The organism is Rhodococcus sp. NPDC059969 (assembly GCF_042738325.1).
In the GTDB taxonomy this organism is placed as follows: Bacteria; Actinomycetota; Actinomycetes; order Mycobacteriales; family Mycobacteriaceae; genus Rhodococcus_F.
Map to the genome: position 1 here is coordinate 172510 of NZ_JBHWUF010000001.1, position 113528 is coordinate 286037.

General features: G+C 61.4%; 116 protein-coding genes and 4 tRNA genes (2 of these 120 only partly in view). 55 read left to right on the plus strand and 65 right to left on the minus strand.

The window, feature by feature from the left end; all coding sequences use genetic code 11:
* Positions 1–71: the 3' end of a pentapeptide repeat-containing protein gene (locus ACFWAD_RS00805; protein WP_378540589.1), read on the plus strand. Its footprint begins 748 nt before the window's first position; the window shows 71 of its 819 coding nt (coding positions 749–819); its start codon lies beyond the left edge, outside the window; its stop codon occupies positions 69–71.
* 22 nt (positions 72–93) lie between these two features.
* Here ACFWAD_RS00805 and ACFWAD_RS00810 read toward each other — a convergent pair whose 3' ends face one another.
* The gene (locus ACFWAD_RS00810; protein WP_007731580.1) at positions 94–402 is read right to left on the minus strand and encodes a DUF6191 domain-containing protein; all 309 of its coding nucleotides are present in this window, start codon (positions 400–402) and stop codon (positions 94–96) included.
* Positions 403–535: 133 nt separating this feature from the next.
* Between ACFWAD_RS00810 and ACFWAD_RS00815 the strand changes: the two genes are divergently transcribed.
* The 3 genes from ACFWAD_RS00815 to ACFWAD_RS00825 all read left to right on the plus strand — a co-directional run bounded on the left by ACFWAD_RS00815 (position 536) and on the right by ACFWAD_RS00825 (position 2026).
* Positions 536–883, plus strand: a complete 348-nt coding sequence (locus ACFWAD_RS00815; protein WP_378540591.1) for a response regulator transcription factor — start codon at positions 536–538, stop codon at positions 881–883.
* 63 nt (positions 884–946) lie between these two features.
* The gene (locus ACFWAD_RS00820; protein WP_378540593.1) at positions 947–1207 is read left to right on the plus strand and encodes a winged helix-turn-helix domain-containing protein; all 261 of its coding nucleotides are present in this window, start codon (positions 947–949) and stop codon (positions 1205–1207) included.
* Between the two features lie 39 nt (positions 1208–1246).
* Positions 1247–2026, plus strand: coding sequence for a helix-turn-helix domain-containing protein (locus ACFWAD_RS00825; RefSeq protein ID WP_378540595.1), 780 nt, complete (start codon positions 1247–1249; stop codon positions 2024–2026).
* Between the two features lie 23 nt (positions 2027–2049).
* Here the strand turns inward: ACFWAD_RS00825 and ACFWAD_RS00830 are convergent, their stop codons facing one another.
* Positions 2050–3339 (minus strand): MFS transporter, encoded by a 1290-nt coding sequence (locus ACFWAD_RS00830; RefSeq protein WP_378540597.1) that lies wholly within the window; start codon positions 3337–3339, stop codon positions 2050–2052.
* Between the two features lie 27 nt (positions 3340–3366).
* Positions 3367–4554, minus strand: coding sequence for an acetylornithine deacetylase (argE, locus tag ACFWAD_RS00835; protein ID WP_378540599.1), 1188 nt, complete (start codon positions 4552–4554; stop codon positions 3367–3369).
* 111 nt (positions 4555–4665) lie between these two features.
* Here argE and ACFWAD_RS00840 point away from each other — a divergent pair, with 111 nt between their 5' ends.
* The 5 genes from ACFWAD_RS00840 to ACFWAD_RS00860 all read left to right on the plus strand — a co-directional run bounded on the left by ACFWAD_RS00840 (position 4666) and on the right by ACFWAD_RS00860 (position 8899).
* The gene (locus tag ACFWAD_RS00840; protein WP_378540601.1) at positions 4666–5733 is read left to right on the plus strand and encodes an Lrp/AsnC family transcriptional regulator; all 1068 of its coding nucleotides are present in this window, start codon (positions 4666–4668) and stop codon (positions 5731–5733) included.
* Positions 5734–5784: 51 nt separating this feature from the next.
* Positions 5785–6345: a TIGR03086 family metal-binding protein gene (locus tag ACFWAD_RS00845; protein ID WP_378536853.1), complete on the plus strand. Its 561-nt coding sequence runs from the start codon at positions 5785–5787 to the stop codon at positions 6343–6345.
* A 51-nt stretch (positions 6346–6396) separates the two neighbouring features.
* Entirely contained in the window at positions 6397–7005 is a 609-nt protein-coding gene (locus ACFWAD_RS00850; protein ID WP_378445644.1) for a TetR/AcrR family transcriptional regulator, read from the plus strand.
* A 1-nt stretch (position 7006) separates the two neighbouring features.
* Positions 7007–7903 (plus strand): tRNA glutamyl-Q(34) synthetase GluQRS, encoded by an 897-nt coding sequence (gluQRS, locus tag ACFWAD_RS00855; protein WP_378540603.1) that lies wholly within the window; start codon positions 7007–7009, stop codon positions 7901–7903.
* A 255-nt stretch (positions 7904–8158) separates the two neighbouring features.
* Positions 8159–8899, plus strand: coding sequence for an EAL domain-containing protein (locus ACFWAD_RS00860; RefSeq protein WP_378540605.1), 741 nt, complete (start codon positions 8159–8161; stop codon positions 8897–8899).
* 28 nt (positions 8900–8927) lie between these two features.
* Here ACFWAD_RS00860 and ACFWAD_RS00865 read toward each other — a convergent pair whose 3' ends face one another.
* Positions 8928–9581 (minus strand): DUF4190 domain-containing protein, encoded by a 654-nt coding sequence (locus ACFWAD_RS00865; protein ID WP_378540607.1) that lies wholly within the window; start codon positions 9579–9581, stop codon positions 8928–8930.
* A 130-nt stretch (positions 9582–9711) separates the two neighbouring features.
* Here ACFWAD_RS00865 and ACFWAD_RS00870 point away from each other — a divergent pair, with 130 nt between their 5' ends.
* The 3 genes from ACFWAD_RS00870 (at position 9712) to ACFWAD_RS00880 (ending at position 12267) form a co-directional block, all read left to right on the plus strand.
* Positions 9712–10428, plus strand: coding sequence for an RDD family protein (locus tag ACFWAD_RS00870; protein ID WP_378536844.1), 717 nt, complete (start codon positions 9712–9714; stop codon positions 10426–10428).
* Positions 10429–10436: 8 nt separating this feature from the next.
* Positions 10437–11414: a hypothetical protein gene (locus tag ACFWAD_RS00875; protein WP_378540609.1), complete on the plus strand. Its 978-nt coding sequence runs from the start codon at positions 10437–10439 to the stop codon at positions 11412–11414.
* Between the two features lie 118 nt (positions 11415–11532).
* Positions 11533–12267, plus strand: a complete 735-nt coding sequence (locus ACFWAD_RS00880; RefSeq protein ID WP_378540611.1) for a queuosine precursor transporter — start codon at positions 11533–11535, stop codon at positions 12265–12267.
* Here ACFWAD_RS00880 and tgt read toward each other — a convergent pair.
* From tgt to ACFWAD_RS00910, 6 genes are all read right to left on the minus strand, one after another.
* Positions 12258–13547, minus strand: coding sequence for a tRNA guanosine(34) transglycosylase Tgt (gene tgt, locus ACFWAD_RS00885; protein ID WP_378540613.1), 1290 nt, complete (start codon positions 13545–13547; stop codon positions 12258–12260). The two genes, ACFWAD_RS00880 and tgt, sit on opposite strands and share 10 nt — an antisense overlap.
* A 54-nt stretch (positions 13548–13601) precedes the next feature.
* Positions 13602–14270 (minus strand): GPP34 family phosphoprotein, encoded by a 669-nt coding sequence (locus ACFWAD_RS00890; RefSeq protein WP_378540615.1) that lies wholly within the window; start codon positions 14268–14270, stop codon positions 13602–13604.
* Positions 14271–14292: 22 nt separating this feature from the next.
* The gene (locus ACFWAD_RS00895) at positions 14293–16224 is read right to left on the minus strand and encodes an ABC transporter ATP-binding protein (RefSeq protein WP_378540617.1); all 1932 of its coding nucleotides are present in this window, start codon (positions 16222–16224) and stop codon (positions 14293–14295) included.
* Positions 16221–17954 (minus strand): ABC transporter ATP-binding protein, encoded by a 1734-nt coding sequence (locus tag ACFWAD_RS00900; protein ID WP_003943950.1) that lies wholly within the window; start codon positions 17952–17954, stop codon positions 16221–16223. Before ACFWAD_RS00900 ends, ACFWAD_RS00895 begins: the two co-directional genes overlap by 4 nt.
* Positions 17955–18069: 115 nt before the next feature.
* Positions 18070–20424 carry an MMPL family transporter gene (locus ACFWAD_RS00905; protein WP_378540619.1) on the minus strand — a complete coding sequence of 785 codons (2355 nt, stop codon included), beginning with the start codon at positions 20422–20424 and terminating at the stop codon, positions 18070–18072.
* A 55-nt stretch (positions 20425–20479) separates the two neighbouring features.
* Positions 20480–21091, minus strand: coding sequence for a TetR/AcrR family transcriptional regulator (locus ACFWAD_RS00910; RefSeq protein ID WP_378540621.1), 612 nt, complete (start codon positions 21089–21091; stop codon positions 20480–20482).
* A 253-nt stretch (positions 21092–21344) separates the two neighbouring features.
* Here ACFWAD_RS00910 and ACFWAD_RS00915 point away from each other — a divergent pair, with 253 nt between their 5' ends.
* Positions 21345–22457, plus strand: coding sequence for a GGDEF domain-containing protein (locus tag ACFWAD_RS00915; RefSeq protein WP_378540623.1), 1113 nt, complete (start codon positions 21345–21347; stop codon positions 22455–22457).
* Positions 22458–22469: 12 nt separating this feature from the next.
* On the opposite strand, the gene ACFWAD_RS00920 is transcribed toward ACFWAD_RS00915, so the two are convergent.
* Entirely contained in the window at positions 22470–22925 is a 456-nt protein-coding gene (locus ACFWAD_RS00920) for an RrF2 family transcriptional regulator (RefSeq protein WP_378540625.1), read from the minus strand.
* Positions 22926–23053: 128 nt separating this feature from the next.
* Here ACFWAD_RS00920 and ACFWAD_RS00925 point away from each other — a divergent pair, with 128 nt between their 5' ends.
* On the plus strand, positions 23054–23995 hold the full coding sequence (locus ACFWAD_RS00925; protein WP_378540627.1) for a sterol desaturase family protein: 942 nt from the start codon (positions 23054–23056) through the stop codon (positions 23993–23995).
* Here ACFWAD_RS00925 and ACFWAD_RS00930 read toward each other — a convergent pair.
* From ACFWAD_RS00930 to ACFWAD_RS00940, 3 genes are all read right to left on the minus strand, one after another.
* Positions 23961–24299: a DUF202 domain-containing protein gene (locus tag ACFWAD_RS00930; RefSeq protein ID WP_378540629.1), complete on the minus strand. Its 339-nt coding sequence runs from the start codon at positions 24297–24299 to the stop codon at positions 23961–23963. The genes ACFWAD_RS00925 and ACFWAD_RS00930 overlap by 35 nt on opposite strands.
* A gap of 1 nt (position 24300) precedes the next feature.
* Positions 24301–24651 carry a YidH family protein gene (locus ACFWAD_RS00935; protein WP_378540631.1) on the minus strand — a complete coding sequence of 117 codons (351 nt, stop codon included), beginning with the start codon at positions 24649–24651 and terminating at the stop codon, positions 24301–24303.
* Between the two features lie 123 nt (positions 24652–24774).
* Complete coding sequence (locus tag ACFWAD_RS00940) at positions 24775–25458, minus strand: YceI family protein (protein ID WP_378540633.1); 684 nt, start codon at positions 25456–25458, stop codon at positions 24775–24777.
* 247 nt (positions 25459–25705) lie between these two features.
* Between ACFWAD_RS00940 and ACFWAD_RS00945 the strand changes: the two genes are divergently transcribed.
* Positions 25706–25879 (plus strand): hypothetical protein, encoded by a 174-nt coding sequence (locus tag ACFWAD_RS00945; protein ID WP_378540635.1) that lies wholly within the window; start codon positions 25706–25708, stop codon positions 25877–25879.
* A gap of 5 nt (positions 25880–25884) precedes the next feature.
* Here ACFWAD_RS00945 and ACFWAD_RS00950 read toward each other — a convergent pair whose 3' ends face one another.
* The 3 genes from ACFWAD_RS00950 to ACFWAD_RS00960 all read right to left on the minus strand — a co-directional run bounded on the left by ACFWAD_RS00950 (position 25885) and on the right by ACFWAD_RS00960 (position 28576).
* Complete coding sequence (locus ACFWAD_RS00950; protein ID WP_378540637.1) at positions 25885–26544, minus strand: TetR family transcriptional regulator; 660 nt, start codon at positions 26542–26544, stop codon at positions 25885–25887.
* Positions 26545–26688: 144 nt separating this feature from the next.
* Positions 26689–27600 (minus strand): SDR family NAD(P)-dependent oxidoreductase, encoded by a 912-nt coding sequence (locus ACFWAD_RS00955; protein ID WP_378540639.1) that lies wholly within the window; start codon positions 27598–27600, stop codon positions 26689–26691.
* A gap of 127 nt (positions 27601–27727) precedes the next feature.
* On the minus strand, positions 27728–28576 hold the full coding sequence (locus ACFWAD_RS00960; protein ID WP_378540641.1) for a MaoC/PaaZ C-terminal domain-containing protein: 849 nt from the start codon (positions 28574–28576) through the stop codon (positions 27728–27730).
* Positions 28577–28992: 416 nt separating this feature from the next.
* On the opposite strand from ACFWAD_RS00960, the gene ACFWAD_RS00965 reads away from it, so the two are divergent.
* From ACFWAD_RS00965 to ACFWAD_RS01010, 10 genes are all read left to right on the plus strand, one after another.
* Positions 28993–29406: a Zn-ribbon domain-containing OB-fold protein gene (locus ACFWAD_RS00965; protein ID WP_378540643.1), complete on the plus strand. Its 414-nt coding sequence runs from the start codon at positions 28993–28995 to the stop codon at positions 29404–29406.
* Positions 29403–30560, plus strand: coding sequence for a thiolase (locus tag ACFWAD_RS00970; RefSeq protein ID WP_378540645.1), 1158 nt, complete (start codon positions 29403–29405; stop codon positions 30558–30560). Before ACFWAD_RS00965 ends, ACFWAD_RS00970 begins: the two co-directional genes overlap by 4 nt.
* A 97-nt stretch (positions 30561–30657) precedes the next feature.
* Positions 30658–31941, plus strand: a complete 1284-nt coding sequence (locus tag ACFWAD_RS00975) for a cytochrome P450 (protein ID WP_378540647.1) — start codon at positions 30658–30660, stop codon at positions 31939–31941.
* A 30-nt stretch (positions 31942–31971) separates the two neighbouring features.
* On the plus strand, positions 31972–32166 hold the full coding sequence (locus tag ACFWAD_RS00980) for a ferredoxin (RefSeq protein ID WP_378540649.1): 195 nt from the start codon (positions 31972–31974) through the stop codon (positions 32164–32166).
* A gap of 2 nt (positions 32167–32168) precedes the next feature.
* A complete protein-coding gene (locus ACFWAD_RS00985) occupies positions 32169–33407 on the plus strand; it encodes an NAD(P)/FAD-dependent oxidoreductase (RefSeq protein WP_378540651.1) in 1239 nt (412 codons plus the stop codon).
* Positions 33404–34507: an NAD(P)-dependent alcohol dehydrogenase gene (locus tag ACFWAD_RS00990; protein WP_378540653.1), complete on the plus strand. Its 1104-nt coding sequence runs from the start codon at positions 33404–33406 to the stop codon at positions 34505–34507. The genes ACFWAD_RS00985 and ACFWAD_RS00990 overlap by 4 nt, the downstream gene beginning before the upstream one ends.
* Before the next feature lie 19 nt (positions 34508–34526).
* Entirely contained in the window at positions 34527–35960 is a 1434-nt protein-coding gene (locus ACFWAD_RS00995; RefSeq protein WP_378540655.1) for an aldehyde dehydrogenase family protein, read from the plus strand.
* A 253-nt stretch (positions 35961–36213) separates the two neighbouring features.
* A complete protein-coding gene (locus ACFWAD_RS01000) occupies positions 36214–37779 on the plus strand; it encodes an AMP-binding protein (RefSeq protein ID WP_378540657.1) in 1566 nt (521 codons plus the stop codon).
* Between the two features lie 709 nt (positions 37780–38488).
* Positions 38489–38761 carry a hypothetical protein gene (locus tag ACFWAD_RS01005; RefSeq protein ID WP_378540659.1) on the plus strand — a complete coding sequence of 91 codons (273 nt, stop codon included), beginning with the start codon at positions 38489–38491 and terminating at the stop codon, positions 38759–38761.
* Positions 38762–39243: 482 nt separating this feature from the next.
* Positions 39244–39615, plus strand: coding sequence for a hypothetical protein (locus ACFWAD_RS01010; protein WP_378540661.1), 372 nt, complete (start codon positions 39244–39246; stop codon positions 39613–39615).
* Positions 39616–39704: 89 nt separating this feature from the next.
* Here ACFWAD_RS01010 and ACFWAD_RS01015 read toward each other — a convergent pair.
* From ACFWAD_RS01015 to ACFWAD_RS01030, 4 genes are all read right to left on the minus strand, one after another.
* Positions 39705–39795 (minus strand) — tRNA-Ser (locus ACFWAD_RS01015).
* A 56-nt stretch (positions 39796–39851) separates the two neighbouring features.
* Entirely contained in the window at positions 39852–40043 is a 192-nt protein-coding gene (locus tag ACFWAD_RS01020; protein ID WP_003943869.1) for a CsbD family protein, read from the minus strand.
* 138 nt (positions 40044–40181) lie between these two features.
* Complete coding sequence (locus tag ACFWAD_RS01025; RefSeq protein WP_378536714.1) at positions 40182–40643, minus strand: nucleoside deaminase; 462 nt, start codon at positions 40641–40643, stop codon at positions 40182–40184.
* Positions 40644–41183 (minus strand): tRNA adenosine deaminase-associated protein, encoded by a 540-nt coding sequence (locus ACFWAD_RS01030; RefSeq protein ID WP_003943823.1) that lies wholly within the window; start codon positions 41181–41183, stop codon positions 40644–40646. It abuts the gene before it with no gap.
* A 48-nt stretch (positions 41184–41231) separates the two neighbouring features.
* Here ACFWAD_RS01030 and ACFWAD_RS01035 point away from each other — a divergent pair, with 48 nt between their 5' ends.
* Entirely contained in the window at positions 41232–42206 is a 975-nt protein-coding gene (locus tag ACFWAD_RS01035) for a prephenate dehydrogenase (RefSeq protein WP_378542877.1), read from the plus strand.
* A gap of 11 nt (positions 42207–42217) precedes the next feature.
* On the opposite strand, the gene ACFWAD_RS01040 is transcribed toward ACFWAD_RS01035, so the two are convergent.
* Entirely contained in the window at positions 42218–42805 is a 588-nt protein-coding gene (locus tag ACFWAD_RS01040) for a putative glycolipid-binding domain-containing protein (RefSeq protein ID WP_378536711.1), read from the minus strand.
* A 238-nt stretch (positions 42806–43043) separates the two neighbouring features.
* Here ACFWAD_RS01040 and ACFWAD_RS01045 point away from each other — a divergent pair, with 238 nt between their 5' ends.
* From ACFWAD_RS01045 to ACFWAD_RS01065, 5 genes are all read left to right on the plus strand, one after another.
* The gene (locus tag ACFWAD_RS01045; RefSeq protein WP_378542879.1) at positions 43044–44189 is read left to right on the plus strand and encodes a DNA cytosine methyltransferase; all 1146 of its coding nucleotides are present in this window, start codon (positions 43044–43046) and stop codon (positions 44187–44189) included.
* Positions 44186–45061 carry a hypothetical protein gene (locus ACFWAD_RS01050; RefSeq protein WP_378536708.1) on the plus strand — a complete coding sequence of 292 codons (876 nt, stop codon included), beginning with the start codon at positions 44186–44188 and terminating at the stop codon, positions 45059–45061. Before ACFWAD_RS01045 ends, ACFWAD_RS01050 begins: the two co-directional genes overlap by 4 nt.
* Before the next feature lie 10 nt (positions 45062–45071).
* Positions 45072–45476 (plus strand): very short patch repair endonuclease, encoded by a 405-nt coding sequence (locus tag ACFWAD_RS01055; RefSeq protein WP_019746481.1) that lies wholly within the window; start codon positions 45072–45074, stop codon positions 45474–45476.
* A gap of 10 nt (positions 45477–45486) precedes the next feature.
* Positions 45487–46176, plus strand: coding sequence for a DUF998 domain-containing protein (locus ACFWAD_RS01060; RefSeq protein WP_378540663.1), 690 nt, complete (start codon positions 45487–45489; stop codon positions 46174–46176).
* 79 nt (positions 46177–46255) lie between these two features.
* Positions 46256–47500, plus strand: a complete 1245-nt coding sequence (locus ACFWAD_RS01065) for an alpha/beta hydrolase family protein (RefSeq protein WP_378540665.1) — start codon at positions 46256–46258, stop codon at positions 47498–47500.
* Positions 47501–47713: 213 nt separating this feature from the next.
* Here the strand turns inward: ACFWAD_RS01065 and ACFWAD_RS01070 are convergent, their stop codons facing one another.
* The 11 genes from ACFWAD_RS01070 to ACFWAD_RS01120 all read right to left on the minus strand — a co-directional run bounded on the left by ACFWAD_RS01070 (position 47714) and on the right by ACFWAD_RS01120 (position 56544).
* On the minus strand, positions 47714–48415 hold the full coding sequence (locus ACFWAD_RS01070) for a DUF732 domain-containing protein (RefSeq protein ID WP_378540667.1): 702 nt from the start codon (positions 48413–48415) through the stop codon (positions 47714–47716).
* A 207-nt stretch (positions 48416–48622) separates the two neighbouring features.
* The gene (locus tag ACFWAD_RS01075) at positions 48623–49801 is read right to left on the minus strand and encodes a cation:proton antiporter (protein WP_378540668.1); all 1179 of its coding nucleotides are present in this window, start codon (positions 49799–49801) and stop codon (positions 48623–48625) included.
* 34 nt (positions 49802–49835) lie between these two features.
* Positions 49836–50465 (minus strand): pyridoxamine 5'-phosphate oxidase family protein, encoded by a 630-nt coding sequence (locus ACFWAD_RS01080; protein WP_378536701.1) that lies wholly within the window; start codon positions 50463–50465, stop codon positions 49836–49838.
* Positions 50462–51277: an ABC transporter ATP-binding protein gene (locus ACFWAD_RS01085; protein WP_378540670.1), complete on the minus strand. Its 816-nt coding sequence runs from the start codon at positions 51275–51277 to the stop codon at positions 50462–50464. Before ACFWAD_RS01085 ends, ACFWAD_RS01080 begins: the two co-directional genes overlap by 4 nt.
* Positions 51274–52326 carry a FecCD family ABC transporter permease gene (locus ACFWAD_RS01090; protein ID WP_378540672.1) on the minus strand — a complete coding sequence of 351 codons (1053 nt, stop codon included), beginning with the start codon at positions 52324–52326 and terminating at the stop codon, positions 51274–51276. The genes ACFWAD_RS01085 and ACFWAD_RS01090 overlap by 4 nt, the downstream gene beginning before the upstream one ends.
* Positions 52323–53366 carry a FecCD family ABC transporter permease gene (locus ACFWAD_RS01095; RefSeq protein WP_378536694.1) on the minus strand — a complete coding sequence of 348 codons (1044 nt, stop codon included), beginning with the start codon at positions 53364–53366 and terminating at the stop codon, positions 52323–52325. Before ACFWAD_RS01095 ends, ACFWAD_RS01090 begins: the two co-directional genes overlap by 4 nt.
* Positions 53363–54397, minus strand: coding sequence for an iron-siderophore ABC transporter substrate-binding protein (locus tag ACFWAD_RS01100; RefSeq protein ID WP_378540674.1), 1035 nt, complete (start codon positions 54395–54397; stop codon positions 53363–53365). Before ACFWAD_RS01100 ends, ACFWAD_RS01095 begins: the two co-directional genes overlap by 4 nt.
* 156 nt (positions 54398–54553) lie before the next feature.
* Positions 54554–55330 carry a helix-turn-helix domain-containing protein gene (locus tag ACFWAD_RS01105; protein ID WP_378536689.1) on the minus strand — a complete coding sequence of 259 codons (777 nt, stop codon included), beginning with the start codon at positions 55328–55330 and terminating at the stop codon, positions 54554–54556.
* A 151-nt stretch (positions 55331–55481) separates the two neighbouring features.
* Positions 55482–55554: transfer RNA gene (locus ACFWAD_RS01110), tRNA-Arg, on the minus strand.
* A gap of 82 nt (positions 55555–55636) precedes the next feature.
* A tRNA-Ser gene (locus ACFWAD_RS01115) sits at positions 55637–55728 on the minus strand.
* Between the two features lie 96 nt (positions 55729–55824).
* The gene (locus ACFWAD_RS01120) at positions 55825–56544 is read right to left on the minus strand and encodes a dienelactone hydrolase family protein (RefSeq protein WP_378540676.1); all 720 of its coding nucleotides are present in this window, start codon (positions 56542–56544) and stop codon (positions 55825–55827) included.
* A 61-nt stretch (positions 56545–56605) separates the two neighbouring features.
* Between ACFWAD_RS01120 and hisC the strand changes: the two genes are divergently transcribed.
* The 3 genes from hisC to ACFWAD_RS01135 all read left to right on the plus strand — a co-directional run bounded on the left by hisC (position 56606) and on the right by ACFWAD_RS01135 (position 60384).
* On the plus strand, positions 56606–57682 hold the full coding sequence (gene hisC / locus ACFWAD_RS01125; RefSeq protein ID WP_378540678.1) for a histidinol-phosphate transaminase: 1077 nt from the start codon (positions 56606–56608) through the stop codon (positions 57680–57682).
* Between the two features lie 100 nt (positions 57683–57782).
* Positions 57783–59477, plus strand: coding sequence for a bifunctional metallophosphatase/5'-nucleotidase (locus ACFWAD_RS01130; RefSeq protein WP_378540680.1), 1695 nt, complete (start codon positions 57783–57785; stop codon positions 59475–59477).
* A 37-nt stretch (positions 59478–59514) separates the two neighbouring features.
* Positions 59515–60384 carry an MYG1 family protein gene (locus ACFWAD_RS01135; RefSeq protein ID WP_378540682.1) on the plus strand — a complete coding sequence of 290 codons (870 nt, stop codon included), beginning with the start codon at positions 59515–59517 and terminating at the stop codon, positions 60382–60384.
* Between the two features lie 20 nt (positions 60385–60404).
* On the opposite strand, the gene ACFWAD_RS01140 is transcribed toward ACFWAD_RS01135, so the two are convergent.
* Complete coding sequence (locus ACFWAD_RS01140; RefSeq protein WP_378540684.1) at positions 60405–61415, minus strand: alpha/beta hydrolase; 1011 nt, start codon at positions 61413–61415, stop codon at positions 60405–60407.
* Between the two features lie 399 nt (positions 61416–61814).
* Between ACFWAD_RS01140 and ACFWAD_RS01145 the strand changes: the two genes are divergently transcribed.
* Complete coding sequence (locus ACFWAD_RS01145; protein WP_378536672.1) at positions 61815–62435, plus strand: LysE family translocator; 621 nt, start codon at positions 61815–61817, stop codon at positions 62433–62435.
* Between the two features lie 25 nt (positions 62436–62460).
* Positions 62461–62868, plus strand: coding sequence for a DUF4259 domain-containing protein (locus ACFWAD_RS01150; RefSeq protein WP_378540686.1), 408 nt, complete (start codon positions 62461–62463; stop codon positions 62866–62868).
* Here the strand turns inward: ACFWAD_RS01150 and ACFWAD_RS01155 are convergent.
* The 12 genes from ACFWAD_RS01155 to ACFWAD_RS01210 form a co-directional block, all read right to left on the minus strand.
* Positions 62862–63788, minus strand: a complete 927-nt coding sequence (locus ACFWAD_RS01155; RefSeq protein ID WP_378540688.1) for a D-isomer specific 2-hydroxyacid dehydrogenase family protein — start codon at positions 63786–63788, stop codon at positions 62862–62864. The two genes, ACFWAD_RS01150 and ACFWAD_RS01155, sit on opposite strands and share 7 nt — an antisense overlap.
* Positions 63789–63877: 89 nt before the next feature.
* The gene (yut, locus tag ACFWAD_RS01160) at positions 63878–64921 is read right to left on the minus strand and encodes an urea transporter (protein ID WP_378540690.1); all 1044 of its coding nucleotides are present in this window, start codon (positions 64919–64921) and stop codon (positions 63878–63880) included.
* A gap of 34 nt (positions 64922–64955) precedes the next feature.
* Positions 64956–65903, minus strand: a complete 948-nt coding sequence (locus ACFWAD_RS01165) for an urease accessory protein UreD (RefSeq protein ID WP_378540693.1) — start codon at positions 65901–65903, stop codon at positions 64956–64958.
* On the minus strand, positions 65900–66541 hold the full coding sequence (ureG, locus tag ACFWAD_RS01170) for an urease accessory protein UreG (protein ID WP_007731713.1): 642 nt from the start codon (positions 66539–66541) through the stop codon (positions 65900–65902). The genes ACFWAD_RS01165 and ureG overlap by 4 nt, the downstream gene beginning before the upstream one ends.
* Positions 66542–66551: 10 nt before the next feature.
* A complete protein-coding gene (locus ACFWAD_RS01175) occupies positions 66552–67265 on the minus strand; it encodes an urease accessory protein UreF (protein ID WP_042447677.1) in 714 nt (237 codons plus the stop codon).
* Positions 67249–67896: an urease accessory protein UreE gene (ureE, locus tag ACFWAD_RS01180; protein WP_003943839.1), complete on the minus strand. Its 648-nt coding sequence runs from the start codon at positions 67894–67896 to the stop codon at positions 67249–67251. The genes ACFWAD_RS01175 and ureE overlap by 17 nt, the downstream gene beginning before the upstream one ends.
* A gap of 9 nt (positions 67897–67905) precedes the next feature.
* On the minus strand, positions 67906–69624 hold the full coding sequence (locus ACFWAD_RS01185; RefSeq protein ID WP_378540696.1) for an urease subunit alpha: 1719 nt from the start codon (positions 69622–69624) through the stop codon (positions 67906–67908).
* Between the two features lie 35 nt (positions 69625–69659).
* Entirely contained in the window at positions 69660–70097 is a 438-nt protein-coding gene (locus ACFWAD_RS01190) for an urease subunit beta (protein WP_003943812.1), read from the minus strand.
* 29 nt (positions 70098–70126) lie between these two features.
* Positions 70127–70429 carry an urease subunit gamma gene (locus ACFWAD_RS01195; protein ID WP_007731718.1) on the minus strand — a complete coding sequence of 101 codons (303 nt, stop codon included), beginning with the start codon at positions 70427–70429 and terminating at the stop codon, positions 70127–70129.
* A 51-nt stretch (positions 70430–70480) separates the two neighbouring features.
* The gene (gene amt, locus ACFWAD_RS01200) at positions 70481–72160 is read right to left on the minus strand and encodes an ammonium transporter (RefSeq protein ID WP_378540699.1); all 1680 of its coding nucleotides are present in this window, start codon (positions 72158–72160) and stop codon (positions 70481–70483) included.
* Positions 72161–72734: 574 nt separating this feature from the next.
* Positions 72735–73730: a squalene cyclase gene (locus tag ACFWAD_RS01205; RefSeq protein ID WP_378540702.1), complete on the minus strand. Its 996-nt coding sequence runs from the start codon at positions 73728–73730 to the stop codon at positions 72735–72737.
* A 92-nt stretch (positions 73731–73822) separates the two neighbouring features.
* Positions 73823–74518 carry an Imm52 family immunity protein gene (locus ACFWAD_RS01210; RefSeq protein WP_378540705.1) on the minus strand — a complete coding sequence of 232 codons (696 nt, stop codon included), beginning with the start codon at positions 74516–74518 and terminating at the stop codon, positions 73823–73825.
* Positions 74519–74762: 244 nt separating this feature from the next.
* Here ACFWAD_RS01210 and ACFWAD_RS01215 point away from each other — a divergent pair, with 244 nt between their 5' ends.
* Positions 74763–74891, plus strand: a complete 129-nt coding sequence (locus tag ACFWAD_RS01215) for a hypothetical protein (RefSeq protein WP_378540708.1) — start codon at positions 74763–74765, stop codon at positions 74889–74891.
* Between the two features lie 293 nt (positions 74892–75184).
* On the opposite strand, the gene ACFWAD_RS01220 is transcribed toward ACFWAD_RS01215, so the two are convergent.
* From ACFWAD_RS01220 to ACFWAD_RS01245, 6 genes are all read right to left on the minus strand, one after another.
* Positions 75185–75862 carry an SMI1/KNR4 family protein gene (locus ACFWAD_RS01220; protein WP_378536642.1) on the minus strand — a complete coding sequence of 226 codons (678 nt, stop codon included), beginning with the start codon at positions 75860–75862 and terminating at the stop codon, positions 75185–75187.
* The gene (locus tag ACFWAD_RS01225) at positions 75862–78636 is read right to left on the minus strand and encodes a hypothetical protein (protein WP_378540710.1); all 2775 of its coding nucleotides are present in this window, start codon (positions 78634–78636) and stop codon (positions 75862–75864) included. Before ACFWAD_RS01225 ends, ACFWAD_RS01220 begins: the two co-directional genes overlap by 1 nt.
* Positions 78633–78971 (minus strand): hypothetical protein, encoded by a 339-nt coding sequence (locus ACFWAD_RS01230; RefSeq protein WP_378540712.1) that lies wholly within the window; start codon positions 78969–78971, stop codon positions 78633–78635. The genes ACFWAD_RS01225 and ACFWAD_RS01230 overlap by 4 nt, the downstream gene beginning before the upstream one ends.
* A gap of 62 nt (positions 78972–79033) precedes the next feature.
* Positions 79034–79432, minus strand: a complete 399-nt coding sequence (locus ACFWAD_RS01235; protein ID WP_378540714.1) for a hypothetical protein — start codon at positions 79430–79432, stop codon at positions 79034–79036.
* Between the two features lie 90 nt (positions 79433–79522).
* Entirely contained in the window at positions 79523–80206 is a 684-nt protein-coding gene (locus ACFWAD_RS01240; protein WP_378540716.1) for an MspA family porin, read from the minus strand.
* A 590-nt stretch (positions 80207–80796) separates the two neighbouring features.
* A complete protein-coding gene (locus tag ACFWAD_RS01245; protein WP_378542881.1) occupies positions 80797–81648 on the minus strand; it encodes an arabinofuranosidase in 852 nt (283 codons plus the stop codon).
* Between the two features lie 249 nt (positions 81649–81897).
* Between ACFWAD_RS01245 and ACFWAD_RS01250 the strand changes: the two genes are divergently transcribed.
* Positions 81898–82392, plus strand: a complete 495-nt coding sequence (locus ACFWAD_RS01250) for a DUF1877 family protein (protein ID WP_378536635.1) — start codon at positions 81898–81900, stop codon at positions 82390–82392.
* A gap of 402 nt (positions 82393–82794) precedes the next feature.
* Complete coding sequence (locus ACFWAD_RS01255; protein ID WP_378536633.1) at positions 82795–83175, plus strand: hypothetical protein; 381 nt, start codon at positions 82795–82797, stop codon at positions 83173–83175.
* A 1239-nt stretch (positions 83176–84414) separates the two neighbouring features.
* On the opposite strand, the gene ACFWAD_RS01260 is transcribed toward ACFWAD_RS01255, so the two are convergent.
* The 8 genes from ACFWAD_RS01260 to ACFWAD_RS01295 form a co-directional block, all read right to left on the minus strand.
* Positions 84415–84816, minus strand: coding sequence for a hypothetical protein (locus tag ACFWAD_RS01260; RefSeq protein WP_378536630.1), 402 nt, complete (start codon positions 84814–84816; stop codon positions 84415–84417).
* Positions 84817–85424: 608 nt separating this feature from the next.
* The gene (locus tag ACFWAD_RS01265; protein WP_378540718.1) at positions 85425–87791 is read right to left on the minus strand and encodes a hypothetical protein; all 2367 of its coding nucleotides are present in this window, start codon (positions 87789–87791) and stop codon (positions 85425–85427) included.
* Complete coding sequence (locus ACFWAD_RS01270; protein ID WP_378540720.1) at positions 87788–88090, minus strand: hypothetical protein; 303 nt, start codon at positions 88088–88090, stop codon at positions 87788–87790. The genes ACFWAD_RS01265 and ACFWAD_RS01270 overlap by 4 nt, the downstream gene beginning before the upstream one ends.
* 123 nt (positions 88091–88213) lie before the next feature.
* The gene (locus ACFWAD_RS01275; RefSeq protein WP_378540722.1) at positions 88214–88609 is read right to left on the minus strand and encodes a hypothetical protein; all 396 of its coding nucleotides are present in this window, start codon (positions 88607–88609) and stop codon (positions 88214–88216) included.
* Between the two features lie 129 nt (positions 88610–88738).
* Complete coding sequence (locus ACFWAD_RS01280; protein ID WP_378540725.1) at positions 88739–89422, minus strand: MspA family porin; 684 nt, start codon at positions 89420–89422, stop codon at positions 88739–88741.
* Between the two features lie 697 nt (positions 89423–90119).
* Positions 90120–90209, minus strand: a tRNA-Ser gene (locus ACFWAD_RS01285).
* Between the two features lie 51 nt (positions 90210–90260).
* Positions 90261–90686 (minus strand): MarR family winged helix-turn-helix transcriptional regulator, encoded by a 426-nt coding sequence (locus ACFWAD_RS01290; RefSeq protein WP_020968140.1) that lies wholly within the window; start codon positions 90684–90686, stop codon positions 90261–90263.
* Between the two features lie 128 nt (positions 90687–90814).
* Positions 90815–92053 (minus strand): lactate 2-monooxygenase, encoded by a 1239-nt coding sequence (locus tag ACFWAD_RS01295; RefSeq protein ID WP_378536612.1) that lies wholly within the window; start codon positions 92051–92053, stop codon positions 90815–90817.
* On the opposite strand from ACFWAD_RS01295, the gene ACFWAD_RS01300 reads away from it, so the two are divergent.
* A complete protein-coding gene (locus ACFWAD_RS01300) occupies positions 92052–93041 on the plus strand; it encodes an NAD(P)H-quinone oxidoreductase (RefSeq protein WP_192712875.1) in 990 nt (329 codons plus the stop codon). The two genes, ACFWAD_RS01295 and ACFWAD_RS01300, sit on opposite strands and share 2 nt — an antisense overlap.
* Before the next feature lie 15 nt (positions 93042–93056).
* On the opposite strand, the gene ACFWAD_RS01305 is transcribed toward ACFWAD_RS01300, so the two are convergent.
* The gene (locus ACFWAD_RS01305) at positions 93057–94259 is read right to left on the minus strand and encodes a cysteine desulfurase-like protein (protein ID WP_378540727.1); all 1203 of its coding nucleotides are present in this window, start codon (positions 94257–94259) and stop codon (positions 93057–93059) included.
* Between the two features lie 132 nt (positions 94260–94391).
* Between ACFWAD_RS01305 and ACFWAD_RS01310 the strand changes: the two genes are divergently transcribed.
* The 6 genes from ACFWAD_RS01310 to ACFWAD_RS01335 all read left to right on the plus strand — a co-directional run bounded on the left by ACFWAD_RS01310 (position 94392) and on the right by ACFWAD_RS01335 (position 99769).
* Complete coding sequence (locus tag ACFWAD_RS01310) at positions 94392–94961, plus strand: bacterial proteasome activator family protein (protein ID WP_378536607.1); 570 nt, start codon at positions 94392–94394, stop codon at positions 94959–94961.
* 64 nt (positions 94962–95025) lie between these two features.
* Positions 95026–95898 (plus strand): ABC transporter permease, encoded by an 873-nt coding sequence (locus ACFWAD_RS01315; RefSeq protein ID WP_378540729.1) that lies wholly within the window; start codon positions 95026–95028, stop codon positions 95896–95898.
* Positions 95899–95908: 10 nt separating this feature from the next.
* On the plus strand, positions 95909–96715 hold the full coding sequence (locus tag ACFWAD_RS01320; protein ID WP_050655610.1) for an ABC transporter ATP-binding protein: 807 nt from the start codon (positions 95909–95911) through the stop codon (positions 96713–96715).
* Entirely contained in the window at positions 96712–97608 is an 897-nt protein-coding gene (locus tag ACFWAD_RS01325; RefSeq protein WP_019746444.1) for a glycosyltransferase, read from the plus strand. The genes ACFWAD_RS01320 and ACFWAD_RS01325 overlap by 4 nt, the downstream gene beginning before the upstream one ends.
* 198 nt (positions 97609–97806) lie before the next feature.
* Entirely contained in the window at positions 97807–98895 is a 1089-nt protein-coding gene (rsgA, locus tag ACFWAD_RS01330) for a ribosome small subunit-dependent GTPase A (RefSeq protein WP_378540732.1), read from the plus strand.
* Positions 98896–98941: 46 nt separating this feature from the next.
* The gene (locus tag ACFWAD_RS01335) at positions 98942–99769 is read left to right on the plus strand and encodes a TylF/MycF/NovP-related O-methyltransferase (RefSeq protein ID WP_378540735.1); all 828 of its coding nucleotides are present in this window, start codon (positions 98942–98944) and stop codon (positions 99767–99769) included.
* A gap of 3 nt (positions 99770–99772) precedes the next feature.
* Here the strand turns inward: ACFWAD_RS01335 and ACFWAD_RS01340 are convergent, their stop codons facing one another.
* Positions 99773–101626, minus strand: a complete 1854-nt coding sequence (locus tag ACFWAD_RS01340) for a glycosyltransferase (protein WP_378540737.1) — start codon at positions 101624–101626, stop codon at positions 99773–99775.
* A 136-nt stretch (positions 101627–101762) separates the two neighbouring features.
* Here ACFWAD_RS01340 and ACFWAD_RS01345 point away from each other — a divergent pair, with 136 nt between their 5' ends.
* On the plus strand, positions 101763–103982 hold the full coding sequence (locus tag ACFWAD_RS01345) for a hypothetical protein (RefSeq protein ID WP_378540740.1): 2220 nt from the start codon (positions 101763–101765) through the stop codon (positions 103980–103982).
* Here the strand turns inward: ACFWAD_RS01345 and ACFWAD_RS01350 are convergent.
* Positions 103937–104620, minus strand: a complete 684-nt coding sequence (locus ACFWAD_RS01350; RefSeq protein ID WP_378536591.1) for a class I SAM-dependent methyltransferase — start codon at positions 104618–104620, stop codon at positions 103937–103939. The genes ACFWAD_RS01345 and ACFWAD_RS01350 overlap by 46 nt on opposite strands.
* A gap of 107 nt (positions 104621–104727) precedes the next feature.
* Here ACFWAD_RS01350 and ACFWAD_RS01355 point away from each other — a divergent pair, with 107 nt between their 5' ends.
* Complete coding sequence (locus tag ACFWAD_RS01355; RefSeq protein WP_378536588.1) at positions 104728–105756, plus strand: glycosyltransferase; 1029 nt, start codon at positions 104728–104730, stop codon at positions 105754–105756.
* A gap of 2 nt (positions 105757–105758) precedes the next feature.
* Entirely contained in the window at positions 105759–106685 is a 927-nt protein-coding gene (locus ACFWAD_RS01360) for an NAD-dependent epimerase/dehydratase family protein (RefSeq protein WP_378540743.1), read from the plus strand.
* Here ACFWAD_RS01360 and rfbB read toward each other — a convergent pair.
* Positions 106682–107689, minus strand: coding sequence for a dTDP-glucose 4,6-dehydratase (gene rfbB / locus ACFWAD_RS01365; protein WP_378540746.1), 1008 nt, complete (start codon positions 107687–107689; stop codon positions 106682–106684). The two genes, ACFWAD_RS01360 and rfbB, sit on opposite strands and share 4 nt — an antisense overlap.
* A 107-nt stretch (positions 107690–107796) precedes the next feature.
* Here rfbB and rfbA point away from each other — a divergent pair, with 107 nt between their 5' ends.
* The 6 genes from rfbA to ACFWAD_RS01395 are packed head-to-tail and all read left to right on the plus strand — an operon-like array spanning position 107797 to position 112638.
* The gene (rfbA, locus tag ACFWAD_RS01370) at positions 107797–108672 is read left to right on the plus strand and encodes a glucose-1-phosphate thymidylyltransferase RfbA (RefSeq protein WP_378536579.1); all 876 of its coding nucleotides are present in this window, start codon (positions 107797–107799) and stop codon (positions 108670–108672) included.
* A gap of 1 nt (position 108673) precedes the next feature.
* Positions 108674–109285, plus strand: a complete 612-nt coding sequence (locus tag ACFWAD_RS01375) for a dTDP-4-dehydrorhamnose 3,5-epimerase family protein (RefSeq protein WP_378540748.1) — start codon at positions 108674–108676, stop codon at positions 109283–109285.
* Positions 109285–109755, plus strand: coding sequence for a GtrA family protein (locus ACFWAD_RS01380; RefSeq protein WP_378445565.1), 471 nt, complete (start codon positions 109285–109287; stop codon positions 109753–109755). Before ACFWAD_RS01375 ends, ACFWAD_RS01380 begins: the two co-directional genes overlap by 1 nt.
* Complete coding sequence (locus ACFWAD_RS01385; RefSeq protein WP_378540751.1) at positions 109752–110582, plus strand: glycosyltransferase family 2 protein; 831 nt, start codon at positions 109752–109754, stop codon at positions 110580–110582. The genes ACFWAD_RS01380 and ACFWAD_RS01385 overlap by 4 nt, the downstream gene beginning before the upstream one ends.
* A 42-nt stretch (positions 110583–110624) precedes the next feature.
* Positions 110625–111743, plus strand: coding sequence for a S1C family serine protease (locus ACFWAD_RS01390; RefSeq protein WP_378540754.1), 1119 nt, complete (start codon positions 110625–110627; stop codon positions 111741–111743).
* A 34-nt stretch (positions 111744–111777) separates the two neighbouring features.
* On the plus strand, positions 111778–112638 hold the full coding sequence (locus ACFWAD_RS01395) for a RimK family alpha-L-glutamate ligase (RefSeq protein ID WP_378540757.1): 861 nt from the start codon (positions 111778–111780) through the stop codon (positions 112636–112638).
* Positions 112639–112642: 4 nt separating this feature from the next.
* Here ACFWAD_RS01395 and ACFWAD_RS01400 read toward each other — a convergent pair whose 3' ends face one another.
* Positions 112643–113528: the 3' portion of an AMP-binding protein gene (locus ACFWAD_RS01400; protein WP_378540760.1), read on the minus strand. The gene runs 647 nt beyond the window's last position; only the last 886 of its 1533 coding nucleotides appear in the window; the start codon falls outside the window, past its right edge; the stop codon is at positions 112643–112645.

Genomic DNA, 113528 nt, shown 5'->3' on the forward strand with positions numbered 1-113528 from the left:
TCAACGCGGCGATCGGCGATTCGGCTACCACGCTTCCCGATTCGTTGACCCGCCCCAGCCACTGGGCCTGAGCCAGACGACTGTTGGCGACTGTCAGCTCCGTCGACGGAGCACAACCTTGTTGGCTTCCGGATCGACGGACACCCACGGCGGGTCACCATCGGTTCCGTCCTCACGATGCATCAACGCACTCTGCCGTTGCTCGAATTCATGGTGCTTTGATCCCTGAAACAAGGCAGCAACCTCTTCGAAGCCCGCGGCCGATACCGGACGAGTCGTGCGTCCCCGGGTCCACGGCAGTGCCCGGCCGCCGGTGAGTCGGTTCCAGAGAGTCTCGGCGAATGCGAACAGGACCAGAAGCACGAGCAAGCCTGGCAGCGTCAACGCAAACAGAGTGCCCATGAGAGAAGTCTAGCGACTGACGCCCCCAATTCCGCGACTTCCGATTGGCCTACTTTGCCTAGCTCCTCGGTCCATGATCTGCAACAATGCAAGCTGTTACGACTAGTAACACCTTCGGGGGGAGGATTTTCACGTGAGTTTGATACTTGCAGCTACTGATCGTGCGGAGCTTGTCCAGACGCTCGGAACCGAATTAGTATATTTCGGGCACCAGGTACAGCTCGCCCGCACCGGGCGTCGACTACTCGACGACCTGGACACCGACAGTTTCGACATCGCCGTGATCGACCTACTGTTGCCGGACATCGACGGCTACGAGATCGCACGACAGATCCGCCTGCGCAGTTCGATGCCGATCATGATGTTGGTGGACACCCGCGAGGACATCGACGAAGCACCTCATCGCACTGTTTCGGACTTCGTGCTGAATCCGATCGATTCTCACGCGCTCGATCTTCGAGTCACCGCAATTCTTCGTTAAACCACACACCCCACTGCCGGCAAACACCTACGTCACGGTGACCTACTCCTCGATCGACGTGCGATGACGGCGACGATGGGCGGAAAGCTGCTGGTCCTCAGCCGGACCGAATGGCGAGTGCTCCTGGAACTGTCAACCGAGCCGGGGCGTGTGTACTCGCGTGATCACCTGATCCGAAACGTCTGGGGTTCCGCCCACGAAAAGACGCGTGTAGTCGACGCGACCATTCTCAGCCTGCGGTCCAAACTCGAATCCGATCCCGCGAAACCGAAATATATCAAAACGATTCGGGGGTTCGGATACCGCTTCGGCCCGGTCGACTGAACTCACCTTCGTGTCGGTGCCGCTCGATAAGCTCTTGCCATGGGTTGGTACACACCACAATCGGTCGCCCCGGATCTCTCCGACATCCTGGTGTGCGGCTGGACGGCGTGTGCAGAAGGCGAGCACCTCCTCGTGCCCGATGCGTGCATGGACGTGCTGTGGATACGTGGCGTCGGCATTCGCGTCTGTGGCCCCGAAACCGCTGCATGGTCATTCACTCTTCCGCCCGGAACACGCTCCGTGGGTGTTCGATTCCGCCCTGGATCAGCCTCGCCGATGCTGCGAACTTCGGCGTCCGAGCTTCGGGATTCTCGCGCCGACCTCGGCGATGTAACCGACGCACGTACAGAACGAATACTGTTGAACCGCTTGGAAAATTCCGAAGACCACAAACAGGTCTCCATCCTCGAAGATGCTGTCCGAAGTTGGGCAAGTTCGAGTTTCCGTCACGATCCGGTGATCAACCATGTTCGCACCGCACTGTCCGAACATTCGTGGAATGTCAGCTCGCTCGCCGACGCGGCGGCCCTGACTTCGCGCCAACTCCAGCGTCGTTGCAACGACGCCTTCGGGTACGGTCCTGCAACGCTGCGCGCAATCTTGCGTCTCCAGCGCTTCATGGCACTCGCTCGCAGTCGACCCGCGTTGGGACTCGCTGAATCCGCTGCCCACTGCGGATTCAGCGATCAGGCCCACTTGACGCGTGAATGCCGCCGAATCTCGTCGCTGACCCCGGCGGCTCTACTCCGAACCCAAGCCCCCGACTGGCACGGGTCGGATACCGTCGTCGCTCTGACCGAGGGCGACGCGGTCGCATAGGCGCGACCGTCGTTCCCTGGCCGTCACTTTTGACTGAAAAGCGTCCTTGCCGACCACAGGCCGCCAAGGGAAAGAACTGCGACCGTCATGTAGTAGTAACTCGGAGCGTCGAGCGAGCCTGTTGTACTGATCAACCAGGTCAATACCAACGGCGCGATTCCGCCGAGCAAAGTCACTCCGAGGTTGTACGACAAGGACATCCCGGTAGCCCGGATCTCCGCCGGGAACAGCGAACTCATCAAGGCAGGCAACGGACCGAACGCAAACGCCATGATGACCCCCAGGACCGAAACAACCAGGACGAGCGTCAGAGTCGACGGGTGATCGACCATCAATTTGAAGAGCGGCCAGGCCAACACGATTGCCGCGACGGCGGCCCAGGTCATGACTCGAGCAGGTCCGACCCGGTCTGCAAGATGACCGATCAACGGCACGGTGATCAAGGTGACCAGTCCGGCGACGATACCGCCGAGGTAGCCGGCCGAGGCGGATACTCCGAGATTCTTAACGGCAAACGTCGGCATGTACAAGATGAGATAGATCGAGATAGTCGCGACGCCGACTACTGCGGCACCGGTGAGCACCCGGCCGAGATGCCTGGTCAGCGTCGTCTTGAGTGGGGCCTTTTCCGGGACGCTCGTCTTGAAATCGTCCGTTTCGTCGAGCTTGGCACGGATGTAGAGACCGACCGGACCGACGATGATGCCGAAGAAGAACGGAACGCGCCAGCCCCACGAGTAAAGCGCTTCATGCGAGAGATGGGTATTGAGCACGTATCCGAACAGCGATGCCAGGAAAACCGAAGCACCCTGGCTGGCAACCTGCCAGGAAGAGTAGAACGCCTTCTTGTGCGGTGCAGTTTCCACGAGGAAGGTTGTAGCAGTACCGAATTCACCGCCAGCGGAGAATCCTTGAATGAGCCGCGAAACCAGGATGACGACGCCGGCCCACGGTCCGATCATCGAGGTCGTCGGTGCCACGGCCATGATGAGCGTGCCGATCATCATGAGCATCATCGTCAACGTCAAAGCGTTTTTGCGCCCGCGACGGTCTGCGTAGCTGCCGAGAACCATCCCGCCCAGTGGCCGGATGACGTACGAGATTGCGAACGTCGCGAACGTCAGTATCAAGCCGAGTGTGTTGTCGCCACCGGGAAAGAAGTTATGGGCGATGACCACTGCGAATGCCGCGTACACGATGACGTCGAACCACTCGAGCGCAGCGCCGAGTGAGCTGCTGATCACCGCCTTGCGAGCAGCGGCCAGGCGTTCCGGGGTGACTGTTCCGGAGGTTGGCGTAGTTGCCGTGGACATGGTTTTCCTTAGGGGGTGAGGGGTGGGTCAGGCGCGGGCGTGAGCGACGACGTTCCGAACGAACTGCTCGCACTGTGCCAATTGGTCAAGTGTCACGTACTCGTCAGGTGCATGCGCCTGAGTGATGCTTCCCGGCCCACACACAACAGTGGGGACACCGATACTTGCGAACATCCCGGCCTCGGTGGCGTACGCGACCTTTTCGTCCGAGGGTCGACCACCCCATCGTTCGACCAGTGCAGCCGCCGAAGCATTCGCATCCGTCTCCAGCGGAGGAACCGAGGCCGAGACGTGCATCGTCACGGAGGCCGACGGATTCTCTTCCCGCATCAGTGTTTCGATCCGATTCGCTTCGGCGGCAAAGCGTTCGAGCAGATCTGCGGCGCCTGCTGTGCTGATACTCCTGAACTCGAAAGTGATGGAGCAATCTTCGGGCACTGTGTTGACTGCTATTCCGCCGGACACGAGATTGACCGAGCATGTTGTCCAGCCCACGTCGAATGCGTCGTCGTACGGGCCGGACGCACGGAGCTCGTCGGCCACGCTTCTGACAAATCGAATCAACTCGGCGCCGTATTCGATCGCGTTCACTCCCCGCGGAGTGAGCGACGAGTGTGCCGAAACGCCCTGCAGATCAACACGTATGACATTCATCGACTTGTGTGCGCGAATGACTCGCATCTCCGACGGTTCTCCGACAATGCACACATCAGGGCGCAGGTTTCGGGCGACAACTTCCTCGACCAATCCGGTCGCACCGATGCAGCCGACTTCCTCGTCGTAGGAGAATGCGAAGTGAATCGGCTTCGCCAGCGGCCGAGCAACGATGTCGGGGATGGCCGCGACGACGATCCCGATGAACGACTTCATGTCGCACGTGCCACGTCCGTACAGGCTTCCGTCGCGAACGTCGGGAGTGAAAGGGTCGGTACTCCAGTCTTGATCGTCGACCGGCACTACGTCTGTATGGCCGGAGAACATCACACCGCCGGCAGTACTCCCGTCAGGAGGGGTGAACGTTGCCAACAAGTTGAGCTTCGTTCCCTCGTCATCGGGAACAAGTACCGGCTCGACCCCATGGCGACGTAGTTCCGCCGCAATGAGATCGATCAACGGTCGATTGCTCACGGCACTCGTCGTATCGATTCCGATGAGGCGTTGCACCCACTCGAGGCTTCTCTCGGTCGGAACAGCGGACAACGTGGTGGACGGCATCAGGATTCTCCTTTCACAGCGGGAACGCCGTGGGCACTCGCCGCCGCGTTCTGCCCTTCGAGCATGAATGAAGTGATCCCAGACACAATGAAGATGCACGATACTTGCACCATGATCGAAGAAACGCAGGATTCCGCCGTACTGGACGACGTCGACCTCGCCCTGATCAATTGCCTGCAACTCGACCCGCGAGCGTCGTGGCGCACGGTTGGCGACGCGCTCAAAGTCGATCCGGTTACCGTGGCTCGCCGCTGGCAGCGGCTACAGGATTCCGGCACCGCCTGGGTCTCTGCCAGGGCAACAGGCCATGGCCGTCCGGAATCGTGTCTGGCTTTTGTCGAAGTCGATTGCACGACTTCGAACGCGTTGACGATTGCAGAACGTCTTGCACGCTGGCCGCACGTGCTGAGCGTCGAACACACAAGCGGCCCAGGCGACTTGACTCTTCTCGTCGAGGTCAGAGACATGGCTTTCCTGTCGCGCTTCCTGCTTCGGTCGCTCGCGTCGGTACCCGGGATCGTCAGTTCGCGTGCACACCTCGTCACCGAGGTCTTCGCGATCGGAGACGACTGGAAATTGCAGGTACTCGATGCAGCGCAGCGGGCGACGATGACAGACCGGCCTGTGCGCTACAAATACGCGCCGACGGATCAGCGCCATCATGGGAAGGCGTTCGACGCTGTCGACCGCCAATTGATCTTGAAACTGGGTGAGGACGGTCGATCGTCGATTACAGAGCTCACAGTCGGTACCGGCCTCAGCGAAAGTACGGTCAGGCGGCGCCTTGCCGAATTGACGTCGCGCAACCAGATCGTGTTCCGCTGCGACGTGTCTCTGCCACTGTCCGGCTGGCCCCTCGTGACCTGGGTGTGGGGATATGTCGATCCCACAGACCGCTCGACGATTCGTGCGCTGGTGGAACGAGTGCCGGGAACGCGCGTGTGCATGCGGATCTCCGGAGGCCGCGCCAACACACTGCTCGCGATCGCCGCACACTCCCTGCGCGAAACTCCCATTACCGAAGTACAACTCGCCCAAGAGGCACCGGGCCTGGTGGTGCTGAACAGGTCAGTAGTGCTGCGATCCATGAAGAGGGTGGGCCGACTTCTCGACGACGAGGGCAAGAGTGCCGGTGTCGTACCGATGGACATCTGGGCAGAAGCCCCAGAGATCGAGTGAATGTCCGAAATAATCAATCATGAAGCGCTGTGGCGGTGAAGGATTGTTGTCATGACTTCAACAGAGATCTCCCCCGCCCAACGCTATCGGGATCTGGCCGCCGAATTCACGGCGCGGATCGACGCTGTACCCGCAGATCGCTGGGGCAACGATTCCCCCTGCGAGGGCTGGACCGCCCGCGACGTGGTGAGGCACGTGCTCGACAGCGAACGAGACATGGTCAAGGTAGTCGGCCTCGAATTGGCACCCGGTCCGTCGGTTGACGACGACCCGTCCGCCGCCTGGGCGGCCGTGCGCGATTCGATGCAGGCAATTCTGGACGACCCGGCAAAGTCCACCCTCGAATACGACGGGCACTTCGGCAGGACCAACCTCGGAGCCACGGTCGAAGGGTTTTTGTGTTTCGATCTGGTCATCCACGGTTGGGACCTCGCGGCCGCAACCGGCACCGATACGGCGATGCGAGACGCGGACGTGGACTGGGTGTCTGAGATCGCCGCGGGCCTGGGCGACTCGATCCGCATGAGCGGCGTGTGCGGCCCGGAAGTACAGGTTCCGGACAACGCTGACAAAGCGACGAAACTCCTTGCTTTCCTCGGCCGGAAGGCGTGAAAAAGCACCCCTGACGTGGGCATTACTTCCATACACATGTAATGTCGCGGTATGCCAGAGCGTCGAAAATCCTCCACGAGTCCAGACCTGCTTGCGGCGGCATTGTTCGACGTCGCTGCAGAATCCGGACTGGAAAATGCCAGCGTCCGCGAGGTCGCAAAACGGGCGGGCGTCTCGATCGGCGCAGTGCAACATCATTTTTCGACCAAGGACGAGATGTTCGCATTTGCACTGCGAACACTCGTCGATCGATTGTTGACAAGACTGGCCGAGTCGTCCGCCGACGCGGACCCGCATGCCTCTCTGTTCCAGGCGCTCTCGCAACTGCTGCCCCTCGACGAACAACGCACGCGCGAGGCGCATGTGCTCGCCGCATTTGCCGTGCGTGCCGCAACCAGTGAGTCACTCTCCGAAATCCGCCGGACAACTCTGTTCACAATCCGCACCGGCATCTCGACGGTATTGATCGGGATCGGAACTCCAGAAGCGGAAACCAGAGCGGCACTTCTGCTTTCAACCGTCAACGGGTTGGCACTCGACGCACTCGGAAGTCCCGCCATGTATCCGCCGCAGTACCTCGATCACGCTTTGGAAACCGCGATCCGCCTCACCCTGCACGACGCCGAGAATCCGCTGGCCTCCGTCGGGCTCGCCAGCTGACGTGGCCGGAGCAGGACGCTTCGCGCCGAGCCCGTCCGGCGATCTCCATCTGGGAAACCTCCGGACTGCCCTCTTGGCCTGGCTGTTCGCCCGCACCAGCGGGCGCGACTTCCTCATTCGGGTAGAGGATCTCGATCGTGTCCGACCCGGAGCGATGGAACGGCAACTCGACGATCTGCGTAGGCTCGGCCTCACCTGGGACGGCCCAGTCGTCTTACAGTCACACCGTCTTCCCTTGTACCACAAGGCTATCGAACTATTACGCGAGCGTGACCTGACCTATCCTTGCTTCTGCACACGCAAGGAGATCCTGCAGGCACCGTCCGCTCCCCATGCTCCCGACGGCGCCTACCCCGGCACGTGTCGGAACCTTTCGGAGGCCGAACGCGCCGAGAAATCGGCAAGTGGCCGATCCCCCGCGCTGAGGCTACGGGCCGGCATCGACTCGTTCACCGTCCATGACGAACTGTTCGGCGAGGTGACGGGACAAGTCGACGACGTCGTCCTGCTCCGCGGTGACGGCGTACCCGCCTACAACCTCGCCGTTGTCGTCGACGACGGCGCGCAGAACATCGACCAAGTGGTCCGCGGCGACGACCTCCTGACCTCGGCTCCACGCCAGGCCTACCTCGCTCGACTGCTCGACATCGAACCACCGTCGTACGCCCACGTTCCTCTCGCTTTGAACAGTGAAGGCAAACGCCTCGCGAAGCGCGACGGCGCAGTGACTCTTGCAGATCAACTCGAGGCCGGACGCAGTGCTGCACAGGTTCTGACGATGATCGCGTCGAGCATCGGCCTCGCCGAACCCGGCGAAGTTGTCACACCACCACTATTGGCGGATCGATTCGATTCTCGGAAGATCCCCCGGACCCCGTGGATTTTCCCGGCGAAGTAAGTGAAGGATCGATTGGCACCTCGTCGGGACAAAAGCTCGATTGTCCGATATACCAAAGCCGTCCGCAATAGCTATTCGTTGGCAATTCTCGAATAGTGAAGTACGGTCAAGACTGGCGAAGGCAGTTCAGGGCGAGTGATCCCTGCAAAACTACGCCCGGGATCTGAACCTGGAATCCGACCGCAGTACCCACTTGCAGCATCCACGCTGACACGCACGTGCGGCACGGGCGACTCAGGACGAAAAGGAATACGCATGGTCCGCGAGCTTCGCGAGGCACTCGACGACCATCAATTCGAGGTGTTGTATCAACCCCAGGTCAATCTGAACTCGTCAGCAATTATCAGCTATGAAGCCCTTCTGCGGTGGCGTCATCCACTTCGAGGGTTGATCGAGCCTCAAGATTTCATGCGCTCCGCCGAGTCTTCCGGACTCATCATTCCCATCGGATTACAAGCTCTGGACATGATTTGCGCCCAGACAGCGTCGTGGCCCGAGCACATGATGGTCGCGGTCAACTTTTCGCCTCGCCAACTCGCTACCCCGCACGCCGCTCACGAAATCCTCGGAGCGCTCGACAGTTCACAAACCCCACTGAGCAGAATCATCGTGGAAGTCACCGAACTCGGCGTCGTCGGTCGGCATGCCGCCGAGACTCTTCACATTCTGCACAACGAAGGAATTCGAATTGCTCTCGATGATTTCGGGGCGGGCTTCGCATCGTTCTCCGCGTTGTCGGAATTGCCGCTCGACATTCTCAAGATCGACCAATCGTTGACCTGGGCGGTCAGCGCAGCGGGTCGTGCTGGAGAGCGCGCCTTCATGGTCATGGAGTCCATCGCCGGCATCGCTAGGAAGCTCGGGCTCGATTCGATAGCCGAGGGCGTCGAAACCGCCGAACACGCAGCCAACGTCTTGCGCGCCGGCTGCGACATGGGCCAGGGCTATTACTTCGGGAAACCACTTCCTGCGTCGTCCACCGTCACTCCGGTGTGAGCGCTAGTCACTTCAGTACGACGCCACTTCAGTACGACGACGATGCACTCGCTATGAGTGCGACTACGAGAATCACGGCGAAAATCGCCAAGAAAGCCGCTCCGACCGCAATTCCGGCTATTGCAAGCCCGCGTCCCTGTTGACCTGTCTGCTTGATTTGATTGAGCGCGACAATACCCAAGATGATTCCGACGATTCCGCCGAGACTGTAGAAGCAACCGCCTGCAAGCGACACAACCAGCGATGCAATTGCAAGACCGTTGGTGCCGACCGGCTGCATCGGCGGTGCGTACCCACCCGCGAATTGATTCGGCTGACCGTACGGGTTCGGAGGTTGGCCATACTGAGCCTGTCCGTATTGACCTTGTCCGTATTGTCCGGGTTGCTGATATTGATTCTGCTGGTATTGATTCTGCGGTCCGAAATTCTGCGGCGGCAGGTACGGGTTGGGTTCACCAATTCCACCCGGCTGGGGGTTATCACCGGGCGGGTTGTACGACGGCGGCGGATAACCCGGGTACTGCTCGTTGGGAGTGGTATATCCGGGAACTTCAGGTGAAGACTGCGTTTCGGACGGGGACACGCCGTACCCCTCGGGAGGCAGGCTCGGAAATTCTCCGTATCCAGGTTTTGCCTGGTAATCGCTCGAAGAATCGTCGTTGTTGCCCCCGGAACTCGTCATACAACGCAGCCTAAACCACAGGTGACCTCCGAATCCAAGTGAGCAGATGTCATCCACATAGCTCTTTGATCCCAGTAGGGTCATATCCACTGTCACACTCGAGCGCGATATTTACGACTGAGGGGAACACATGACAACCGGTGGGTACGACCCCAACCAGAATCCAGAGGGCGGGAAGCAATTCCCACCCCAGGATCCATATGGCCAGCAGGGAACACCTCCTCCCGGAAGTTACCCACCTCCCGCCGGTCCTCCGCAGGGCGGCAGCTACCCGCCTCCTCCGCAGGGCGGGAACTTCCCGCCGCCTCAAGGTGGTAACTACCCGCCGCCCGGTGGATACCCGCCGCCTCCGCAGGGTGGCAACTTCCCGCCGCCGCAGTTCAACGACCAGGGTGCGTACGGGGCAGGAAACCGGCTGCCTTCTGGTGCCGAAGCCGGTGGACTTGGTATTCGATTCGGCGCTCGCGTCATCGACGCCATCATCGTCGGAATCGTCGCCATTATCTTGACGGTTCTGGTTAGTGATCTGGGAAATGTTCTTGTCAGCGGACTCTTCTCGGGAATTCTGACCTTCGCCTACTTCATCGCAATGGAAGTAACGCAGGGTCGGACTCTGGGAAAGATGATTCTGGGCCTTTCAGTACACGGTCCGGGCGGCGCACCTCGCCCCTCCGTCCAGCAGTCTGCGATTCGCAACGCCTTCACGTTGCTCTCGATCATTCCGATCATCGGCGGAATCCTCGCGTTGGTCGCCTACATCGTCATCGCGGTCACGATCAACAACAGCCCCACCAAGCAGGGCAAGCATGACGAGCTCGCTGGTGGAACTCAGGTAGTCAAGGGTTAGGTGCGCATATGACAACCGGTGGGCACGACCCCAACCAGAATCCCGAGGACGGAAAGCAATTCCCGCCCCAGGATCCCTACGGCCAGCAGGGAACGCCTCCTCCAGGGAGCTATCCCCCGCCGGCGGGGCCTCCGCAGGGCGGAAGCTACCCGCCGCCCGGTGGATACCCCCCACCTCCTCAAAGTGGCAATTACCCGCCGCCAGGTGGATATCCGCCGCCGCCTCAAGGCGGAAGCTATCCCCCTCCCGGCGGAAACTATCCGCCGCCTGGTGGATACCCGCCACCTCCCGGAGGCGGTAACTTCCCACCGCCGCCCGCAAATGACTACGGCGCAGGCTTCGGTGGACCGCAGCTTTCCGTGGGCGCCGCGCTGAGTTACGGCTGGGAACGCTTCAAGAACAATGCGTTGACGTGGATCGGCATCACTGTTGTCGCGGGCTTGATTTCGTTTGGCATCAACCTGTTGTTCGGTGGCTTCGATTTCTCGACCGACGGTTCGACCTCGGTGTCTGCGTTGAGCATCATCGGCGGATTGGTCTCGATCGTCGTCAGCATCCTGATCCAGGCTGCCTACGTTCGAGGTGCCCTCCACGAAGTCGACGGCAACAAGCCTGCATTCGGTTCCTTCTTCCAGTTCTCGAACATCGGCGCCGTTATTCTGGCGAGCATCTTGGTCGGGTTTGCGGTAGCGATCGGCATCGTCCTGCTGATCATTCCGGGCATCGTCATCGCATTCCTGACCTATTTCACGCTGCAGTTCGTGATAGATCAGGATCAAGATCCCGTCACCGCAATCAAGTCGAGCGCCAGCGTCATCTCCAAGAATGTCGGCCCGCTGCTTCTCCTGGCACTCGCGGCAATCGGCATCAACCTCGTTGGCGCACTGCTCTGCGGTCTCGGATTGCTGGTCACCGGTCCGGTCACTCTCATCGCCGGCACCTATGCGTATCGCGTCATCACAGGACGCTTCGTAGCAGCACTCTGATCAGGCTTCATCCCGTCACTGAAGGCCCTGCGGTTCCACGTGAAACCGCAGGGCCTTCGGTGTGTTCTGCGCAACTGGACGGTCGCAAACTCGCATCCGAGCGCCTTGTGGTGCTTGGATGACGGACGTGACAGCTCAGGATCAGCAAGACGAATCGACCCACGAAACCAAATTTGCGCACGTCAGCCGGGGTTATTACCCGACGATCGTCGCGCTCTTCACTGCAACGCTGCTGATCTCGAACGTCGCGGCGACCAAGGGGGTCGCCTTCTTTGCGGATTCCGACTTCTCGCTCGGTCCCTTGCAGATTCTGCCAATCATCACCGATGGTGGATTCTTCTTGTTCCCGCTCGCCTACGTCCTCGGTGACGTGCTCAGCGAGGTCTACGGCTTCAAAGCGACCCGACGCGCGATCTACCTGGGCTTCGGCGCACTGATCCTTGCTGCCGCGTGCTTCTGGATTGCCGTGCAGCTCCCGCCGGCAGAGTTCTACGAAAACCAGGCCGCCCTCGAAACCGTAGTGGGCGTCATTCCCCGACTCCTGGTCGCCGGCTTGGCCGCCTACCTCGTCGGACAGCTACTGAACTCCCTGGTTCTGGTCATGATGAAGAAACGCATGCAGGAAAAGCACCTGTGGGCGCGTCTGATCGGCTCGACCGTCGTCGGTGAATTCGCCGACACGCTCATCTTCTGTTCCATCGCGGCCGGTGTCATCGGCATCAGTACGTGGGAAGACTTCATCAACTACGTGCTGGTCGGCTTCCTGTGGAAAACGCTTGTCGAGGTACTGGTCATGCCGATCACCTACCGCGTCATCGCCTACGTGAAGAAGCGCGAACCGACCTACGCTTGAGGTGCAGGCGTCTTCGCCGCGTAGAACTTTCCGAGCATGTCCGCTTTGAAGTCGTGGAAATACCCACCTTCGATGCTGGCTCGGATGTCGTCGACCAACTTCACGGTAAATCGCTCGTTGTGGATGGTGCAGAGCGTCGACGCGAGCATTTCCTTCGCCTTGAAGAGGTGATGGATGTACGCGCGGGTGTAGTTGGCGCAGGTGTAGCAGTCGCACTCGTCGTCGATAGGTGTGAAGTCACGGCGGAACCGGCTGGTGTTGATGTTGAACCGGCCGGAGCGGACGTAAATCGCAGCATTGCGAGCGACACGCGACGGGTTGACGCAGTCGAAGGTGTCCGCACCGTTCTCGATTGCGACGAAGAAGTCGTCCGGTTCGCTGATGCCGAGCATATGACGCGGCTTGTTCTCGGGTAGTTCCTCGTTGCACCAGCGCACGATCGTTCCGAGGTTCTGCTTCTCCAAGGCACCGCCGATGCCGTAACCGTCGAAGCCGTATCCGTTCTCGCCTTCGATCGACTCGAGGCCACGGCAGGCCTGACGACGCAGATCCTCGTACTGCGCGCCTTGGATCACGCCGAAGAGTGCCTGGTAGGGCTTGTCGGCGCGTTCGGCGGTTAGCTTCTCGTGTTCGTTGATGCAGCGGATCGCCCACGCCTGCGTGCGCTCGACCGATCGCTCCTGGTAGCCGCGGGTGTTGAGCAGCGTGGTGAGTTCGTCGAACGCGAACATGATGTCGGCGCCGAGTTGATGCTGGATCTGCATCGACACCTCGGGGGTGAAGCGATGCTTGCTGCCGTCGAGGTGCGATTTGAACGTCACGCCCTCGTCGTCGACCGTCGCGAGACGCTCTTTGCCCTTCGCGATGACGTCGTCGGACTGCACACCGACGGCCTCCATCGCGAGCACCTTCTTGAACCCGACGCCAAGAGACATCACCTGGAAGCCGCCGCTGTCGGTGAAGGTGGGGCCGTCCCAGTTCATGAACTTGCCCAGCCCGCCGGCCTCGTCGACGATGTCGGGTCCCGGCTGCAGGTACAGGTGGTACGCGTTGGCGAGCACCGACTGCGCACCGAGTTCCTTCATGGACTCGGGCAGCACGGCCTTGACCGTGGCCTTGGTTCCGACGGCCACGAACGACGGCGTCGCGATGTCGCCGTGCGGTGTGTGGATGGTGCCGGTTCGTCCGAGCCTGTCCTCGAGCCTGGTCCCTATCGTGAAAATCGACTCGGGACGCTTGTCGACGGAGGGCACGGGCGGTGTCGGTACTGCGGAAGTCACGAGCTCAATCCTGTCACAGCGGCAGAAAGCGCCACGTCGTGCAGTATCGCCCCGTCACGATCCTGAGGATGCCGACGCCGCAATTGTTGCGGTGAGCGCAGCGGTGGTGGCTGCCTGCGTCGCGGCAATCGACTGCCGCACGGCCTCGCTTGCCCAGTTTCCCTGCGACAGCACCTTCGCTCGCGCTTTCGCCGCCTTGAACTGATCCGCTGGAACAATCACCTTGAGCATGTTCGCACCTGCCAGGATCGACACCAATGCACCTTCGCCGGGAGTGGGTTGGCGGACACCCAACAGAATGTCACGCAGCACGACGCGCAGTTGATCCTCGTACCGCGGGTTGGTTGCCGGCCATCTGACGCTCGGAAAGATCCCGAACACTTGATGTTCCACGGCGGTCACAATTCCGCGGGCTTGCATGCCGGCATAGAGCGCCTTGCGTGCACCCTTCGCAAGACGGTTCACCACCGCAGTCGGCCTGGCGGGTGGCTTTTCGGCCAACCTCGCCAATGCAGCATTGAGGGTGGGATCCACGAGTGGCCGATTGTCGATGATGGCTACCCGCGCCCGCCATCCGGAGCCGTCGAGGCGGACGCGGTCGGCAAGGACGAGTTCGACCAACAGCGCACCCCCGAGCGCAACGTCGACGTAGGACGACGAACGCAACAACTTTCCGCTCGCGTCGTCGGTGGCAAGCAACAGCAGATCCTCGGCAATCAGCATGCTCACCACCGTAGTTGCCCGACTAGATCTCCGCGCCCACGAATTGGCTGTTGTACAGACGGAAGTACGCGCCGCGGGATTCGAGCAGAGCTTCATGGCTCCCCTGCTCCACGATCCGGCCGTCCTCCATCACCACGATCAGGTTTGCATCACGAATTGTCGAAAGACGGTGTGCGATGACAAAACTGGTGCGGTCGTTGCGCAGGACCGCGGTGGCGCTCTGAACCAGTAGTTCAGTGCGCGTGTCCACCGAACTGGTCGCCTCGTCGAGGATCAGGATGGACGGCTGCGAGATGAAGGCGCGGGCAATGGTGATGAGCTGCTTCTCGCCGGCACTGACGTTGCTGCCCTCCTCGTCGATGACCGTGTCGTAGCCCTCGGGCAGGGAGTGCACGAACTTGTCGACGTAGCTCATCTCGGCTGCGCGACGAATCTCCTCGTCGGTGGCACCCGGCTTGCCGTACGCGATGTTCTCGCGGATGGTTCCACCGAACAGCCACGCGTCCTGCAGAACCATGCCGATGCGTGAACGCAGATCGTCTCGCGTCATGTCGGCGATATCGACGCCGTCCAAAGTGATTCGGCCCGAATTGAGTTCGTAGAACCGCAGGATGAGGTTGACGAGGGTGGTCTTGCCTGCACCGGTAGGGCCGACAATCGCCACCATCTGACCCGGCTCGGCAGTCAGGGACAAGTCCTCGATCAAAGGCTGTTCCGGCTTGTAACTGAACGTGACGTTCTCGAACTTGACGCGACCCTTGTCGACAGTGGGCGACTTCGCGCTCTTCGGGTCCTCCGACTGCTCGTCTTGGTCGAGCAGCGCGAAGACCCGCTCGGCCGAAGCGACACCGGACTGCAGCAGATTGGTCATCGACGCGATCTGCGTGAGCGGCTGCGTGAACTGCCGCGAGTACTGGATGAACGCCTGCACGTCGCCCAGCGTCATCGTTCCGGATGCGACGCGCATGCCGCCCACCACTGCGATGGCAACGTAGTTGAGGTTGCCGAGGAACATCACGGCCGGCATGACCAGACCGGAGATGAACTGCGCCTTGAAGCTGGACTCGTACAGATCCTCGTTCTGCTTGCGGAAGCGCTCCTCGACCTCGTGCTGGCGGCCGAACACCTTGACCAACTCGTGGCCGCTGAACGCTTCCTCGACCTGTGCGTTGATTCCGCCGGTGCTCTTCCACTGCGCCACGAAATGCTTCTGTGAACGCTTCGCGATGAACGCCGTCACCATGATCGACAGCGGAACAGTTGCCACCGCGATCAAGGCGAGCAACGGTGAGATCCACAGCATCATCACCAGAATGCCCAGGACCGTCATCACCGACATGACCAACTGGCTGAGCGTCTGCTGCAGGCTCTGCGCGACGTTGTCGATGTCGTTGGTCACGCGCGAGAGAACATCGCCGCGGGCATGGGTATCGAAGTACCGCAAGGGAAGTCGATGAATCTTCTGCTCGACGTCCTCACGCAACCGGCGAACGGTCCGCTGCACCACGATGTTGAGCAGATACGCCTGCAACCAACTGAACAGCGACGCGCAGACGAACAGCAGCAGCACGATCATCAAGACCTTGCCGACGGCGTCGAAATCGATTCCGGTTCCTGGTACAACGGCCATGCCGGACACCATGTCCGCGAGCTGACCCTGCCCCGAAGCACGCAACCCCTCGACAGCCTGTTCCTTGGTAGTCCCCGGCTGGAGTTGCTTGCTGACGATGCCGTCGAAGATCAGGTTGGTCGCGTTTCCCAGGATCTTCGGAGCGATCGATGAGAGTACGACGCTTGCGGTCACCAAAGCGAAGATCAGGACGACGATCGGCTTGTCCGGACTCAAGCGTCCGAGAAGACGTTTGAGCGAAGGGCCGAAGTTCATGGCCTTCTTGGTGGGATCGCCACCCCCGGGCGGGCCGATGGGAGGCGAGGAAGTCGGTCGATTACTCATGATGCGTCCTGTACGGCTAGCTGAGAGGCGACGATTTCGCCGTAGGTGGGACAACTGACCACGAGCTCGTCGTGCGTGCCGATCCCCACGATGGCGCCGTCGTCGAGCACGATGATCTGATCAGCCTCCACGATGGTGGAAATACGCTGCGCGACAACGACGATGCAGGCGTCTTGCGTGACCGGCCGGAGCGCCGCACGCAGCCTCGCATCGGTAGTGAGGTCGAGTGCCGAGAAGGAATCGTCGAACAGATAGATCTGCGGCTTACGCACCAATGCTCTGGCGATGGCGAGTCGCTGACGCTGACCGCCCGATACCGTCGTACCGCCTTGTGCCACCGGTGTGTCCAGGCCTTCGGGCATGGCACGGACGAAGTCGGCAGCTTGGGCGATCTCGAGGCACTCCCACAGCCATTCGTCGGTAGCTTCGGGGTTTCCGTAGCGGAGATTGGTGGCGACAGTGCCGGAGAACAGATACGGCTTCTGTGGGACCAGACCGATCACCGAGCAGAGCAACTCCGTGTCGATGTCGCGGACGTCGACGCCGCCCACCGATACCGATCCGGAGGTGGAGTCGATCAATCGCGGAATCAGGTTGAGCAGAGTCGTCTTTCCCGATCCCGTACCGCCGATGATCGCTGTCGTCTTACCTGGCTCGGCGCGGAAGGTGATGTCACGCAATACGGGTTCTTCGGCTCCGGGGAACTGGAACTGAGCGCCACGAAGTTCGACAACTCCCGGGTCTTTCAGTTCTCGGACCGGATTCTCGGGCGGGATCACCGACGAATCCGTGTCGAGCACCTCGGAGATACGTTCGGCGCACACCGATGCACGCGGCAGCATCACCGCCATGAAGGTGGCCATCATGACGGCCATCAGGATCTGCATGATGTAGCTGAGCATCGCCGTGAGCGAGCCGATCTGCATCGAGCCCTCGTTGATCTGATGACCACCGAACCAGATCACCGCGACGCTGGTGACGTTGCTGATCAGCATCACGAGCGGGAACATCAGCGCCATGAGGCGGCCGACGCCGAGAGCAGTCTCCGTCAGCTCACGGTTGGCGTCACCGAAACGCTCTACCTCGTACGGTTCCCGTACAAACGCTCGGACGACGCGGATACCGGTGATCTGTTCGCGAAGAACGCGGTTGACGGCGTCGAGGCGGCCCTGCATGACCCGGAATCCGGGAACCATCCGGGCGATCAGGAAACCCATCGAGACAACGAGGAGCGGAACGCTGATCCCGAGGATCCAGGACAGATTCAGGTCCTGACGCAGAGCCATGATGATGCCGCCGACGCACATGATCGGCGCCATGACGAGGATGGTGCAACTCATCACGACCATCATCTGCACTTGCTGGACGTCATTGGTATTGCGAGTGATCAGCGAAGGCGCACCGAAGTGCCCGACCTCCCTGGCCGAGAACGTCCCGACCTGATGCAGCACCGACGCTCGGAGATCGCGCCCGACGCCCATGGCGACGCGCGCTCCGAAGAAGACGGCACCCACCGAGCACAGGATCTGCGTCAGCGTGACCATCAGCATCATCCCGCCGGTGGAGAGGATGTAGCCGGTGTCGCCTTTGGTCACGCCGTTGTCGATGATGTCGGCGTTGAGACTCGGAAGGTAAAGGGCCGCCATAGTCGAAATAAACTGCAGGACGACAACGCCCGTGAGTTCACCCCGGTACGGCGTCAGATAAGTGCGCAGCAGCCTGATCAGCATAGTGAGCGAAGGTTACCAATCCTGGCCGACATGTGCCGCTGGATATTTCGGTACCCGGAAAACAGCTGTGCGCCTTTATTAACCGCGGGGGGTTAACAAAGGCGCACAGCAGAGATCAAGCAGATGCGGACTGCAGTTCCGCTTCCTTCTCGTCGCGGAGGGCCTTGCTGAGCTTCTCGCCCTCGATGTCGACGTTCGGCAGAATCCTGTCCAGCCACTTCGGCAGCCACCACGCCTTGTCGCCGAGTAGTGCCATGACGGACGGGATGATCACCATGCGCACGATGAAGGCGTCGAAGAACACTGCCGCAGCGAGCGCGAAGCCGATCGACTTGATGAACGAGTTCGGTTCTGCGATGAAGGCACCGAACACGGAGATCATGATGACCGCGGCCGCACTGACCACCCGGGCACCGTGGTTGAAGCCGATGGTCACGGCCTCCTTCGCGCTTGCACCGTGGACGTACTCCTCACGCATACGCGTCACGAGGAACACCTGGTAGTCCATCGCCAGTCCGAACACCACGCCGATCAGGAAGATCGGCATGAAACTCACGAGCGGTTGCGGGTTCGAGATGATGCCCAACCAGCCGTGCTGGAAGATCGCCACCGTCGCACCGAATGTCGCGAGCACACTGAGGAGGAAGCCGAGCGTCGCAGTCAGTGGAACCAGGATCGAACGGAACACCAAGAGCAACAAGATGAATGCGAGGCCGACCACTACGGCAAGGTAGGGCACCAGTGCATCCTTCAGCGTGTCCGAGACGTCGCCTTCGAGTGCGGTCTGACCGGTGATGCCGTAGCTGACGCCGATCGAATCGTTGAGTCCTGCTTCTGCTCCGCGGAGACTGCCCACCAGATCCATCGTGGCCGGATCGGTCGGTCCACTCTTCGGAGTGATCAGGACCTGTGCGGTGTCGCCGGCGTCGTTGACCCCGACGACCTGTGCGTTCTGAACGTCATCGAAGCTCGAGATGGTCGAGACGACCTCCGCGAACGCCTCCCCGGCGGGGACGCTGGCGCCCTTGGCGTCGACGACGGCGATGAGCGGCCCGTTGCGGCCGTCACCGAAGCCCTCGTCGATCAGGTCGTATGCCTGACGCGCACTCGTAGCCGGGTCACCGGTGGCCTCCGACGGCAATGCCAGACTCAATCCCGTTGCGGGTAGGGCCAATGCGCCCAGTAGGACTACACCACCGATCAGCGGAACGAGCGGACGGCGGACAACGGCGTTGATGAAGCGCAGCGCCAACTTCGGCTTGCCCGAATTCTCGTCTTCAGACTCCTCCGCACGCTTGCTGAGGAAGGGAATCTTGCCGGCAAAAGCCTTGCGCCCGAACATACCCAGGATTGCGGGCAGCAAGGTCAGAGCGATCAGGACCGCGATCAGAACGGTGAAGGCTGCTGCCGCACCCATGTCCGAGAGGAACGGGATGCCGACGACGCGCAACGCGACCAGCGCGATGATGACCGTCAAACCGGCGAATACCACTGCGGAACCGGCAGTTCCGACAGCGCGGCCCGCTGCTTCGGCACGGTTGTCCGTGAGCGTGAGCTCATGCCTGAACCTGGACATGATGAACAGCGAGTAGTCGATCGCCACCGCCAGGCCGATCATGATCGCCAGCGTCGGAGTCATGGAGCTGAGATCCATGAATCCGGTGGCGACAGTGATCCCGAGGCTGCCGATAGCGATACCGATGATCGCGGTGAGCAGCGGAAGCCCCGCGGCCACAAGCGAACCGAAGGTGATGGCCAGAACGACTGCGGCAACGGCGATGCCGATCAGCTCGGTGACGCCACCGGGCATCTCTGCTTCCTGAGCGGCCGAACCACTGACCTGGACGTTGAGTCCCTCAGCTCGCCCGACATCGGCTGCGGAGTTGATCGAATCGCGCAACGCCTGGTCGAGATCGGCGAAGTCGCCGGCAAACGGAACCTCGACGTAACCGACTGTGCCGTCGGCACTGAGCGGCGATAACGCGTGCGCGTCGTCCACGGCCTCCGTCTCGGAAGTTCCAGCGGCAGCTGCCTTTTCCTTGAGCATCGCAACCATGGAGTCATTGCCGGTAACCGGATTGACCAGCGCCTTCGCGGCCTGTTCCGGAGTGGCAGTTGCCGGGTCCACCTTGGCAGAGTCGGCGACCTTGTCGATGCCGCGGATGCTCGCGAGCATGTCGTCCATGGCCTTGACGTTCGCCGGATCAGCCAGCGTCGTGCCTGCCGGAGCCTGGACGACGTATCGAGCGCTCAGCGAATCCATCGGATTGGGAGCATCGGGGAATCGCTCGGCCATCAAGTCCTGAGCTTGCTGCGCCGGGGTTCCCGGAATGGAGAACGAATCCTTGGTGGAACCGGACAGGGTGGCTGCCCCGACGCCCATCAGGACCAGGATTATCAGCCAAACACTGAGGACCGCGCCTTTTCGCCGGTAGGCGAACTTGCCGATCCGATAGAGATAGGTGGCCACGACGGGCTCCTTGCTGTTTCGGTGCGTGTACGTGGACAGGTATTACGAGTAGGTCTCAGAGACGCGGTGCCGGTGCCGGCATTCCCGCTCGAATTTGACGAAAAGCGTCATGGACCAGTTCTTCTGGACCGGAAGCCTCCGACTTTCCTCCGGTCCAGATGTCGATCACCGATTTGCAGGCCCCCGCCACAACCCCGAGAAGGAGGGTCGGATACAGGTCCCGTTCGGCGTCCGTGCCGGTGCGTTCGGCCAATGCTTGAACGACTTCACGGTTGATCCGCTGGTGCATGTCGGCGGCAACCCGATAGAGCGCGGGACTCGAATCCGACAACATCCAGACGTTTACTTTTTCTTTCATACTCGAGCCGGAATCGCTCACGATTTCGACCACTAGATTCTCGAGCACGTCGAGAATGGGTTCGTCCGCGGGCCGGGCTGCAAGCGCCTCGATCCACGAAGTGATCGACTCCTCGAAACTGGCGAGGACCGCCTCCTCCTTGCTGGAGAAGTAGTTGTGGAAGGTCCTCGTCGACACTCCCGCCTCGGATGCAATCGCGTCAGCGGTGACGCATTCGATCCCGAGAGCGCGAGCCAGTCTGGCCGCCGCGCCACTGAGTGCGTTGCGGGTTGCTGCCTTCTTTCGGTCGCGAAGGCTTGGTTCGGTCATCACTCCACCACCGTACCAAACTTGCAGACCTCTGCAAGTTTGCAGAGGTCTGCAAACTTGTGCGATCCAACACACAGTCAGGAATCTCGAGGCGTGGCTCACACCCGTGCACGATAAATGCCTGAACAGAGGCAACAGAAGGGGCTGCGAGCATCACCCCCAGCGACATCGCCGGCCAAGTTGACGCGTAAATCAACGTGGGCTGACATACTTTGCTATTGATTAACCACAAGTAGTTCAGCAAAGGAATCCGATGGACCCGCTCCTGCACACCTGGCCGGTTCCATCCACGGTCATGCTGTGGGGATCGAAGGCCGGACGAGGTTCGGTCTTGCGCCTCGTCCACCTGACCATCGGATTCTGCTCGCTCAATTTCTCGCTCGTGGCTTACCTGTTCCTCCTCAGCACAGAGGGTCCCGACGGACCATTTGCTCGCGCTTGGCTCGTCGGCATTGCGACGGTGAACCTGATTCCCACGATTCTCTGGTTTGTCGGCCGCATCAAAGGCGCGCGCACGCTCAAGCTCTACGGACTCTGGGCGGACCTCGCCACGGCATCGATTCTCATCACATTCACCAGCCACAACGCCGCACTGTTCGGGGCGGTCCTCTTCGTTGCCACCGGTGCCTACTTCACCTATTTTCTCGACCGCCGCTGGCTGGCGTTCCATCTCGCCTTCGCAACGACATTTGTCATCGCCCTGACCGTGCTGGGCCTGACGAGCAGTGATTACTCGGTGACCAGCGTGATCGCCCGAACTGACGTCGTACTGTGCGCGGTAATCTTCATTCCGGCCACAATTCAGTTCACTTGGCGGCAATTGCTCGCGCGCGCAACAGGATCCAAGGTGGATGCGCTCACCGGCCTGTTGAACCGACGAGGGTTGTGGGACATGTCGGAGCGCATCTGGTCGGTCGCGTCGGCGAATCGCGCCGACATCGCTGTTGCCGTCGTCGACATCGACAAGTTCAAAGCGGTGAACGACACCTACGGCCACGAAGTCGGTGATGCCGTCATCATCCGAACCGGAACGCGTCTGCAGGAGCATGTGAACGGTTTCGGTTACGCCGCGCGCACCGGCGGCGAGGAGTTCACCGTCGTGATGATCGGCACCCCTTACGGACTGCGCAAGCGAATTGCAACCCTGCCCAAGGCGGTAGCGAGCGCGTCCGACAGTCCGCTGTCAACGGTCAGCGTCGGAGCCGCAACGCTACCTTTCGTCCCACACCAGGAAGAGTTCGACTACAACGAGTTCTCCCGCGCGACCATTGCGGCCGATCATCTGATGTACGACGCAAAATCCGCGGGCGGCAACGCCGCGAACACTGCGCCTATGACTGTTCCCCGCCCCCGACGGACAGTGTGAAATCGCGCTGCATCAGCGCCGATTCCACGCCTCGGGATCTTCCGTCAGTTCGTGAATGAACTCGGGCAATTCACCACCTGCGACATCGGTGAGCGTGACGTTCTCGAGCACGGCGCGAAGGTTGACGCGCACTGCAATCCACACTTCTTTGAGCGGTGTTGCCGGTCCCCCGTAGTCGACGTCTTCCGGTCGCTGTCCCCGAATCGACGCCAGCGGTCCTTCGACAGCGCGGATGACGTCGGCAATCGTGATCTCGTCCGCGGACCGAGCGAGCCAGTACCCACCGTCCGGACCCCGGCGACTGTTGACGAGGCCGCCGCGACGCAGGTCAGAGAGCACCGCTTCCAGGAACTTATGGGGAATGACCTGGGATTTGGCGAGAAACTCGGCCTTGGCCGGGTCCGGACCGACTGCCGCAAGCTCGACCAGAGTCCGCACGGCGTAGTCCACCTTCGCGGTGATATGCACCGGCAATTCCTACCATTGTTCTATGAAAAGTCGCAACAAAGCCGCAGGTTTCTTGTCACAAATGGTTCCGCGACGTTACATATTAGTGCATGATGTAACGATCATAGCGAGAGAATAGGACTAATCGCGTGTGGGAAACCCTTCTCGAGTCATGGCGGTCACTGCTCGAACCACTCCATGACCCAGTCGCACTCGCGATCCCCGCGTTTGTCATCTTCCTCGGCATCGAGTGGTTCGCCGCCCGTGCTCTTGAGGATCATCCGGACGGCGCAGACGGACGCGCACGGCCGGCGCAGGGCGGATACCGGCGCATAGACGCTCGGACCAGCATCCTCCTCGGACTGGTGTCGATCGCTACGAGCACGTTCTGGAAAGTGCTGGCACTGATCGGTTATTCGGCAATCTGGGTGTACCTCGCGCCGTGGCATCTGTCGCCGACAGCCTGGTACACCTGGGTTATCCTGCTGCTCGGAATCGACGTCCTCTACTACGCGTATCACCGCATCGCGCACCGAGTTCGAGTCATCTGGGCTACGCACCAGGCTCACCATTCGAGCGAGTACTTCAATTTCAGCACCGCGCTGCGGCAGAAGTGGAACAACAGCGGCGAGATCGTCATGTGGCTGCCACTGCCGTTCCTCGGGATCCCGCCGTGGATGGTGTTCGTCGGCTTCTCTGTCAGCCTCGTCTACCAGTTCTTCGTCCACACCGAGCGTGTCGGAAAGCTCTGGCGCCCGATCGAATTCATCTTCAACACACCTTCACATCACCGTGTCCATCACGGTTCCGACGCCGAGTACCTCGACCGAAACTACGCCGGGATCCTCATCATCTGGGACCGGATGTTCGGCACCTTCGCAGCCGAAACCCACAGGCCCACGTACGGACTCACGACACCGGTGGGAACGTACGACATCTGGAAGCTCCAAACGCGCGAATACGCTGCCATTGCTCGCGATTGGAGGGCGTCGACATCGTGGCGACAGCGAGCAGGTTACGTGTTCGGCCCACCTGGCTGGGCGCCGAAAGCTGAGGTCACGTCAACAGAATCCACAGCCCCGTCGCACTGAGCAGCAGAAGACTCAGCGCGAGGACTGCTCCCATACCCAAAGCAGGCATTGCCTTTTCAGCTGAGAACTGAGCCAATCGCCTGGGCCGCGACCGACGTTCGTAGACCGTCACCGCGACGACAAGGATCGCCGCCAGGGACGGGCCGATCAGAGCCACCGAACCGAACGGCGGCAGCCATCGCAGACAGGCAGCAGACAAGCCGAGGATCGACAGACTCGTCCGTACGAACGAGAGCGATGTGCGCTCGGACTGTAGGCCCCTATCCGGCGGCGTGGCACCTTCCGAAGGTTCCAGCGCGGTCAATTCAGTTCACAACCTCGACCACCAGGACGGTCGCGCAGATCACCAGTACGATGCCGACCACCGGCGCCATCAGCGGCACCGGCAACGAACGCTCAGCACGCAGTGCCCGCTCGGCGCTGATCCAGTGGATAAAAGAAGTGATGGCGATCAGAGCGCCGCCGACGAGCAGCAACGCGGCCAAGCCGGCGCGAACCGTGGGGTTGAGAATGTCGCCGCCGAAAGCTTCGAGCCCGACGCCCGATGCGACGAAGGCCGTCGCGGTGCGGATCCAGGCCAGATATGTCCGCTCATTGGCGAGAGTGAACCGTGGATCAGGGTCTTCACCCGTTCGGAACGGTCTCCACTGGGGCATCACCCGTTCATTCCGTCCGGGCAATATTTGTCCGCGGCCTTCGGAACGGACAACAAGAAAGAAAGGTCATGTCCTTAATTGTCCCTGTCCGTCCCGAAGCAGTGCGAATCGGGTGGACGTAATTCAGCTCGCGGCGAGCGAGACCAGGAAGTCCACCGAGCCACTGCCGTCGACGGTGACAAACCCGAGCGACGGGGGTTCGACACCGAAATCGGTCCAGGTGACCGGAATCGAGCCCGAAGCAATCAGCGAATCACCCGAATGCAGCACAGTCATGTCGACCGATACCGGCTTGGACTGACCTTTGAGAGTCAATGTTCCAGAGACCGTGACCGTTGCGGTCGTGCCATCGGTCGGTACAGCCGACAGGTCCACCGGCGAGTCGATCGTGAACGTCGCCGTCGGATACGTGCTGGTATCCATCACATTTCCCGTGAACTGGCCATCGCGCCGATCCGAGTCGGTCTTGATGCTCGCCACCTGCACGGTCACTTCGCCGGCCGTGAGCTTCTCACCCTCGACGGTGGCGTTTCCGCTCACGTCGCCACTGGTTCCGACGACGGTCACACTCGATCCGTTGAGAATCTCGTGCACGGTGTATCCGGCTGCCGTCTGGTTGTCTCCCTGTCCGGCGACGACGGTCCACTGTCCGTCGATCGATCCGGACGCCGCCTCTGCGCCCTGAGTGGACACCACGGCCGCCGGTGCATCGTCCTCAGCGATGAACTTCCCGTACGCCCACGGCCCTACGAGCAGGGCGAGCACGACCACAACTACTGCTCCGCCGATCCACCAGATCTTTTTCATGGATTCGACGATAGTTGCAGCTTCAACGGTTGTCAGGACTTAGCACCTGGGAGAACGCTGTGAAAGCGCTCCGCAGCAACTGAAGACGAGGGTGCCATCCGAAATCTTTGGTAATCATTTGGTAAAGTAGATTTTGCATTCCGGCCCCCAGCCTGGAGTGCACTGGCCGTGCGCATCGAATCATGCATCGATCCCGATGCGCACGGTCTGCCCGAAACACGAATCGCACTGGACGAGGGGGCTCGCGATGCCGGACCTGAGCCTCCTGAGCGACGACGAGTTGCGTGAGCGGCGAATCGCCCTCAGTCAATCACTGACTGCCGCAGCTGATTTGATCCCCACGCCGTCACCGTCGTTCTTCGAGAAGTTGAAGCAAGACATCGACGCGGCCACTGCCGAGTGGATCGCACGACGTCGGTGACCACGTCAGCTGATATCTGCCGATTTGCCGTCCAGGACAGCAGGAGCCGAGGCCAGCAAACGTTTCGCGGCTAGGCGGAGACGCCGTTTCACCTCGTCGACCGACGTGTCCCCATTCAGCCACCCGACAACGCTGGCGCTCCACAAGTCCTCCAGCATGGCCAGTGTGCGGGACTGCATCGGCGTGCAACGATGGTCGGGTCCCCACGCTTGAGTGGAGGCAATGAAACCAAACGGAGTGGACCAGACTGTTATCTCGTTGCTTTCATCAGGACGCTCACCGAGGTCGGGGTTGTACTCACGCAGCGTTTTGTACCCGGACATCGCAGCGTGAGCAAACCCCGGATCTCGGACCATCCCCAGAAATGCCCGGACGAAGACTTCTCCAGCCCGGCCCTCCGCCGTCCGCTGCCTCGGCGGACGGCGGAGTAGGTCATCAGCCAGGGAATCCAGTTCAGACCAAACAGCTGCCGCGATGAGGTCATCTTTGGCTGCGTAATACTTGTACAGGGTTGACAAGGCGGTTTGGGCAACGCGTGCGACTTCACGCATCTGCACGGCTTCATAGCCTCCTGCGGATGCCAACTCACGGGTCGCTTTGACGACTCGCTCGACACGCAATGCCTTGGCCTCAGCCGTGCGGCCATTCACCTTCACTGCGGCCATCAAGGCTACCCCCATCGTGTACCGAAACTGACGCTGTCCCGTCAGTCCTCTACGATATCGTCCCCTCACCGCCAGACCGTCCCCGCACCGCCAGCAGAGCACGGCCTCAGCGCAGCGTCGTCCCTTTCACCCGGCATTCACCGGTCAGGACCGGGCCTTAGCCATGAACGCGGACGGGTGCAGACCGTCAGCCAACGGACGGAAGTCCTGCTCTACCTTCGCGGCCAGGTCTTCGAGGTTCCACGGTCCGTCCGAAGTAACCGTGGAGACGACCTCAGGGTTGTTCCACAGTTTCACGTCGTAGCCCATGGCGCCGATCGTGCGGCCCGACAGCCAATCGGAACTCGTACCGGCAAGGTACGCGACGATGGGCGCGATGTTGTCCGGCGAGACGGAGCCGTCGTCGCCAGCTCCCAAGCCCTGCCCATCGGGCACGGTTTGCGTCAGACGGGTAGCGGCGCCCGGAGCGATAGCGTTGACCGTAACGCCGTATCGCGCGAGAGCGTTAGCCGTGGACGCAGTCAAGCCGATAATGCCCATCTTGGCTGCGGCGTAGTTCGGCTGACCCGGCGACCCCTGCAACGCGGAATCGGAGGTGAAGTTGATGATGCGGTACTGGCCCTCCGGGTTTCGCTGCGCTCGCCAGTAGGCTGCCGCCGGCTTGATCGTGCTGAAGTGGCCACGCAGATGAACTCGGATGACTGCATCCCAGTCTTCTTCCGGGAGGTTGAAGATCATCTTGTCACGCAGAATTCCAGCGACGTTGACAACGATGTCCAGCTTGCCGTAGTGCTCCAGAGCGAGATCGACCAGGCGTTGACCAGTCGCGACATCGGCGATGTCGCCGCCGTCCGAAACGGCTTCACCACCGCCGGCAACGATTTCGGCAGCGATGTCACGCGCCGGCCCTTGGTCTACGCCCTGACCATCCGTGGTCGAGCCGAGGTCGTTGATGACAAGCTTGGCGCCTTCGGCGGCGAACAATCTGCTGATCGACGCGCCGATGCCTCGGCCGCCGCCGGTCACAATCGCTACGCGACCTTCGAGTGAACCCATGAATCTTTCCTTTGTTAATGCCGCGACAAACATCGCGACGAGTCTGTGACGGGGTTGGTTGCCAGTAGATTTCGGCTGTGCCGTCAGTGGATTTCGGCTGCGCCGTCAGTGGATTTCGGCTGCGCCGTCAGTGGATCGTGGCGGTGCCGTGGTCGATGACCACGTCACCGATGTCGTCGACCGTCCGGAACCTCACACCGGTGCCGTCAACCCAGATCGAGGTAGTGATCGCCTGCCCGGGCAACAGAGGCTTGGTGAACCGCCCCGACATCGCAGTGAAGCGTGTGGGATCCGAATCGGCCACAGCGTGCAGGAGAGCTCGGCCGACGTAGCCATAGGTGCACATGCCGTGCAGGATTGGAGTGGAGAAGCCGCCCCGGGCACTGAATACGGGATCCGAATGCAGGGGATTCCGGTCGCCAGTCAGTCGGTAGAGCAGTGCTTGATCCGGTCGAGTTGTGTATGTGACAACGTGATCCGGCTTGTACCCCGGCAATTCCCATGAGGTTGACGGCCCACGCTCACCGCCGAACCCTCCATAACCTCGGAAGAACGACTCGGACTGGATGGTTCCCACTAGCTGTCCGACCGAGTCGTGAGCGACGGTTTCCATCGTGAGCAAGGCACCGGATCCCTTGTCGTACACGCCGGTGATCTTGGTGGCGGCTTCAACGCGACCGTCAGTCGGGAGCGGGCCCGCCAGACTGAACGATTGCGACGCATGCAAGAGCTTGCTGTAGTCGACGTCGTCGGGTAGCGCGGGCCCGCTTCCGACAGGGGAAAATGCGACATTGGCGAACGTCGGGAGAGTCTTCTGCGCAATGCCGTCACTGTTTTCCGTGGTGAACTCCAACTCGTCGAGCGGGTCGACCTGACCGGCGCCGACGCCGAGGGCGTACAGCAGAGCATCTTTCGATGTCCACGTCTTCCAGACCGGCTTGCCGGAGAGTCCGACGAGTGAGCTGTCGATCGGCATGTGGAACCTCGATTTCATCCAAGTAGATATTTGCGGGGAGCGAAGCGGGGTTACCGGACGGTATTTGTGATTCCACCCAAAAGGCGGAAAGCGTTGTCCGACAACTTTCTACACTTAAAGAGAACACGTTACGTATGTGATTTGCAAGCCCCACATCCGAAGTTGCCAACGTGATTTTTCAGACTTCCAAGCCAAGCCTTGACATCCGACATGAACTGGATCACTCTGATCGTGACAGAACGCGTTCCGTTTAAGAGGGCGACACCTATTTCGTCCCGCCCCGAAGAAACGTAACGGAAGGTATTCCGCCGGAACGAATGCGGCGGAACGTGTTCTATTCAAGAAACGTTACGGAACGCATTCCGTTGCAAGACTTGATAACTCATCATAGAGCTACGCGACGAAAGGACTGTCCCTTGACAGGGCCTGTACCGGTTCCGACCCCAGCCACCGCTCCCTATTGGGAAGGTGCACAGCGGGAGGAATTCACCATTCAACAATGCAAGTCGTGCGAAAAGCACTACTTCTACCCGCGCCCCTTCTGCCCGTTTTGCAACTCCGACGACGTGGTGTGGACCCCGGTCAGTGGCCGAGGCCGACTGGTGTCCTACGTGATCAACTATCGACCGACTCCACCATTCGACCCCGCGACTCCCATCGTCGTCGCCCTGGTCGAACTCGAGGAGGGACCCCGTCTGATGAGCAACGTGATCGGGGTGGATCCCGAGCCTGAGAACCTTCCGCTCGACCTACAGCTCGAAGTCACGTTCGTCGAACGTGGAGACCTGAAGCTCCCTATGTTCACGCCGTTGCAGGAGTCGGCCCGATGACATCAATGCACAACGGAAACATTGCGATCGTCGGCGCCTCTGAGACCACCGAAATCGGCGTATTGCCGGACATGTCTGTCCTCGATCTACATGCAAACGCCGCCCGCAACGCAATGGCCGACGCCGGCCTCACACCCGCGGACATCGACGGCGTCGCCACCACCGGGCCAACTTCCCTCGAGGTCTCTCACCACCTGGGCATAACCCCTCGATGGCTGGACGGAACAGGCGTCGGCGGATGCAGTTTCATGCTGCATGTGCGCCATGCGGCGGCCGCCATTGCTTCTGGTGCCGCTGACGTTATTCTCGTGACACACGGAGAGTCCGGCCGCTCCCGCGTCGGCGCGCCACCATGGCCGATGACTTTGGCCTCGATGACCGGTCAATTCGAGAATGTCTACGGCGCAACCATGCCGTATTCGATCTTTACTCTTCCTGCCCTGGCCTTTCTGCACGAGCGTGGAATGACCATCGAACACATGGCCGAACTGGTCGTTTCGCAGCGCAACTGGGCGCTCGACAATCCCCGGGCTTTCCGCCGCAAGCCGACGTCGGTGGACGAAGTGCTGGCTGGTCCGCGCGTGGCGTACCCGTTCACCCGCGACATGTGTTGTGTGCAAACCGACGGCGGCGGCGCCTTGATCCTGACCAGTGCAGAACGAGCAGCAGACATGCCGGGGTCCGATCGGCATCTCTATCTTCTCGGATCCGGCGAATCCGCCGAAGGTCCTTTGGTTTCACAGTTGCAGGACCCCGGATCATTCGGCGGATTCCGTCGCGCGGGCGCAGAAGCGTTCGCCACCGCTGGAATCACTCATGCCGACGTCGACCATCTGATGGCATACGACGCCTTCGCCCACGTCCCGCTGTACATGCTCGAGGATCTCGGGTTTGTCGGCTTCGGCGAATCGGGAGACTTTGTCGCCGAAGGACATACGTCCAAGGGCGGTCGACTTCCGATGAACACCAACGGCGGTGGAATGTCGTACACACACACCGGTATGTACGGGATGTTCGCCATCCAGGAGGCTGTGCGCCAACTGCGCGGGGAAGCGTGCGAGCAGGTTCCCGGAGTCGAAATCAGCTTCGTCCAAGGAGTCGGGCTCTTCTTCAGTGCCGCGGGCAGTTTGGTCCTCTCGAACCGGCGTCCGTAAAGCGGGAATCTTCGGCTTGCCGACCGCTGCACCCCGACGGGTAGGAACTCCGTCGACTGAACAACCCACCCCGCTGGAGCCACAGAAAGGCACCTGGATGACCACCTCAATTCCATCCACCGAGCACCCGCTGACGGCGCCGGACATCGATATCACCAGCGTCGAGTTCTGGAGTCGGCCCTTTGCCGAGCGGGACAAGACATTCGAATGGCTGCGCAAGAATGCTCCGCTGAGCTGGCACAAGCCGATGGACCGCCCACACTTCAAACCCGACCACGGCGAGACCGGGTTCTGGGCAGTCGTCAAGAGTGCGGATATCGCGTTCATCAGTCAGAATCACGAAATCTTCAGCTCCGATCAGTTCAAATGGCGGGGGGTAGGGTTCGCGCCGAACGACCCAGAACTGGTTGGGAACGCGAGCTTCGTGATGATGGATCCGCCTGATCACACTCGATTCCGCCAGATCATCAGCTCCGGGTTCACGCCGAAAGCCGTCAAGCGCCTGCGTGACAAGATCGAAGAACGCGCCGAACAAATCGTCGATCGAGTAGTCGGCGCGGGCGAATTCGACTTCGTCACCGAAGTCGCGTCGAAGCTGCCGATGCTCACGATCGCCGATCTCGTCGGTGTCCCCGAGAGCCTGGTCCAAGACTTCGCGAAGGCCGGCGACAACCTCGTCGGTGCCGCCGACCCCGAGGTATGCCCCAAGGGAATGTCCCCGACCGAGTTCAGCTTGCAGCAAATCGCGATCTTGGCGCAGATGGGCAACGATCTGGTCAATTTCCGTCGCAAGAACCCGGCCGACGACATCGCTACGGCACTGGCCAACACCGAATTCGACGGTAAACCGCTCTCCGAGCTCCAGGTCACTTCCATGATGCTCCTGCTCAGTATCGCCGGCAACGACACCACCAAACAGACAACCAGCCACACCGCCATGTCACTGGCCAAGAATCCGGACCAGAAGCGATGGCTGACCGAAGACTTCGACGGCCGTATCGCCCAGTCGATCGAGGAGTTCATTCGACACGCCTCGCCCGTCCAGGAATTTGCACGCACTGCCACTCAAGACGTCGAGCTGGGTGGAACCTTGATCAACAGGGGCGACAAGCTCGTCATGTTCTACTGCTCGGGCAACCGTGATGAGGACACCTTCGACGATCCTCATCGGTTCGACCTGCAGCGCAGCCCCAACAACAACCATGTTTCCTTCGGCGGTGGCGGGGTCCACTACTGCCTTGGGCACATGGTCGCCAAAGCCCAACTGCGCGCACTGTACTCACAGATTCTCACCAAACTCCCCAACATGGAGGTTGGCGAGCCGGTGTACCTCCACAGCGAATTCATCAACGGGATCAGGCACCTCCCGGTACGCGTGTAACAAACCCCAGTCAAGAACAGGAACGGCGCTATGAAAATCATTGTCGATCGCGGACGGTGCACAGGAATCGGAATCTGTGAATCCGTAACCGAGGATTACTTCGAGGTAGCCGACGACGGCTCGCTGATTCTCCACAAGGAGTTAGTCGATGCCGGCGACGAAAACCTCGTCCGGGAGGCAGTTCGTGCATGCCCGGCCAAAGCGCTGACCCTCGACGAGACGTGATCGTGAGCGCAACAGACATCGATCACGGCGCGGGACTCGTTGTCGTCGGAGCATCTCTGGCCGGCCTGCGGGCCGCGGAGTCTGCCCGTCTGGCAGGGTACGAGGGGCCGATCACGCTGGTCGGCGACGAAATCCATCTTCCCTACGACCGGCCTCCCCTGAGCAAGCAGTTCCTGAAAGACGGCGCCGAGGTCGACTATCACACAACCGCCGAGGAGCTCGCCGCCCTGGATGTGAAGCTCCGCCTCGGGGCACCGGCGACCGGACTGGACCCCGAGGCGCACCGCGTGCGTGTCGGAGACAACTACTGGATTCCCTACCAGAAGTTGATCATTGCGACAGGTGCGTCACCACGCTCGTTGCCCCACGCCCCGGATTTGGACGGCGTTATCGGGCTTCGCACGATCGATGACGCACTCGCACTCCGCGAAAGACTGCGTCCCGGAACAAAGCTCGTGATAGTCGGCGCCGGATTCATCGGGTCCGAGCTCGCGTCGTCCGCCCGAGACCGCGGCGCAGACGTGACGATCGTCGAGGCCGCGCCAATTCCGCTCGTCCGCGCAGTTGGTGAGACCGTCGGCCAGGCACTCGCAAAGCTGCACGAACGCAACGGAATTCCGCTCTTGTGCGACGTCCAGGTCGAAGAACTGATCGGCACCACCCACGTCGAGGCCGTTCGGCTCAGCACCGGCACGTCGCTGCCCGCTGAACTGGTCGTCGTCGGCGTGGGAGCGGCTCCAGCAACCGCGTGGCTGGCAGATTCGGGCATCGAATTACATCCAGTAGACGCCGGCGTGATTGCAAACAAGTTCCTTCAAACCTCACTCGAAGACGTCTATGCGGCAGGCGATGTGGTCCACTGGCCCAACCCCGCGTTCGACGGACTCTCAGTGCGGCTGGAGAACTGGACGAATGCTGCTGATCAGGCGAACCAGGCAGCCGTCAACGCCGTCGCACCCGAGGATGCCAAGCCGTACGAGACAGTCCCCTACTTCTGGAGCGACTGGTATAAGAGCCGAATCCAGTTCGTAGGCACCGCAGTCGCCGACGAAGTCGTCTTCGCTTCTGGCGATCCGGAGGCTGACAATTTCGTAGCGCTGTACCGCTCGGGTGATCGCCTGGTCGGCGCCGCCACCTTGAACGAACAACGCAAGATCATGAAGCTGCGCCGCATTATTGCCAAAAGAGGCACCTGGGCAGATGCACTCGAGTTCCTCAACCCCACGGAGAAGAAATCATGACCACTACCGCAATTGCCGCCGTACTCCGTAACGGCGCCGACAAGTTCGAACTCGAGGAAATAGAGCTCGGGCCACTGGCACCGGACGAACTTCTCGTGAAGGTAGTCGGCGCAGGGATGTGCCACACCGACCTTCATGTACTGGATCCCGATTTGCTTGCCCAGATGGGTCCGATCATTCTCGGCCACGAAGGTTCTGGCATCGTCGAAGAGGTCGGCAGCGGGGTCAGAGGCATCGAGGTCGGTGACCACGTGCTGATCAGTTACGATTCCTGCGGTCACTGCCGCAACTGTCGATCCGGAATACCTTCCTACTGTGACGAATTCATGCCTCGCAATATTACGGGGCGCCGCACGGACCTCAGCACGAGCGCGCTCGATCAAGACGGCCTCCCGCTGGCGAATCGTTGGTTCGGTCAGTCATCCTTCGCCACGCACGCAATCGCAACCGAACGCAATCTGGTCGTGGTGGACAAATCGCTCCCTCTCGAGCTTCTCGGCCCTCTCGGCTGCGGCTTGCAGACCGGAGCCGGTTCAGTCCTCAACGAGATGAAACTAGCTGCCGGACAAAGCATTGCAGTGTTCGGGGCGGGCGGCGTCGGCCTTGCCGCTGTGATGGCGGCCAAGGCTGCAGGTGCCCGCGAAATCGTCGTCGTCGATCTGCTCGACTCCAGGCTCGAAACAGCAATGGAGGTCGGCGCAACCCGAACCGTCCGCGGCGACACACCTGACCTCGTCGAAGCGATCAAGAACGGCGGACGCGGACTCGACTTCTCCTTCGAGACAACCGCCGTGGCCTCGGTTGTCACGACAGCTATCAGTGTCCTCGACATGCCGGGTAAAGCGGTGTTGGTAGGCGCAGGTCTCAGGAAAATCGAAATCGACCCGATGTTGTTGACCGGCAGGACCGTGACGTATGCCCTGGAAGGGAGTTCGATCCCCCAGGTCTTCCTACCTCAGCTCGTGGATCTGTGGCAGCGCGGTTGGTTCCCGTTCGACAAGCTCGTCCAGACCTACCCGCTCGAACAGATCAACCAGGCTATGGAGGATTCGCTCTCCGGCAAGACCATCAAGCCGGTGTTGACGCCGGCACAACACTGACCACGAAATGGGATCGAGAATGACCTCAACGGATTCGCTAGCTTTATCGGCGGCAGCAACTTCGAATGGACGCGATCTCCTCACCGCCGGCACCTTCGGCGTGATCAACCCCGCGACAGGCGAGGTATTCGCACAGGCTCCGTCCGTCACACCTGATCAGCTCGACGAGGTGTTCGCCGCAGCTCAGAATGCTTACACATCATGGCGGATCGACGAGGAATACCGTCGTGGCGCATTACGCCAAGCAGCAGACGTCATCGAGAGTCGGATCAGCGAACTCGCCCCGATCCTGACCTTCGAACAGGGCAAGTCGCTCGCCGACGCCACGATGGAATTCCACGCAGCGGCGATGTGGCTGCGCTACTACGCAGATCTCGAGATCCCGCGGGAAATTATCCGCAACGACGCAGAGGCCTTCGAGGAGGTCGCCCGTCGACCATTGGGCGTTGTCAGTGCCATAACTCCGTGGAATTTTCCGATCACGCTCGCGATGTGGAAGATTGCGCCGGCACTACGGGCGGGCAACACGATCGTCGTCAAACCCTCGCCGTACACACCGCTGGCAACACTTGCGCTCGCGAGAATTCTCCGTGGCACCTTCCCCGACGGTGTGCTGAACGTTGTTACCGGGCCTGATCCTCTTGGCGCAACCATGGTTTCACACCCCGTTCCTCGGAAAGTCAGCTTTACCGGATCAACCGCGGTTGGGCGAAAGGTCGCACTCGGGGCCGCCGACGACCTCAAGCGCGTCACTCTGGAACTCGGCGGAAACGATCCCGCCGTCATTCTCGGCGACGTGGACGTGGAGAAGATCGCACCCAGCCTCTTCCGAAGCGCGTTCAACAACAACGGACAGATCTGCCTCGCGATCAAGCGCGTGTACGCACACGAGAGTATCCAGCCCCAACTGGTCGAGGCACTCAGTGCAATCGCCAGATCCGTCAAGGTCGACGACGGCACGGTCGAAGGAACGGAACTTGGGCCTATCAATAACAAGCCTCAATTCGACCGAGTCAAGGAATTGATTGCGGACGCAGTGAGCAACGGTGCACGCGCCACCGCCGGCGGCAAACCAATTGACCGGGACGGCTACTTTCATCAGCCGACAATCCTCGACCACGTTGACGACGGAATGCGCATCGTCGACGAAGAGCAATTCGGCCCGGTGCTTCCCATCATCTCGTTCCGAGACGAAGCCGACGCCATCATCCGTGCCAACCGAAGTGAGTACGGTCTCACCGCGTCCGTGTGGTCTGGCGATGCCGACCACGCCGCCCGGCTCGCACCGCAATTCGACGCCGGACAGGTCTCGATCAACGCGCACGGTGCAGGTGTACTACCCCACCTCCCCTTCGGTGGTCACAAGCACAGCGGCGTCGGAGTGGAAAACGGCCCGTGGGGTCTGCACAGTTTCACCGAACTACAGGTGATCGCCGGCCCCTCGCGCCAGTAGCAACGCGCCTTTCATTCTGATCGTCAACCCGGGTACCGCTCGGTGAAGATGCGGCTGACGGCCACGCCGCGTCAACGCAACGCTCCGGTCGACCCTTGGCAACCGACGTCCAGAGAGTTGGACGTCGGTTGCCATCGGACTTCCAGTGGTGAGGGTGGCCAGAACGCGTTTTGCGATCCCGACAACGCACTCACTCGAGAAATTCCGAACTCTTCGCAATAGTTACTAGAATCCCTCCAGAAAGAGGACACTCATGTCTACCGTGGTCAACAGCGAGCGCGAGGATCCCAAACCACTGTCTGATCCTTCAATGCCTGGGGCCTGGCTTCTGGGTCAAGGTGACCCCACTCGGCCAGCGATCGTAATCGACGGCAAGACAAAAACTTTCGGCGAGCTCATCAGCAAGGTCAACCAGCTCAGCAACAAGTTCACCGCTGTGGGCCTGCGCAGAGGCGACGTCGTCGCCGGTCTGCTGTCGAACGGTGCCGAGTACTACGAAATTGCCCTGGCATGCACGCAGAGTGGTTTGTATTTCGTTCCGATCAATACCCATCTGGCTGCGCCCGAAGTTGAATACATCGTTCGCGATTCCAACGCGGCCGTCCTCATCGTGCACGCAGAACTCGCCGACAAGGTCGTCGGCCGGGTCGAGGACGCAGTGCAGCACCGCGTGGTTGTCGGTAGCGCGCCGGCCGACTGGTCCAGCTACGAATCCTTTACCGACGTCTCGGACGACACTCCTGCCACACGGTCACTCGGCTCGCTGATGATGTACACGTCCGGCACGACGGGACGACCAAAGGGTGTACGCCGTCCGCTCTCCGATGCATCGCCCGAGAGTTCACTCGCATCGGCTGCTCAGTTTATGCCGACTATGGGGATCTCACTGGGGCAGCCTGGACGTCATTTGGTTTGTTCGCCCGTGTATCACGCTGCTCCCGGCGCCAATTCGCTGTACCTCCTGCATGCCGGGCACACACTGTACATCTTGCCGGGTTTCAAAGCCGAAGATGTTCTTCGGTCGATCAGCGACAACGCAATCACTACTTCCCACATGGTTCCCACACACTTTCAACGACTCCTCGATTTGCCGGCCGGCGTTCGAGTTGGTGCCGATATCTCGAGCATCCAGTCGCTGCTTCACGCCGGTGCCCCGTGCCCCCCGGCGACCAAACGCGCCATGATCGATTGGTTCGGGCCGGTGCTGTGGGAGTATCTCGGCTCCACTGAGGGCCAAGTGGCGTCGTGCTCCACGCAAGAGTGGCTCGAACATCCGGGCACTATCGGGCGACCGGTGCCAGGCGCTGTAGTTCTCCGGGGGTTGGACGGAGAACAGGCCGCTCCCGGCGAAGAGGGCACTATCTACTTCAAGGCCAACCCGTTCGAATACTTGGGTGACCCGGAGAAAACCGCAGCTGCGTTCTGGGGCGACTTCGCCACGTCAGGAGACGTCGGACGCTTCGACGACGACGGCTACCTGTACGTACTGGATCGGCGTGCGGACTTGATTCTCAGCGGCGGCGTGAACGTGTACCCGGCGGAGGTCGAGGGCGCACTGCTCCAACATCCCGGCGTCGACGATGCCGGAGTTATCGGTGTGGCCGACCCCGAGTGGGGCCAGAAAGTGGTGGCGGTCGTTCAGCTTGCATCCGGATTCAACGGCGACGACGACCTTCGTGCGGCGCTGGACCTGCACGTACGTGAGCAGATCGCCGGATTCAAACGACCCCGCGATTACATCTTCGTGGAGGACTTTCCGCGGTCGGCCGCCGGCAAAGTGTCTCGCGCAAAACTGAGGGAACTCGCCAACGGTCAGTAGTGCTTGTCCGGCAAAACATTTCAATCCGTCACAGCAGAGGGGTTGGGCCGCCCGGCAGAAACAGGTCCCCAGAGGAACGACAACAGCCCGACCTTCGAAGTAACGAACGGCTTTGTCGTTGAACGGGTTTTACACCGCGACTGGGGCGGGCCTCCCCTATTAGAAGGAGAGTGGCTCCCGATCTCCCCCGAGGTCGGGAGCCGCTCTCGTCCCAACGACGGATTTCTGCCCAATCCGAATATTTGTTCCTTGACTAAAGATTACGTTTCGGAGCGACGGATCCGCCCCGGCTTTAGGGACACGGGCTTCGACCTGGCCGGTCGCCCGATACGCCGGCCGGAGCGTGTCCGTCCCCGACGGTCAGCAGCGCTCGCACTCCAGATCTACGCATAAAAAAGCTCCCCACCTGCGTGAACAGGTGGGGAGCTTTGGCGGTGGCGGAGGGATTTGAACCCTGAGATAACGCTGAATTACCCGGTTTTGAGGTGAAGTGTGGTCAAAATGTGGCCATGAAAACTCCCTGGGCAACTACCAGCGTTACGCAAGTAGACGCCAACTGTTGGCGTAGCGCCCACGGTTGACCATTTCCCGGAGCCGGGAAGCTATTTGCGATCCAGATCGGTAACTCACCGCAACCGTGTCTCAATTCCAGGAAAAGAGACACCCTCCAGTTTTGAAAGAGAGCGCCGGCTGTGGAGTTTAGCGGTAGATGGCGGTGTTCTACGGCCTCTTCGTGGCGTTAGTCGCCGATGACGAGGATGCTCGCGGCGGCCTCGACCAACTATTTGGGACCCTGTCAGGCAGAGCTGAAACTGTCATCCACATGCGGTCGGTCGATCTTCTCTACAAGTCGGGGGCGGTTAGTGGCCCTGCGCCTTCTAATGAGAAGGGGATCGTGGAACCGTTCGCCATCGCCACGATCACGTTGACGATAGCAAGGAGGACGTTATTCATTTCTGATTCACCTCCTCTCTTCGTTTAGAGCCCGGCAGCATTCGTTACTGCATACAGGGCAGAGGTGCCGGTTTTCAAGATCTTCGGGGAGGTTGCACGACGCTAATGTGAAAGTCCTCGAAACTGGGGTATTTCTTCGAGCTTTATCCGGCTCTCCCACATCCGGAGCGCATGAGTCGATCCACAGATGATCCGAGCAGGCACAAGATGTAAGTTGGTGCGGGTTTTCAATGTGCCGGCCGTTGGTCGTGCAGTGGGACTTACGGTTAGAACTGTCCGGTACTGAGGAAGAATACGTACTTGATTCTTTTTGAAGGTGATTTTTGACGGATCTGGATCTTTTCACAGTTGTGATTGTGAGAAGACCTGCACACTTGCGTGAGTTGTGGTCCTCGGCGTCCAAGTGCGCTACGGCAGATCGTTTGTGCCGTATTCAACTAATAAACTGTGCGGAGCCCGAGCGCAGACAGTTTCCAAACCCATTGGTTGGTAGTCGTGCTCGGATCACTGATGGGAGGCAAACGAACCGAGGTACCGGCGACCATCGGCTTCGAGGTCGACGGCCCTCTCCTGAACCTCTCAGCCGACGACGTTGCACGTCTGGCTCACGAGTCAGTACAACATCGGGTCAAGGTGCTCACTCTCACCTACACAGGACTGCGCTGGGGCGAACTGGTGGCACCGAGGGTGAAAGATGTGGAGTTCTTGCGCCGCCGGATTACCGTCCACGACAATGCCGTGCAGCTCGGAGTCGATCACGCGGAGGGTCTGACCAAGATCCTCCGGACCCGATCGGCGCCCGTCCCTCAGTTCATCCTCGACGAGCTGTCTCGCCGGTGCGTCGGCAAGGCGTTGACGGATCTGGTCTTTCCTGGCCCGTGAGTGTGGCCGAAAAGTGGCCACAAGTGGCTGAAGATTCACACGAATTGACACAAAAAAGCTCCCCACCTGCGTGAACAGGTGGGGAGCTTTGGCGGTGGCGGAGGGATTTGAACCCTCGGACGGGGGTTACCCGTCACACGCTTTCGAGGCGTGCTCCTTAGGCCGCTCGGACACGCCACCGCTGGTGACTTTACCGGATGGAGTGCCCCTGACCGAAATCGCCAGGTGGAGCGGTATTACGTGAGCTTGTCCTTGATGCTGGACGCGGCGTCCTTGACCTTCTCGCCTGCATCCTTGACGGCCGATTTCACCTGGTCGCCCTTGCCTTCGTTTTCGAGGTCCCGGTCACCGGTAGCGCTGCCAGCAGCTTCCTTGGCCTTGCCCCCGAGGTCTTCGGCCTTGTTCTGAGCCTTGTCTGCGATTCCCATGAGTTCTCCTCCGTGAACGCGAACGAATCGCCTTCCGACGATCCGCCGATACCCTGACGGCATCTGCCTCCACCATGCCCTCGTTTACCGGTTCCGGCTACCCGAGTGTGCGATCACTCTCGATGGGGAATAGCGATTTCAGGCTCGCTGCTCGCGGAAGAAATCTTCCAAAAGCCCAGCGCATTCGTCCTCGAGGACGCCTCCGCGCACTTGCGGTCGATAGGTCAATCTTTTATCTCGAACTACGTCCCATAATGATCCGACGGCACCGGTTTTCGGCTCCCACGCCCCGAAAACGACTCGGGAGACCCGGGCGAGGACCAGAGCGCCTGCGCACATCGTGCAGGGCTCGAGCGTGACCGCCAGCGTCGCACCTTCCAGACGCCAGCCGTCGCCGTAGATTTTCGCGGCAGCACGCAATGCGACGATCTCGGCGTGCGCAGTCGGATCGGACGACGCTTCCCTGGCATTGGCAGCGCGAGCAACCTCGGCGCCGTCTGCGTCGAACACCACGGCGCCGACCGGTACGTCGGCGTCGGAAGCGGAGCGTGCAGCCACGATGGCCGCACGGATCATGCGCTGATCGTCAGCGAGAGTCATCTAGCGCGGGAGCTTGTCGAGCGCTGCGCCGAACTCGGATGCGAACCCGAGTCGCTGCGCGATCATCCCCAACTGCTCGTCCGGATACAGATCGGTCTCGGCCGCGATGACGGCGAGTACGGGTTCCGGCAGGCCCAGATCGGCCAGGACGGACAGATCTCCCTCTTCCCACGGCTCGACATCATCGAGGTCGTCCGGGTCGATGTCGGGGATCTCGATGTGCAAGGCGTCGAGGACGTCGGCTGCGATGTCGTAGTCGATGGCGGCGGTCGCGTCGGAAATCAGCAACTGCGTGCCGGACGGGGCCGGACGCAACACGATGAAGAACTCGTCGTCGACGTCGAGAAGGCCGAAGACGGCACCCGAACTTCGCAACTCACGCAGCTGCGTTTCGGCGGCCGAGAGCGAGGTCAACGCGTCGGGCGTCAGTGCTTTGACCGTCCAACGCCCCTCTTCACGGACCACCGCGACACCGAAGCCTTCAAGCTCCTCCGACTGGTTCGAAGAGGCGCTCTTGTTACCCGCGCGCTGTGCACCCATGGCGCAACGGTAGCCCGCCTGGTGCCAGTGAGTGAAGTCCGAGCATCGATGTGCCAACCTGAACCGGTGTCTGCGATCGATTCCGCCCCACCAGTCTGCGTTCTCGGCCTCGGATTGATCGGCGGTTCGCTACTTCGAGCCGCCGTCCGATCCGGCCGTCGAGCATGGGGTTACAACCGTTCCGTCGAGTCCGCCGACGCCGCCCGAGCCGACGGTTTCGACGCCGACACCGACCTGGTTTCCACACTGCGCAGGGCGAACGAGAGCGGTGCCGTCATCGTGATCGCCGTGCCCATGCCTGCCGTCGACGCCACCTTGGCGGCAATCGCCGCGCATGCGCCGAACAATCCGATCACCGACGTCGTCAGCGTCAAGGGTGAAGTGAAAGCCGCTGTCGAACGAGCGGGCTTGAGCGCCAAGTTCGTGGGCGGACATCCGATGGCCGGGACCTCGGCGTCAGGTTGGGCGGTCGGGGATGCCGATCTGTTCGTCGACGCCGTGTGGGTAGTGGCAACCGACGAGGGCGTCGACGCAGACGTGTGGAAGCAGGTTGCCGATCTCGCACTCGACTGCGGCTCGGTGGTCGTGCCGGCCGAATCTCTTGAGCACGATCGAGCAGTCGCGCGTATCTCGCACTTGCCTCACCTGCTTGCGGAAACACTTGCGATCACGGGAGCGGCCGGCGGCGAACTGGCACTCGGGCTGGCTGCCGGATCATTTCGCGACGGCACTCGCGTGGCGGGAAGCGCACCCGGCCTGGTGCGGGCGATGTGCGAGGGCAACCGCGACGCCCTGCTGGTCGCACTGGACGAAGCGCTCAACCTCCTGCAGGATGCACGTACCGATCTGCTCGACAACGGCTCGACGGCACGATTGGTGGACGCAGGGTTCGCTGCGCGCGGCGCCTACCAGTCGCACGAGCGTTGGGACATCGAAGATATTCACGTCGGAGAACCCGACTGGATCGACCGGATGCGAGACGCCGGTCGACGCGGTGGCGTCATCCGGCGATCCGCAACCTAGAGAAACGAAACCTAGATACGAGTTGCCAGACCCGGGTAGTCGAGGACAAAGCCTTCGGTGTCGACGGACAGCGTCGAGCTGGACACCGGGGACAACACACTGATTCCGTCGGTGCCGCTGCTGTACGTGATGGTCGCGCCCTCGACGCGCAGGTCGAGAAGGTTGACGTAGACGACCGGAACCTCGGCGTCTTCGATGTCGTTCTGCAGGCCGACGCGGCGGATGGGCAGCGTGTTGAAGAACGGGCTGAGGATCACGTCGACGTCGAGTGCACCGTCGAACGCCGAGCGCTGATGGCTCGCGCCGTTCTCGACCATCCAGGTGCCTTCTTCGTCCCGGCTGATCGACATCTGACGCTCACCGGCAGCCAAGGCAGTCCGAACAGAGAGCCTGCGGGTGATGCCGGCCTCGTCGGTAACCAGGTCGTATGACGCGCTGAATGCCGGGTGATCGCTGCAGGCTCCACCGATGATCCGGCCGGAAGCCTTGATGCGATTTCCGTTCAGCTGCACACGAACAGACTCCATACGAGGAGCGTTGTGGGCCTGCCAGGTCAATACCGCGGGCCAGGACGCGTCATCGGAAGGTTGGATGCTCACCCGACCACGGTAATGGACGAACGGGCGGGGAGCACCGCTGGTTCGGGTTATTGCTTCGATCAGGGACCTTTTAGGGACTTCGATCGGTCCCGAAGATCTCGATGTAAGGCGTTTCACAACGGATCCTCCGTAAGGATCACGCCGCGGACCGATTAGTTGGCAAACGGTGTCGGAGTTCTCGAGTACCGTGCTTCTAGGTCGGTTCGTGAGGAAGGGTGCTGTGACGTCGTCGCGGAGCATGGTGGGTTTGTTTGCCGGTATCGGTGGGCTGGAGTTGGGGCTCTCGGAACATGGGTGGAACACCGAATTGCTGTGTGAAATCGATCCCGGCGCCCAGGCAGTTCTCCGTTCGCGTTTCGCAGACGTGCCGTTGCACGGTGACGTCACCAAACTGCGCGCGCTGCCCAGTGACATCGAATTGGTGGCCGCCGGTTTCCCCTGCCAGGACCTCTCTCAGGCCGGCAAGACCGCAGGCATCACCGGCGCACGCTCAGGCCTGGTGGACGAGGTGTTCCGTCTGGTCAAGCGCAAGAAAGGCCCGCGCTGGCTGTTGATCGAGAACGTCCCCTTCATGCTGCAGCTCGGCAAGGGCGCAGCCATGCGGCACATCACCGACGCCCTCGAAGACCTCGGATACACCTGGGCATACCGGGTGGTCGACGCCCGCGCCTTCGGACTCCCCCAGCGTCGCCAGCGGGTCATCATGCTCGCCTCGCGCACAGACGATCCTCGCGAAATCCTGTTCGGCCAGGACGCCGGCGAGCGCCTGGGCGGCGATCCGGCGGACTACCCGTGCGGCTTCTACTGGACCGAAGGCACCCGCGGACTCGGATGGGCCGTCAATGCCGTGCCGACGCTCAAGGGCGGCTCGTCCGTCGGTATCCCCAGCCAACCGGCAGTCCGGTTGCCGTCCGGCGAGATCGTCACCCCCGGTCTCGTCGACGCCGAACGCTTGCAGGGTTTCGATCCCGACTGGACGCTGCCGTCCGTCGAGGTCCCCGGCCTTCGCCACAGCCACCGATGGAAGCTCGTCGGCAATGCCGTGAGCGTGCGGATGGCGTCGTGGGTCGGCGGCCGGTTGAGCGATCCCATCGAATACGACGCCGCCGGCGAGACGCCCCTCGAGCCGGGCGACGCGTGGCCGAGCGCGGCGTGGGGCCGTAACCGTCAGTCCTTCCGCGTACACACGTCGACGTGGCCGGTGCAGTACGACTACGAAGATCTGAGCGGCTTCCTCGAAGACACGCGGTTGCTGTCGGCGCGGGCGACGGCCGGCTTCCTCAAGCGCGCACGCATGGGCAATCTTCGGTTCATCCCCGGTTTCATCGAGGACGTCGAAAGCCATCTCGAGCGGATGGGCGGATATCCCGAGGCCGCGGCATGACGGACTCGCTGTTTCCCGAACCGGAGCCCCTGTTCCCGGAGACACTGTTTTCCGAACCTGAACACGAACCACTCTGGAGCGCACTGCAACTCGCAGGCGACAAGCCTCCGGCCGATGCCGATCGCGGCGAGAAGAAGAACTACGCCCAGCGACTGTCCAATCAACTGGCACAGACTGTGGCCGATGCTCTGCGTCCGCTGTATCCCAACATCACTCCGACGGCGTCCGGCGAAGGCCAGGAGGCAACGGTCGATGTCGCCAAGGGCCGAAAGCGCTTGGACGTCAAGGCACTCGACCCCACTCTCGGTCTGATCCTCTGCGTCTCCATCAAGACCTACAACTTCCAGGACTACAGTCCGCGCAGCGGCAAGCTGGGACGGTGGACCAAGAACATCGTCCGCAACGACCACGAATTGCGCGGCGAGGCAATGGTTCTGCATCAGCGCCAGCCCTACAGCGTGTTGGTGGCCGTCATGTTCGAGCCGTACGCCACCTGCGACGACGGGGACCCGACCAAGACCAGCGATACCGGCAAATCCTCTTTTGCACACCACGTCACGACGCTCTCGAAGCGCTCGGGCCGGGGCAAGCGCGCGGTGGTCGGCGTTCCGGGAAAGGCCTGGGTGGATCTCGGCGCCGAAGACACGCGCTACGACCTCTTCGAGAAGGTCTACATCGGACTCTACGAACCCGATGGTGCGGTTCGGTTCTTCGACGTCGACGAACCGCCGCCACGCAACGGCCGCCCCACCGACGCTCAGACGCTTTCGTTCACCGACTTCGTGACCGTCGTGCACGGTGAAGTGGAGCGTCGCAACAGGTTTGCGCCTACCTGGTCCGATCCCGAAGACAGCGACGATTCCGACGGCTGAGAGAACCACGGTGCCTGCGACAGATCCTGCCACCAGCGCTCGGATGAGCGCTCAGCGTCGGCGCGACACCAAACCCGAAATCGCACTTCGACGCGAGCTTCATCGGCGCGGGCTGCGATACTTCGTGGACCGGGCGCCGGTCAAAGGTGTTCGCCGACGCGCCGATCTGGTATTTCCGCGCCGAAAAGTCGCGGTATTCGTGGACGGATGCTTCTGGCACAGCTGCCCGCAGCATGCGACGTTTCCCAAGAACAACGCGCAGTGGTGGACGGACAAGTTGGCCGCCAACGTGGTTCGAGACCGCGACACCGATGCACGTCTGGCAGAGCAGGGTTGGACCGTCATCCGCATCTGGGAGCACGAAGATCCGCTGGTAGCAGCCGAACGCGTCCAGAAAGCCCTGCTCGGTCCGTAAGCTCGAATTCGTGAAGGAACGCAACGTTGCGCGGTGGGGTTTGGTGGCTGCGCTGGCTCTGGGCGGAATTGTCTACTCGTCGTGGATTCTCGAATTCTTCCTCGACACCGGCCTCGACCCGGTCACATCGTTCCTCAGCGAACTCGATGCCGAGAACCAGAAATACCGTGATGTCTTCGGCAATGCCGACGTTCTGTCCGCGATCTTGATGTTGATCTCGGGAGCGCTTGGTCTGCTGATCACGCCCAGGCGCAGGCTCTACGTCACCGGCTGGATTGCACTTGCAGTGTTCGGCATCGCGACGATCGCCGACGCGTCGTTCCCCCTCGAATGCTCGGGCGAGGGCTGCCCGTCGAGCGCACCCGACGGCCTGCTTCCGCAACTTCACCATGTTCACGCATTGACGAGCAGCGTGGCGGTGTTCGCGATCTTCACCGCCATGATCGCATTCACCGTGGGAGCGTTCAGGTATCGCGAACACCGGTCGTTGCGTACTACCGGCCTGACCATTTTGATCCTGACTTCCCTTGCGACGGTGTGGATGTTGACGACAAACAGCATCGAAGTCTCGGGCGGCGGTAATCTCGGACTGGGTATCGCTCAACGTGCGCAGGTGCTGGGAATGTCGTTGTGGTTGTGCACCCTGGCATTTGCGATGTCGAGGTCGCCATCCACCGGGCTCCCGGCGTCGCCGCGCTGACAGGTTTTCCGGCAAGCGATTCGGGCGATCCTGGAACTACAACTGAAAATGGCTGCCCCGAACTAGCGAAGGTGAGCCCATGTCTCTCGCGTCGTCGTTCTTCGCCCATCCTCACCAGGCGTTCACTGCTGGTTTCTATCGCAACGAATCCTTCGACTTCGAGCTACGAGTCGTTCTGGGACTGGCCACCTACGGCGCGGCAGATGCCGGCGAGGTGCTCTCGGCCATCGCTCATGTCGGAGAGAAGGACCTCGAGGGCTGGTACGAGGCCTGGTTCGACCTCGGAACACGGGTATTCGGGCAGGCCGATAAGTCAGCCGAGGCCGGGCATTCGCGGAGCGCGTCCAACGCGTATCTGCGGGCGGCGTCGTACTTCGGTGTGGCGATCAACGCCGTCGACGGCCTCAGTGACGACTCCGTTCTCGTCCCCACCTTCAAACGTCACCGCGAAGCGTGGGACCGCTTTGTCGACACCACTTCCCAACCCGTCGAACGCGTCCGGATCCCGTACGAGGACACCTACCTGCCCGGGTACTTCTTCCGCCCACCCGGCGACGTTCGGCGGCCGACGCTGATCATGGTGAACGGCAGCGACGGCCCGATCAGCGTGCTGTGGGGCAGCGGCGGCGCCGGAGCCCTCGAGCGGGGCTACAACGTGTTGATGTTCGACGGTCCCGGCCAGCAGTCGATGCTCTTCGAGCGCAACATCCCGTTCCGTCACGACTGGGAAGCCGTCATCACGCCCGTCGTCGACTATCTCGTGGACCGGCCGGACGTCGATGCGTCGAAGCTGGCGATGTACGGGATCAGTCAGGGCGGGTACTGGGTGCCGCAGTCGTTGGCGTTCGAGCATCGGATCGCGGCAGCTATCGCCGATCCGGGGGTCGTGGATGTGGCCGCGTCGTGGCTCGCCCACATCCCCAAGAAGATGCAGAAGCTGCTCGACGAGGAGAAGTCGGAGGCCTTCGACCGCGACATGGCGATAGGGCTGGGGATGAAATTCTCCAAGGACAGCGCCCGGATCTGGCGTTTCCGAGCGCGTCCGTACCTCGCCGACGGTTACTACAACACCCTCACCGCCGTTCGGAAGTACCACCTCGAACACGTCGCCGGCTCGATCTCCACTCCCCTGCTGATCACCGAACCGGAAGACGAGCAGTTCTGGCCCGGTCAATCCAAGCGGCTCGCCGCCCTCTCCGGCGGACCGACGACAGTGGTTCCCTTCACCGCTGCGGAAGGTGCGAACTTCCACTGTCAGCCCATGGCGAGGCGTCTGACGGATCAGCGAATGTTCGACTGGCTCGACGAGCAGTTGGATCTCTGAATCAGGACACTCTTTTTTCGTCAACGTTCTTTTGGAGGCGTCCGCCGGAGAAGGATCGGATAACTCGAAACTTTGCCTAATGCAATCCGTTTCGACGCGACATTAACTTTGAGTACAAAAACACAGTGCAAATTAACCACTTCGATACCGAACCGCGAATCAGGTCCATCGTGTACGCCAAAGCGGTGGTAGCGGGGAGCCTTAATCGAAGCTTCAGCGAATGTACTTGTACCACTGCGGGCAGCCGTACTGGGTCAGGTGGGTGACCGCTAAGGCGGCCTTTTCGAAGTCGACGGGACGAAAATTTAACGTCTGACCTAGAACTGCATATTCGAAGCCGCGGTCACCACCCAACTCATCCCAGTCCGCACACACCTCGTTGGCCCGTTCCTGCAGCCACTGAACACTTTCGTACGGCAAGGCATCCTGGTCGAACTGTTTGATCATCCTGTTCAAGGTGTCTTCGGGTGTCATGGTTGCGGTCGTCGCCCGAGGTGTGGATTCAACCACCTGCACCTTGGTGTCGCCGTATTCGGGACAGTACGATTTCACCGCGGCTTTGATTATTACTGTGTTCTGGGCGGAGCTGTAGACCCCGGCGTGATCGGACTGCTGCTGCAAAATGGTCAGCGCATCTGCAATTGTCTGGCCACCCGAGACCGCTCGTTCGATCAGTTCGCACATACCTTTCCCAACCTTGATCGCCACTTCCTCGCTGGCGAAAGGTACCTCAGCGACACGAACCTCACGCAGGTAGCTTTTGTCCGCAGACTCGGGTATCGCGGTGGGTGAGCTGCATCCCACGATAAGCCCAATGCTGCATAGGCCCGACGCGGCAACGATCTGAATTCTGCGTCCAAAACGTCGATGCGTTCGAACCGTTAGGGCGTTGTTTGTCCACACATTTCGAAACATCGCAATGCAGACATCTCCCGTTACCTGCGCCGCCGACCCGATACCAGTCGACTGCTCTCCCTATTCCTTCTCGAAAAATTTCTTCTCGAAAAGGTCGTCGGTCCCAATCCACAACTGAGGGCACGAGCTTCCGCTGTCAGTCCATGGCGAGGCGACTGACGGATCAGCGAATGTTCGACTGGCTCGACGAGCAGTTGGATCTCTGAATCAGGACACTTTCTCTTTTTTCGTCAACAGAGTGGCGAGCATCGGCAGCAGTAGAACGGTGATCGCACCGGCAGCGACAAGAATTGACGCGTTGTCCGAAGACATCTGATGCGCGTCGACGGCGGCGCCAGTGACAGCCACGATCATCGGTAGACCGGTAGCTCCGTACAGCGCGACTTGCGCACTTTCACGCGTGGTGAAGGGTGGCTCGACCTTCTCGAATTTCGTCACGAAAAACACCGGCACACCGCGGACCACAACGATCAGGATCAGAAACGCAATCAGTATGCCGGGACTCGCGGCGACTGCCGAGACGTCGATCGCCATGCCGGAGGTGATGAAGAAAATCGGGATGAGGAACCCGAAGGCGATTCCGTCGAGCTTGATCTCGAGGCGCTCGTCGCCCTCTGGCATGAGTCGACGCAGGATGAAGCCGGCGGCAAACGCACCCAGGATGACGTCGAGCGAAAACACTGCCGACAGCACTCCGAGGCTGACCAACAACAGAACGGTGAGGCGGACCGTCGTCTGCGCAGTGGTGTCCGCTCCTGCCCGCACCAGCCGATGTGTCCACGAGCCTTCATGAATCAGCTTGCCAGGCAGCACCGCCACGATGACGGCGATCAAGGCGAAAACGGCAAGCACGATCAGTGACAGGACGGCACCACGAGCGCTCAGCAGAACCGCCATCGCAACGACCGGCCCGAGCTCGCCGACAGCCCCGTGGTTGAGGACGGTCTTGCCCAAGCGCGTGTCGAGGAGTTTGTTGTCTTTGAGGATCGGCAGCAGCGTGCCCAGAGCCGTCGACGTCATTGCGATGGCAACAGCGGCTTCGGCGGAGATCACGTTCCTCATGCCAAGCAGCGCGACCACCGTGAACGCCAACGCGAGGCAGAACAGCCACGTGTAGAGCGCTCGACGTCCGCCGCGCCCACTGAGTTCCTGTCGGTCGATCTCGTAGCCGGCGAGCAGGAACAGCATGCCGAGGCCGAGTTCGCGGAGGATTCCGATCGCTTCGCTGTCAGCGGCGATGTTGAGAGCGAACGGTCCGACTACTGCGCCCGCGACCAGCAGCAACACAACTTCGGGAACCAGCCGACGCGGGATCAGGCCCGCGACTATCGGCGCGACGGCCGCGATCAGCGCGATCCAGAACAGCGAGGAGGCAATTGAAGGCACGGATCATTATCGGACATAGGTGACAAATCTGCGTTCAGTACAGGTGCTTGCGGTACGCCTCTTGTCTGGCGGGTTCGAGATCATCGACGCGCAGGCTGTGCTGCTCGGCCATCATGTCGCGCAGACTCGGTACGTCATCGGAATTGGGCCACGTCGACGGATCCCACAACTTCGCCCGCAGGATCGCTCTCGCGCAGTGCAGATATGCCTCGTCGATCCGCACGATCACCGCAAGCTGCGCCGGCTTGCCGTTCATCGCCATCGACTTCAGCAGATCAGGATCGGTCGTCAGCGTCGCCACGCCATTGATGCGCACGATCTCGTCGTGGCCAGGCGCGAGAAAGAGAATCCCGACGTGAGGATTCTCGATCATGTTTCGGTACGAGTCGGCACGCCGATTGCCCGGGCGATCCGGGAGCACGAGGGTCTTCTCGTCGGGGAAGAGCACCTGACTGATCAAGTCCCCACGCGGCGAGCAATCACAATTGCCGGCCGCATCGGACGTCGCGAGCACAAAAAACCTTGCCTGCTCGATGAATTCACGAATCAACGGCGTTGTGTAGTCGGTGTGTTTCTCCATGATCGACGGATGCGGCTGTCCGAGAATCGCATTGAGTTGCTCCAAGGACTCAACGCGTCCATTCGAAATGTTCGGCTCCATCATGTCAACACGTCGTCGAGGACGTGGTGGCGCCCGAGCGGCAACACCAACGGCTTACCCGAGATGGGGTCGGGGATGATTCGGCTGTCCAGGCCGAACACGGTACGGACGTTGTCGCTGGTGAGCACCTCGCCTGGATCACCCGCCACGTAGACCCGGCGATCAGCCATGGCAACGAGGTAGTCGGCATAGCGGGCAGCAAGGTTGAGATCGTGCAGAACCATGACAATCGTTGTACCCCGAGTCCGGTTCAGGTCGGTCAGCAGGTCCAGCACCTCCACTTGATGGCTCACGTCCAGGAAGGTGGTCGGCTCGTCGAGAAGAAGCAGATCGGTTTGTTGGGCGAGCGCCATCGCAATCCACACACGTTGGCGCTGACCACCGGAAAGCTCGTCCACCGATCGTTCGGCCAATCCGGTTGTGTCCGTTGCCGCAAGCGCCTCGGCGACAGCTGCGTCATCCTCGCGGCTCCACCTCGACAACACCCGCTGATGTGGATGACGACCACGGCCGACGAGATCGGCGACAACTATCCCTTCCGGCGCGATCGGTGACTGCGGCAGCAGACCGAGCGTGCGAGCGAGCTTCTTCGCGGGCAGGCGATGAACATCCTTGCCGTCCAACAGAACATGACCGCTTCGGGGACTGAGTAGCCGCGACATCGACCGCAGCAGCGTCGATTTGCCGCACGCGTTGGCGCCCACGATGGTCGTGATCTTTCCCGGCGGCACCGCGAGGTCGAGCGATTCGACGACGGTCCGTCCTCCGTAACCGAGTTCGAGGTTTTCGACAGTCAGAGTATGGGATTCGGTCACAGCGAACCTCCCGTTCGGTTGGAGCGAATGATGAGGTAGACGAGATACGGCGCTCCCAGCGCGCCGGTCACCACGCCAACGGGGTAGCGGGTGCCGAAGGCATACTGTCCGCAGAAATCGGCAACGAGCACCAGCAGCGCTCCGACCAGCGCCGACGGAATCAAAAGTGATGTTCCCGGACCGACGATGCGGGCGGCAATGGGGCCGGACAGAAATGCGACGAAGGCGATGGGCCCCGCGGCGGCAGTGGCAAAGGCGATGAGTCCGACGGCCGCAATGATCGACAGAATGCGCGTTCGTTCCACTCTGACGCCGAGTGCTTGCGCTGCGTCGTCACCGAGCTGGATGGTCGAGAGGTTGCGCGATTGGCTCAGCAGCACCGGTCCGAGGACAACCAGCGCCAGGAGCACGGGAACCGTCGAACCCCAGTTGGCGCCGTTGAGACTGCCGGTGAGCCAACGCATCGTCTCCTGTAGATCCCACGCGGCGGCGGTACTGAGCAGGTAGGCAGTGACACTGTCGAGCATCGCGGCGATGCCGATACCGATCAGAATCAGCCGAGTGCCTGCTACACCGTCCCGGAAGGACAGAACGTAAATCAAGACTGCGACGCCCAGACCGACAGCGATAGCAAAAACCGATACCTGTGAACCGCCGAGTGAAAGCGAGATGATCGCGAAAGCTGCTGCAGCGCTTGCACCGGAGCTGATTCCGATGATGTCGGGACTCGCGAGCGGATTGCGCAGCATCGTCTGGAACGTGATGCCGCCCAAGCCGAAACAGATTCCGGCGACCACAGCGAGGACAGCGCGAGGCAGCCGGAGGCGGCCGACGGTGAACGAGGCACCAGGTACGTTCTCCCCCAACACGACACGAAGAACATCCGACGGCGGGTAGAAGGTTTTTCCTACCATCAACGTGACCGCGAACGAGGCGACGACGAGGGCCGCTAGCACGGCAATCACGATGCGGCGTCGCCTACCTCGTCGGATACGGCTTGCTCCGACTGCATCGACCTCGACTTCGGGAGTAACGAATGTAGTGGTCACAGCTCACGTATCTTCTGACGGCGGACGATGTAGATGAAGAAGGGCGCTCCGATGAGCGCCGTGATGATGCCGACGTCGATTTCGCTCGGCCGCGCGACAATTCGTCCGAGAATGTCGGCGGCGACCAGAAGGGCGGCACCTGTCAGCGCAGAAAACGGTAGCAGCCAACGGTTGTCGATACCGATCAGCAACCGGCACAGATGCGGGACAACCAAACCGACGAAGCCGATCGGTCCCGCGATGGCAGTGGCTGCACCGCAGAGCAGCACTGCACCGAGCGCTGCCACTGCACGAACCACCGCGACGCGTTCGCCGAGACCTGATGCAACCTCGTCGCCGAGCGCAAGAGAGTTGAGACTACGCGCTGACAGCAGACAGATCACGAAGCCGACAATGAGGAAAGGCAGACCCTGTCGGATCACCTCGAAGCTCGCACCTCCGACGCCGCCGATCTGCCACGAACGAATGTTGCCAGCAATATCATTACGCGGCAGCATGATCGCGGTGATGAACGAGGCAAACGCAGCCGATGTTGCGGCCCCGGCGAGAGCCAACTTGAGTGGCGTGGCTCCACCTCGCCCGAGTGACCCGACTACGTAGACGAACAACGCCGCCCCGGCTGCACCGAGTATGGCCACCCAAATCATGCTGGTCTGGGTCCACAGACCGAACCACGCCATTCCGATCACCACTGCGAGCGAAGCTCCCATGTTGACGCCCAAGATTCCGGGATCCGCCAAAGGGTTTCGGGTAATCCCCTGCATCACTGCGCCGGCAAGACCGAGCGCAGCACCCACGATGATCGCGAGCACCGTCCGCGGAATGCGCTTGGCAATCGCACCCTGACCGATGTTGTCCGTTGAACCGCCGAGCGCGGCAACGATATCGGACCAGTCGACCTCACGAGAGCCGATGACGATCGAAGCGCACATGAGCACCGCGAGGACAACGAGAAGGGCGATCAGCCACAGCGAATTGCCGAACGTCGGACGCCGCGTATCGCGAGCGCCCGACGTCGAATCCTGCGAGGTTACAGTCACTCCGACTTTCCAGCAGCCCCGGCGAGCAGATCGACGTAGTCGCCGAGTACCCACGAAATTGCGAGTGGAGTCGGGTTGGCCGCCGTTCCCATCGGCCCGGTCCCATTGAGGAACACGATCGAGTTGTTGGCGACGGCAGGCATCTGCGAGAGGAGCGGGTCAGCCTTGAGGGCGTCGACAAGCGCCTGGTCACCGTAGGTGACGATCAGTTCGACGTCGTCGAAGACGTCCACACGCTCGGCGCTGACCTTCTTCGAGAACTCACCACCCGTCGAGGCGTCGGCAACGCTCTTCGGCGTCGAAAGTCCAAGGTCCTCGAAGAACGCGGCGCGCGTGTCGTTCGCGGTGTAGAAGCTGACCTGGCTCAGATCAGCGGTGTCGACGTGCGTCAGGAACATGGTCGCCTTGCCGGCAAGCTGCGGATGCGAGGCAACCTCGTCGGCGATCTCCTTCTCGATGGTGGAGATCAGTTCCTTCCCTTCGGATTCCATGCCGAGGCCCATACTGTTGAACTTGATGACGTCGCGCCACGACGTTGCCCACGGTCCCTCGGGGTATGCCACGACCGGAGCAATCTCGCTGAGGGTGTCGTAATCCTCCTGCGTCAACCCGGAGTACGCGGCAAGAATGACGTCAGGGTTCGTATCGGAGACGGCTTCGAAGTCGATGCCGTCGGTCTCGTCGAAGAGCACCGGCGGCTTCGCGCCGAGTTCGTCGAGCTTTTCCTCGACCCACGGCAGCATGCCGTTGCCGTTGTCGTCCCCGAATGTCGCGGCGGCCATACCGACAGGAACCACACCAAGAGCAAGGGGCACTTCATGATTGGCCCAGGCGACGGTGGCAACTCGCTCCGGCTTGGCGTTGATCGTCGTAGTTCCGAAAGCGTGCTCGATCGTGACCGGGAAGGAACTGGATCCGCTTCCAGCGCTGCCGCCGTCGGCGGTCTCTGAGGAGTCGGAACTGCAAGCTGTCATGCCGAGGGCGACTGCGACCACTGCTGCGGCCACCGCCAAGAAGCGTTTTGAACGCATGAAAACAGAACTCTCTCGAGAAGGGGTACGGCCCTCAACCCGGCTCAATCAGGCACTTAGGTGAGGTTTGCCTAAACCGTATACGGGAGGACATTGTGGCGCAATCGCGTGTTTGGGACACCCCGTGTAGCGATCGAGACAGGGTGCGACGGCCTATCAGCTGGCCCGGAACATCCCTGGTGTAGCCCCTGTAGTGCGTCGGAATGCCGCCCCGAACGCGCTGGTCGAGTGGTAGCCCACGCGCTCGGCGACCTCTTGCAGATCCAAACCGTGCGCAAGAAGGGTCACCGCCCGTTGGGCACGCACCGCTGACACCCACTGCCCGAAACTCATCCCGGTCTCCGAGCGAAATACCCGGGTAATGGTTCGCGGGCTGACACCGAGCGTTCGGGCCCAGTCGGACAGCGTTCGCATGTCACTCGGATCGTCACCGATCGCATCGACGATGGGTTGCAGAAGCGCCGAGTCCGGCACCAGCACCAGCAACTCGTTCGGCGACGGTGCCAGCACGTCGATCACCATCTGCTCCGTGAGCGAGCGCGAAGAGGCTCCGAGTGAATCGTCTGCCAGTCGCTCGAGGAGATTCCGCAGCAGCGGAGTTACCTCGATCGCCACCGGCACGTCGGACAGAGAAGGAACTGACGCGATGTCGAGCTGAGCGGCCCGATACCAGGTGCCCGCGGGGGCGATCGCCGAGTGCAGGACGCCGGCGGGCATCCACAGACCGACGGTCGGGGTGATCGTCCACGTGCGCGATCCCACCGTGGCGGTCGACGCTCCCCGCTCGTTCCACAACAACTCGTGGGTCGGATGCGAGTGCGCTTCCCACCGGGTCTCGCGGGAAACGAGTTCGTCCATGCCCGCGATGACGAAGGGCACCTCGACCGCCCCAGCCGAGTAAACGGGGAGCGTCCGACTGTCGACGGTCTCCAACGGTTCTCCTCGGTTCGCGCGGTTGCTCCGGAGAAAGCATAGGTCGCGGGGATCGAAATCCGCCGGGGTGACGTCACGCACATTCCGAAATTACGAACGCACCAAAACAAAAAGAAGGCCACGGACTGTGAGTCCGTGGCCTTCTTTCTTGTGCGCCCGAAGGGATTCGAACCCCTAACCTCTTGATCCGTAGTCAAGTGCTCTATCCGTTGAGCTACGGGCGCATGTTCTGTTGTCTTGCTGATCTTGCGTGTCTTGCCGTCGTACTTTCTATCATTTCTAACCCGCCGGTCAAAATCACCGGCTTGGCGGAGGCGAGAGGATTTGAACCTCCGGTCCCTCGTAAAAGGGACAACTCATTAGCAGTGAGTCCCATTCGGCCGCTCTGGCACGCCTCCCTGGGGGTTCCGATCCTTTCGGACCGCCGGATCGAAAGATTACACACCCTTCGCCACCAAAGGCAAAACGTGTGGTCAGCGCCCTGTTTTGTCGACTTACCGCAGGTGGCTGTCGAACCAGTCGAAGATCCGGGTCTGAGCTTCGATGATCGACGCCGAACCCGGGTCGTCGACGTCGGCGTCCTCGGACAGGTGCGGCGGCTCGTCCGCCCGGTGAGCCAGTCCGGCGTAACTGACCACCAGCGTCGCGACGTCGGCCTTCGCGGTCGCTTCCCGGAGCAGCGTCACGTGTTCGCGAGGCGTGCTGGGATCGTCCTCCCCGTACAGAGCCAGCCACGGCGCCTGCAGGAACGTAGCCGCGTCGACAAGCGCCTGAGCGTCCACCGACAAGGCTTCGACGATTCCCCGCGCGGCGACACTCACCGCGGCGCCGACGGGACGGCTGGTGGCTACGAGCATCGCGGCGGTCCCGGCGTCGTCGAATCCGAGCACCCCGATGGTGTCGGCGAGAACTTCGCGCGCGACGAGCCAGTCGAGGGTCGCGTCGAAGTCGGCGAAGAGGTTGTCACCGAACACCTCGCCCTGCATGTGCTCGGGTTCGCGATGGAACAGGTGCGGTGCGACGCTCACCCACCCTTCGCCGGCGAGTGCGCACATCAGATTCAGCAGAGCCGGGCTGAACTGCCGGGCTTCGTGCAGCACGACGATTGCGCCTCGTGTCGGGCCGTCCGGCTCCACCACCGTCAGTGGAACAGCCGTGGCGACCTCCCCTTCGGCTCCGCGCAGATATGCGGTGGCCCGGAAGATTTCCGACATCTTCCAACTGTGACACGCAGACGGCCGCAACGCACCAAATCAGTGCGCGCATAATCGACTCGTGACCGCACACATTCGCCCTGACCTCGCCTCCATCCCCGCCTACGTTCCCGGACGCAATTTTCCGGGTGCGATCAAGCTGGCGAGCAACGAAACGACAGTAGGGCCGTTGCCCGGTGTGCGTGACGCCGTCGCCGACGCGGTCGCCAATGCCAACCGCTACCCGGACAACGCTGCGGTCGCCCTCATCGAGGCGCTGGCCAGCTTCCTGAATGTCGAGCCTGCCAACGTCGCCGCTGGTTGTGGCTCCGTGACGTTGTGCCAGGAACTCGTGCAGATCACGTGCGATCAGGGTGACGAAGTCATCTACGCGTGGCGTTCGTTCGAGGCGTACCCCGTGGTCACCCAGGTCGGCCACGCCGTCTCGGTCAAGGTTCCGCTCACCGAGGACTTCGGCCACGACCTCGACGCGATGCTGGCCGCGATCACCGACCGCACGCGGTTGATCTTCGTGTGCAACCCCAACAACCCGACCGGCAATGCACTGTCGAAGGCAGAGCTCGAGAGCTTCCTCGACGCTGTCCCGACGCACGTCGTCGTCGCACTCGACGAGGCGTACTTCGAGTACTCACGCTCGGACGCCGACGGCATCGAACTGTTCCGCACCCGCCCCAACGTGGTTGTTCTGCGCACCTTCTCGAAGGCATACGGCCTCGCGGGAATCCGCGTGGGTTACGCGGTCGCGGATCCGGAGATCATCGTGGCCCTCGGCAAGGTGCACACCCCGTTCACCGTGAGCGCTGTCGCGCAGGCCGCCGCGATCGCTTCCCTGGCCGCCGCAGACGAACTGCTTGCCCGCACCGAAGGTGTCATCGCCGAGCGGACGCGAGTTCGGACCGCTCTGATCGAAGCCGGGTACACCGTCCCCGAGTCGTCGGCGAACTTCGTCTATCTCCCCCTCGGAGAGCTCTCTCCCGGTTTTGCCGAGGCGAGTACCGAAGCGGGCATTCTGATCCGTCAGTACGGCGTCGAGGGCGTCCGGATGACCATCGGCGATCCACACGAGAACGACGCATTCCTCGCTTTCGCTGATACCGACGTCGCGAAGCAGGCGGCGGGCATCGGCGTCACCGCGTGACACTCGATACATAACTGTTACGCCGAGGACTGGAATTCGTTTCGGCGGACGGGCACACTCAGGGAGGTTCGAGGCCGGTCCGAGTGAGGGAGCACGACGCATGACGCGACGCATGACACGAACGTGTGCCGTGCTCGCAACGACCCTTCTCGCCACCACCGCGACCTCCCTGAGTGGCGTCGCCACTGCCCAGTCTCAGGACACGGTGTCGGTCCGCTTGTTGGCCTTCAACGATCTGCACGGCAGCCTCCGCCCGCCGGAAGGTGTTCGCAGCGAGATCAGGCAGGCCGACGGCTCGCTCACTCCCGCAGGTGGCGCAGCGTATCTCGCTGCTTACGTGACGCAACTTCGCAGCCAAGCCACCAACTCGCTGCTGTATTCGGTCGGTGACAACTGGGGATCGTCGGCGCTCGAGTCGGCGATGTTCAACGACGAACCGACGGTCGAACTCCTGAACCGGATGAAGATCGACGCTTCCGCGATCGGCAACCACGAACTGGACAAAGGGCTAGCCGAGTTCCGCCGCATGCAATCCGGTGGTTGCTCCGCCGTCGACGCATGCACGTTCAGCCCGTCCTTCGACGGCGCCAACTTCCCGCTGATGGCCGCGAACATGACGTACACCAACGGCACTCCGGCCACATTGCCCTTCACCGTGAACATGGTCGACGGCATTCCGCTCGGAGTCATCGCGATATCCCCCGCCAACACCTCGCAGATCGTCACACCGGGCGGGATCGCCGATCTGCAGTTCGGCGACGAGGTCGAAGCGATCAACCGCACGGCCGACGTCCTCGACTTCTTCGGTGTCAAAGCCATCACCGTCCTTCTGCACCGTGGGGACGAACCAGCCGTCGAAGGTGGACCCAACGACTGCAATGTCGAGTCCGGCCCGGCCCGCGACATCGCCTTACGCGCATCACCCAAGGTGGACGTCATCTTCACCGCCGACAGCCACCAGCAGTACAACTGCGAATTCCCTGATCCCGCAGGCAATCCCAGAGTCGTGATGCAGGGCGCTTCGCACGGCCGGATCGTGTCCGTCGCAGACGTCACCATCGATCGCAACACACGCGAGGTCGTTCGCGATCAGACGTCCGCGTTCAATCAGATAGTGACACACGATATTTCGCCGGATCCCGATATTCAGGCTCTCGCCGACCGGGCCTGGTCGGAGGCGTCGGAAAGCGCTCAGCGGCCGGTGGGGACCATTACCGCCGATCTGACACGAGACCGGGTACCCAGCGGCGAATCCACACTCGGCAACCTGGTCGCCGACGCTCAACTCGCGGCCGGATCGACACGAGGCGCTCAACTCGCGTTGACGAACCCCGGCGGCATGCGCGAAGACTTGGACTTCGGCACTTCCGGCCAGATCACCTATCGCCAGGCTTACAGTGCGCAACCCTTCGGCAACAGCCTCGAGGTGCTCTCCGTCACAGGAGCGGTCCTGAAGGACGCCCTCGAACAGCAATTCCAGATCGACGTCGACGGCACCGGTACCGAGCGCATCCTCTCCCCGTCCGCGGGCTTCACCTACACCCTGGACCGGCGAGCAGCGCCGGGTACGCGAATCTCGGAAATGCGCCTGAACGGGCAGGACATCGCACCCGACGCCGTCTACAGCGTCGTGGTGAACAAGTTCCTCGCCGAGGGCGGAGACGGCTTCACCGCGTTGAAGAACTCCACCCAGATGACCGGTGCGGGCAACGACCTCGACGCCTTGACCGCCCTGTTCGCAGCCGGGTCACCGGTCTCGCCGCCAGCCACCGACCGCATCCGCACCATCGGCTGAATAGGCATCCCCGCGCTCGATTGCCTAGTCTCGACGGGTGATCATCGCGACCCATAACGGCAAGTTCCACGCAGACGACGTCTTCGGCGTATCGCTGCTCAAGCAGCTGTACCCCGACGCCACCGTCGTTCGCAGCCGTGACGAGGACGTCCTCGACAGCGCGGACATCGTGCTCGACGTCGGCGGTCGCTACAACCCGGCCGAAGGCCGCTTCGACCACCACCAGCGTGATGCCGGCGAGCGCAGCAACGGCATTCTGTACTCCGCCTTCGGCCTGCTCTGGCAGGAATACGGCTTGAAGTTCTGCGAAGGCGACGCGTCCGTCTTCCGACGGATCGACAGCCGACTGGTCGAGGGCATCGACGCCGTCGACAACGGCCAGGAGATCTACGCCCTCAACGATTACGGCACCAAGCCTTTTGATCTGTCGTCCGTGCTGGACCTGTTCAATCCGATCTCGTCCACCGACGAGGAATTCGACACCCAGTTCGAGCTGGCCGTCGTTCTCGCAACTCAGGTCTTGATTCGCCTGCGCGCCAAGTACGCCGGCGACGCGGCCGCCGAACGCGAGTTCACCGAGACCTACGAGAAGGCAACGGATCCGCGCTTCGTCGTGTTGGAACGTTTCGTTCCCCACGGCCGCGCCGCATCGGCCCAACCGGAACTGCTGTTCACGATCTTCCCGAATACCAACGGCGGCTGGTCGATTCAGACAGTGAAGCCCGCCGACTCCAAGTTCGGTTCACGAAAGCTGTTGCCGGAGCAGTGGCGCGGCCTCAACGGCTCGGATCTTGCCGCCGAGACGGGCGTCGACAGTTCGGTGTTCTGCCACAAGGCCGGGTTCATCGCAGCTGCACAGACCCGTGACGGTGCCCTCCAATTGCTCGAACTGGCACTGGCCGAGTAGTTCTCAGCTCACATTCCAGTTCACATTCCCAGCGCCGTCTTCACCGTCGGCCAGGAATCGTGAAGCGCGTCTTGCCAGTACGGCCATGAATGCGTGCCGTCGTTCCGATACGCGAACACTGCGGGAATCGACAGTTCCCCCAACTTCGCTTCGAACAGTTGTGTACAGGTGTTCGCGAGCGCCTCGAGCGGTCCGCCTTCGATGGCTGTCTGCAGTCCACTCGGGGTGAAGACGTTGTCGTACTCTCCGGGCGCACCTGTACCAGAGGACACGTAGATCGTCTTCCCGCGCAGCGTTTCCGCGTTGGCGGACGGGTCGTGCTTCTGCCAGTCGGGGTCCGACGCCGGGCCCCACATGTTGGTGGCGTCGCCGGCCTTGCTGGCCACGGTGAGCCGCACGGAATCCTGCGAGGACGATTCGGAGTTGTCGAGACAGCCACTGTACGAAGCTAATCCGGTGTAGAGCTTCGGGTGATGTGTGATGAGGTTGGCCGCACCGAGTGCACCCATGGACACCCCACCGACCACGTTCGTCCCGTTTCCGGAGAACGCCGAATTGATCAATGCCGGAAGCTCCTCGGCGAGAAACGATTCCCATTTGTTCACACCGAGGTTCGGATCGTCGTTCTTCCAGTTGGTATAGAAACTGCCGGTACCGCCCACAGGGAGAACGACGTTCACGTTCTTGTCGGCGAAAAACGTTTCGATGTCGGTCTTCTGGGTCCAGGTGCTCTCGGAATATCCGGATTCCGAACCGGCACTGACGCCGTCGAGTAGGTAGAAGGACGGACGCGATCCTGCGCTCGACGCTGGATGCAGAACCTGCACTTGCACCTCGCGTCGCATCGCCGGCGAATCGACGAACACCGCACTGCGAGTGGGCGACAACCGCTCTATGCGATTGATGTGGGCGCCGGTCTGACCGGCCGGATCTCCTGGTGGATTTTCGGGCGCCGGTTCGGCATACGCCACTCCGCCCACGACAAGCGCGAGCACGACCAACACAATTCCGACAAACCCAAATCTCCGCATCCGTCAAGCGCCCCCTGAGCATCGCACGACTATCGCTAACCCTCGATTGGACAGGACGAACGTCCCGGGGTCAACCCACTGGTTGGGATTTATTACTCGCGGGTATCCAATGGAGTTGGACAGTTCTCCACCGATGCACACACAGGTGTGGATAACTTCATTCACATCCACTTCCCAGTTGTGCATAACCTGTGGACAAAAGGATGAATTACAACAGAGTTATTCCTCCTACCTGCAACGATCCGTTTCCCCACAGTGTGCATAACTTTGTCGAACAGGGCTCGCGAGACCCCGGTTTCCGGGCGTGTCCATGCAGTTCACACCGCCGCGCCACTCTTTGTTCACAGGCACGACACCACCGCCCGACTGTGCTCCCCACCCCGACTTCATACTTGTTGCATGCTGACCGCTCTGCTCGCCGCCACAGCTGTGCTCGCCCTACTGACTCTGGTCCCGGGGCCCGACATGGCCGTCGTGACACAGGCTGCTCTCGGCGCCGGAAGATCCGCCGGATTTCGGGTAGCGGCCGGCATAGTCTCCGGCCTCCTCGTGTGGGGGCTGCTGACCGTTCTCGGGCTTTCAGCGATCCTGGCCGCATCCGCCGAGGCTTACACCGTCGTCAAGCTCGCGGGCGCCGCCTATCTGATCTATCTCGGGGTACGAGCACTGTGGGAGAGCCGGTCTTCGCGCATGCAACACGATGTCGGCACTCCACGGTCGCAGAAAGCCGGAACGTGGAAGACGGGCTTCACCACCAACCTGCTCAACCCCAAGATCGCCGTCTTCTACACCGGACTGTTGCCACAGTTGGTTCCGGCCGGATGGCCCACAGGACCGTCGCTTGCACTGCTGGTGCTCATCCACGCAGCCATCACCATCGTGTGGCTCAGCGGCTACGTCGTCCTTCTCTCGCGGGCACGTAGCACCTTCGAGAAGCCCCGAGTGCGACAGGCGCTGGAGCGCATAACCGGAACAGTTCTTCTAGGATTCGGAGCGAAGATCGCGCTCGAAGCGCGCTGAGACCGCAATCGGAAAAGAGCAGACAGTGGGCGCGTGGGGATCGGGACCGTTCGAGAACGACGGTGCAGGGGATTTGATCGTGTCCATCGGGCACGGTGATTTCACCTTCGAATCGGTGGAGTGGGCATTCGAAGACGACTACCTCGAGGTCGACGGCGGCCAAATCGCCGTCGCCTTGCTCGAATTGGTGCTGATCGTGCGCGCCGATCGCAAGCGCGACCCTGCCGCCCAAGACCTCGATCTCGACTCCTTCACCTCGGCCCTGACCAGTGAACGGCTCACCTGGCTGATCGAAATGGTGGAGCGCACCATCGCATCGACCGATTCGGAACTGTTCGAATTGTGGGACGAGCAGGGACCGGAAGAGCTTGCGTCGTGGCGCGTTCCCGTCGTGGACGGTCTCGAGGATCTGCGCGTTCTGTCGGTTCAGTAGCCCGCCGACGGGTCGATTACCGCAGCAAGGTCCTCACCCGCAGCGAATCGAGCGACGTTGGCAGCCACGTGATCTGCCAGCACACGAGTGAGCGTCGTAGCCGGGTTGGCGACGTGCGGAGTGATGATCGCGTTGGGGAGCTTCCACAACCGGTGCCCGTCCGGCAGCGGCTCGGGGTCGGTGACGTCCAGTGCTGCACCGCCGATCGAACCAGCTTCGAGAGCATCGACCAGCGCGTCCGTGTCGACGAGGTTGCCGCGTGCGATGTTCACGATCCAGCTCGACTCCGACATCTGGTCCAGTTCGGCCTTGCCGACCAGATGCCGCGTCGCGGATGTCGACGGCGCTGCGATGACGAAGTGATCTGCCGTGGACCAGATTTCACCGGTACGGTCGGCCGAGAGCGTTTCTGCAGCACCCTCGACGGGAGTGCCCGAGCGGGTGATCGCGATGACCTTGACCTTGGATGCGGCGAGGTACGGGATCAATGCCCGGCCGATTCCGCCGCAACCGATGATCGCCACGGTCGAGCCCTGCAGGGTGCCCACGCGCGGGTCGAACTCCTCCTTGCGCCACGACCGTGCCGCCAATTGTTCGGGGAGAGAGCGTACTCCGGCGAGCAGGAGCATCATCGCATGCTCGGCCACGTTGCCCGCGTACGCTCCGGCAGCGGATGTCCAGACCCGCTTCTCGTCGATCACGCCGGCGTCGAACCATGGCTCGATACCGGCGAACGGTAACTGCACCCAGTGAACCGAATCGGGTAACGACGACGGGAACGTGTCCGGCCCGTCTGCCCACACGACACCCTCCGCCTCTGCGAGTGGAACGAGAACTCCACCGGCTCGGCGAATCCCGTCGGCAATGTGTGGATCCTCGACAGGACCGAGATGGATGCGAGGGGCGCTGGCGTCTGTCATGTGGATGCTTTCTGTTCGACGGTGGCGGCAGGACGAATAGATGAACTCATCGCATGCCCCAGCGTACGGGCGCCTCGCCAATCACGTTTCTATCCGTTCGCCTTCGCGATCGAGTCCTTGCCCTCGGCCGCTCCACCCTCGATGGTGTCGTGCTGGACAGGAACGAACTTCTTCTTCGGCAGCAGGAACAGCCACGTCGCGAAGACGAACGGACCGGTGCCCGCCGGCAGACCGATCGGAGCGAAGGCAGACACCAGGGTGCCGTGGATGACAACAGTCACCAGCACTCCGAAGACTGTGTAGACGAACACGCGCCACGACGGGTTGTAGAACACCGAGCCCAGCGCGATTGCCGTCAGCACCGAACTGAGCCCGTACAGACCATTGCCGATGTCAACGGTGTTGGCGCCGAGCGCGAGCACCGAACCCATTGCTATCGCCGAACCGATGAGCGCGAACACCGCCGCCCAACGCGACGCGACCAGCAGAGCGATCACGAAGATGATTCCGGTAATGGTGTTGTTGATAAGGAATATCTGGGAGACGTTGCGGAACAGCGTGTCCCACAGAAAGCTCAAGGTGATGTCGGCATGAGCCGACGCGTCCCCGATGTGCTGGGGAAACTGGCCGGCGCTGAGGTCTGACGTTTCGATCCGCAGGAACTGGAACGCCGCAAGAAGGAAGAACCAGTTGACGAGGTTGAACGGAAAGGTCAGCGCCGGTACGCCCCAGGTCTTGAAGACATTGGCAACAGCCAGGAACGCGATGGTCGACGCAGCAGCTCCCACCACGAGGTAGATCCACAGCATCACGCCACCGGCAAGGAACGTCGGAAAGGCAGCTCCCACAAGAATTCCGTTGTATCCATAAAGGCCGATGCGCATCGAATCGTCGTCGGAGTGCAGCATCATGCCGGTGACGGTGGATACCACCAGACCCACCACGGCACCGATTGCGACGGTGATCGTGTCCGCGGCTATCGCGCCCCAGAAGATACCGACCAGAAACAGCAGGCCCGTCAGCGCATTGCCCTGGAACATCACCTGCCCGGAGCCTTTGAGATTCGTGTCGATGAATCTGAGCACGACGTTCTTGTCCGCGACGTCGTCCCAGGGTTTGGTGATGGTGGTCATCGCACGTCCCTCGATCCATATCCGACGATCCGCGTCATCCCCAGAGCGGGACGGGCGGAATGGTGGTGTCCAGAACTGCCTTTCGTACCAGAGCCCAGAAATCACGAACCTTCGCCTTGACGGGTTCGCTCTCGGGACCGAGGGCTTTGAAGATGAGACCGGCGTCGTTCGGGAGCCGGCTCGCTCCGGAAACGACCTTGCCGTCACGGCCCGGAACTATCTCCTCGAGAATGGCATCGGCGTGCTCCTTCGGTGTCAGCAGGATGACATTGCCGAAGACGTCGTGGTCACCCATGATTCCGCCGTATCGCACGGGGAAGCGTGCCGGTTCGATCACCAACTTCTCAGTGAAGAGATTCTTCCCGTCCGGACGCTTCGCCTTGAACAATGTGGAGTACAGGTCGTAGACGAACATCTCTCCTCCGTCGTGATACTTGCGACCCGGCATCACGATCTCCGAGAACAACAGCGTTGCTGTCGGATCCACCGTGATGTCGGTGCGCGCGTAGTACCTCGCGTTGCGGTGTGGGATCGTCACTCCCGGCATCAGTTCGAGATACGAATTCTCGGCCAGCACCACTTTCTGGAGTTGTGACGCGTGATTGGCATCCATCCGGTGGACTTTGGTGGCCGACTGGGTGGTCACGTGTGCGAGGGAACCTGGCTCCATTTCGATGGTCAGGAACAACCGATCGCCTTGCAGCACACTGCCGGACGTCGAGATCATGTAGACGCACGGCATGGTCGGCAACGCTTCGTCCCAGTACAGCGCCTGTTGAACCAGCAGCGGTGTCTTGCGGTACATGTCCCGCAGGATCGTCTTGTCGCCGCGGTCGACAAAGCGCATCTCGAGAACGCCGGTCTTACCGACCTTGCCGGCCGGCGCCTGCTTCGGCTGGTCCTGGTATTGATCGAGTTCCGGTATGGTCGGGATCGGCCCCGGGAGCGACCGCGATGCTCCCGGGACGGACGGTGCGCTCACGGGGCGCTCGCTCCCACTTCCTCTTCGTCGAAGAGGACTCCGTGCACGATGAGGTCCACCACTTCCTTGATGCCTTCCCCGGTCATGCAATTGGTGAAGACGAACGGCTTGTCTCCCCGCATTCCCTTGGAGTCGCGATCCATGACTCCGAGATCGGCGTTGACGTACGGTGCGAGGTCGGTCTTGTTGATGACCAGGATGTCGGACTGCGAGATTCCCGGACCGTTCTTGCGCGGAATCTTGTCGCCTGCGGCCACATCGATGACATAGATGAAGAAGTCGACGAGAGCCGGACTGAATGTCAGAGTCAGATTGTCGCCGCCACTTTCGATGAACACCACGTCGGTGTCGGGGAACGTCTTCTCCATGTCCTCAACCGCCGCGAGATTCATACTCGGATCTTCGCGGACGGCGGTGTGTGGACAAGCACCCGTCTCGACGCCGACGATACGTTCCTCCACGAGAACACCTTTGAGAGCCTTGCGCACATGCTTGGCATCTTCGGTGGTGACCACGTCGTTGGTGATGATCAGAACGCTGGTGCCCCGCTTGATGAACTCCGGTGTGATCGCCTCGATGAGCGCGGTCTTACCCGAACCCACGGGTCCGCCGATTCCGATGCGCGTTGTCTTCTTCATCGTTCTCCTTCTAGTTCATGAACATTCGGACGTGCGCCTTGACGTGAACGGCAGCCAGAATGTCGATCATCGGGGCGAAATTGGACATGTCGTCGAGTCCGTAGTCACGCACTGCGGCGTACTCACGGCCGGCGGTCTGATTGACCTCGAACAGAATCTCCTGCGTCGCAAGGTGATCTACTCGGACGATGCGAAGGGCAGCGCCGAGCAACGTCATCGCGACACCGTACTGATTGACCGTGAAAGCATCCTCCTCCGGAGAACCCATCTCCGCGAAAGCAATTCCGAGGCCGACGGGGTAGGTACCCGGCGTCTCCCCCGATGCGATCGCGGCCAACCACTTGTTGAACAGGGTCTCACCGGCCAAGCGCCCACCGAGTTCGGCCAACTTCTTACCCATGCGGGTACTCATCGTGCGTGCTTCTTCGTTGAGTTTGCGTTCGATCACTGCATGATCGGCCGCGAGGATCGCCGAGAAGTCACCGGCGGTCGCGCCCCGGTGCGCCGCGAGTACGGCGATACCGTCGCACGTCGCGCCCTGATGGGCGGCCGAGAGCACAAATTCCCGCAGCGACGGACCACCCGTGACAATTCCTTGCGCCACAGCCGATTCCAAACCGTTGGAGAACGAGAAGGAACCGACCGGGAACATGGAATCGGAAAACTGCATCATCCGCATCGCGCGGTTGATGCTGAGCCCAGATCCCTCAGACGAGAGGGTCATGGGTATGCCCCTCGCCCTCACGCGCGGCCGCACCGAACAAACGGCGTGCCTCGTGTGGAGCGATGTAGGGAATGACCTCGGCGCCCGGGATGAAGGTGTACTCGATGCCCTCGAAAGCATGCGTACGCATCACCGAGCCCATGACCGCCTTGTCGACGGTCAGCGGAACGTAGACCTTCATTCCCTTCACCACCGCAGGCCAGTGCTGGTTACCCACGGCATGTCCCAACTCCAGGCACGTCTGAATCATCTTCTCGGGCGTGACGTCGACCAGTGCGCTCAGGTCGATCTCCAACACGTCCTTGAGGTTGATCCTGGCCACGACGACGGTGTTCGCCGGCTCGTCCCACAGCAGAATGTCGCCGTCCTGCAACTGAATACCGCGATCGAGCGAGACGGCCAGTTCACGGCCACCGATCGTGGTGCGTCGTAACCGACTCTTCTGCGCTTCCCACTGATCGAGCGACAAGACGTCCACTACAGCCTTTTCGAGTCGACCGGCCCACTCCTCGTCGGTCTCCTTCCCGAGCAGCGCGTCCACTCGCGTCGGCTTGCCACTGGGCGCTGTCATCTCGCCGTGCGTGTGTGGCGTCGCATCGGCGCCGTGCGTGTGTGTGATTGTTCCCGACACTGGAGACCCCTAACTGAAGAAGTAAAGTTGGTTCAAGCGAATGGATTCAGCAGGTTCGACGTATGCATGGACGCCGTCCGCAGTCACCGCGAAGGTCTCCGGGTCCACCTTGATTTCCGGAGTGGCCGAGTTACGGACCAGATCACGCTTGGTGACCGTCCTCGTGCCCTCGACGGCGACAACCTGACGTTCGAGACCGAGTCGACCCTTGATGTCGTCGTCGAGCGCCGCTCGCGAGACGAACGAGACCGAACTCTGCGGCAACGCCTTTCCGAATCCACCGAACATCGGCCGGTAGATCACCGGTTGTGGTGTCGGGAGCGACGCATTCGGATCTCCCATGGCGTGCCAGCTGATCAGACCGTTCTTGATGATCGTCTTCGGCTTCGCGCCGAAGAATGCGGGCTCCCAGAGAACAAGATCCGCCATCTTCCCGACACCGATCGACCCGACCACATGCGAAAGTCCGAACGTCAACGCTGGATTGATCGTGACCTTCGCGACGTAGCGCAACACGCGGAAGTTGTCGTGTGTCGGTGAATCCTCGGGCAGCTTGCCGCGGGACCGCTTCATGCAGTCCGCTGTTTGGATCGCGCGAAGCCAGTTTTCTCCGACCCGGCCCATCGCCTGTGAGTCACTCGAGAACATCGAGATGACACCCATGTCCTGCAGTACGTTCTCGGCACCGATCGTCTCCGCGCGAACGCGGGACTCGGCAAACGAAACATCCGAGGGCACTTTGGGATTGAGGTTGTGACAGACCATGATCATGTCGAAGAGTTCGGCCTGAGTGTTGATGCCGTACGGCAACGTCGGATTGGTCGACGCCGGAAGTACGTTGTCCTCGCCCGTCACTCGCAGGATGTCGGGTGCGTGACCTCCGCCCGCACCCTCGCTGTGATAGGTGTGAATGGTACGGCCTTCGAAGGCCGCGATGGTGTCCTCGACGTATCCGGCCTCATTGAGAGTATCCGTGTGAATGGCGACCTGAACGTCCATTTCGTCTGCTACCCGCAGAGACTCACGAATTGTGGCCGGGGTTGCGCCCCAGTCCTCGTGGACCTTCAGACCGGCCGCACCGGCCTTGATCTGTTCGACCAGCGACTGATGCCCGGACGAGTTGCCCTTGCCCAACATGCAGACGTTGACCGGCAAACCCTCGTTGGCCTTGAGCATCATCTCCATGTTCCAGATACCGGAAGTGATGGTGGTGCCGTTGGTTCCGTCGGTCGGGCCGATGCCGCCACCGATCAGCGTCGTCACTCCCCCACTGAGCGCGTGGTACGCCTGCTGTGGTGACACGAGGTGCACGTGCGGATCGATGCCGGCGGCAGTGAGGATCATCTGCTCACCGGAAATCGCGTCGGTCGCCGGACCGGTGGTCAGCCCCGGGGTGACGCCTTCCATCGTGCTGGAGTTTCCCGCCTTGCCCCAGCCGACGATCTTGCCGTCCTTGATTCCCACGTCTGCCTTGACGACACCGATGGTTGCATCGACGATGACCACGTTGGTGATCACGAGGTCGAGGGCACCGTCGATGCTGCACGACTCCGGATCCTGGCCCATGCCGTCGCGCAGCGTCTTGCCGCCGCCGTAGATCGACTCGTCTCCGATGGTTCGAAGATCTTCCTCGACCTCGATGTACAGGTCGGTGTTGCCGAGCCTGATCTGGTCACCCGTGGTGACCCCGAACAGACCCGAATACTCTTGTCTCGAAATGCTTGTCATGGGTGTTGCTCTCCTTCGTCCGCCGTGAACGAGAATCAGTCGGTTTGAGGTTCGGACAGGAAGCCGAGTTCTTCGGCACGCTGGACGGCTCCGGGTAACCGAGGCCGGTAGGCGGCGTGGGTCGGCGCCCAACCGTCGACAAGTCCGTTGAAGCCTTGCACTCGTTGCTTGCCGCCGAACGGCACCAACGTCACTTCCTTCTCGTCGCCCGGCTCGAACCTGACCGCCGTGCCCGCGGGAATGTCGAGGCGCCAGCCGAAGGACTGTTCACGATCGAAGGACAACGCGCGATTGACTTCCATGAAGTGGTAGTGCGAACCCACCTGGATGGGACGGTCACCGGTGTTTCGGACTCGCAACTTCAAACGTGGACGGCCCTCGTTGAGTTCGATCGGCTCGTCCCGCAACACGTATCCGCCGACCGGCACTTTCTTCTCGCCGCCGGAATCCTTCTTCGTCGATTTGCTTGCCATCTTGGAGTGCTCCTGACATCTCGGTCGGGCTACTGGATCGGAGAGTGCACGGTGACGAGCCGGCTACCGTCGAGGAACACCGCCTCGACCTGCACACGTGGAATCATCTCCGCGACACCGTCCATCACGTCGTCGACCGTCAAGGCGTGCGATGCGTCGGCCATGACCTCCTCGAGAGTCTTGCCCTCCCGAGCTCCCTCCAGAGCGGCTGCAGTGATGACTGCGACGGACTCCGGATGGTTGAGCTTGAGCCCCTTGGCCTTTCGCCTCAGTGCGACATCCGCCAACATGAGAATTGTCAGCTTGTCGAGTTCTCGCGGTGTCAGATGCATTCCGAACGCTCCTTGTCGATCATGCGGTAACTCCCTGTCGTCGAATACATGTCAGCTCCCCTGTTCCGTCGCTTCGGTGAGAGGTTCGGCCGCCTGCTGGACGAAACCGCTCCTCCTGCCGCCCGAGTACTCGTTGATCGCGTCCAGAACCGCCTGGGCATGTTCCGCGGCGACCAACACCTCGACACGCAACCGCTCGGTGAACACGACGTCGTTGCGTTGTCCGCGGAACTTGAGCGAGGCCGAGTCACTCGCGGAGACATGCGCTTCCGATACGACGATCGACTCCGCTCCGGCAGCCAGCAGCGCCTCCCGTAGCTTCTCGGACTCGATAGTCTGCAATACCGCGGTGATGAGTTCGTGCTTCGGGGCGCCGAGGTTCGGAACAAGTTTTGCCCCCTCGACCAGGACCCCCGAGTCGAACCCGCTGGTCTGCGGCGCACCACCTGCGTCGACGAATGCGGCGTTGTAGCGGTACGCGTCCATGCCTTGCTGGCGACGGTCGATGTCCACCTGATCTTTCGGCGCCAGCTTGAGACCGATGGTCTTCTCGATGCCCGTGGCGATCAGCCAGGTCACCACGAACGAGAAAGCGATGACGACGATCAACGCCAGCGCCTGCTCGCCGAGTAGTCCTGCACCGCCGCCGAAGAAGAGTCCATCGCGGCCGATCGAATTGATCGCCTTTTCGCCGAACAAACCGAGAAGGAGCGAACCGAGGATGCCGCCGATGAAGTGGACCGCGATGACGTCGAGCGCGTCGTCGAACTTGAAGATCGACTTGAGCGCGAGCGCGAAGTGGCAGACCAGTCCGGCAAGCGCCCCGATCGCCAACGCGGAGAAGGTGCTGACGAAGCCGGCGCAGGGGGTGACGGTCGCGAGACCGGCTACCGCGCCGGTGATTCCACCGATCGCCGTGGCCTTGCCCTCGGTATACCTTTCGATGACGAGCCAGACGACCATGCCACCCGCTGCGGCGATGTGAGTGTTCATCAAGGCTTGTGCCGCAACACCATCGGCGGCCAATCCGTCGCCCGCGTTGAATCCGAACCAGCCGAACCACAAGATGCCTGCGCCGATCAACGCCAGAGGCACCGAGTGCGGGACTGCCTCGGCGTTGGGCCATCCCGGACGTTTACCGACCACCAGCAAGATTGCCAGGGCGGCGGCGCCGGCGGATGCGTGGACGACAATTCCGCCGGCCCAGTCCTGAGCTCCGCGGAGCGCCAACCAGCCTTCGGGATTGAAGAGCCAGTGCGCAATCGGGGGGTAGACGATGATCGACCACAGCACGAGCAGAACAGCCCAGCCCAAGGGCTTGAGCCGGTTTGCGGTCGCACCGGTGATCAGCGCGGGCGTGATGATCGCGAACATCATCTGATAGACCACGAACGCCAGAGTCGGTACCGCGACTGCACCTTCGATCAAGTGGAAGCCCGGGGCGGCGGCAGTGTGTATGTCCTGCAAGCCGAACAATTTCAGGTCACCGAGGAAGCCGGAACCCCAGTCTCCACTGAACGCGAAGCTGTATCCGAACACGACCCAGGTAATCGAGACGAGTCCGAGTGGGACGAGGTTCTGCTGCAGCATCACGAGCGCACTGCTACCGCGCACCAGACCGGCGTAGAAGAAGGCGAGTCCGGGAACCATGAACAGAACCAGGCCCGCGGAGATCAGCACCCACGCCGTGTCCCCACTGTCTATCACTGCTTCGGCTAACACCATTTCCATCGACATTGACGACCTCCGAGCATTATTCGGACCTGAACAAAGTCATTGGTTAGAGCAGCAATTCGCGATGTTCCGGTTCGCTGCGACAGTTACGCTACGCCCCATAGTTGCACCTTCTGAGCAAAATCGGGGGAACATCCGGTTTTCACGTTTAGTAGATCATTCTTCTGGGAAAAGATGTGACTTTGCCTGAACATTGCGGACGCTCCACAACTTATAATTGCGGGATTAAATCTCGTCGAAAGTGGTTTGAGTTTCACGAAATTGGGAACGTCTCCGCAGGTGAGCGCGGCTTTCGTTGGACAAATGCCGCTTCCATCTCGGGACTTAGCTCCCTAACCAAGGCAGCCGCGAGAGCCTTTCTTGATGACCAACGTCGGTGACCTGCCTATCCAATCGGGTAGGTGATTTCGCCGAATATCTTCTCACTTGTTCAGATGATTAACCATCACACCACTGAGGGCAATCCTGTCGTTAATACGGCTTTCATCCCAGACTGGATATTCGACTGAAATATCGAAGATCACCTTTCGATAACCTTTATCGATGAATGACTTTCGCTGTAACGCTTTTGTTATCCAGTATCCCGAAGGGAGGATTGATCCCACCAGTCGAGCACACGCATACCGGACAAAGTCAGCCACTTCGACGGCTCCCCCACCTCTGCGTCGACCTCGAACCACACCCGCCCCGGTTGGCGACCGGCCTGGAGCCACGTCCCATCCGAGGCGCGAGCGGCCCGGATCATCTCGATTGCGTCCGCCATTCGCGGATCCGGGTCAATACCGTCAAACAACGACGCTTCACGGAAATACTCGGCCGCGTTGAGCACGTTGTATCGCCACCGGAACGGGTACGCGAACCGGCCGACCCAGGGCCCCACCGGTTCGCCGGTCGAGAGTCTCCGGAATAGCCCGCGCTGCAGCAAGAACTCCTCACCGGATCGTCGAGCCGCGCAAGTCTCATTTGTACCCCCGGTCGCGATCTCGTACGCGAGAAGCCCTTTGAGTGAATTGAGGGTCGAATGAAACGACGATCGGGTCGAACCTTCGATCCACTCGCAGTTCCACCCACCATCCGGAAGTTGATGCTGCACAAACCAATCAGCCAGTTCATCAACACGTATGTCGAGCCACACACCGTTTGCCACCGTCCAGGCGTTAATGCAGCAATCGACCTCACCGTCCCAGTACGGCCGGCCCTCGTACTCCCAGCGACAGTTCTCCGCGAGCAGTTCTGCGGTACGACGCTCCCGCAGAACACTGGCGTCGAGGCCCCACTCACGCAATGAGTTGAGCGTCCAGGTTGTTGCCGTCCAGGGTTGTGAACTTTGTTCTGCTGCTTCGGGTCCCGCAAAGTCGAATTCAGCCGGGAAGAACGCCCCACCCGCCCATTGGCCGTCTCGATCCTGCAATGAAAGCAGGCGTGCACCAAATCCTTTGGTAGCGATCGCCGCGCGCGTCGCCGCCCACACAGTGGGCGCTTCGTTCAGCAGGTCGCGCTCCACCTGCCACCGAATCGCTGGATCCGAATCGAGGAGCCACGCGAGCAAGTCGGTTCGGGGTGCCATCTGGCAATACTATCGAAAGGCGAAGCAGGCCATCCGATTAACGCATTTCTCGACGTCTGATGCAATGGTGAACTCCGGACCCGATGCGGGACCTAATCCGGGTACCCCAACGCCGCCCGCACCGCCACGATGTCGGCGGCAGCGACCTCCATTGGCTTGTCCCCCAACCGAACCAACGTGCCAATGGGCAGTTCCTCTACCACCGCAGATTGGGGCAGCGCGCTGCGATCGAACGTAACTCCGGAATGGAAGTATGTTTCCCATCCCACCTCCACCTCACCTTTCGACCGATTCTGAAGGTGCCGGTAGTCGCCGATGCTCCACCGAGCCCGATCCGGTTCCCAATGCTTGACGATCACTCTCACGATCGCGTCTCCGATGTCAGGGCCGAGCAGCTGCCGGGTGCTGTCGGTGAGCTGCGTCTCCGTCGGCAACGACACCCGGACACTGTTGGGAGCACTGGTTTCCAGCCCGCCGACCCAGGCACCGACCCGGCGCGCGGTCCCGTCCTCGGGCGACAAGTCGATGTCGTACCCCGGTTCCGGGGTGTCCGAATACCCCATCTCCTTCGAGCGGGAATGCTCGAAGATTCGCACCAACCCGCCCACACTGAGATCCGCAGTGCCTCGACTTCGTTGCTTCGTACTCACCCACGGCAATGCCAACTCCGGGTCGATCGCCGCCAGATCGTCGAGGAAAGCCCGCATCGTCTGCGCCACCTCCTGACTCGACTGCACCCGCGTGCCCCAATATCCGGCTACCGTCGGCCGCCGCCCGAACATGCTCATCGCCCCGCCCTTTCCAACCATTGAACTTAGGAGCCCACGCTCGGCGATCGTCACCACGTCAGAGGAAGATGGAGACGCCATCACATTCGTGAGCTGGGCGGGAACGCCTGGTGTCAAGTCTAGGGTGCCAGAGCCCTCGTGAACCTTGGGTAGACGCACCTCCGGTCGTTCCGGTCGGCAATCCTGCTGCAGCGCGGATGCTTCGGATATCGTCGGCGGTCCACTGGGCGCTGGATCACGCTGGATGACGATCGTTCTGTTCCTGTACGGAAAAGCCTCCACCCTGGGGCGGGAGTTGTGTTTCGTCGATCAGCAACTCAAGGCCGAAGTAGGTGCAACTGCCCACGATCGCGTCGCCGGTACCTTGCGCTGAGGCGATGATTCGGTCCGGTGGTAGAGCACGGTGACGCGAGAGTCCCAGATATCGGCCAGCCCCTGTACGACCCTTAACGCCAGCGCAATCAGCGATTCGTCGGCAATGGTGCAGGAAAACGAGTCGATGCGTGAGGTACCCCCCGAAACCGATCATGACCTCGAGATCCCTTTTGGTCAGACAAATTGATCATCTGCTCTTTGGAGACTGGATCCCAGGCACGTGCCACGTGGGGCAAGACCGCACACAAATTGCTTAGACTGTCTCCAGTCTGGATATCCAAGGCGCAGGCTCTAGGCACCGAGTCCGACGTTGGTCCAGATATCAAGGTAAGTGGAGTAATCGACCAGTTCAGGGGGTTCCGTCGATGACCACACAACACCCCTTGTCGATTCCTCACCAAAGTACAAGCAAAGATAACCGCCGCCGCCCGATCTGAATGTCGCGATGCAACGAGCCGGATCTGGGTACTCTTCAGGGGACAGCCCGTCCAGAATAGACCATTCAAAGCTGTCAATTCGAAACATATCTTCAAGAGGCAGTGGCCCGACAGTCTTACCGGCAATATAGTACCAACCGTTGTGCAAATTTGAATAGAAATTCTTTAGACTGGGGGGGAATTTATTCCAATACCCTGGAAGTTCATCACCATCCACTACCGGTGGCGTACCCAAATAGTAGAGATCGGTCCCGTCTGCCATTTTAATTTTATATAGAAGAAAGAACCTATTTTCAGACCTGAGCAACCGAACATCGGATAGATTCTCTTTAATGTTTCTGTAAGTGTCGCCCAATATCGGTCGCCCAAATACATCCCATTGGTCCAATATCCCCGAAATTCGAGCTGCAAGGTCACCATTTAGTGCATCCAACCAATAAATCGGAAGCGCCGTACGTTCAAGTGGTGTCAAGTCGTCAATCTCCACAAGCACGGGCGAGTCGATATACCGCGAAATCTTGACCAGATCCACTACTGAACTCCATTCAATATACTAGATATCATTCGACGAATTTCCTCAGTAAGATGAGTTTCGATTTCGATCATAGCATCCCGGAATTCAGGGGAAACCGGGATTCCGCCCTTCACATAGCCCCACCAGTCTGCCCAACTCTTGGCGCCCTTTGACGTATTCGCAGTCGGGCTCAAACCCAGGAAGTTATCGACGTAGTTCAATACTTGAATTTGCTGCTCGAAGGTCAACTGCGTAAAACCAGGCATGTCGAATATGACCCTCATCGGTACGGTGTGATCCGCCTCGAGGACGTCGGGCAATGTGAGCCCGGGAAGAACCGGGTCCGGTCCGCCACCTTCGTGATCAAGGTTAACTATGTCGCGGATCACATTTGTCGGCGTTTTTCGACGCAGCGACGCATACAATTGAGCTAAGTCAGCGGCCGTCAGCGGGTTGCCTTCGGAATCCAAGCGAGGATCCTCGGGTGCAGCCTCACCCGAATCAGATGACTGCTGCGGAGGTGATTCTGGACTTGTCTCGGCACCATCGGTGAGTGAATCTACGACTTCTTGCACCGCGTGATTGAAGTTCGACGCAAGTACCCGCTCGACGGATGAACGTTCGGTGGGATCTGGGCGGACCGTCGGATCGGCGATCGTGCTCGGGTCGGGATCAAAGGGGTCGAACTCCGGGGATCCGGGCTGGGTCGGCGCACCGGGAGTCTCGGGATCGACCGGAATGTGGCCTGGGTTGACCGGATCGACGGCCGGTTGCTCGCCAGGTTCGGGAGCCGAAGGTTGTTCGGGGTCAACTAATCCAGGTGTGGTGGTGCCGGGGTCTACTGGTGGTTCGAAACCCGGATCCGACGGTGTTGCCGGATCGCCTGAATCCGGCTCGCTGGAGGGATCTTGCGGCTGGGTCGGATCGTGATCACCAGGCAGACGCGGTACAGGCCGCGGCGTGGGCCTCCGAGGCGGCGGCTTCGCGGCAGGTCCGGCCGGCCCGGGCTGGGCGTGGCCGGGAGTGTCCTGCTCATGCGCTGGGGGCAGCTTCACGAACGGAGAAAGGACAGTGCGAAGAAGTGCCTGATCCTGCGGAGAAAGCAGGGCCATAGCCTTTACAAGCACTTCGGCGAGATTCACCCCGGCCTCGAGCGCCCATTCCTCGAGACTTTCCATGCGGCCGAACAGTTCCGAATCCCCCAGACCCACACCTGCAAGTATCTGCGCGAACAAAGCTGCGATTCCAGCGGTGAGCATGAGCCCGGCTTCGGCTGCACTGAAGATGCCGCCGATGATCGGAATTCCTGCCAATTCTGCTTGGGGTGTGTCGGTTTCGTTCGGTGTAGCGGGCGCTGGGTCGATGGATGGGGATGTACCGGCACCTGGTCCGTCCCCGCCGATGTCTCCGCTGATGTCCTCGGCCGGCGACTGCTGCGGGATCTGCTCCGGCACTTGCGCCGGAGCCTGCTCAGGGACTTGTGGTTCTGGCTCGACCGCGGGTGGGACTGGTGGTTGAGTGGGTATCGGTTTCTGGACTGGTGGATTGGGGGCCTTGTGGCCTTCGACCTGCGGTGTCTCGTTCCAATGTGGACCGTCATCTGAGCGGGTGCCGTCGTCCTCACCGGATATCTTGGTCGGGCGCGCCGGTGCAGGCGATTTCTTGCCGCTCTGTGTGCGATCCTGCGGGTCCGCCAAAATCGGATACAGCACGTTCTCGATACCCGTGGTGTCGACGACCTGCACGAGTTGCCCGTCCCGGATCTCGTAGTGCGTCGGAACAGGAGTGCCGTTGGCGTCGTACGCCCACGGGGCATCGATTGTCGAGACCGGATTCCCGTCGGCGTCGAAGACGGTGACCGTGCCATCGGGGTTGACGCTCATGTGACCGCCGGGCGGCACCGTCACCGGAATCACGGATTCGTGCGACGACGTTTCGTCGTGGATCAGGAAGAAGAACCGGCTTCCGCCGGTGATCGGATCGAACACCCGCAACGAGGACTGCCCGCCAGGTGCGTACGCAGTCAACGGCGACGCGACAGTCCCGACCGCCTGGGAGAGTACTGATTCGGGCGTGCGGGGGCTGAAAGGTCCCGGCCGCCCGCGCACTCCGATACCCGCAGCGGTGAACGCCGCAGCGCCGATCAGGGTGAGTTCGAGATACCTGTCACGGCCCGAGTCCTCCCCGGTTGTAGAGACATCTGCTTCCGGATCCGGAACCGTTTGGGCCGGTGCGATATTCGAATCCGAATCCGCGGGGATCGGTCCGGGACCACGATCGGTGGTGGTTCCCTCACCCGGGGTGGGTGTGGGTGAGGGAACCGCTGATGCCGATGCATTGGGGAATGCACCGACACCAGTTTCCGAGGCCGAGGACTCGGAAGCAATGGGCGGAACCTCGATCGTCGGAACCGGGACGATGGGGGTGCCGTTGTAGGTGGGAAAGTTCGTCGGAGCATTGGCCCCGACATTCGGGCCACCGCCTGGAGCCTGCGCACCGGGGAGCCCGACAGTGGTCGTCGGCGCAGCTGTCGACGTCGTGGACGGCGCGCTCAGGCACGGGTTGATGATCTCTGGCGGGATGGGCGCGCCAGGTGGCAGCGACGCAATGAGATTCAGGTAGATCTGATGATCACGTGCCCGCACCGCCGCGCAGTCTTCTTCCGGCGTCGCGTTCGCCGGAGCGGCGGAGAGTGCAATTCCCGCACCGATCGCTCCGGCCGCTCCGGTCAACAGCGCCCCAGCGGCAAGCACTCCCGCGAGAGTCCGGCGAAGTCGTCTACCGGACTTCACCGGCGCGCACCACGATTGTCACTCTTCTTCGTTCGGAATAGCGCGATGAGTTTGTCTGCGCCCCACCAGAACAACCGTCCGGAGATCGACATCCACAAGAAGAACGCCAGGTAAACCAGGATCGTCCCGTAGTCGTTCGCCCAGCCGGCGAGCTTCCCGATCACCGCGAATGCCGCGATCAGCAACCCCAGTCCAACTGCCGTAGCGATCACAGCCTTGGAGAGTGGACTGAGTTCACTGTCCGGATCCCAGTCATCAACGTCTGCAACGTCTTTCCTATCGACGGCAGCGGGTTCCGGTTGGGCACTGCGGCGTTCGGCGTTGTTGACGGTCATGACTGGAACTCCAAATGGGAAGGGAGAGCGGGGAAAACGGGTCGCCGGTGCTGGGCGCGGTATCAGTTCCAGTACTGGTAGGTCAGGGTGACGTACCCGGCGTTGGCCGGGTTGTTCGGATCAGCCAGATAGACATCGACGTAGCCGCCAGCATGGGCAGCGGCCTCGCCGATCACTACGCGGTCGGGGGCGCTGAGCTTGCCATCGGGGCCGACGGTGAGCGCCGAGCCCGGTGCGAGCTCAATCCACCGCTGCGAGCCTGGAACGATGTCGGAGATGGCGTCCGGGATCGGGCTCGCCGCCAACGCCGCGGTTTCCGCATTCGAGAGCGACAGACCGATCCGACCCTGCTCAGGTTCGACGATCGGAGTTGCAGCAGATGCCACGCCCCCGCCGAGAACACCGATTACGGCGATACCCGCGGTGAGGGTTCCGGCAGTGGCCAAGGTACGAATCTTCATGATTTCTCCTTTGTGGGCGTGATGAGTAACCACCCCTGGACTGGGCGGATCGGGAATAGTCGCCAGCAGCGCTGACGACGGCTGCGCGGGTCAGAGCCAGGTCGGATCGGAGTACACGAACAACGTGTTGTCCGACGTCGCCGTCGACACCGAGAGTTGTGCATACGAGCGGATCGTCACCGGCCCCATGCACGCATCAACCTTCACGTGCACGTTCTCTGCCGTGATCGACACCTTCGACGACCCGAGATCCTTCTTCCCCAACGGAATCGTCGTGATGGTGCCCGGCGCAATCGTCGACTGAATACTCGGATTCACCGAAGCATTCACACCCACGTTCGCCGACGGGACACCCGAAATACTCACACCGACAGACGGGCCGAGCGAAAAGCCAAGCCCCAAGCCAAGTCCGGATGAAACATCGATCTGGCAGCCGATCTGCAACCCCTGCTCGACATAACCGGTCATCACTGCCGAATCACCCTGACCGCCGATCGTGCCGGTCACCTTCGCCGACACGAACCCCTCACGGGTGAACGCCGTCGTCGCCAGATTCGGCACCGGGTTCGCCGACAGTTTCGTGGCGGCAAGATCCAACGACCAGCCGTCATCGGTGACCGTGCTCGCGAATTTGTCCGCCAACGCCGTCGGCGTTGCCGATGCGCCCCCTGCGAAGACCACACCAGACGACAGCGCGGCAACCGCACACGCCGCAAGCCCCACCGCGGCCCTCGATCGACGATGGGATACGCCGTTTTGCGATTCGATCGACATGAACTGCTCCTCCACGTGACACAGCAACCAGAGCGGTAGCCGGCAACTAACTGAATTAGTTACCGGACGGTACCAATCGTCCTGTTTGCCCGCCAGCGCGCCATCTCCCCCATCTTGGATTTAGGGTGAACTTTCGGTAACAGATATATATCGACAGGCTTATCAGCAGCGAAAAGGACCTAGGTCCCACTATGAGCAAGGTCACGGTTTAAAGGTAAGAAGATCCCTCAGAAACAGTGCGGCAAATCGAATCGAACCCGCATTTCACGGGCCTCAGAGCAGTTGAAGGCCGAACTTGCGGGCATCAAGCCAGTGCGCGTACTTGAATATGAAACTAACAGGCATTACTTGGCAATCGATCGCAAATCAAGGCGCCCGAGCGGGGCCTGGGAGCGCAACTCTGCACGGTTCACGCGGAGATACTCACTTCGTGGTCGGCGCGAACTCGTCGGACCCACTGGCATCGCATCGTTAGCTCGTCAATCACTGATTCATGCAGACGACGCACACAAGTAGTACGCCAGTACGAGAAAAGGCTCTGACCAAGACCGGAGTCCTTGATCAGAGCCCTAACAACTCGGGGTCGAAAGCTATGCCGGTTCTCTCATGATGCCGAGATGCCGTGCAGTCCCGGACACCCCAGGAACCTCTTGCACAGGCGACCAGGTGTTCAGCCCGTCCGCGCTGTCGGAGTAGAGATACTTACCTTCGGTATAGGCGTCGAGATAGATCCGCCAGTCGCCGCTCGGCAACTGAACCACGGCCGGACCTTCGACAAGGGAGCCCCAATTCCCTGGCGGGACAAACGAATAAGGTCCCGCCACCGAAGGAGCGACCGCATGCTCGACGACCTTCTTCGTCTCGTTCTTGGTGAACGCATGATAGGTCGATCCGACTTTGACCACGGTGGTGTCGATGTGGTCCGCACCGATCCCGGCGAGCGGAACAGGCGGGCTCCACAACCGGAGCGACGGTTCCAACGCCGTCATCAGATACGGCACAAATCCTCCACCGGTCGACATCGACAGGATGACGTTGACGCGATCGCCGTCCACAAACCATTCAGGCGCCCAGGCCTTGGTGACGAATGGTGACAGCGACGGTCCGTCGCTGAATCCGGCCGAACCCGAGAAGCCCGGCGGGCTCGCAGAACCGGTGCCATCTCCCGTGCCAGGCATCAAGGCGCAGCAAAACGGAACCGGATAGTTCCCCAGCGGCGTCCAGTTGATGCGGTCGCTGCTGCGTGCGAACCCGATGTTCGCCCCACCACCCGTCGTGTAGGTGAGGTAGTACAACCCGTCCGTGTTCCGGAAGATGCTCGGATCACGCACGAGCCCAGACGGCGGCCTGTACGCCGACTGCTGGACGAGCTGAAAGCCGGTGCCGTCGGCCGACTCGTAGACATCCATGTCACGGTCGCTGGCATTGCTGAACGCCACCATTGTGTATTTCCAGTCAGGCGGCGCCGCCGCGCTGCTGGCAGGGGCTGCGACCAGCAACCCCGCGACGACGAGGATCACCAGCGATACAACAGAAAGGCCGGTCCGTTTTGTCGGAATCACCGATGAAGTATGTATGACAGCAGGCACCATGGGTAACTTCGGCCGGAGGCAGAGCAGGATCGTTACCTAAGGCGATTCGTCTTGTAGTGACGGCGGGACGCCGGCAAGGTCGGCCGTTAGCATCACGCCATGGAACTTGGGGTGCATTTCGCGCTGTCAGACAGCGTGGCAGCGGAACTTCTGGACGCGCGCGGCGACGACGACAAACTCGGCGCTGTGGTCGAGGACATCGAGGAGACGGGCCGATCCGAGTTCTCGTGCGACACGGACAAGGCGTGGGATCCGATCCTGTGCGCCCTCTCCAGCACGGGGTACGAGCGCGTGTCCGAGAACTGGCCGGCCTACGGCGTGATCTTGGGGGACGAAGACCTCAACACCGACACCGACGACCAACTCGTCACCTACCTGGCACCCGATCGGGTCGCCGAAGTCTCCTCGTACCTGGCGGAAATCACCGAATCCGAGTTCGGCGTGCGCTACGACGCGATGCCACTCGACGACCGCAACCCGGAGTACGGCTCCGACGAGCGCGGGTACGCCTGGGGCTGGCTTCGGGAAGTGGCGGACTTTTTCCAGCGCGCGGCCCGAGAGAATCACCACGTGGTGTTCACCGTGCGGTTCTGACAGTCGAGAGCCCACTGCCGAAGCAGCGCGCCCTCGAAGAATGAAAGACCGCTTGACAGTGGCGCTCAACTGCGGAGGATCCTCTGCGCGGGTTCTTGCTCTGACAATTCCTGTGCCGCAGCGTTTCTGGGTGACCGAGTGCGTGTCCTTCTCGCAGCCAGACTTACCAGTAACGGAACCGTAACGACAGTCCGCGCGCTTCTCTGGCATTCACGATCTTGACCAGCAGATTCACTGAAACAGTTTATTCTTCAACGGATTTCCAGTAGTGAGCTGCATCTCAAACCAACCCAATGGATTGCTCATTGTTTGCGACATGTCGTTGACTGTTACCGGAAGAATCAGACAAAGTGGCCCGTGGAGGCGCCAACTCGAGTGGGCCACCGACGAGGGAGAAGCCGAATGACGCACCTACGCAAGATGATTACCGCGGCCGCATTGATACCTGCCGGTATCGCAGCCATCGCACTCAGCGGCGCGGGCGCAGCATCAGCTGTTACTCCGATCGCCGACAACGGGCGCATCGGCGTGCAGATGAACCAGGGCGAGACGGCATTGTTCGGCCAGCTCAATGCCGGCGCTGCGATCGAAAGCATCACTAACTCCACCCAGATCGGCGTGCGCCTCGCACCAGGATCGCGCTTCGAGAGCGGCCCCAACGTCGTCTGGGGACGTCTCGACCAGTTCGCCAACGAAGCAGCCTCCCGTGGTGGAGAAATTTCTCTCGGCGTACTCAACCCGGCGAGGGGTTCACAGCAGTTCTTCTTCATTCAGAACTGGTAGTACCCTCCGCCGTCGAATTGATGCTTCGCTCTTCCTGTGGCGGGGCGGAGCATTTTTCGTTTCCCGTGGCCACGTTCGTCGCCGAGTGTTGAACAGGCGACGTTATCCCGGACGACTTTTGCGAGGACTGCAAACGGGCACCGATGCGTGCGGGAATTCCCTGTGCCGCTGCGTAATAACGCATCCACAACCGACCCCTGAGGCGAACGAATGAGGTGGACTCGCAAAGAGATAGCGATCATCGTGACCGCCACCGCGGTGAAACGGGTGCTGCCGTCATGGTGCGAAATGGTGTGACGCTGTTCCCAGCAGGATCCGGTCCCACAGGGTTCAGCGTGTGCATGGTGAATGGCAAGCAAAACAGCAGCGCGGGACCATCGCTGAGGTGGTCAAGACCGTCTTTGATTAATCGTCCCCGGACCGAACAAAAAGGACTACGGAAGCAATTCCAAGAATTCTTGGATAAATTCTCGAACTGCCGTCTCATTTTTGGATGCCTTCGCGGGATCGTCCCACCGCACCGCATTTACTATTTCAATCTGAAACCACGCACCCCTCAATTCCTCGAAATCGGGCGCATTTTCGGATTCACGTGCGTCCACATAACTCTCAAATATATCGACGAGCGTTTGTAAGGATATTTTACCTTCCCTGTAATCACGACTAACTTGCTCGCCTTCAGTGCGATATTTTCCGTTTCCCGTCATATCAACTTCACTTTCCTCTTAGCCGTCCAAATGAGGTCGTCACAACTGTACCGACCTCGTTTACGACGACTGATAGGTTATTTGCCGAATCATAGAATACGATCGTTGCGTCGCTGCTAGGGGTGGCCACCCCATTTCGAATTGCCTGTTCGACAAGGGAGGGGAGGTTGCCGCGCCTCTGCATTCGATCAAACGCATGCCCAGTGTATTCGCGACCGTTGACCACTCCCGGAGGATTGGTTCCTGGCTTTACGTCCAATTCGCGGCGGATGCTCGAAAAAATGGGATGAGCTGCAGAGACTAGGGGAAGAGGACTACCGCTCGCGATGGCGTTGACAGCTACTGAATTGGGCTGCGCGAAGAGCAGTTTCGAGCCATCGATCATCCTGGTTGCTGTACAGCTTGCGCAAACCGGGCGCGTGTACGCCGCCATGTGGAAAGTACTGTTTCCCATGGCATCTCACTACAAGCTGTTCGGGTACGCGCGAGGGTGGTATTGAGGACATCACGTCAAAGCGCTCTACGCGCCGGCTCAGGTGTTGACCTGATTTCCGTCAGAATCGGTATCTCGTGCTTGGCGGTCAGTGTCTTTGTAGTGCAGTTTGTCGTACCTGTTTACCGGAGGTGCATCCTTCTGCTCGCGGTAGAGCGCCCGTGTCAGCCAAGCACCGAAAACATCGTTGAATCCGGTGGGATGCCTTCGCGTGAGGAAGGGGGTCCACCACCACGCCACGAACACAGCAGCGAAACCGCACAAAAGGACAGGTCCGAGAATCGACCGCTGAGGAGCGGTGAGCCAAGCGAAAACGATGGTCAGGATCGACGAACTCCAGTAGATCGTTCTCGCATGACTGCGGTACATCACGTAGGGCGTGGATGCGATCAACGCCACAGCCCCTGTGGTGATCGCACAAATTGCATAAAAGGTGGTCATGGTGCCGATTCCGCTTGAGGAACGGTGTGTTGTCGGTGCACAGGACTCTTCTGCTGGACGCTGCTGTACAGGTAGTCGATTTTACCTGAAATCATCAGGATGTGGTCGTGTTCCACTGGGATGCGGTAGGCGAGGTAGTCGTGATCGGTGATCAGGGCAAATGGATGGCCGCCCTCGAAGGCGAAGACGTCTGAACCGTCAGCCTGCGAATCCTAGTCTGCTCCCACATCACAATAAGCAACTGCTGGCCAGTGTCACTTGACATGACACTGGTCGCGCAAGTGAGTCAAAGCCTGCCTTGATTAGTCGCCCCTGGACCGAGAAAAGAGACTACGGAAGCAAGTCCAAGAATTCTTGAATAACTTCTCGCACCTCCGACTCATTTTTGCTCGAATTCGAAGGATCATCCTGGTTAATTGCATTCATTATTTCAATTTGACCCCAGGCCCCCCTCAGGGTTTCGGAATCTGATGCACGCTCCGATTCGCGTTCTCTCACGTACCTCTCGAATATTTCAACTAGCGCATGCAAGGATATTTTTCCGTCACAATAATCGCGATTAACCTGCTCAGCTTCCAGGCGGTAAATTGATTGATCCGTCATGTTTTTCACTTTCCCGATAAATTGCCAAATGAGGTGGTCACAACTCTGCCCGTTTCATTGATGATAACTGATAGGTTGTTTATCGAATCATAGATCACGGTCGTGTTTCCTCTGCTCGGGGTCGCCACCCCTTCACGAATGGCCTGTTCAACCAGGGATGGGAGTATGTCGCGCTCTTGCATTCGGTCGAACGCATGCCCCGTATATTCACGACCGTTGACTATTCCAGGACGATTGGTTCCGGGCTTTACATTTATTTCGCGATCTCCGCGCCCACCCACAGGTGTCGAGGCCGGTCTGTCTCCGACGGGAATAGTCGGATCGCTAGGGGCTCTATTCCCGGCCTCACCGGCGGTGGCGGCTGCCCTGCGACCTGCGGCTTCGGCGTCTGCGGCGGTTCCGCCGCGCCGCAGAACAGCCTCCACCGCTTCTTGCACGGCAGCTCCGCCGACTCTGCCTCCTGTGCCTACGATCGGAATGAGGGAGACGATATTTGCTGCTGCGGCAGCGATCTCAGCCGGGGAATGCTCGGGTGAAGGTTGTGCTCGTTGACCGCGATTGAACCCGAACGGATCGACGGCGGCATCGTGCACGGGGACTACGAGGAAATTTCGCCACGCATCCCCGAGCGTTCCGACACTGTCGACTGTTGTGTCGACCGCGCTTTCCCCGACACCCCACGCGCTGTCCCACACTTTTTGCGGGAACGATCGATCGTCGGGCGCGTTCGGATCTGGCGGGATCGGCACATTGCCGGTGAACCCGGCAGGCACGTCCCCGTGAGCTTCGGCAAGCTGATTCGCAGCTTGTTGACGTGGACTGACAGTGGGTTTGGGGCCCGGGCTGGTTGTGGTGCGTGGCGACTGATTTGGTTGCGCGGGTTTCGAAGGTGCAACCGGAGAGACTTCGCCGTGTGCTTGGGCGAGTTGGTTCGTTGCTTGTTCCTGAGAGGTCGGCGCGGGCTTCGGTCCAGGTTTGGTGGTGGTGCGCGGTGACTGATTGGGAGATGCAGGTTTCGTGACCGGAGCGGAGCCTTGGGTGGTGGTCCCGGCGTACTTACCAGCGGTGGTGCCGCTGTTCGTGGCTCCGGAAGTGTTGCCCGAGTTCGTGTTTCCACTGTTCTGCGGTTTCTGCGGACTTGTGCGCGAGGTCATCGAATTCGGCTTGGGTGCGGCGGTGTTCGTATTTTTCTGGACTTGTTTCGAAGCGACAGAGGTGGGTGCTTTCGCCTTCTTTTCCGGCGGATCAGCCAAAATCGGGTACGCGGTCGCTTCGTCGGCGTACACCTTCTGGATGAGACGGCCGCCGCGAACTTCGTAGCCGGTCGGAACACGATTGCCGTTGGCGTCGTACGCCCACGGAGCTGCGACGACCGAGATCGGGTTTCCGTCCGCGTCGAAGACGGTGACTGAGCCGTCCGGATTAACGCTCATATGCCCGCCGGGCGGGACGTCGACGGGGATTTCCGCTTCGCGTGAGGACGTCGCGTCGTGGATGAGGAAGAACGTACGACGTCCTCCGCCGGGTTCGGTGACCGTGATCTTCGACTGGCCACCCTTGACGTACTGCATCAGCGGTGAGGCGAGGGTACCGACTGTCTGGGAGAGGATCGATTCCGGCGTACGCCCACCCAACGGTATGCGTGGGCCGAACGGTGAACGACGCCCACGTACTCCGATCCCGCCGGCTGTGAATGCGGCGGCACCGACCAACACGAGTTCGAGGTACCGGTCACGGCCGTCGCCTTTGTCGAGCCCCGAGGGGGTGACCGTGGGATTTGATTCCGATTGCCCGGGAGCACTATTCGGCGTTCCAGAGGGAACAGGTCCGGGACCACGATCGGGGACCGCTGTGGGTGCGGTCGATCCAGCGGGTTGGGGTGTGGTCGGGGCAGGTCCGCTGGTGGTCGTCGGAACCGGGACTCCTGCAGGGTTCTCGATACCAGATGGTGTCGGCGTATTCGGCTGTCCAGGCAGCGCGGCGCCGGGGACGGGGACGATGGGGGTGCCGTTGTAAGCGGGGAAGTTCGTCGGCGCGTTCGCGCCGACGTTCGGGCCACCGCCCGGAGCCTGTGGACCCGGTAGTCCGACGGTGGTTGTCGGGGCCGCCGTCGGAGTCGTGGTGGGTGCGCTCAGGCACGGGTTGATGTACTCGGGCGGGACGGGGGCACCGGGTGGCAGTGACGCGATCAGGTTCAGGTAGATCTGATGATCACGTGCCCGCACCGCCGCGCAATCCTCCGCCGGTCCCGCAGTCGCAGGTCCAGCGGTCAGCGCGATTCCCGCACCGATCACCCCTGCCACCCCGGTCAACAGTGCTCCGGCGGCGAGTGCTCCCGCGATGGACCTGCGCAGCTTCAGCACGGACTTCACCGGCGATCGCCCGTGTTCGACTTCTTCCGCGCCTCGGCGATGAGCTTGTCTGCGCCCCACCAGAACACCCGGCCCGCGATCGACATCCACAGAAAGAACGCCAGATATACGAGAATCGTCCCGTAGTCAGCCGCCCAGCCCCCGAGTCGTCCGATCACCGCGAACGCCGCAATCAACAATGCGAGACCGAAGACGGTGGCGATCACGGCCTTCGAGGTTTCGCTCAGCTCGCTGTCGGGGTCCCAGTCGTCGGTATCCGCACTGCGGGCGCCGCGAGCAGTGGCCGGCGGCTCAGTCATCGGGCGGGACCGAGCGTGTTCAGCGTTGCGGATGGTCATGACAGAAACTCCAAACGGCGGATACGTGAAGTGAAACAACGAGTTCGGCGGCAGCAGTCAGGGTCTGGGTTTACCGGCCCTAGTTCAGTTCCAGTGCTGGTAGGTCTGCACGATGTAGCCCCCGGTGACGGGATTGTTCGGGTCGGACACGTAGATGTTGACGTAGCCACCCGGATGCGCAGCAGCTTCGGCGATCACGACCCGATCGGGGGCGCTGGCCCTGCCGTCGACGTTCGTGATGACCGAACCCGGTGCCCGACCAACCCAACGCTGCGAGCCGGGAACAATGTTCGCGATTGCATCGGGGATCGGGCCCGCCGCCAGTGCTGCGGTTTCCGCATTCGAGAGCGAAAGCCCAATCCGGCCATGATCCGGTTGCACGATCGGGGTGGCAGCCGATGCCACGCCCCCGCCGAGAACACCGATTACGGCGATGCCTGCGGTGAGCACTCCGGCTGTGGCCAAGGTACGAATCTTCATGAACTTCTCCTGTGATGGTGATTGATGGGCAGACCCATGCCTAGCGCCTCGCCTAATGAGTGCGCGCGGACACGGCGACTTGCACGGATCGGATTTCGACGGCAGCCCTGACGGTGCCCCGTCAGGCGTCTAGAGCCAGGTCGGATCGGAGTACACGAACAACGTGTTGTCCGACGTCGCCGTCGACACCGAGAGTTGTGCATACGAGCGGATCGTCACCGGCCCCATGCACGCATCAACCTTCACGTGCACGTTCTCTGCCGTGATCGACACCTTCGACGACCCGAGATCCTTCTTCCCCAACGGAATCGTCGTGATGGTGCCCGGCGCAATCGTCGACTGAATACTCGGATTCACCGAAGCATTCACACCCACGTTCGCCGACGGGACACCCGAAATACTCACACCGACAGACGGGCCGAGCGAAAAGCCAAGCCCCAAGCCAAGTCCGGATGAAACATCGATCTGGCAGCCGATCTGCAACCCCTGCTCGACATAACCGGTCATCACTGCCGAATCACCCTGACCGCCGATCGTGCCGGTCACCTTCGCCGACACGAACCCCTCACGGGTGAACGCCGTCGTCGCCAGATTCGGCACCGGGTTCGCCGACAGTTTCGTGGCGGCAAGATCCAACGACCAGCCGTCATCGGTGACCGTGCTCGCGAATTTGTCCGCCAACGCCGTCGGCGTTGCCGATGCGCCCCCTGCGAAGACCACACCAGACGACAGCGCGGCAACCGCACACGCCGCAAGCCCCACCGCAGCCCTCGATCGACGGCGAGATGTTCGTGCTTTCAATTCGGTTGCCATGAGTATCTCCTACGTCGCGGACCAGCAACCAATTTGGTAGCTGAACACTAACTAAATGCAAGTTACCGGACAGTACCAAGCGTTCCGTTTTTCAACAGGCTCCCGCGACCAACTATCGGAGACTAGCGGTGAACTTCCGGTAACAGATACATATCGACAGGGCCCAGAGCAGGGAAGGGGACTTAGGTCCCAATGTGGCGAACGACACCAAACTTGGACCATCCCGCCCAGTGGTGACAGTCGAGCAAACGTGCAAACAAGGCACGATCCGGAGCATTTCAGCAGATTGCATGCAACGCGGCCTCTGGCGATATGGCCGCGCAAACTTGTTGAACGGTCAACAGTTAATTGGTGGCGCGCAGCTCATTCGGGCACCAAGCGCAAGGAGGCCGCGCAAACCACGAGCCCATCTAGCCAAGGAGGGAATCGAATTGACCACCAGCCGCCCGATGCGATCACCCGGAACTCTCGTCGCCGAGCGTCGCAGTGGCTGATCGTTCACCACAGCACAACGAGAACCGGCAGATTGCCGCAACATCGGACGCAGCACCGCAGTGGCGAAGCCATTGCTTCGCCTGGCGACCCCAGGGCGGCAAAGTTCGCTACACATCCGACTCCTCGACGCTCCTGCGCTTCGTAGGGCACGAAAAAACCCAGCCCACGCTTTCGCGCGGGCTGGGTTTGAACAACGAACATTTGGCGGAAGCGGAGGGATTTGAACCCCCGGTGGGTTTAACGCCACGCTCGCTTTCAAGGCGAGTGCATTCGGCCGCTCTGCCACGCTTCCGTGGGCGATCCTATCGGGTGTTCCCACGGACCGCGAAAACGGCTCCAGAAGTCAGCGCTCGCCGATGGCTTTGTCGACCTTCTCGAAGACGTCTGCCAGCACGTCCAGTTCCTGGGGAGTCAGCAGATCGACCAGATTGTTCCGAACCCCGGCCACGTGAGTAGGTGCCGCCTCGGCGAGGCGACGCCTACCCTCTTCCGTGATCCGCGCGAGCACGCCGCGACCATCTTCGACGCAAGTGTCGCGCACGACGATGCCCTGAGATTCCATCCGCCTGATCTGGTGCGTGAGGCGGCTCCGCGAAGACAGCACGCCGTCTGCCAGGTCACTCATCCGCAACGACCCGTCAGCTGACTCCGAGAGCATGACCAAAATGCGGTAATCGGCCAACGACAGGTCGTGTGAATCCTGCAGTTCGCGGTTGAGAACCTCCATGAGGCGCTGATTACCGTCCATGTAGCCGCGCCATGCACGCATCTCGCATGGCGTCAGCCACGGTGTCTCACCGTGCGCCGCCTGCGATGTCTCCTCGGTTGTCGCTTCAGCTGTCACAGGTTCCAAGTTTAGACCTGTGTCCGCCCGTCACAGTAAGACTCACCCTAAAGTCACGAATTGGACATCAGGATCGAACGGTCGATTTCGGCGACCGATGCCAGCCCCGCCAGCCCCATCGTGAGATCCAGGTCGGCCAGGAGACTCCGGAGCGCATGACGCACTCCGTCCGCTCCGGCCAATCCCAATCCGTACACCCACGGCCGCCCGTACAGCACTGCATCGGCACCCAAGGCCAGAGCCTTGATTACGTCTGCACCACAACGAATTCCGGAGTCCATCAGGATGTCCACCTCATCCCCCACCGCATCAGCGACGGGACCGAGAGCATCGAGTGCCGAAATCGACCCGTCGACCTGACGCCCACCATGGTTGCTCACGACGATGCCGTTGGCGCCGGCCGCGACGGCCTCACGTGCGTCGTCGGGGTGGACAATTCCCTTCACCGCGATCGGAAGTGTCGTCCACTGGCGAAGTTTCGCGATATCCGCGATCCGCACCGCGTGATTGCCGAACAACGACACCCACGTCAGAACCGCGATCTGCAAGGCTTCTGCACTCTCCTCGGGAGGCGTCGCCAGTTTGGCGCGGAACACCGGATCCGACAGGTAGTTTGCAATACCCTTCGCCTGCAGGAACGGAAGGTGACCGAGCTCGAGATCCCTTGGACGCCAACCCATACCGGGAGTGTCGGCAGTCAGGACGATAGCCTTTGCGCCCGCCGTCTCCGCTCGGCGGACAAACGACTCGGCAAGCTCGTCGTCGGCCGGCCAGTAGAGCTGGTACCACCAGTTCTCGCCGGAGGCCGCCGCGACGTCTTCGATGGTCGAGGATGCCGCCGTCGAAAGAATTGATCCGATCCCCAACTCGGCAGTGACCGAACCGACAGCAACCTCGGCGTCGTCGTGGACCAAGCCGAGCACGCCCACCGGAGCGGTGAGGATCGGTGCGGCCAACCGCGTCCCCAACACCTCGACGCCCAGGTCGCGTGCGTCGGGCGCCGCAGTCCCCCGCAACATCCGCGGCACAATCGCATGCTTGTCGAACGCCCGCAGATTCGACACCGCGGTCCGTTCGGTCGACGCGCTACCGGCGATGTATCCGAAAGCCTCCGGTGAGAGTTGCTCGCGCGCGGCATCTTCCAAGCCCGCCGCAGTCATCGGCAAAGCCGGCTTCGCGCCGCTCAGTCCCGTCAGATAGATCTCGTTCTGCATGTTCCCGAAGTAAGTCACGTCCGCGACGGTAGCGGCAAAACACCCGTCAGCGGGGAGATTCGCTAGCGTCGTATCCATGTACGCCATAACGATCGATCAGCCCGGCGGTCCCGAGGTCATGAAATGGGCGCAACAGCCCGATCCTGAACTACCTCGCGGGCACGTACTCGTCGAGGTCGCCGCGACCGCGGTCAACCGCGCCGACCTGCTCCAACGTCAAGGCTTCTACCCGCCGCCGCCCGGCGCGAGTGACATCCTCGGCCTCGAATGCTCGGGTGTGATCACCGAACTCGGCGAAGACGTCACCGGTTGGTCCGTCGGCGACGAAGTCTGCGCATTGCTGGCCGGCGGCGGCTACGCCGAGAAGGTTGCGGTCCCGGCAACACAACTTCTCCCGGTTCCCGCGGGCGTCGATCTCCGTGTCGCCGCGTCCCTGCCGGAAGTTGCGTGCACGGTGTGGTCCAACGTCGTGATGCGCGGAGGTCTACGACGCGGACAGGTCCTCCTCGTCCATGGCGGTGGCGGCGGAATCGGCACCCACGCCATCCAGGTCGGCAAAGCCCTCGGCGCCCGCGTCGCAGTTACCGCGGGTTCGGAGGAAAAATTGAACCGCTGCCGCGAATTGGGCGCGGACATTCTGATCAACTACCGCGACAGCGACTTCGTAGCATCACTCGCCGAAGCCACTGACAACCACGGCGCCGACGTGGTTCTGGACAACATGGGAGCGTCGTATCTCGGACGCAACGTCGACGCACTCGCCATGGACGGCCACGTCGTGATCATCGGAATGCAGGGTGGCCGCAAGGGCGAGGTCGACATCGCCAAGCTGATGGGCAAGCGCGGAAACATCACGTCGACGGGCCTGCGTGGGCGTCCGCTCACCGGCCCCGGCGGTAAAGCGGACATCGTCGCCGACGTCCGCGCGAAGCTGTGGCCGCTGATCGCAGACGGATCGGTTCAACCGATCGTGTCGACCGAACTTCCGATCACCGAGGCGCCATTAGCCCATCAATTGCTGGATTCGCCGGAAACCGTAGGCAAGGTCATCCTCACCGTGAAGTGAGCCGAGCGGGGTCGATCAGCCCAGGGCGCCGAGTTCGGCGACCAGCTGATTGATCTCGTACCGCGTCGTGTACGGCGCAAGGCCGACGGTGACCGCGCCACCTTCGTCATTGACACCGAGGGCGTCGAGCAGCCTGGAACCGCCGTGCGTACCGCTGACCGTCGCGATGCGCTTGTCGGCCAGATGCGCCGCGACCTTGTCTGCCGCCATGCCCTCGAGCGTGAAGCTGAGCGTCGGCACCCGCGTGGGTGCGCCGCCGATCACCATCACGTTGGGCAGGGCTGCGAGCGAACGCATGAGGTGATCGAACAGACCGTCCTGGTAGTCCTGCAGCGAGCTGATCGAGGTTTCCAGTCGCTCGCGCCGAGTTCCGGTTGCCGATTCGTCCAACCCGGCCAGGAAATCGATCGACGACGTGAGCCCGGACAGCAGCGCGAACTGATGACCGCCCACCTCGAGCCGCTCGGCGCCACGGGCATACGGATTGAGAGACACGGCAGGAATTCTGTCGAGCAATCCGGGATCTCGGAAAACGAGCGCACCGACTTGTGGACCACCCCACGACGGCGCACTGACGGCGACGATGTCCGCTCCGAGATCAGCCATGTCCACATGCGCATATGGCGCTGCGCCGACGGCGTCGACCACCATCAGCCCACCGAATTCGTGCAGACGATCAGCTGCGGCGCGGACGTTCGGAGCCGAACCGACGACCGGTGATGCGGCCGTCAAGGCCACCAAGCGAGTCGTCGAGGTGATGAGATCGTTGAACTGCCAACTCGGGAGTTCGCACGTTTCGATTTCGACCTCGGCCCATCGCACCTGAGCGCCGTAGCGACTGGCCACGCGAAGCCAGGGCGCGACGTTCGCCTCTTCGTCGAGGCGCGAGAGTACGAGACCGGTTCCGAGGCCCAGACGCGAACTGAGCGACTCGGCGAGCCAAGCCAACAACACCGCTCGGTCTGATCCGAGAACGACTCCCGCAGGATCTCCGCCGACCAGATCGGCGACCGCGGTGCGCGCACTGTCGAGAATGGCAGCACTACGACGGTTTGAGACGTGGCGACCGGAGGAAGAAGATGCAGAGGCACGGAACGCGGTGGAGACCGTCCGCGAGACGGCGTCCGGGATCTGCATTCCGGCCTGCGGATCGAGGTGGATCCAGCCGTCACCGAGTGAGGGAATCAACCCCCGTACGCGGGCAACGTCGTAAGCCATGCTCGACACTCTAGGTGCAGACGCCCGCTTAGTCGAAGGCAGTCACCCAATTACCCGTCAGTACAGTTATTCGATAGCTAACTTTCCGGGGGTTAAGCGGCGTTTGTCGCCCACACACGACAAGATGGAAGCATGACGAACCCCGACAAAGAGCAGGTACTCGTTATCGGACCCGACGGTCGACCCGTCGCGATGCCGGCGGCCGAGGCAGAAGCCGCCGCTTCCGGCACCACCGAAGGCGCGGAATCCGAAGCCGAGTCCGTCGCCGAGATGGTCGAGCAGCCGGCCAAGGTCATGCGAATCGGCACGATGATCAAACAACTCTTGGAGGAAGTGCGCGCCGCGCCGCTCGACGACGCCAGCCGCAAGCGCCTCAAGGACATCCACACCTCGTCCATCCGAGAACTGGAACAGGGCCTGGCACCCGAACTCCGTGAGGAACTCGAGCGACTGAGCCTCCCGTTCACCGACGACTCCATTCCCTCGGACGCCGAACTACGCATCGCACAGGCCCAACTCGTCGGCTGGCTCGAAGGACTGTTCCACGGAATTCAGACCGCACTGTTCGCCCAGCAGATGGCAGCGCGCGCTCAGCTCGAACAAATGCGTCAGGGCGCACTGCCTCCCGGCATGAGCATCGGGGCTCCGCATTCACCGGCACATCCGGACCAACAGAGCCCAGGAACCGGCCAGTATCTGTAACCCGGACCACCACGAAGTCCGCGGGAAAACCGGCTCCGACGCCAGGCCGGTAGGCTCGACCTCCGTGTCAGCATCCGCAATCGAATCCGAGACGCCGGGCGCACCCGCGCCCGTGTCCGACTCCCAGACGTTCCGTCGTGCGTTCAAAGACCTTCGCGACGGTCTGAATCAGCGTGAGTTGTGGCTCAGCCTCGGCTGGCAGGACATCAAACAGCGCTACCGCCGGTCGGTGATCGGACCGTTCTGGATCACGATCGCCACCGGCGTGCAGGCCACCGCCATCGGCATCCTGTACGCGGCCCTGTTGGACATGCCACTCCAGGAGTTCCTGCCGTACGTGACGGTGGGCCTGATCGTCTGGAACCTCATCAATGCCTCGATCATCGAGGGTTCCGAAGTTTTTGTCGCCAACGAAGGCCTGATCAAACAGCTGCCATCGGCCTTGAGCGTGCACATCTACCGTCTGGTGTGGCGGCAAATTCTGTTCTTCGCACACAACCTCCTGATCTACGTGGTCATGGTGGTCGCGTTCGGAGTCTGGCGGAATCTGAGCTGGGCGTCGCTAGCCGCGATCCCGGCGTTGGGACTTATCGTGCTCAATGCACTGTGGGTCTCGATCGTGTTCGGCATCTTCGCCACTCGATACCGCGACATCGCACCGATTCTGTCTTCGCTGACGTTGCTCCTTTTCGTGCTGACACCGATCATGTGGACAACGCAAAGCCTCGAGGCTCAGGGCGGCGCCGTCCGAGATCGCGCAAAGATCGCCGAACTCAATCCGCTGTTCCATTACCTGGACATCGTCCGCGCGCCGATGATCGGGCAGCCCCAAGAGCTTTACCACTGGTACATCGTCATCACGATCACCGTGGTCGGGTGGGCCGTCGCCTTGCTGGCGCTTCGCAAATACCGGGCCCGCGTGCCCTACTGGGTTTAGGGACATCGCAATGACCGAACATGTGAACATCTCAACGCACAACGCCTGCGTCGACTTCCCGATCTTCGACGCGAAGTCCCGGTCGATGAAGAAGGCATTCCTCGGCAAAGCAGGTGGCGCCATCGGCCGCAACAGTTCCGATGTCGTGGTCGTAGAAGCCCTGAAAGACATCACGATGAACCTCAAAGAGGGCGATCGTGTAGGGCTGGTCGGCCACAACGGCGCCGGAAAGTCCACCCTGCTGCGCTTGCTCTCCGGAATCTACGAACCCACTCGAGGATCCGCCAGTATTCGCGGACGCGTCGCACCTGTTTTCGATCTCGGCGTCGGCATGGACCCCGAGATCTCCGGCTACGAGAACATCATCATCCGCGGCCTGTTCCTCGGTCAGACCCGCAAGCAGATGCTCGCGAAAATGGACGACATCGCGGAATTCACCGAACTTGGTGATTACCTCTCGATGCCGTTGCGCACGTACTCCACCGGCATGCGCGTGCGCGTTGCCATGGGCGTCGTCACCAGTATCGATCCCGAGATCCTGCTACTCGACGAAGGCATCGGGGCTGTCGACGCCGAATTCATGAAGAAAGCTCGCATCCGGCTTCAGAAGCTGGTGGAACGCTCCGGCATCCTGGTATTCGCCAGCCACTCCAACGAATTCCTCGCCCAGCTGTGCAACAGCGCCATGTGGATCGACCACGGCCAGATCCGCATGCAAGGCGACATCGAAGACGTCGTGCGCGCCTACGAAGGTGACGACGCCGCAGAGCATGTGCGCCACGTCATCAAGGAAATGGAACGGGAGAGCACCCCGTGAGCGCACCCGAGAAAATCATCGGGGTCGTCGTCACGCACAAGCGGCGTGAACTGCTGGCCGAATCCCTGAAGGTCCTCAGCACCCAGTCGCGGCCGCTCGACCATCTTGTTGTCGTCGACAATGCCGACGAAGCTGATGTGAAAGAGCTCGTCGACAACGCTCCACTGCCGACCAGTTACATCGGTTCTCAGCACAACCTCGGCGGTGCCGGAGGATTTGCTCTGGGCATTCTCTACGCACTTTCGCTCGGCGCCGACCGCGTCTGGCTCGCAGACGACGACGGGCGCCCGGAGGGTCCCGAAGTCCTGGAAACACTGCTCGACTGTGCAATTCGAAACGACCTGGCCGAGGTCTCCCCCGTCGTCTGCGACATCGACAACCCCGACCGCCTCGCTTTCCCACTTCGCCGCGGCACGTCGTGGCGCCGGTTGCGTTCCGAACTCGGCGACGAGGATCTCCTGCCCGGTATCGCGTCCCTCTTCAACGGCGCACTGTTCACCGCCGACGCGATCGATGCCGTCGGTGTTCCGGATCTACGCCTGTTCGTCCGCGGCGACGAGGTCGAGGTACACCGTCGCCTCGTGCGCTCCGGCCTGAAGTTCGGTACCTGCCTGCAAACTGCCTACGTCCACCCCAACGGCGCGGACGAGTTCAAGCCGATCCTCGGCGGACGCATGCACACGCAGTACCCCGACAACGACACGAAGCGCTACTTCACGTACCGCAACCGTGGGTACATCCTCGCCCAACCGGGAATGCGGAAACTGCTTCCGCAGGAATGGGTTCGGTTCGGCTGGTACTTCCTGATCACACGCCGCGATCCGGCAGGACTGCGCGAGTGGATGCGACTGCGCAAGCTCGGCCGGGAAGAAAAGTTCGAACGCCCGAGTTAAGTCAGCCGTCCTGAGTTGAATCAGTTACCCCCATCTCTTTTAAATCAGTTGCACAGTCGCGTCTGCGGCTGAGAGCATTCTGATCCGACGCATGGTGCGTCCCGAGGTTTACGAGGAGTGAGTATTGATGACTGTCGTGTTCCGCAGTTTCAGCACCGTCAACATTCACACTTCTTCATACTCGAGGACACACTCACCATGTCGGAAAACCGCACGCTCCTGACCGAATACGGTTGGAACGCAACACTCTCGAATAAATTCACTACCCTTGCCTCACCGGACTCCGCACCCGGGCGCGTTCTTCGCGTCGACCGCGGACGGTGTGACGTGGCCACCGCCGAAGGCACCGTCCGCGCACTCAGCGGCAGCGATCCGCTCTGCACGGGCGACTGGGTGTCCGTGGTCGAGGTGCCGGACTCACGCGAGCCCGAAATGCACACGGTCACTTCGATACTCCCCCGATCGAGCAGTATCGTCCGATCCTCGGCATCCGGAAAATCGGAAGGCCAGATTCTGGCGGCCAATCTCGACACCGTCGTCATTGCCACGGCTTCGGACGGCGACGTCGATCTCGGGCGCATCGAACGGCTACTCGCACTCACTTGGGAGAGCGGCGCGACACCTGTCGTCGCACTTACCAAATCCGATGCAGCTCACTATATCTCCGACACTCTCGCCGAGGTCTCTGCTGTTGCGCCCGGCGCAACAGTGCTGGCCGTCAGTGCCGAGACCAACGAAGGAATGGATGTACTCGATGCAGTTCTGGACGGCACCGTGGCGATACTCGGTCCATCCGGCGCCGGTAAGTCGACGCTCGCGAACGCCCTCCTCGCCGACACAGCGCTCCCCACAGAAACCACCGGAAACAACCGACTCGAGACCGGTCGCGTTCGGGCCGGCGACGGAAAGGGACGCCACACCACCGTCACCAGAGAGTTGATCCCCTTCTCCGGCGGTCGGACGCTGATCGACACACCCGGCCTGCGAGGGGTTGGGATGTGGAACGCGGCAGAGGGGATCGACAAGGCGTTCCCCGAGATCGAGGAGCTGATTGCAGAGTGCCGGTTCTCCGATTGCGCACACAACTCCGAGCCGGGATGCGCAGTCCTGGGCGCACTCGGGCGCGGCGATATCGATGAGCGAAGACTCGCGAGCTACCGGAAACTACAGCGAGAGAACGCGTGGAATGCTGCGCGAAGCGATGCTCGTCTGCAGGCAGAGAGGACGCGGGAGATCAAAGTGATCTCCCGACAACTCAAGAGTCACTACCGCGGTCGCGAACGGTAGCGAACGAATCCTGGCAGCATGGGGGTGATCCCGACGAGAGGTTGCCATGTTCGAGCGGTTCCGTTCAAGCGCCAGGACCAAGCTTCAGCGTGCGGTATCCGAGGTGGTCGAGGCCGCCGACCGGCGCAACGCAGATCGCACGCAACAGATCCTCGATGCGCTGACGCTCTCACGTGAGGAACTGGCCGGGGCCCGCGGTGACATCGCGGGCCTCCGGTCCAGGATCGACGAGCTGGAATTTCGTCAGCGACGGGATCTGGCCTACGCCGTGGACCTGGAAGCGACGGCGTCGACCGCCGAATTCATCCTCGAACACCTTCGCGTCGCCGAGACATTCGGCCACCCACACGACACGCTGCGCCATGCCCTGAGTTTGATCGAAATACCCGGCATGGCACTCGAATTCGGCGTTGCCAGCGGAACCACACTCAGGATCGTCTCGGAGGCATTCACCGAGCGTGACGGAACCGTCGCGGGTTTCGACGTGTTCTCCGGCCTTCCTGAGACGTGGCGGACCGGGTTCCCGGCCGGCGAGTTCGCTCAGGAATCCATACCCGAAGTCCTAGGGGCGCAACTTGTTCCGGGCCTCTTCGAGGACACCTTGCCCTCGTTCCTGAACGACGAACCCGGCCCCGTTGCGTTCCTGCACCTCGACGCCGACCTCTACTCGTCCACCAAGACGGTGCTCGATCTCCTCGGCGACCGACTGGTACCCGGGTCGATTGTGGTCTTCGACGAGTTCTTCAACTATCCCGGATGGAAGCAGCACGAGTACCGGGCGTGGACGGAGTTCGTCACACGCACCGGCATCTCGTTCGAATATCTCGGGTACACCGTCGCCAACGAGCAGGTCATCGTCGAGATCACCAGCTGAGAATCACTTCTCGTAAAGACGTGCCCAGTTCTCTCGACTCGTGAGTTCCGGCATCGCAGCACGGTACTTCGCCGACACGGCAGGGGCTTCCTTCTGGAACCGACGCAGTAGCTTGACCGTTCGGACAAGGAGAGCGCGCGCCGTAGCCTTGTCTCTCTGCCGGATGCGTACCCCCGATTGCGAAGCATCGGTGACGACAACATGGTCGAACCGCGAGATGTGCCACCAATGCGCGTCTTCGCGCGGGATATTGATCAGTCCGCCGCGGGTGCGACCCAACCACTGGTCCACCGCACGCTTGGCCAGGATCACTCGCATCAGGCTCGGTTCGCCGCCGGCGCGCTCGGTGTGGAGTTCGTTCGAGGGAACCGGAGCCGTGGCAGCGTCGTGTTTGATCGTCTCCGCATATTGCGCTCGGCCGGCGCGGATACTTGCCATCGCCTCGATGCCGCCGTCCCGCAACGCCTCCGGACCGTCGAGGTAGTCCTCGATGCCCTTGAGCGTCGTGAATGCCAGGCCGTATTGCATTCCGACGAGGAATTCGGAGATCTGACGGAAGAACTGACGTGAGAGTCCCTTGGTGTCAAGGTCGCTGTGCAGTGACCCGACGACGAGCGAGTTGCGCGTACTGAAGTAGCGCGCCCAGTCGTCGAAGTCCTTCCAGTAGAAGTCGGCATGCCACACGGCAGCATTGGGCAACGTGACGGTGACGAATCCCGCTTTCCGAGCACGGATTCCGTACTCCACGTCATCCCACTGGAAGAAGATCGGAACGGGCAATCCGATGGCTTCGACAACTTCGGCGGGGATCAGGCATGTCCACCAGGCGTTGTATCCCGCGTCGACTCGACGCTCTTGGCGCTTCTTGAGCATGCTCGTGTTGATGAGAGCCTTGGGCACTCGCTGCCCGTGGTGGAGGGTCTTCAGATCCACGTCTTCTGCGCCGACATTGAGAAAATCGGGATTGAGCAGATACATCATCTGCGCACCCACCAAAGTCGGTTCCACCGTCATATTGGCAAAGGCATTGAGGCGCAACACTGTTTCCGGCTCACACAGAATGTCGTCATCCATCAGGATGACGTCGGCGACATCCACCCCCGTGGACGTCGCCTCGAACAATCCGCGTGGAAAGCCGCCTGCTCCACCGAGATTCGGCTGCTGAAGATACTGCAACTTGTCGCCGAGCTTGTCTGCCGCCTCGACGAAGCGCGCCCGATCTTTCACCAAGTCGTTACCCTGATCGACGACATAAACCGAACTGATGAGGGCACGCACGGTAGCGTCGGAGGCCAGCGCAGCAACCGTCTCGGCGCAATCGTCGGCCCGATTGAAGGTGCAGATCGCCACCGAGACCGGGCGAACCGTCTCCGGAGCTGCCACGGTCCATTCCAAGTTCTCGATCACCATCGGAGCGTCGAGGGAATCCACCTCGAGCCACAGGGCGCCGCCGTCGACGAACTTGTCCAACGGTGAGGTCAATGCGACCTCCGAAGACCCCGATCCGTCGCGGGTTTCGAGGATGCGGCGATGCCCGGCGATATCCGAAGCGACCATCCGGACGCGGAACCGGCCCTCGCTCTCGATTCGCAGCGATGCCTCGACCTCGGTGACAGTCGTCCACCGCTGCCAGTAGCTGGCGGCGAAACGCCCGAAGTAGGTGTTGGTGCTGATCCGCGCGCCCTTGTCGAGAGCAATTCGGTGCCGGGTCCGCTCACCGGAGCCTTTCCGGAACTCGACGTACAGGTCGTCGTTGACTATCGGCGACATCCCGACGAACACGCCGCGCTGGACCACCAAACGGTGAGCCTTGACCTGCCCGTTCTCCGGCACCCCCACCTTTACCTGCTCGGGCATATGACTCCTACCGTGAATCTTGAAAAATCTGTACCTGTCACTCGCAGGGTATCCGAGGTGGAATTGCCCCCGAAACTCGAAAACACGGCCTCGGCTACTGTCTCTGGTGCATCCACCCGTGCGACCTGGAGATCCCTTGACACTCGAACTACCCGCTCCCACCCGTCGGGAACGCTGGAGCTGGGGCGCTGTGATCCCAGCAGTCGTGTGCCTCGCATTCTTGGCGATCGTCACGGTGGACCCTCGCTACTTCTACGTCGACGACACCGAATCCGGTGCTGTCGGCAACTGGGTTCAGCTGGGCCATCTGATGAGAGAGGGTCAATTCCCGTCGCTGGTCCTGGATCAATGGATGGCGGGTAACTATCCGGTCGAAGGCCAGGGTGGGCTGTGGAACCCGGTACAGATCTTCATCAACTACATCGCACCGTCCGTCGACAATCTCGCTCTACTGGCCACGCTGGTCAAGCTGGCATTCGCGATCATCCTCGGGTGGGGCGTCTATCGAGTCTGTCTCGAATACGGAGCTCGCCCTTATTGGGCGGCCGTCGCCGGAAGCGCAGTTCCCTTTGCCGGTTTCACTCTGTATTTCGAGTACCCGTCGTGGGTTACGTCGGTGATCGGAATGGCGTGGGTGGTGCAGGCATGGGCAAGCGGCATTCGCTATGCCCGCGGCCGGTCGGGGCCGATACCGGTGTTCGTCTTCCTCTACCTCGCGATCAGCGTCGGCTACGTCCACGCGGCATTGATGGCCGGAGTGACCGTCGGGGCACTGATGCTGGGCGAATACATCCGCAGTCCGCAATGGCGGACAACGGTGAAGCTCGGTCTTGTCGGCATCGCGGCCGCCGCCTGCGGAGCCATCACATTTCTGCCCGGCCTGCTCTCCTCTGCGGTCACCTGGCGCACCGGCGAAGAAGGCACGTTCAACGACAACTTCCTGACCGCTCCGTGGTCGGAAACGCTCACAGCGAGCATTCCGTCGTCGGTTTCGAGCATCGAGTCCTGGACAGGTGAGACCACCTACGCACCGATCACGTACATCGCGTGGTTCGCGATACCGGCACTGGCTTTCATCGGCTGGCGGAAAGCACAGGGGTCGCTGCGAGATTTGGTAACCCCGCTGCTGCTGCTGGCGTTCATTCTGCTGTTCACCGCTGGTCCCAGCGACATCGGTCAGATTCGGTGGCCGGCACGGCTACTTCCTTTCGTCGCGGTGTTCTCCCTGGTGTTGCTCGGGGTGCTGCTGAGCCGATTCGGGACTTTGGACAAGCTGCGATCCCGCGTCACCGCTGCAGCGTTGATCGTGTTCGTCTTGATGATTCGCGCCAGTTCCTCGGGTCCGCAGTACTTCATCCGACATCTCACCTGGGCTGTCGTGATCATCGCTGTCGGAGCACTCGCCATCTATCTCGGTCGTAAATACGGCGCCCCGGCGATCGCGGGTCTACTGATTCTCACCATCGCTCCGGTGACCCTTTATCAAGTGATCGCGTATCCGCAGGCACTGAACAAGTGGTACCTGCCGACCAGCCAATCCGAAGCCAAGGCGAACTTTCCGGATTTCCCGGGCACGACCCTTCAGCTCGGCAATCGCGCGCTGATCCGAATCGATGCCGAAACGACAGAACTACCGTGGAGTTCGCAGGTGTACGGAAACTACGCGAAGGTCCTCGATCTCGACTACGTGAACGCGTACACCCCCGTCGGCCACGCCGACTTCGCATCACTGTTGTGCATGGGATTCGACGGTTCGACCTGCGACGACGCTTATCGAAATGTGTTCAGGCCGGACGAATACACCGGCAGAACCAGCGCAGACCTGATGCTGCTCGACCGCGTCGTCCTTCAGCGCAAGCAGTACCCGGGCGCCGACAACGAGCCCGCCCCGCCCGGATGGCACTGGGCAGACGTGCCCGAGGTCGCCCAAGAACAGATCTACATCCTCGAACGCGACGCCGGCCCGATCTCCGATCAATCGGGCCGGGTGTCCGCAACGGTCAATGCCGACGCACGGTCCGAGTACATGAGCGTCAAGAGCGAGCGTGTACGAGTCAGCTCACCGGGCGGTGGCAGCGTCGTCTTCGCACGGTTGGCATGGCCGGGCTACACCGCGACCCTCGACGGCGAACCCATCCCCACCAAAGGTCTCGGCGGAACGTACCTCTACGTCGATCTGCCGCCAGGCACGGACAACGCCGAACTCGTGATCAACTTCCGGTCTCCAGGACAGCGGATCGGCTTCGTCGGAATGGGCTTCGGACTCGTTCTCCTCGCCGGTCTCTCCGTGATCTACTACCGCGACAGGCGTCAGAGCCTGGACGGAACCTCCGCGATCACCACGGACTCGTTGTAGATGAACGGCTTCCCCATCCACCGAGGAAAGGGGAACGACAGCGAGCGCCTGACGACAAGACCGTTGTCCGCACAGATCTTTTCGAGGTCGACGCCGTCGAGGAAGACGGTGTGCGTGGGATCGCTGGCGAAGCCACGCTCCTGAGGGCAGATCAGCATGACTGTCGCGCCCGGTTCGAGGAAAGGAAGGTACTCGGCGACGATGCCGGAGGCTTCGCCCGCCGGAAGGTGCTCGAGGAGATGCGCCATCAGCATTCCGTCGAAGGTTCGCGGATCGCTATCGGCGTGAAATTCCGCCGACGAGTACGCCTCGAAACCGAGCGATCGGCAGAACTCCACCGAATGTTCGTTGTGGTCCACCCCGACGCTGCCAGGGGGAAGATTACGCAGATTCCGGCCGATTCCGCAGCCGACATCGAGGACTCTCCGGCCACCGAGGAATCGTCTGATATTCCACTGATAGGGCGCTTGGACATTCAGGACGCGCTTCCATCTGGCGCCTTGTAGCTCCCGCAACCTCGCGGTGTACTCGGTGTCGGTGGTGTCACCGCCGTCAGCCATGTCGGCTCTCCCAGGAACGCCGGTGTTCTCTCGATTGTTCTTGCGTCGATCGTTCGTGTGATCTTCGAACTCGGCCACCGGGACTCACTTTCGTCGAGTGATCCGGATCATAACTACACGATTCGCCGACACGTACGCCCCCACGCCGAGAAGCCGACCCCTGGCGACGTATACACTCCCCGCCTGTGAAGACCGATGGCACACCCGAGTCGGTGCAACCGCACCGAATTTCCGTCGTCGTGCCGGTTTACCAGGGCGAACGCACTCTCAATGCTCTCATCGACGAGATACTCCCCCTGACGAAAACGCAGACCACTCCCGGCGGGCGACCGCTGGTCGTCGAAGAAGTCCTTCTCGTCTTCGACCACGGTCCGGACGGATCAGCTGCCGTCATCCGTGAACTGGCGAGACGACACGACTTCATCCGACCCATCTGGCTCTCACGCAACTTCGGCCAACACCCGGCAACACTGGCGGGAATGGCATCGAGTGGGGGCGAATGGGTCGTCACCATGGACGAGGACGGCCAGCACAACCCGGCGGACATCGGTGGACTCCTCGACACTGCACTGGACCAACAAGCCACCCTCGTCTACGCGCAACCAGTGAACGCGGCACCCCACGGAGCGCTACGGAACGCGGCGTCGAAGTCGTCGAAATGGCTGACCACCAAAATTCTCTCGTCCGAGAACTCCGTGAAGTATCAAAGCTTCCGCCTCGTCCTCGGCGAGGTCGGACGGTCGGTCGCCGCATACGCCGGATCCGAGGCATATCTCGACGTGGCGCTCGGCTGGATCGCCGGCGAGGTCACCACCAGTCCGGTTCAACTGCGCGAGGAACGCGGACGCGCATCCGGATACCACCTCAGAAGCCTGCTGTCGCATTTCTGGCGAATGGTGCTCTCCAGCGGCACCAAAGGCCTTCGCATGGTCAGCCTGATCGGTTTCCTGTTTGCCGTCGGTGGCCTCGTCATCGTCCTCTACGTGTTGGCGTCGTACGTGTTCTTCGACGCCGGCGTCGAGGTACGTGGATGGGCGTCGACGATGATCGTGATGCTGTTCGGTTTCGGGGCAGTGCTCTTCTCGTTGGGTGTGATCGCCGAATACATCGGTGTCGCGGTCAAGACAGCAATGGGAAAGCCGCCGTATCTCATCGTCAGCGACCCCGCGGCAGGCCCATTGGGGCGCCGGAACGCCACCGAGCCACCCGCGTAGCAATGGATGTCCCCACGTGGGTAGTCGGCAGCGGCGGCCTCCTCGGCAGCTCTGTGGCCCGCGAACTCGATCGCCGTGGGACCGAAATTCGCACCAGCCGCGTCCCCTGGGGCGAACCCGCTCTGGCCAGGGAAATCCTGTTCGCCGATGCCAGAAAACTGGTTACGGACGCAGCCGGTGGCCCGTGGCGAATGGCGTGGTGCGCCGGCGCAGGTGTGAACGGTACGAGCAGTGACGAGTTCGCTCGCGAGAACCAACTCATGAAGGACGTCCTGGACGAGTTGAGGACCGCAGGTGCCGGCGTCGGGACCGTCTTCCACGCTTCGTCCGCCGGCGGCGTCTACGCCGGGGCTCCTGGCGCACCGCACACCGAAACAAGCGCCACCAGACCACTGGCCGACTACGGGCGAGCAAAGCTCGATGCCGAATCGATTGTTCACGAATTCGGCTCCAGAAGCGGAAACCGTACTGTCATAGGAAGATTCGCGAATCTATATGGTCCGGGCCAGAATCTCGCGAAACCCCAAGGCCTGATTTCGCATCTGTGCCGGGGCTATCTACTGTCGATGCCCATTTCGATCTATGTCCCCATGGACACGCTTCGGGACTACATCTACATCTCCGATGCCGCCGAAATGGTGGTCGACAGCTTTACTCGAGCGGAAACATCGCCGGAAGCAACGATCACCAAGATCTACGCGTCCGGACGCAGCGTCACCATCGGAGCGATCCTCGGCGCCTGCCACACGGTATTCAGAAAACGCCCGAACGTGGTGCTCGCCAGTTCTCCACTCGCCTCGGCGCAAGCCCGCGACCTGAGGCTGCGATCGACCGTGTGGACTGATCTGGACCAGCGCACACATCGCCCGTTGCCTGCCGGAATAGCGTCGACCCTCGACTCCATCCGTCGTAATCTGGCTGCACGCTAGGAGGTGGTCTTCTCCCCCGCGGCCACGTATGCCTGCTCGGTTGCGTCCTTCTGCGGACGCCACCACGCTTCGTTGTCGCGGTACCAGTCGATTGTTGCTTCCAGACCACTGCGGAAGTCCTCGTAGCGAGGTGACCAGCCCAGTTCTTCCCGGAGCAGACTCGAATCGATCGCGTACCTCACGTCGTGACCCGGGCGATCGGTGACAAAATCGAACTCGTCGGCGCCGCGACCCAGTATCTGCAGAATCGACTCCATGACGGTTCGGTTGTTCACCTCACCGTCGGCGCCGATCAAGTAGGTCTGACCGATCCGGCCACCGTCGATGATCGCCCAGACCGCGCTGTTGTGGTCGTCGACGTGAATCCAGTCACGGACGTTCAAACCGTCGCCGTACAACTTGGGACGCAATCCGGCGAGAACATTAGTGATCTGACGCGGGATGAACTTCTCGACATGTTGATACGGGCCGTAATTGTTCGAGCAGTTCGACAGGGTCGCCCGGACGCCGAAGGAACGCGTCCACGCGCGCACCAACATGTCGCTCGATGCCTTGGTCGACGAGTAGGGGCTCGACGGGTTGTACGCCGTGGACTCCGTGAAACGGTCCGGATCGCCCAGTTCGAGATCTCCGTACACTTCGTCGGTGGAAATGTGGTGATACCTGACATCGTGCTTGCGCACAGCCTGCAGCAGCGTGAACGTTCCCACGATGTTGGTCTGCACGAACGGCCACGGATCAGCGAGCGAATTGTCGTTGTGCGACTCGGCGGCAAAATGAACGACGACGTCCGCAGCGCCCACCAGTTCATCGACGAGAGATGCATCGGTGATGTCGCCGTGAACAAACGTGATGCGGTCGGCTATCGAATCGAGCGAAGACTTGTTGCCTGCATAAGTCAGCGCGTCGAGCACCGTGACCTCGGCGTCAGGACGCTCCGCAACCGTCTGATGGACGAAATTGGCGCCGATGAAGCCTGCCCCGCCAGTCACGAGAACTCTCACGTTTGCGCCTCCACGATCACCGAATCGAACCGATCAACCTATCGGCCACGCACGATACCGTGCGCCCGAGATTTGTTTCTCCAGCGAACACTGGAACACTTCGAGGCATGCGCGGAATCATTCTGGCGGGCGGCACGGGGTCGAGGTTGCACCCCATCACGCTCGGCGTGAGCAAACAACTGGTCCCCGTCTACGACAAACCGATGATCTACTACCCACTCAGCACCCTGATGCTGGCCGGGATCCGCGACATCTTGATCATCACCACAGAAGACGACGCACCGCAGTTCCAGCGGTTACTCGGCGACGGCTCGCAGTTCGGCGTCGACCTGACCTACCAGATCCAGCACGAGCCGAACGGTCTCGCACAAGCATTTGTACTCGGCGCCGGCCATATCGGCTCCGAATCCGCGGCGCTGGTCCTCGGTGACAACATCTTCTACGGCCCGGGTCTGGGCAGTAAGCTCACGCGCTTCGAGAACATCGACGGCGGCGCCGTCTTCGCGTACTGGGTTTCCGACCCCACGGCCTACGGAGTCATCGAGTTCGACCGCGAGGGCAAAGCCGTCTCGCTGGAGGAGAAGCCGACAAACCCGCGCTCGAATTACTCGGTGCCCGGATTGTATTTTTACGACAACGACGTCGTCGCCATCGCCAAAGACCTCGAACCATCGGCACGCGGCGAATACGAGATCACGGACGTCAACCGTGTATATCTCGACGCTGGTCGCCTCCAGGTCGAAGTACTTCCTCGCGGCACCGCGTGGCTCGACACCGGAACTTTCGATTCGCTTCTCGACGCGTCGAACTACGTTCGCACGATCGAGGAGCGTCAGGGACTCAAAATCGGCGCGCCCGAAGAAGTTGCCTGGCGACACGGATTCATCACCGACGACGAGCTACGCATTCGGGCTGAAAAGCTCCTTAAATCCGGATACGGAAAATACCTTCTCGAACTTCTCGACCGCGGCAAGGACTGGTGACATGGCAGACACTCACGTGATGAGCCAGTATCGCGAATTGAAGGTTCCCGGCGCCTGGGAATTCACGCCCAAGCAGTTCGGCGACGACCGCGGAGTCTTCCTCGAATGGTTCCGCGAACCCGGATTCTCCGAAATCACCGGCCGCACGCTCGACCTTCAGCAGGCCAATTGCTCGGTCTCCGCTGCCGGTGTCCTACGCGGCATCCATTTTGCCGACGTCCCTCCCGGCCAGGCCAAATACGTCACGTGTGTCAAAGGCGCGATCCTCGACATCGCCGTCGACCTACGCGTCGGATCGCCGACCTTCGGCCAGTGGGATTCGGTCCTTCTCGACGATGTCGACCGCAGAGCGATCTTTCTGTCCGAGGGGCTGGGGCACGCCTTCATTTCCCTCGAGGACAACTCGACGGTGGTCTACCTGTGCTCGACGGGATACGCCCCCGAACGCGAGCACGAGGTTCATCCCCTCGATCCCGACATCGCGATCGACTGGCCCACAGTGGGTCGTGGCGGGGAGCCCTTGAACATCACGCTGTCGGCAAAGGACACAGCAGCACCGTCGCTTCAAGATGCCGTGTCAGCCGGGCTGCTGCCCATGTTCGGCGAAGGCTGATGGCTTCACCGGATTCGACTGCAACACCCCCCGCCGGAATGGACGGCAGGCCGGGTCCGTTGATGCGCGTCGTCAAGAATCAGGCCCTTGCGTTTCTGCTCGTCGGTGGAGTCAACACAGTTCTCGGAACTGCCTGGTTCATTGCCTGGCAGATCGCGCTCGGCGATCAGTTCGGCTACCACTTCGCGATCGTTGCCGGATACGTCTGCAACCTGCTGTGTGCTTTTGCGATGTACCGCTACCTGGTCTTCGAAGTTCGCGGTCACTTCCTGCGCGACTTCTGGCGATTCGTCGTCGTCAACTTCGGCGCCTTCGTGATCAACCTTGCGCTGATGACCGTCGCCGTCTCGGTCTTGCACTTTCCGCCCATCCCGTCACAACTCGTCATCACTGCAGTAACCGCAACGGCAAGTTTCTTCGGTTACCGCGATTTCTCGTTCAGTCGAAACAAGAGAACAGGCACCTCATGACTCCGCGTGTTTCCGTCGTCGTCCCGGCCTACAACAATGCCGACTACATTGCCGAGACGATCGACTCGATCCTGAATCAGACCTATCAGGACTTCGAACTGATCATCTCGGATCATTCGTCGACCGACGACACCGTCAAGGTCCTCGCCCGGTACGCCGACGATCCGCGAATCGAAATCCTGACGACCGAAGCCGGCGGCGGAGCGAAGCGAAACTGGGACCGGGTCAGCGAAGCCGCGAACGGCGAACTCCTGAAACTCGTGTGCGGTGACGACACCATCTACCCCGAGTGCCTGGCGGAACAGGTCGCGGCATTCGACGAGCACCCATCGGTTGTACTCGTGGCCTCGCAACGCAAACTGGTTGATGCAAACGGAAAGACCATCCTTTCCGCGCGCGGACTGGCCGGGTTGAAGGGACTGGTCACCGGGCCTGACGCAGCCCGAAAGACGGTGACGGCAGGAGCGAACATCTTCGGTGAGCCCGGATGTGTGCTCATGAAGCGGTCCGCTCTCAAGGCAATCGGTTGGTGGGACGACACCAACCCGTACGTCATCGACGAAGCCACCTACACCGCAGTCGCATTGCAGGGCGACGTTTATGCGATCGCCAAGCCGCTCGCGTCCTTCCGGGTCAACGCCGGACAGTGGAGTGTTCGTCTGGCCAAAGATCAGGCACGCCAGGCAGCGGCATTCCACAAAGATCTCCGGGAATCGGATCCGACCCTGATCTCGGCGATGGACGTCCGAATCGGCGATGCTCGCGCACTCGCCACCTCGTTCATGCGTCGCGGTGTCTACATGTTGTTGCGCCATCGCATGTCTTGATCGTTGCCGGTTGGGTAATCTTCAGCTTTCACACTCGATGGGATGACGACCGGCGGGACGGACGGCTGGATGACCAAACGTGCGAGCAGACGCGGCCTGTGGACGGCCGTCGTTCTCGCAGCCGGACTCGGCGGTCTCGCGCTGGTCGCACCGCCCCTGACTCCGGGAACGATCGAGTCCGCGCCCGTCACGGTCATCACGACCACCCCACCCGCGCCGGTTGTTCCGCTCTCCCCGGAGGAGCTCGCGGCCCGGGTGGTCCCCACCATCGTCACCATCACCGCGCCGGCCGGATTCACCACCACCGCAGGAACCGGGATCGTGCTCTCCCCTGACGGAGTGGTGCTCACGAATCACCACGTCATCAGCGGAGCCTCGGACGTCACCGCCGTCAGCATGTCCAACGGACTGATCTACGACGCCGAGATCCTCGGTTACGACAGCGTCAGCGACCTTGCCGTCCTGCGCCTCGCGGGCGCCACCGATCTGCCGGTGGCAGTGGTCGGCAAGTCCGCGGAAGCCGCTCGTGGGGATGCCGTCACCGCTATCGGAAATGCCGAAGGTGGCGGAGTACCCGTCCCGGCTCCCGGCGTCGTCACCAACCTCGGTGTCACCGTCAACACCCGCAACGTGTCCGACGGATCGCGAAACCAGTTGAAGGGCCTCATCGAGGTGGACGCGGACATCCGGCCCGGCGATTCCGGTGGCCCGCTGGTCAACGCTGTCGGCGAGCTGATCGGTGTCAGCAGCGCGGGAAACGCCGTCACCGACCGCACCGAAACCTCGCCGGCGCCTCAGTCCTACGCGATACCGATCGACACCGCACTACCGATCGTCGAGCAGGTACTCGGTGGCCGCTCCTCCGAAACCGTGCGTGTGGGACCGACACCCGTGCTCGGTGTCGCAGTCAAGGACCACGCGGAGATGCCGGCCGGCGCGGAAGTTGTTGCCGTGAGCTTCGATTCGCCGGCCGAGCGGGTGGGGCTGACCAAAGGTGCGGTCATCACCGAGTTCGGTGGCAGCCGGATCGCGTCGTCCGCTGATCTCAACGCGGCGATGAGCTCGCGCCGCCCCGGCGACACCGTCGCGGTGACGTGGGTGGATGCAACCGGGCAACCCGGGACCGGTTCGCTGGTCCTCGACGAGGGGCCACCTCGCTAGCCTCCAAAGGCGCTAGCCGTGAAAGCATCGTGGCATGACCACGGTTCTCCTGCTCACCTGTGACGGCGCCGCCCGCGAGGCGGATGTCGAAAGCAAACTCGTCATGGAAGCTCTCACCACCTACGGCATTGCGTCGACAATGGCGCCGTGGTCGAGTCCGTCCCTCCACGACATCGACGCCGACCTGGTTCTGATCCGGTCGACATGGGACTACACGCAGCGCCTCGAGGAGTTTCTCGCCGTTCTCGATCAGCTGACCGCTCCGATCGCCAATCCGCTCTCGATCGTGAAGTGGAACGCCCACAAGGGATACCTGACCGGACTTGCCGCGGCCGGCGTACCCATCGTCCCCACCGCTGTGATCACCGCCGGAAAGAGCGAATTACTCACCCTCCCTTCGTTCGAGAGTGCCGACGTCATCGTCAAGCCTGCGGTGTCCGCCGGCGCTGTCGGAGTGGGAAAATTTGCCGCCGGGTCCGCCCAGGCCCACGCTCACCTCAGCTCCATCCTCGAGAGCGGCAACGACGCATTGGTCCAGCCCTTCATCTCGGACGTCGTCGACGGCGAGCGCTCGATCATCCACATCGGCGGACGCTACTCCCATGCGGTCCGGAAGATCCCGGCCGTCAACGACTTCCGTGTGCAGGAATACCACGGCGGAACCAACCACCTCCACGAACCGTCCACCGCCGAACTCGCGTTGGCGGACGCGGCACTGGCCGCAGCTCCGTGCCGACCCGGCGAATTGCTTTATGCGCGTGTGGACGTCGTGGGACCAGTGGATCAACCACTGCTCATGGAAGTGGAATTGATCGAGCCCGAACTCTTTCTGCCCTTCGCCCCTGAATCTCCCGACGCCCTCGCACGGGCAGTTGTCGCGTCACTAGGTGTGTGAAGCGCTACGTCTGCGGGGTACTACGGAGTGCCTTCTTGTCGACCTTCCCCAAAGCGGTGAGCGGGAGCGCTTCCAGAATTGAAATCTCCTTGGGCGTCCAGATCGGACCCTTGTGCGATCTCACATGTGCGATGAGCTCCTCGGGTGTGACCGACCATCCCGTCTTCAATACGACTGCGGCGGTAACCGCTTCTCCCCATCGAGGGTCCGGGACACCGAATACTGCACATGCGGCCACTGCGGGATGCTTTCCGAGTGAGTCCTCGACTTCGCGCGGATAGACATTGAATCCACCACTGATGATCGTGTCCTTGATGCGGTCGACGATCGAGATGAGCCCAGTTTCGTCGATCCGAGCAACGTCGCCGGTGTGCAACCAACCATTCGCGAGCGCTGCAGCGCTCTGTTCAGGTCTGTTCCAATAACCGTCCATCACAAGCGGTCCTCGCACACAAAGCTCGCCGGGTACACCGGTCGCCGTCTCGTTTCCCTGCTCGTCCAGCAGAACCACTTCGATGCCAGGCATCGCGCGTCCACAACTCCCCAGAACTGCGGGATCGTCTGTGTGCTCACGTGTATCGAGCACCGTCAACGCATTCGGGGCTTCGGCTTGACCGTAGTGCTGACTCAGAATCTGCCCGAAAACCGACCCTGCCTGCGCGAGCCTGGTGGGGTCGATCGGTGCGGCACCGTAAAGCATCCACTTCAGCCCGGACAGATTCGTATCCGACAGGCGTGGATGGTCGAGCAAAGCGTAGAGCATCGTAGGAACCACGAATGTAGCTGTAACCCCGCTATTTTCGATTGCATCGATGACCTTGTCCGGGTCGAACGACCTATGCAACTCGAAGCTTGCACCTCTCAGCAGACCCGGCGCGACAAGCAGTCCG

Bases quoted from the DNA above. Each gene is read 5' to 3' on its own strand.
- ACFWAD_RS00915 (WP_378540623.1), top strand. From the start codon at position 21,345: ATGGACCCGCTCCTGCACACCTGGCCGGTTCCATCCACGGTCATGCTG.
- ACFWAD_RS00960 (WP_378540641.1), bottom strand. From the start codon at position 28,576: ATGCCGATCGACAGCTCACTCGTCGGACTCTCCGGCAAGCCGGTCTGG.
- ACFWAD_RS01010 (WP_378540661.1), top strand. From the start codon at position 39,244: ATGGGAGGCAAACGAACCGAGGTACCGGCGACCATCGGCTTCGAGGTC.
- ureG (WP_007731713.1), bottom strand. From the start codon at position 66,541: ATGAAGAAGACAACGCGCATCGGAATCGGCGGACCCGTGGGTTCGGGT.
- ACFWAD_RS01065 (WP_378540665.1), top strand. From the start codon at position 46,256: ATGTCTCTCGCGTCGTCGTTCTTCGCCCATCCTCACCAGGCGTTCACT.
- ACFWAD_RS00975 (WP_378540647.1), top strand. From the start codon at position 30,658: ATGACCACCTCAATTCCATCCACCGAGCACCCGCTGACGGCGCCGGAC.
- ACFWAD_RS01270 (WP_378540720.1), bottom strand. From the start codon at position 88,090: ATGACTGAGCCGCCGGCCACTGCTCGCGGCGCCCGCAGTGCGGATACC.
- ACFWAD_RS01340 (WP_378540737.1), bottom strand. From the start codon at position 101,626: ATGCCCGAGCAGGTAAAGGTGGGGGTGCCGGAGAACGGGCAGGTCAAG.
- ACFWAD_RS01290 (WP_020968140.1), bottom strand. From the start codon at position 90,686: ATGCGTGCATGGCGCGGCTACATGGACGGTAATCAGCGCCTCATGGAG.
- ACFWAD_RS01005 (WP_378540659.1), top strand. From the start codon at position 38,489: ATGGCGGTGTTCTACGGCCTCTTCGTGGCGTTAGTCGCCGATGACGAG.
- ACFWAD_RS01320 (WP_050655610.1), top strand. From the start codon at position 95,909: ATGACCGAACATGTGAACATCTCAACGCACAACGCCTGCGTCGACTTC.
- amt (WP_378540699.1), bottom strand. From the start codon at position 72,160: ATGGAAATGGTGTTAGCCGAAGCAGTGATAGACAGTGGGGACACGGCG.
- ACFWAD_RS00820 (WP_378540593.1), top strand. From the start codon at position 947: ATGACGGCGACGATGGGCGGAAAGCTGCTGGTCCTCAGCCGGACCGAA.
- ACFWAD_RS01235 (WP_378540714.1), bottom strand. From the start codon at position 79,432: ATGAAGATTCGTACCTTGGCCACTGCCGGAACCCTCACCGCGGGTATC.
- ACFWAD_RS00955 (WP_378540639.1), bottom strand. From the start codon at position 27,600: ATGGGTTCACTCGAAGGTCGCGTAGCGATTGTGACCGGCGGCGGCCGA.
- ACFWAD_RS01385 (WP_378540751.1), top strand. From the start codon at position 109,752: ATGACTCCGCGTGTTTCCGTCGTCGTCCCGGCCTACAACAATGCCGAC.
- ACFWAD_RS01240 (WP_378540716.1), bottom strand. From the start codon at position 80,206: ATGTCGATCGAATCGCAAAACGGCGTATCCCATCGTCGATCGAGGGCC.
- ACFWAD_RS00970 (WP_378540645.1), top strand. From the start codon at position 29,403: ATGACATCAATGCACAACGGAAACATTGCGATCGTCGGCGCCTCTGAG.
- ACFWAD_RS00870 (WP_378536844.1), top strand. From the start codon at position 9,712: ATGACAACCGGTGGGTACGACCCCAACCAGAATCCAGAGGGCGGGAAG.
- rfbA (WP_378536579.1), top strand. From the start codon at position 107,797: ATGCGCGGAATCATTCTGGCGGGCGGCACGGGGTCGAGGTTGCACCCC.
- ACFWAD_RS01195 (WP_007731718.1), bottom strand. From the start codon at position 70,429: ATGCATCTGACACCGCGAGAACTCGACAAGCTGACAATTCTCATGTTG.
- ACFWAD_RS00850 (WP_378445644.1), top strand. From the start codon at position 6,397: ATGCCAGAGCGTCGAAAATCCTCCACGAGTCCAGACCTGCTTGCGGCG.
- ACFWAD_RS00825 (WP_378540595.1), top strand. From the start codon at position 1,247: ATGGGTTGGTACACACCACAATCGGTCGCCCCGGATCTCTCCGACATC.
- ACFWAD_RS01305 (WP_378540727.1), bottom strand. From the start codon at position 94,259: ATGGCTTACGACGTTGCCCGCGTACGGGGGTTGATTCCCTCACTCGGT.
- ACFWAD_RS01295 (WP_378536612.1), bottom strand. From the start codon at position 92,053: ATGGATACGACGCTAGCGAATCTCCCCGCTGACGGGTGTTTTGCCGCT.
- ACFWAD_RS00940 (WP_378540633.1), bottom strand. From the start codon at position 25,458: ATGAAAAAGATCTGGTGGATCGGCGGAGCAGTAGTTGTGGTCGTGCTC.
- ACFWAD_RS01020 (WP_003943869.1), bottom strand. From the start codon at position 40,043: ATGGGAATCGCAGACAAGGCTCAGAACAAGGCCGAAGACCTCGGGGGC.
- ACFWAD_RS00900 (WP_003943950.1), bottom strand. From the start codon at position 17,954: ATGCTGATCAGGCTGCTGCGCACTTATCTGACGCCGTACCGGGGTGAA.
- ACFWAD_RS00910 (WP_378540621.1), bottom strand. From the start codon at position 21,091: ATGACCGAACCAAGCCTTCGCGACCGAAAGAAGGCAGCAACCCGCAAC.
- ACFWAD_RS01205 (WP_378540702.1), bottom strand. From the start codon at position 73,730: ATGGCACCCCGAACCGACTTGCTCGCGTGGCTCCTCGATTCGGATCCA.
- ACFWAD_RS01215 (WP_378540708.1), top strand. From the start codon at position 74,763: ATGACGATCGTTCTGTTCCTGTACGGAAAAGCCTCCACCCTGGGGCGG.
- ACFWAD_RS00950 (WP_378540637.1), bottom strand. From the start codon at position 26,544: ATGGCCGCAGTGAAGGTGAATGGCCGCACGGCTGAGGCCAAGGCATTG.
- ACFWAD_RS01255 (WP_378536633.1), top strand. From the start codon at position 82,795: ATGACGCACCTACGCAAGATGATTACCGCGGCCGCATTGATACCTGCC.
- ACFWAD_RS01310 (WP_378536607.1), top strand. From the start codon at position 94,392: ATGACGAACCCCGACAAAGAGCAGGTACTCGTTATCGGACCCGACGGT.
- ACFWAD_RS01145 (WP_378536672.1), top strand. From the start codon at position 61,815: ATGCTGACCGCTCTGCTCGCCGCCACAGCTGTGCTCGCCCTACTGACT.
- ACFWAD_RS01210 (WP_378540705.1), bottom strand. From the start codon at position 74,518: ATGAGCATGTTCGGGCGGCGGCCGACGGTAGCCGGATATTGGGGCACG.
- argE (WP_378540599.1), bottom strand. From the start codon at position 4,554: ATGCCGTCCACCACGTTGTCCGCTGTTCCGACCGAGAGAAGCCTCGAG.
- ACFWAD_RS00875 (WP_378540609.1), top strand. From the start codon at position 10,437: ATGACAACCGGTGGGCACGACCCCAACCAGAATCCCGAGGACGGAAAG.
- ACFWAD_RS01035 (WP_378542877.1), top strand. From the start codon at position 41,232: ATGTGCCAACCTGAACCGGTGTCTGCGATCGATTCCGCCCCACCAGTC.
- ACFWAD_RS01275 (WP_378540722.1), bottom strand. From the start codon at position 88,609: ATGAAGATTCGTACCTTGGCCACAGCCGGAGTGCTCACCGCAGGCATC.
- ACFWAD_RS01050 (WP_378536708.1), top strand. From the start codon at position 44,186: ATGACGGACTCGCTGTTTCCCGAACCGGAGCCCCTGTTCCCGGAGACA.
- ACFWAD_RS01260 (WP_378536630.1), bottom strand. From the start codon at position 84,816: ATGACCACCTTTTATGCAATTTGTGCGATCACCACAGGGGCTGTGGCG.
- ACFWAD_RS00995 (WP_378540655.1), top strand. From the start codon at position 34,527: ATGACCTCAACGGATTCGCTAGCTTTATCGGCGGCAGCAACTTCGAAT.
- ACFWAD_RS00890 (WP_378540615.1), bottom strand. From the start codon at position 14,270: ATGCTGATTGCCGAGGATCTGCTGTTGCTTGCCACCGACGACGCGAGC.
- ACFWAD_RS01250 (WP_378536635.1), top strand. From the start codon at position 81,898: ATGGAACTTGGGGTGCATTTCGCGCTGTCAGACAGCGTGGCAGCGGAA.
- rsgA (WP_378540732.1), top strand. From the start codon at position 97,807: ATGTCGGAAAACCGCACGCTCCTGACCGAATACGGTTGGAACGCAACA.
- ACFWAD_RS01045 (WP_378542879.1), top strand. From the start codon at position 43,044: ATGGTGGGTTTGTTTGCCGGTATCGGTGGGCTGGAGTTGGGGCTCTCG.
- ACFWAD_RS01280 (WP_378540725.1), bottom strand. From the start codon at position 89,422: ATGGCAACCGAATTGAAAGCACGAACATCTCGCCGTCGATCGAGGGCT.
- yut (WP_378540690.1), bottom strand. From the start codon at position 64,921: ATGACCACCATCACCAAACCCTGGGACGACGTCGCGGACAAGAACGTC.
- ACFWAD_RS01190 (WP_003943812.1), bottom strand. From the start codon at position 70,097: ATGGCAAGCAAATCGACGAAGAAGGATTCCGGCGGCGAGAAGAAAGTG.
- ACFWAD_RS00895 (WP_378540617.1), bottom strand. From the start codon at position 16,224: ATGAGTAATCGACCGACTTCCTCGCCTCCCATCGGCCCGCCCGGGGGT.
- ACFWAD_RS01000 (WP_378540657.1), top strand. From the start codon at position 36,214: ATGTCTACCGTGGTCAACAGCGAGCGCGAGGATCCCAAACCACTGTCT.
- ACFWAD_RS00880 (WP_378540611.1), top strand. From the start codon at position 11,533: ATGACGGACGTGACAGCTCAGGATCAGCAAGACGAATCGACCCACGAA.
- ACFWAD_RS00990 (WP_378540653.1), top strand. From the start codon at position 33,404: ATGACCACTACCGCAATTGCCGCCGTACTCCGTAACGGCGCCGACAAG.
- ACFWAD_RS00810 (WP_007731580.1), bottom strand. From the start codon at position 402: ATGGGCACTCTGTTTGCGTTGACGCTGCCAGGCTTGCTCGTGCTTCTG.
- ACFWAD_RS00865 (WP_378540607.1), bottom strand. From the start codon at position 9,581: ATGACGAGTTCCGGGGGCAACAACGACGATTCTTCGAGCGATTACCAG.
- ACFWAD_RS01390 (WP_378540754.1), top strand. From the start codon at position 110,625: ATGACGACCGGCGGGACGGACGGCTGGATGACCAAACGTGCGAGCAGA.
- ACFWAD_RS01300 (WP_192712875.1), top strand. From the start codon at position 92,052: ATGTACGCCATAACGATCGATCAGCCCGGCGGTCCCGAGGTCATGAAA.
- ACFWAD_RS01335 (WP_378540735.1), top strand. From the start codon at position 98,942: ATGTTCGAGCGGTTCCGTTCAAGCGCCAGGACCAAGCTTCAGCGTGCG.
- ACFWAD_RS01140 (WP_378540684.1), bottom strand. From the start codon at position 61,415: ATGCGGAGATTTGGGTTTGTCGGAATTGTGTTGGTCGTGCTCGCGCTT.
- ACFWAD_RS00840 (WP_378540601.1), top strand. From the start codon at position 4,666: ATGATCGAAGAAACGCAGGATTCCGCCGTACTGGACGACGTCGACCTC.
- ACFWAD_RS01130 (WP_378540680.1), top strand. From the start codon at position 57,783: ATGACGCGACGCATGACACGAACGTGTGCCGTGCTCGCAACGACCCTT.
- ACFWAD_RS01395 (WP_378540757.1), top strand. From the start codon at position 111,778: ATGACCACGGTTCTCCTGCTCACCTGTGACGGCGCCGCCCGCGAGGCG.
- ACFWAD_RS00830 (WP_378540597.1), bottom strand. From the start codon at position 3,339: ATGTCCACGGCAACTACGCCAACCTCCGGAACAGTCACCCCGGAACGC.
- ACFWAD_RS01360 (WP_378540743.1), top strand. From the start codon at position 105,759: ATGGATGTCCCCACGTGGGTAGTCGGCAGCGGCGGCCTCCTCGGCAGC.
- ACFWAD_RS01025 (WP_378536714.1), bottom strand. From the start codon at position 40,643: ATGACTCTCGCTGACGATCAGCGCATGATCCGTGCGGCCATCGTGGCT.
- ACFWAD_RS01375 (WP_378540748.1), top strand. From the start codon at position 108,674: ATGGCAGACACTCACGTGATGAGCCAGTATCGCGAATTGAAGGTTCCC.
- ACFWAD_RS01230 (WP_378540712.1), bottom strand. From the start codon at position 78,971: ATGACCGTCAACAACGCCGAACGCCGCAGTGCCCAACCGGAACCCGCT.
- ACFWAD_RS01175 (WP_042447677.1), bottom strand. From the start codon at position 67,265: ATGACCCTCTCGTCTGAGGGATCTGGGCTCAGCATCAACCGCGCGATG.
- ACFWAD_RS01185 (WP_378540696.1), bottom strand. From the start codon at position 69,624: ATGACAAGCATTTCGAGACAAGAGTATTCGGGTCTGTTCGGGGTCACC.
- ACFWAD_RS00935 (WP_378540631.1), bottom strand. From the start codon at position 24,651: ATGCCCCAGTGGAGACCGTTCCGAACGGGTGAAGACCCTGATCCACGG.
- ACFWAD_RS00945 (WP_378540635.1), top strand. From the start codon at position 25,706: ATGCCGGACCTGAGCCTCCTGAGCGACGACGAGTTGCGTGAGCGGCGA.
- ACFWAD_RS01080 (WP_378536701.1), bottom strand. From the start codon at position 50,465: ATGATGGAGCCGAACATTTCGAATGGACGCGTTGAGTCCTTGGAGCAA.
- ACFWAD_RS01120 (WP_378540676.1), bottom strand. From the start codon at position 56,544: ATGTCGGAAATCTTCCGGGCCACCGCATATCTGCGCGGAGCCGAAGGG.
- ACFWAD_RS01380 (WP_378445565.1), top strand. From the start codon at position 109,285: ATGGCTTCACCGGATTCGACTGCAACACCCCCCGCCGGAATGGACGGC.
- ACFWAD_RS01245 (WP_378542881.1), bottom strand. From the start codon at position 81,648: ATGGTGGCGTTCAGCAATGCCAGCGACCGTGACATGGATGTCTACGAG.
- ACFWAD_RS01100 (WP_378540674.1), bottom strand. From the start codon at position 54,397: ATGCGTTCAAAACGCTTCTTGGCGGTGGCCGCAGCAGTGGTCGCAGTC.
- ACFWAD_RS00980 (WP_378540649.1), top strand. From the start codon at position 31,972: ATGAAAATCATTGTCGATCGCGGACGGTGCACAGGAATCGGAATCTGT.
- ACFWAD_RS01070 (WP_378540667.1), bottom strand. From the start codon at position 48,415: ATGTTTCGAAATGTGTGGACAAACAACGCCCTAACGGTTCGAACGCAT.
- ACFWAD_RS00845 (WP_378536853.1), top strand. From the start codon at position 5,785: ATGACTTCAACAGAGATCTCCCCCGCCCAACGCTATCGGGATCTGGCC.
- ACFWAD_RS01155 (WP_378540688.1), bottom strand. From the start codon at position 63,788: ATGACAGACGCCAGCGCCCCTCGCATCCATCTCGGTCCTGTCGAGGAT.
- ACFWAD_RS00860 (WP_378540605.1), top strand. From the start codon at position 8,159: ATGGTCCGCGAGCTTCGCGAGGCACTCGACGACCATCAATTCGAGGTG.
- ACFWAD_RS01030 (WP_003943823.1), bottom strand. From the start codon at position 41,183: ATGGGTGCACAGCGCGCGGGTAACAAGAGCGCCTCTTCGAACCAGTCG.